Origin of the sequence: Sphingomonas alpina (genome assembly GCF_014490665.1) — a bacterium.
Taxonomy (GTDB): Bacteria; Pseudomonadota; Alphaproteobacteria; order Sphingomonadales; family Sphingomonadaceae; genus Sphingomonas; species Sphingomonas alpina.
The window spans coordinates 4,220,758-4,334,600 of record NZ_CP061038.1 but is presented as its reverse complement, the minus strand read 5'-3'; the positions used below and the strand labels follow the sequence as shown (position 1 = coordinate 4,334,600).

101 protein-coding genes, 3 tRNA genes and 1 pseudogene (2 of these 105 only partly in view) are annotated in these 113,843 nt (G+C 64.5%); 51 read left to right on the top strand and 54 right to left on the bottom strand.

The genetic code is table 11. The features are described from left to right. Window positions 1–56 carry the beginning of an acetylglutamate kinase gene (gene argB / locus H3Z74_RS20105; RefSeq protein WP_187761300.1) on the bottom strand. It extends 844 nt beyond the left edge of the window, so 56 of the gene's 900 nt are visible here — the first part of the coding sequence; the start codon lies at window positions 54–56; the stop codon falls past the left edge of the window. Window positions 57–119: 63 nt separating this feature from the next. Then, window positions 120–803, bottom strand: a complete 684-nt coding sequence (locus tag H3Z74_RS20100) for a queuosine precursor transporter (protein ID WP_187761299.1) — start codon at window positions 801–803, stop codon at window positions 120–122. Window positions 804–953: 150 nt separating this feature from the next. On the opposite strand from H3Z74_RS20100, the gene H3Z74_RS20095 reads away from it, so the two are divergent. Next, a complete protein-coding gene (locus tag H3Z74_RS20095) occupies window positions 954–2,279 on the top strand; it encodes a NupC/NupG family nucleoside CNT transporter (protein ID WP_187761298.1) in 1,326 nt (441 codons plus the stop codon). Window positions 2,280–2,281: 2 nt separating this feature from the next. On the opposite strand, the gene dinB is transcribed toward H3Z74_RS20095, so the two are convergent. From dinB to H3Z74_RS20075, 4 genes are all read right to left on the bottom strand, one after another. Next, a complete protein-coding gene (gene dinB / locus H3Z74_RS20090) occupies window positions 2,282–3,316 on the bottom strand; it encodes a DNA polymerase IV (RefSeq protein ID WP_187764435.1) in 1,035 nt (344 codons plus the stop codon). A gap of 68 nt (window positions 3,317–3,384) precedes the next feature. After that, complete coding sequence (locus H3Z74_RS20085; RefSeq protein ID WP_229726703.1) at window positions 3,385–4,494, bottom strand: winged helix-turn-helix domain-containing protein; 1,110 nt, start codon at window positions 4,492–4,494, stop codon at window positions 3,385–3,387. 65 nt (window positions 4,495–4,559) lie between these two features. Further along, on the bottom strand, window positions 4,560–4,823 hold the full coding sequence (locus H3Z74_RS20080) for a hypothetical protein (RefSeq protein WP_187761297.1): 264 nt from the start codon (window positions 4,821–4,823) through the stop codon (window positions 4,560–4,562). 80 nt (window positions 4,824–4,903) lie between these two features. Further along, window positions 4,904–5,728: a LysR substrate-binding domain-containing protein gene (locus H3Z74_RS20075; protein WP_229726702.1), complete on the bottom strand. Its 825-nt coding sequence runs from the start codon at window positions 5,726–5,728 to the stop codon at window positions 4,904–4,906. A 214-nt stretch (window positions 5,729–5,942) separates the two neighbouring features. On the opposite strand from H3Z74_RS20075, the gene H3Z74_RS20070 reads away from it, so the two are divergent. Both H3Z74_RS20070 and H3Z74_RS20065 read left to right on the top strand, forming a co-directional pair. After that, window positions 5,943–6,845 carry a haloalkane dehalogenase gene (locus tag H3Z74_RS20070; protein ID WP_187761295.1) on the top strand — a complete coding sequence of 301 codons (903 nt, stop codon included), beginning with the start codon at window positions 5,943–5,945 and terminating at the stop codon, window positions 6,843–6,845. Continuing rightward, on the top strand, window positions 6,842–8,236 hold the full coding sequence (locus H3Z74_RS20065; protein ID WP_187761294.1) for an amidase: 1,395 nt from the start codon (window positions 6,842–6,844) through the stop codon (window positions 8,234–8,236). The genes H3Z74_RS20070 and H3Z74_RS20065 overlap by 4 nt, the downstream gene beginning before the upstream one ends. A 17-nt stretch (window positions 8,237–8,253) precedes the next feature. Here the strand turns inward: H3Z74_RS20065 and H3Z74_RS20060 are convergent, their stop codons facing one another. Genes H3Z74_RS20060 through H3Z74_RS20030 form a run of 7 tightly spaced genes read right to left on the bottom strand, consistent with a single transcriptional unit; the run spans window position 8,254 to window position 17,967 of the window. After that, window positions 8,254–8,997 (bottom strand): copper chaperone, encoded by a 744-nt coding sequence (locus H3Z74_RS20060; protein WP_229726701.1) that lies wholly within the window; start codon window positions 8,995–8,997, stop codon window positions 8,254–8,256. Further along, window positions 8,994–9,641: a DJ-1/PfpI family protein gene (locus H3Z74_RS20055; RefSeq protein ID WP_187761292.1), complete on the bottom strand. Its 648-nt coding sequence runs from the start codon at window positions 9,639–9,641 to the stop codon at window positions 8,994–8,996. Before H3Z74_RS20055 ends, H3Z74_RS20060 begins: the two co-directional genes overlap by 4 nt. Further along, a complete protein-coding gene (locus tag H3Z74_RS20050) occupies window positions 9,638–10,768 on the bottom strand; it encodes a tryptophan 7-halogenase (protein ID WP_187761291.1) in 1,131 nt (376 codons plus the stop codon). The genes H3Z74_RS20055 and H3Z74_RS20050 overlap by 4 nt, the downstream gene beginning before the upstream one ends. Continuing rightward, a complete protein-coding gene (locus tag H3Z74_RS20045; RefSeq protein WP_187761290.1) occupies window positions 10,749–11,165 on the bottom strand; it encodes a hypothetical protein in 417 nt (138 codons plus the stop codon). The genes H3Z74_RS20050 and H3Z74_RS20045 overlap by 20 nt, the downstream gene beginning before the upstream one ends. A 3-nt stretch (window positions 11,166–11,168) precedes the next feature. Further along, entirely contained in the window at window positions 11,169–13,820 is a 2,652-nt protein-coding gene (locus H3Z74_RS20040) for a LodA/GoxA family CTQ-dependent oxidase (RefSeq protein WP_187761289.1), read from the bottom strand. A 45-nt stretch (window positions 13,821–13,865) separates the two neighbouring features. Continuing rightward, window positions 13,866–15,905, bottom strand: a complete 2,040-nt coding sequence (locus tag H3Z74_RS20035; protein WP_187761288.1) for a tyrosinase family protein — start codon at window positions 15,903–15,905, stop codon at window positions 13,866–13,868. Beyond that, complete coding sequence (locus tag H3Z74_RS20030; RefSeq protein ID WP_229726700.1) at window positions 15,892–17,967, bottom strand: multicopper oxidase family protein; 2,076 nt, start codon at window positions 17,965–17,967, stop codon at window positions 15,892–15,894. The genes H3Z74_RS20035 and H3Z74_RS20030 overlap by 14 nt, the downstream gene beginning before the upstream one ends. Before the next feature lie 420 nt (window positions 17,968–18,387). On the opposite strand from H3Z74_RS20030, the gene H3Z74_RS20025 reads away from it, so the two are divergent. Continuing rightward, the gene (locus H3Z74_RS20025; protein WP_187761287.1) at window positions 18,388–18,894 is read left to right on the top strand and encodes an RNA polymerase sigma factor; all 507 of its coding nucleotides are present in this window, start codon (window positions 18,388–18,390) and stop codon (window positions 18,892–18,894) included. Between the two features lie 23 nt (window positions 18,895–18,917). Then, entirely contained in the window at window positions 18,918–19,580 is a 663-nt protein-coding gene (locus H3Z74_RS20020; protein ID WP_187761286.1) for a hypothetical protein, read from the top strand. A 56-nt stretch (window positions 19,581–19,636) separates the two neighbouring features. Here H3Z74_RS20020 and H3Z74_RS20015 read toward each other — a convergent pair whose 3' ends face one another. Together H3Z74_RS20015 and H3Z74_RS20010 are read right to left on the bottom strand one after the other, a co-directional pair. Next, entirely contained in the window at window positions 19,637–20,917 is a 1,281-nt protein-coding gene (locus H3Z74_RS20015) for an aminotransferase class V-fold PLP-dependent enzyme (protein ID WP_187761285.1), read from the bottom strand. Then, window positions 20,917–23,310 (bottom strand): TonB-dependent receptor plug domain-containing protein, encoded by a 2,394-nt coding sequence (locus H3Z74_RS20010; protein ID WP_187761284.1) that lies wholly within the window; start codon window positions 23,308–23,310, stop codon window positions 20,917–20,919. The genes H3Z74_RS20015 and H3Z74_RS20010 overlap by 1 nt, the downstream gene beginning before the upstream one ends. A 283-nt stretch (window positions 23,311–23,593) precedes the next feature. Between H3Z74_RS20010 and H3Z74_RS20005 the strand changes: the two genes are divergently transcribed. Continuing rightward, window positions 23,594–24,139, top strand: a complete 546-nt coding sequence (locus tag H3Z74_RS20005; RefSeq protein WP_187761283.1) for a hypothetical protein — start codon at window positions 23,594–23,596, stop codon at window positions 24,137–24,139. 114 nt (window positions 24,140–24,253) lie between these two features. Here the strand turns inward: H3Z74_RS20005 and H3Z74_RS20000 are convergent, their stop codons facing one another. Together H3Z74_RS20000 and H3Z74_RS19995 are read right to left on the bottom strand one after the other, a co-directional pair. Further along, window positions 24,254–25,207, bottom strand: coding sequence for a ketopantoate reductase family protein (locus H3Z74_RS20000; RefSeq protein WP_187761282.1), 954 nt, complete (start codon window positions 25,205–25,207; stop codon window positions 24,254–24,256). A 295-nt stretch (window positions 25,208–25,502) separates the two neighbouring features. After that, a tRNA-Thr gene (locus H3Z74_RS19995) sits at window positions 25,503–25,577 on the bottom strand. Between the two features lie 70 nt (window positions 25,578–25,647). Between H3Z74_RS19995 and H3Z74_RS24675 the strand changes: the two genes are divergently transcribed. Further along, complete coding sequence (locus H3Z74_RS24675) at window positions 25,648–25,779, top strand: hypothetical protein (RefSeq protein WP_261300310.1); 132 nt, start codon at window positions 25,648–25,650, stop codon at window positions 25,777–25,779. Between the two features lie 295 nt (window positions 25,780–26,074). Here the strand turns inward: H3Z74_RS24675 and H3Z74_RS19990 are convergent, their stop codons facing one another. From H3Z74_RS19990 to H3Z74_RS19975, 4 genes are all read right to left on the bottom strand, one after another. Continuing rightward, complete coding sequence (locus tag H3Z74_RS19990) at window positions 26,075–27,871, bottom strand: aminopeptidase P family protein (RefSeq protein ID WP_187761281.1); 1,797 nt, start codon at window positions 27,869–27,871, stop codon at window positions 26,075–26,077. A gap of 75 nt (window positions 27,872–27,946) precedes the next feature. Further along, complete coding sequence (locus H3Z74_RS19985; RefSeq protein ID WP_187761280.1) at window positions 27,947–28,780, bottom strand: TIGR04222 domain-containing membrane protein; 834 nt, start codon at window positions 28,778–28,780, stop codon at window positions 27,947–27,949. Between the two features lie 13 nt (window positions 28,781–28,793). Then, window positions 28,794–29,369, bottom strand: a complete 576-nt coding sequence (locus H3Z74_RS19980) for a glycine-rich domain-containing protein (protein ID WP_187761279.1) — start codon at window positions 29,367–29,369, stop codon at window positions 28,794–28,796. A gap of 79 nt (window positions 29,370–29,448) precedes the next feature. After that, a complete protein-coding gene (locus H3Z74_RS19975; RefSeq protein WP_229726699.1) occupies window positions 29,449–29,931 on the bottom strand; it encodes a GFA family protein in 483 nt (160 codons plus the stop codon). Between the two features lie 90 nt (window positions 29,932–30,021). Between H3Z74_RS19975 and H3Z74_RS19970 the strand changes: the two genes are divergently transcribed. Beyond that, window positions 30,022–32,079, top strand: a complete 2,058-nt coding sequence (locus H3Z74_RS19970; RefSeq protein WP_187761278.1) for a S9 family peptidase — start codon at window positions 30,022–30,024, stop codon at window positions 32,077–32,079. A 3-nt stretch (window positions 32,080–32,082) separates the two neighbouring features. Next, on the top strand, window positions 32,083–32,472 hold the full coding sequence (locus H3Z74_RS19965) for an acyl-CoA thioesterase (protein WP_187761277.1): 390 nt from the start codon (window positions 32,083–32,085) through the stop codon (window positions 32,470–32,472). Window positions 32,473–32,498: 26 nt separating this feature from the next. Here the strand turns inward: H3Z74_RS19965 and ppc are convergent, their stop codons facing one another. The 3 genes from ppc to H3Z74_RS19950 all read right to left on the bottom strand — a co-directional run bounded on the left by ppc (window position 32,499) and on the right by H3Z74_RS19950 (window position 36,275). Continuing rightward, window positions 32,499–35,174, bottom strand: a complete 2,676-nt coding sequence (ppc, locus tag H3Z74_RS19960; RefSeq protein WP_187761276.1) for a phosphoenolpyruvate carboxylase — start codon at window positions 35,172–35,174, stop codon at window positions 32,499–32,501. Window positions 35,175–35,237: 63 nt separating this feature from the next. Continuing rightward, complete coding sequence (locus H3Z74_RS19955) at window positions 35,238–35,600, bottom strand: EF-hand domain-containing protein (protein ID WP_187761275.1); 363 nt, start codon at window positions 35,598–35,600, stop codon at window positions 35,238–35,240. Between the two features lie 108 nt (window positions 35,601–35,708). After that, complete coding sequence (locus H3Z74_RS19950; protein ID WP_187761274.1) at window positions 35,709–36,275, bottom strand: HNH endonuclease; 567 nt, start codon at window positions 36,273–36,275, stop codon at window positions 35,709–35,711. A gap of 106 nt (window positions 36,276–36,381) precedes the next feature. On the opposite strand from H3Z74_RS19950, the gene gluQRS reads away from it, so the two are divergent. After that, the gene (gene gluQRS / locus H3Z74_RS19945; protein ID WP_187761273.1) at window positions 36,382–37,254 is read left to right on the top strand and encodes a tRNA glutamyl-Q(34) synthetase GluQRS; all 873 of its coding nucleotides are present in this window, start codon (window positions 36,382–36,384) and stop codon (window positions 37,252–37,254) included. Here gluQRS and H3Z74_RS19940 read toward each other — a convergent pair. Next, a complete protein-coding gene (locus tag H3Z74_RS19940) occupies window positions 37,251–37,562 on the bottom strand; it encodes a putative quinol monooxygenase (protein ID WP_187761272.1) in 312 nt (103 codons plus the stop codon). The genes gluQRS and H3Z74_RS19940 overlap by 4 nt on opposite strands. A gap of 107 nt (window positions 37,563–37,669) precedes the next feature. Here H3Z74_RS19940 and H3Z74_RS19935 point away from each other — a divergent pair, with 107 nt between their 5' ends. The 5 genes from H3Z74_RS19935 to egtD are packed head-to-tail and all read left to right on the top strand — an operon-like array spanning window position 37,670 to window position 41,799. Beyond that, window positions 37,670–38,641 (top strand): surface-adhesin E family protein, encoded by a 972-nt coding sequence (locus H3Z74_RS19935; protein ID WP_187761271.1) that lies wholly within the window; start codon window positions 37,670–37,672, stop codon window positions 38,639–38,641. Between the two features lie 44 nt (window positions 38,642–38,685). Further along, on the top strand, window positions 38,686–38,919 hold the full coding sequence (locus H3Z74_RS19930) for a twin transmembrane helix small protein (RefSeq protein WP_187761270.1): 234 nt from the start codon (window positions 38,686–38,688) through the stop codon (window positions 38,917–38,919). Between the two features lie 18 nt (window positions 38,920–38,937). Next, complete coding sequence (locus H3Z74_RS19925) at window positions 38,938–39,507, top strand: cob(I)yrinic acid a,c-diamide adenosyltransferase (protein WP_187761269.1); 570 nt, start codon at window positions 38,938–38,940, stop codon at window positions 39,505–39,507. Window positions 39,508–39,560: 53 nt separating this feature from the next. Next, window positions 39,561–40,820, top strand: coding sequence for an ergothioneine biosynthesis protein EgtB (gene egtB, locus H3Z74_RS19920; RefSeq protein WP_187761268.1), 1,260 nt, complete (start codon window positions 39,561–39,563; stop codon window positions 40,818–40,820). A gap of 1 nt (window position 40,821) precedes the next feature. Next, complete coding sequence (egtD, locus tag H3Z74_RS19915) at window positions 40,822–41,799, top strand: L-histidine N(alpha)-methyltransferase (protein ID WP_187761267.1); 978 nt, start codon at window positions 40,822–40,824, stop codon at window positions 41,797–41,799. Window positions 41,800–41,810: 11 nt separating this feature from the next. Here egtD and H3Z74_RS19910 read toward each other — a convergent pair whose 3' ends face one another. Both H3Z74_RS19910 and H3Z74_RS19905 read right to left on the bottom strand, forming a co-directional pair. Further along, a complete protein-coding gene (locus H3Z74_RS19910; protein WP_187761266.1) occupies window positions 41,811–42,815 on the bottom strand; it encodes a DUF1176 domain-containing protein in 1,005 nt (334 codons plus the stop codon). 136 nt (window positions 42,816–42,951) lie between these two features. After that, complete coding sequence (locus H3Z74_RS19905) at window positions 42,952–43,971, bottom strand: DUF1176 domain-containing protein (protein WP_187761265.1); 1,020 nt, start codon at window positions 43,969–43,971, stop codon at window positions 42,952–42,954. 71 nt (window positions 43,972–44,042) lie between these two features. On the opposite strand from H3Z74_RS19905, the gene H3Z74_RS19900 reads away from it, so the two are divergent. Together H3Z74_RS19900 and H3Z74_RS19895 are read left to right on the top strand one after the other, a co-directional pair. Further along, entirely contained in the window at window positions 44,043–44,912 is an 870-nt protein-coding gene (locus H3Z74_RS19900) for a 3-hydroxybutyryl-CoA dehydrogenase (protein WP_187761264.1), read from the top strand. Window positions 44,913–44,941: 29 nt separating this feature from the next. Further along, window positions 44,942–45,439 carry a hypothetical protein gene (locus H3Z74_RS19895; RefSeq protein WP_187761263.1) on the top strand — a complete coding sequence of 166 codons (498 nt, stop codon included), beginning with the start codon at window positions 44,942–44,944 and terminating at the stop codon, window positions 45,437–45,439. Here the strand turns inward: H3Z74_RS19895 and H3Z74_RS19890 are convergent. Genes H3Z74_RS19890 through H3Z74_RS19865 form a run of 6 tightly spaced genes read right to left on the bottom strand, consistent with a single transcriptional unit; the run spans window position 45,429 to window position 50,129 of the window. Beyond that, complete coding sequence (locus tag H3Z74_RS19890) at window positions 45,429–45,881, bottom strand: SRPBCC family protein (RefSeq protein WP_187761262.1); 453 nt, start codon at window positions 45,879–45,881, stop codon at window positions 45,429–45,431. The two genes, H3Z74_RS19895 and H3Z74_RS19890, sit on opposite strands and share 11 nt — an antisense overlap. After that, window positions 45,878–46,294, bottom strand: a complete 417-nt coding sequence (locus H3Z74_RS19885; RefSeq protein ID WP_187761261.1) for a cytochrome C nitrite reductase — start codon at window positions 46,292–46,294, stop codon at window positions 45,878–45,880. Before H3Z74_RS19885 ends, H3Z74_RS19890 begins: the two co-directional genes overlap by 4 nt. Next, window positions 46,294–47,520, bottom strand: a complete 1,227-nt coding sequence (locus tag H3Z74_RS19880) for a molybdopterin-dependent oxidoreductase (RefSeq protein WP_187761260.1) — start codon at window positions 47,518–47,520, stop codon at window positions 46,294–46,296. Before H3Z74_RS19880 ends, H3Z74_RS19885 begins: the two co-directional genes overlap by 1 nt. Then, a complete protein-coding gene (locus H3Z74_RS19875) occupies window positions 47,513–48,136 on the bottom strand; it encodes an NADPH-dependent FMN reductase (RefSeq protein ID WP_187761259.1) in 624 nt (207 codons plus the stop codon). Before H3Z74_RS19875 ends, H3Z74_RS19880 begins: the two co-directional genes overlap by 8 nt. A gap of 11 nt (window positions 48,137–48,147) precedes the next feature. Beyond that, window positions 48,148–49,224: an LLM class flavin-dependent oxidoreductase gene (locus H3Z74_RS19870; RefSeq protein ID WP_187761258.1), complete on the bottom strand. Its 1,077-nt coding sequence runs from the start codon at window positions 49,222–49,224 to the stop codon at window positions 48,148–48,150. Next, the gene (locus tag H3Z74_RS19865) at window positions 49,221–50,129 is read right to left on the bottom strand and encodes an aldo/keto reductase (protein WP_187761257.1); all 909 of its coding nucleotides are present in this window, start codon (window positions 50,127–50,129) and stop codon (window positions 49,221–49,223) included. The genes H3Z74_RS19870 and H3Z74_RS19865 overlap by 4 nt, the downstream gene beginning before the upstream one ends. A gap of 36 nt (window positions 50,130–50,165) precedes the next feature. Here H3Z74_RS19865 and H3Z74_RS19860 point away from each other — a divergent pair, with 36 nt between their 5' ends. The 5 genes from H3Z74_RS19860 to H3Z74_RS19840 all read left to right on the top strand — a co-directional run bounded on the left by H3Z74_RS19860 (window position 50,166) and on the right by H3Z74_RS19840 (window position 57,083). Beyond that, window positions 50,166–51,242: a Gfo/Idh/MocA family protein gene (locus tag H3Z74_RS19860; protein WP_187764431.1), complete on the top strand. Its 1,077-nt coding sequence runs from the start codon at window positions 50,166–50,168 to the stop codon at window positions 51,240–51,242. Window positions 51,243–51,342: 100 nt separating this feature from the next. Beyond that, window positions 51,343–53,667 (top strand): TonB-dependent receptor, encoded by a 2,325-nt coding sequence (locus H3Z74_RS19855; protein ID WP_187761256.1) that lies wholly within the window; start codon window positions 51,343–51,345, stop codon window positions 53,665–53,667. 13 nt (window positions 53,668–53,680) lie between these two features. Further along, a complete protein-coding gene (locus H3Z74_RS19850; RefSeq protein WP_187761255.1) occupies window positions 53,681–54,433 on the top strand; it encodes a phytanoyl-CoA dioxygenase family protein in 753 nt (250 codons plus the stop codon). A gap of 240 nt (window positions 54,434–54,673) precedes the next feature. Further along, window positions 54,674–55,927, top strand: a complete 1,254-nt coding sequence (locus tag H3Z74_RS19845) for an MFS transporter (RefSeq protein WP_187761254.1) — start codon at window positions 54,674–54,676, stop codon at window positions 55,925–55,927. A 109-nt stretch (window positions 55,928–56,036) separates the two neighbouring features. Then, complete coding sequence (locus H3Z74_RS19840) at window positions 56,037–57,083, top strand: YeiH family protein (protein ID WP_229726698.1); 1,047 nt, start codon at window positions 56,037–56,039, stop codon at window positions 57,081–57,083. A gap of 351 nt (window positions 57,084–57,434) precedes the next feature. Here H3Z74_RS19840 and H3Z74_RS19835 read toward each other — a convergent pair whose 3' ends face one another. Then, a complete protein-coding gene (locus H3Z74_RS19835) occupies window positions 57,435–58,439 on the bottom strand; it encodes a LacI family DNA-binding transcriptional regulator (RefSeq protein WP_187761253.1) in 1,005 nt (334 codons plus the stop codon). A gap of 189 nt (window positions 58,440–58,628) precedes the next feature. Between H3Z74_RS19835 and H3Z74_RS19830 the strand changes: the two genes are divergently transcribed. Then, complete coding sequence (locus H3Z74_RS19830) at window positions 58,629–60,776, top strand: transglycosylase domain-containing protein (RefSeq protein ID WP_187761252.1); 2,148 nt, start codon at window positions 58,629–58,631, stop codon at window positions 60,774–60,776. A gap of 174 nt (window positions 60,777–60,950) precedes the next feature. Then, a complete protein-coding gene (locus H3Z74_RS19825) occupies window positions 60,951–61,952 on the top strand; it encodes a threonine aldolase family protein (protein ID WP_187761251.1) in 1,002 nt (333 codons plus the stop codon). 118 nt (window positions 61,953–62,070) lie between these two features. Here the strand turns inward: H3Z74_RS19825 and H3Z74_RS19820 are convergent, their stop codons facing one another. Next, window positions 62,071–64,239: a TonB-dependent receptor gene (locus H3Z74_RS19820; RefSeq protein WP_187761250.1), complete on the bottom strand. Its 2,169-nt coding sequence runs from the start codon at window positions 64,237–64,239 to the stop codon at window positions 62,071–62,073. Between the two features lie 123 nt (window positions 64,240–64,362). On the opposite strand from H3Z74_RS19820, the gene H3Z74_RS19815 reads away from it, so the two are divergent. Then, window positions 64,363–65,193 (top strand): HpcH/HpaI aldolase/citrate lyase family protein, encoded by an 831-nt coding sequence (locus tag H3Z74_RS19815; RefSeq protein WP_187761249.1) that lies wholly within the window; start codon window positions 64,363–64,365, stop codon window positions 65,191–65,193. Here H3Z74_RS19815 and H3Z74_RS19810 read toward each other — a convergent pair. From H3Z74_RS19810 to folK, 4 genes are all read right to left on the bottom strand, one after another. Next, window positions 65,176–65,925 (bottom strand): phosphatase PAP2 family protein, encoded by a 750-nt coding sequence (locus tag H3Z74_RS19810; RefSeq protein ID WP_187761248.1) that lies wholly within the window; start codon window positions 65,923–65,925, stop codon window positions 65,176–65,178. The two genes, H3Z74_RS19815 and H3Z74_RS19810, sit on opposite strands and share 18 nt — an antisense overlap. A 159-nt stretch (window positions 65,926–66,084) precedes the next feature. Further along, window positions 66,085–66,828 (bottom strand): hypothetical protein, encoded by a 744-nt coding sequence (locus H3Z74_RS19805; RefSeq protein WP_187761247.1) that lies wholly within the window; start codon window positions 66,826–66,828, stop codon window positions 66,085–66,087. 143 nt (window positions 66,829–66,971) lie between these two features. After that, window positions 66,972–67,047, bottom strand: a tRNA-Lys gene (locus tag H3Z74_RS19800). Window positions 67,048–67,074: 27 nt separating this feature from the next. Continuing rightward, window positions 67,075–67,560, bottom strand: coding sequence for a 2-amino-4-hydroxy-6-hydroxymethyldihydropteridine diphosphokinase (folK, locus tag H3Z74_RS19795; protein ID WP_187764429.1), 486 nt, complete (start codon window positions 67,558–67,560; stop codon window positions 67,075–67,077). 23 nt (window positions 67,561–67,583) lie between these two features. On the opposite strand from folK, the gene H3Z74_RS19790 reads away from it, so the two are divergent. After that, a complete protein-coding gene (locus H3Z74_RS19790) occupies window positions 67,584–68,243 on the top strand; it encodes a uracil-DNA glycosylase (protein WP_187761246.1) in 660 nt (219 codons plus the stop codon). Beyond that, the gene (locus tag H3Z74_RS19785) at window positions 68,240–68,581 is read left to right on the top strand and encodes a low molecular weight protein tyrosine phosphatase family protein (protein WP_187761245.1); all 342 of its coding nucleotides are present in this window, start codon (window positions 68,240–68,242) and stop codon (window positions 68,579–68,581) included. Before H3Z74_RS19790 ends, H3Z74_RS19785 begins: the two co-directional genes overlap by 4 nt. 454 nt (window positions 68,582–69,035) lie before the next feature. Here the strand turns inward: H3Z74_RS19785 and aguB are convergent, their stop codons facing one another. Further along, a complete protein-coding gene (aguB, locus tag H3Z74_RS19780) occupies window positions 69,036–69,896 on the bottom strand; it encodes an N-carbamoylputrescine amidase (RefSeq protein ID WP_187761244.1) in 861 nt (286 codons plus the stop codon). A 50-nt stretch (window positions 69,897–69,946) separates the two neighbouring features. Here aguB and H3Z74_RS19775 point away from each other — a divergent pair, with 50 nt between their 5' ends. After that, window positions 69,947–70,345: a low affinity iron permease family protein gene (locus tag H3Z74_RS19775; RefSeq protein WP_187761243.1), complete on the top strand. Its 399-nt coding sequence runs from the start codon at window positions 69,947–69,949 to the stop codon at window positions 70,343–70,345. Continuing rightward, window positions 70,342–70,710, top strand: coding sequence for a GFA family protein (locus H3Z74_RS19770; RefSeq protein WP_187761242.1), 369 nt, complete (start codon window positions 70,342–70,344; stop codon window positions 70,708–70,710). Before H3Z74_RS19775 ends, H3Z74_RS19770 begins: the two co-directional genes overlap by 4 nt. A gap of 13 nt (window positions 70,711–70,723) precedes the next feature. Here the strand turns inward: H3Z74_RS19770 and H3Z74_RS19765 are convergent, their stop codons facing one another. Beyond that, window positions 70,724–71,698, bottom strand: a complete 975-nt coding sequence (locus tag H3Z74_RS19765) for an agmatine deiminase family protein (protein WP_187761241.1) — start codon at window positions 71,696–71,698, stop codon at window positions 70,724–70,726. Between the two features lie 10 nt (window positions 71,699–71,708). Beyond that, window positions 71,709–73,325 carry a M28 family metallopeptidase gene (locus tag H3Z74_RS19760; RefSeq protein WP_390901785.1) on the bottom strand — a complete coding sequence of 539 codons (1,617 nt, stop codon included), beginning with the start codon at window positions 73,323–73,325 and terminating at the stop codon, window positions 71,709–71,711. A gap of 399 nt (window positions 73,326–73,724) precedes the next feature. On the opposite strand from H3Z74_RS19760, the gene H3Z74_RS19755 reads away from it, so the two are divergent. Continuing rightward, the gene (locus H3Z74_RS19755) at window positions 73,725–75,530 is read left to right on the top strand and encodes an alpha/beta hydrolase family protein (RefSeq protein ID WP_229726697.1); all 1,806 of its coding nucleotides are present in this window, start codon (window positions 73,725–73,727) and stop codon (window positions 75,528–75,530) included. A gap of 56 nt (window positions 75,531–75,586) precedes the next feature. Here the strand turns inward: H3Z74_RS19755 and rpsD are convergent, their stop codons facing one another. Then, the gene (gene rpsD, locus H3Z74_RS19750; RefSeq protein ID WP_187761239.1) at window positions 75,587–76,201 is read right to left on the bottom strand and encodes a 30S ribosomal protein S4; all 615 of its coding nucleotides are present in this window, start codon (window positions 76,199–76,201) and stop codon (window positions 75,587–75,589) included. 225 nt (window positions 76,202–76,426) lie between these two features. Here rpsD and H3Z74_RS19745 point away from each other — a divergent pair, with 225 nt between their 5' ends. Next, window positions 76,427–76,732: a chorismate mutase gene (locus H3Z74_RS19745; protein WP_187761238.1), complete on the top strand. Its 306-nt coding sequence runs from the start codon at window positions 76,427–76,429 to the stop codon at window positions 76,730–76,732. Window positions 76,733–76,760: 28 nt separating this feature from the next. Here H3Z74_RS19745 and H3Z74_RS19740 read toward each other — a convergent pair whose 3' ends face one another. The 6 genes and pseudogenes from H3Z74_RS19740 to rpiB form a co-directional block, all read right to left on the bottom strand. After that, the gene (locus H3Z74_RS19740; protein ID WP_187761237.1) at window positions 76,761–77,033 is read right to left on the bottom strand and encodes a hypothetical protein; all 273 of its coding nucleotides are present in this window, start codon (window positions 77,031–77,033) and stop codon (window positions 76,761–76,763) included. Window positions 77,034–77,141: 108 nt separating this feature from the next. Then, window positions 77,142–77,888 (bottom strand): RNA methyltransferase, encoded by a 747-nt coding sequence (locus H3Z74_RS19735; RefSeq protein WP_187761236.1) that lies wholly within the window; start codon window positions 77,886–77,888, stop codon window positions 77,142–77,144. Next, window positions 77,885–78,346: a transcriptional regulator NrdR gene (nrdR, locus tag H3Z74_RS19730; RefSeq protein WP_187761235.1), complete on the bottom strand. Its 462-nt coding sequence runs from the start codon at window positions 78,344–78,346 to the stop codon at window positions 77,885–77,887. The genes H3Z74_RS19735 and nrdR overlap by 4 nt, the downstream gene beginning before the upstream one ends. A 4-nt stretch (window positions 78,347–78,350) precedes the next feature. Next, on the bottom strand, window positions 78,351–78,617 hold the full coding sequence (locus tag H3Z74_RS19725; protein ID WP_229726696.1) for a hypothetical protein: 267 nt from the start codon (window positions 78,615–78,617) through the stop codon (window positions 78,351–78,353). 67 nt (window positions 78,618–78,684) lie between these two features. Further along, a pseudogene (gene glyA / locus H3Z74_RS19720) lies at window positions 78,685–80,000 on the bottom strand (serine hydroxymethyltransferase). Beyond that, window positions 79,997–80,449: a ribose 5-phosphate isomerase B gene (gene rpiB, locus H3Z74_RS19715; RefSeq protein ID WP_187761234.1), complete on the bottom strand. Its 453-nt coding sequence runs from the start codon at window positions 80,447–80,449 to the stop codon at window positions 79,997–79,999. Before rpiB ends, glyA begins: the two are co-directional and overlap by 4 nt. Window positions 80,450–80,650: 201 nt before the next feature. Here rpiB and H3Z74_RS19710 point away from each other — a divergent pair, with 201 nt between their 5' ends. The 10 genes from H3Z74_RS19710 to H3Z74_RS19665 all read left to right on the top strand — a co-directional run bounded on the left by H3Z74_RS19710 (window position 80,651) and on the right by H3Z74_RS19665 (window position 91,572). Next, window positions 80,651–81,544 (top strand): cyclase family protein, encoded by an 894-nt coding sequence (locus tag H3Z74_RS19710; protein ID WP_187761233.1) that lies wholly within the window; start codon window positions 80,651–80,653, stop codon window positions 81,542–81,544. Window positions 81,545–81,647: 103 nt separating this feature from the next. Then, on the top strand, window positions 81,648–82,202 hold the full coding sequence (locus tag H3Z74_RS19705; RefSeq protein ID WP_229726695.1) for a sigma-70 family RNA polymerase sigma factor: 555 nt from the start codon (window positions 81,648–81,650) through the stop codon (window positions 82,200–82,202). Next, window positions 82,199–82,942 (top strand): anti-sigma factor, encoded by a 744-nt coding sequence (locus H3Z74_RS19700; protein WP_187761232.1) that lies wholly within the window; start codon window positions 82,199–82,201, stop codon window positions 82,940–82,942. Before H3Z74_RS19705 ends, H3Z74_RS19700 begins: the two co-directional genes overlap by 4 nt. A gap of 556 nt (window positions 82,943–83,498) precedes the next feature. Then, window positions 83,499–84,050, top strand: a complete 552-nt coding sequence (locus H3Z74_RS19695; RefSeq protein ID WP_187761231.1) for a fasciclin domain-containing protein — start codon at window positions 83,499–83,501, stop codon at window positions 84,048–84,050. Between the two features lie 449 nt (window positions 84,051–84,499). Further along, window positions 84,500–86,794, top strand: coding sequence for a TonB-dependent receptor (locus H3Z74_RS19690; protein ID WP_187761230.1), 2,295 nt, complete (start codon window positions 84,500–84,502; stop codon window positions 86,792–86,794). 58 nt (window positions 86,795–86,852) lie between these two features. Continuing rightward, a complete protein-coding gene (locus H3Z74_RS19685) occupies window positions 86,853–88,145 on the top strand; it encodes a spinster family MFS transporter (protein WP_187761229.1) in 1,293 nt (430 codons plus the stop codon). A 25-nt stretch (window positions 88,146–88,170) separates the two neighbouring features. Further along, complete coding sequence (locus H3Z74_RS19680) at window positions 88,171–89,829, top strand: carboxylesterase/lipase family protein (RefSeq protein WP_187761228.1); 1,659 nt, start codon at window positions 88,171–88,173, stop codon at window positions 89,827–89,829. A gap of 55 nt (window positions 89,830–89,884) precedes the next feature. Then, window positions 89,885–90,571 carry a TetR/AcrR family transcriptional regulator gene (locus tag H3Z74_RS19675; RefSeq protein WP_187761227.1) on the top strand — a complete coding sequence of 229 codons (687 nt, stop codon included), beginning with the start codon at window positions 89,885–89,887 and terminating at the stop codon, window positions 90,569–90,571. Continuing rightward, a complete protein-coding gene (locus H3Z74_RS19670; protein ID WP_187761226.1) occupies window positions 90,571–90,876 on the top strand; it encodes a hypothetical protein in 306 nt (101 codons plus the stop codon). The genes H3Z74_RS19675 and H3Z74_RS19670 overlap by 1 nt, the downstream gene beginning before the upstream one ends. Window positions 90,877–90,891: 15 nt before the next feature. Beyond that, window positions 90,892–91,572 carry a TetR/AcrR family transcriptional regulator gene (locus H3Z74_RS19665; RefSeq protein WP_187761225.1) on the top strand — a complete coding sequence of 227 codons (681 nt, stop codon included), beginning with the start codon at window positions 90,892–90,894 and terminating at the stop codon, window positions 91,570–91,572. Window positions 91,573–91,599: 27 nt separating this feature from the next. On the opposite strand, the gene H3Z74_RS19660 is transcribed toward H3Z74_RS19665, so the two are convergent. The 5 genes from H3Z74_RS19660 to H3Z74_RS19640 form a co-directional block, all read right to left on the bottom strand. Next, window positions 91,600–93,567, bottom strand: a complete 1,968-nt coding sequence (locus H3Z74_RS19660) for an AAA family ATPase (RefSeq protein ID WP_187761224.1) — start codon at window positions 93,565–93,567, stop codon at window positions 91,600–91,602. Window positions 93,568–93,839: 272 nt separating this feature from the next. Next, on the bottom strand, window positions 93,840–94,853 hold the full coding sequence (gene rtcA, locus H3Z74_RS19655) for an RNA 3'-terminal phosphate cyclase (protein ID WP_187761223.1): 1,014 nt from the start codon (window positions 94,851–94,853) through the stop codon (window positions 93,840–93,842). Window positions 94,854–94,866: 13 nt separating this feature from the next. Then, window positions 94,867–95,286 (bottom strand): hypothetical protein, encoded by a 420-nt coding sequence (locus H3Z74_RS19650; RefSeq protein WP_229726694.1) that lies wholly within the window; start codon window positions 95,284–95,286, stop codon window positions 94,867–94,869. A 30-nt stretch (window positions 95,287–95,316) separates the two neighbouring features. Next, a complete protein-coding gene (locus tag H3Z74_RS19645) occupies window positions 95,317–96,543 on the bottom strand; it encodes an RtcB family protein (RefSeq protein WP_187761222.1) in 1,227 nt (408 codons plus the stop codon). A gap of 45 nt (window positions 96,544–96,588) precedes the next feature. Continuing rightward, window positions 96,589–96,665, bottom strand: a tRNA-Pro gene (locus H3Z74_RS19640). A 266-nt stretch (window positions 96,666–96,931) separates the two neighbouring features. On the opposite strand from H3Z74_RS19640, the gene rtcR reads away from it, so the two are divergent. The 10 genes from rtcR to H3Z74_RS19590 form a co-directional block, all read left to right on the top strand. Further along, the gene (rtcR, locus tag H3Z74_RS19635) at window positions 96,932–98,524 is read left to right on the top strand and encodes an RNA repair transcriptional activator RtcR (protein ID WP_187761221.1); all 1,593 of its coding nucleotides are present in this window, start codon (window positions 96,932–96,934) and stop codon (window positions 98,522–98,524) included. 270 nt (window positions 98,525–98,794) lie between these two features. Then, the gene (locus H3Z74_RS19630) at window positions 98,795–101,524 is read left to right on the top strand and encodes a TonB-dependent receptor (protein ID WP_187761220.1); all 2,730 of its coding nucleotides are present in this window, start codon (window positions 98,795–98,797) and stop codon (window positions 101,522–101,524) included. Window positions 101,525–101,596: 72 nt separating this feature from the next. Next, a complete protein-coding gene (locus tag H3Z74_RS19625) occupies window positions 101,597–101,836 on the top strand; it encodes a hypothetical protein (protein ID WP_187761219.1) in 240 nt (79 codons plus the stop codon). An 80-nt stretch (window positions 101,837–101,916) separates the two neighbouring features. Further along, window positions 101,917–105,228, top strand: coding sequence for a family 78 glycoside hydrolase catalytic domain (locus tag H3Z74_RS19620; RefSeq protein ID WP_229726693.1), 3,312 nt, complete (start codon window positions 101,917–101,919; stop codon window positions 105,226–105,228). After that, window positions 105,225–106,766, top strand: coding sequence for a carboxylesterase/lipase family protein (locus tag H3Z74_RS19615; protein WP_187761218.1), 1,542 nt, complete (start codon window positions 105,225–105,227; stop codon window positions 106,764–106,766). Before H3Z74_RS19620 ends, H3Z74_RS19615 begins: the two co-directional genes overlap by 4 nt. After that, window positions 106,766–107,677 (top strand): alpha/beta hydrolase, encoded by a 912-nt coding sequence (locus H3Z74_RS19610; protein ID WP_187761217.1) that lies wholly within the window; start codon window positions 106,766–106,768, stop codon window positions 107,675–107,677. The genes H3Z74_RS19615 and H3Z74_RS19610 overlap by 1 nt, the downstream gene beginning before the upstream one ends. Next, complete coding sequence (locus H3Z74_RS19605) at window positions 107,674–109,272, top strand: tannase/feruloyl esterase family alpha/beta hydrolase (RefSeq protein ID WP_187761216.1); 1,599 nt, start codon at window positions 107,674–107,676, stop codon at window positions 109,270–109,272. The genes H3Z74_RS19610 and H3Z74_RS19605 overlap by 4 nt, the downstream gene beginning before the upstream one ends. A gap of 4 nt (window positions 109,273–109,276) precedes the next feature. Further along, window positions 109,277–110,977 carry an AMP-binding protein gene (locus H3Z74_RS19600; protein ID WP_187761215.1) on the top strand — a complete coding sequence of 567 codons (1,701 nt, stop codon included), beginning with the start codon at window positions 109,277–109,279 and terminating at the stop codon, window positions 110,975–110,977. Continuing rightward, window positions 110,974–111,312, top strand: coding sequence for a hypothetical protein (locus tag H3Z74_RS19595; protein WP_187761214.1), 339 nt, complete (start codon window positions 110,974–110,976; stop codon window positions 111,310–111,312). Before H3Z74_RS19600 ends, H3Z74_RS19595 begins: the two co-directional genes overlap by 4 nt. Beyond that, window positions 111,309–113,843: the 5' portion of a beta-glucosidase gene (locus H3Z74_RS19590; protein WP_187761213.1), read on the top strand. It continues 21 nt past the right edge of the window; the window shows 2,535 of its 2,556 coding nt (coding positions 1–2,535); the start codon lies at window positions 111,309–111,311; its stop codon lies beyond the right edge, outside the window. Before H3Z74_RS19595 ends, H3Z74_RS19590 begins: the two co-directional genes overlap by 4 nt.

Below are 113,843 nucleotides of genomic sequence, written 5' to 3'. Positions count from 1 at the left end.
TCGGTGAGCGTTTCGGCCTTGGCGAGCAAGGCGGGATCAGGTGCGTGATCGGTCATGCGCGCGCACTAGGGTCCAAACCCAGTCACCGCAATGGTCGAGATCGACCGTGGGTTTGGACCCTAAGGCCGTGCGGCCGTGCCATCCAGCCATCGCCCGATCGCGACCACCAGATAGATCAGCGGCGGGACCAGCACGGCGGACAGCGTGACCTTGGCGAGCATCTGGCCGATCAGCAGCTGGCCGATCGGGAAGACACCGAGAAACGCGATCGAGATGAACAGCAGTGTATCGACGATCTGCGACAGCACCCCCGCGATCGCGCCGCGCAGCCAGAGCAGCTTGCCGCCCTCGCCCCGGAGCCAGCTGAACAGGGTCACGTTCAACGTCTGCGAGGCGCCATAGGCGACGATTCCGGCGATCCAGATCCGGATCGTGCCGCCCAGCACGAGCTGGAATCCGTCGCGTATCGCCGGGTTCATGCCGGGAGAAGCGGGCAGATGCAGGACGATCTCGAGCAAGGCGATTGACCCGAGCAACGGCACGAAGCCGAAACGGACCAGCGTGTTGGCGACCGCCGGTCCGTGCAGTTCGGCAACCGCGCTCGACACCACCACCAGCAGCAGAAAGGCGAAAATGCCTGCCTCGACCGCCAATGGCCCCTGCCCGAACAGCGGGCCGATCGCCGAAATCGGTCCGAGCGAAACCTGTTTGGATCCAAGCACGCCGGCGATGCAGACCATGCCGCCATAGAAGATCGAGAAGGCGAAGAGCGAACGCGGGATCGCGGGACTGGGTTGATTCATGGCAGTGACGCTACTGGCTTGCGCCCGCGCGTCAATCCGGCAGGTGACGGCCGGTCAAGCTCGCCAGCGCAATTTTCTTGCACAACTTCCGCTTATGCTGCGAAGCTGGGACAAAATGGGGGCGTGCCAGAACGCCGGCGGGGTTAATCAATGAACAAGTTTCTGATCGGGCTGGCGGGGATCGCCGTCATTCTCGGCATCGCCGTCCTGTTGTCGAACAATCGACGGGCGATCCGCCCGCGTGTGGTCGGCGCGGCATTCGCGCTGCAGGCCGGGATCGCCGTGCTGGTGCTCTATGTGCCCGCCGGCAAGCATATCCTGCAATTCCTGTCGGGCGGCGTCGCCAATTTGCTGGGCTATGCCAAGGCCGGCACCGATTTCCTGTTCGGGTCGCTTGCAAGCAATCCGCTGGGACAGAATTTCGCGATTCAGGCGCTGCCGGTGATCATCTTCTTCGCCAGCCTCGTCTCGATCCTCTACTATCTCGGTATCATGCAGTTCGTCGTGCGCTGGATCGGCGGTGCGATCGAATGGGTGATCGGCGTGTCGAAGGTCGAATCGCTGTGCGCGGCCGCCAATATCTTCGTCGGGCAGAGCGAATCCCCGCTCGTCATCCGCCCCTATCTCGCCGGCCTGACTCCGCCGCAGCTTTTCACCGTGATGACCAGTGGGATGGCCGGGGTCGCAGGTACGATCCTCGCCGCCTATGCCTCGATGGGCATTTCGATCGAATATCTCCTCGCCGCGAGCTTCATGGCCGCACCGGGCGGCATCCTGATGGCCAAGATCATCATGCCCGATGTCCCCGCGACCGTTCAGGGTGAATTGCCGCTCGGCGATCATCCCGAGGACCACATCAAGCTGTCCGAGGCCCGCGTCAGCGGGCAGGGCCCTGCCGCACTCCTGCCCGAGGGCACGCCTGGCGAGCCGATGCCCGAGGCGAGCCATGACGAGGAAAAGCCCGCCAACATCATCATGGCGGCGGCGCAGGGTGCGCAGACCGGCGTCAGGCTGGCGGTTGCGGTCGGCGCGATGGTGCTCGCGTTCGTCGCGCTGGTTGCGCTTGCCAATGGTATCCTTGGCGGCATCGGCACCTGGTTCGGGTTGAAGGATCTGAGCTTCCAGGGCCTGCTCGGCTATGTCTTCGCGCCGGTCATGTTCCTGCTCAACGTGCCCTGGCACGAGGCGGGCGCGGCAGGCGGCCTGTTCGGGCAGAAGATCGTGCTCAACGAATTCGTCGCCTATATCGACCTCGGCAAGCAGGCGGCTTCGCTGAGTCCGCGCACCGTCGCGGTGGTTACTTTCGCGCTGTGCGGCTTCGCCAATTTCTCCTCGATCGCGATCCAGATGGCAGTCACCGGTAGCCTTGCCCCCAACCAGCGGCCGATGATCGCCAAGCTTGGCCTGCGCGCGCTGTGCGCGGGCAGTCTGGCGAATCTGATGTCGGCGGCGCTGGCGGGATTGCTGATTCCCTGAGCCTAGAGATCGAGCTGCGGCGCGCCCTCGGTTTCATCCGCATCGAAAGTCGATAGCGTCACGCCGATCAACCGGATGCCGGCGCGCAGCGGGAACAGCGTTCTCACCAGCGCGAGCGAGACATCGAGCAGCGTTTCCTTGTCGCCGACCGGCGAAGCCCGGGTCCGACTGCGCGTGACCTGGCGGAAATCGGCATAGCGCGCCTTGACCGTCACGGTCCGGCCGCGCCCGCCCGATTTCTCGCACCATGCCCAGACATCATCGGCCATTGCGCGCACTCCCGCCTCGACCGTTTCGGGCGTAATCAGGTCGACCTCATAGGTCGTCTCCGAGCCTGAGGATTTGCGCGGCCGGTCGGGCGTCACCTGACGGTCGTCCTCGCCACGCGCGATGGCGTGATACCAGGCGCCTGCCTTGCCGAAATGCGCCTGGAGGAATTGCAGTTCGCGGTCGCGCAGATCGGCGCCCGTCACGATGCCGAACCGGTTCATCTTCTCGGCGGTCTTCGGTCCGATGCCGTGGAAGCGACCGACCGGCAGCGTGGCGACGAACGCCAGCCCCGCGCCGGGCGGAATGACGCATTGGCCATTGGGCTTGTTCTGATCGGAAGCGAGCTTGGCGAGGAATTTATTGTAGGAAATGCCTGCCGATGCGGTGAGCCCGGTCGTCTCCAGGATTCGCGCCCTGATCTCCCGCGCCGTATCGGTCGCCGATGGGAGGCCACGCAAATTCTCGGTCACGTCGAGATAGGCCTCGTCGAGCGAGAGCGGTTCGACCAGCGGCGTATAGTCATGGAAGATCGCCCGAATTTGGGCCGATACAGCACGATAGACCTCGAAGCGCGGCGGCACGAACACCAGGTCGGGACAGCGCCGCAAAGCGGTGACCGAGGGCATGGCCGACCGTACGCCGAACGACCGCGCCTCATAGCTGGCCGCCGCGACCACGCCGCGCCCGCTCGATCCGCCGACCGCCAGCGGGCGGCCGCGCAGCGACGGATCGTCGCGCTGCTCTACCGACGCGTAGAATGCGTCCATATCCACATGGATGATCTTGCGGGTCACGGCCGCCTTTTATGCGCCACCGGCTATCGCGGAAAGCATGGCTATTCTGCGTGCACCACCACGCCGACCGCGATCTCGTCCAGCCCGAGCCAGCCGGCCATGCGGCGCAGTTCGATGCCGAGCCGTTCGACCGTCTCGGCCGGCGCGCCGGGTTCGACCGTCACGCGGTGCGCCAGCAGCTTACCCGCTTGCCTGTCGGCCTTCACATCGACTCGCGCGACGATCCGGTCGTCGAGCAGGAAGGGCAGGACATAATAACCATGGCGGCGCTTCTCGGCCGGGACATAGATCTCGATCCGGTAATGGAAATCGAACAATCGCTCGGTCCGTGCGCGTTCCCAGATCAGCGGGTCGAACGGGGCGAGCAGCGCGGCACCCGCGATGCGGCGCGGCCGCCGAGCGTCACGGTGGAGGTACGCGGATCTGCCCCAGCCGGCGACCGCTACCGGAATCAGCACGCCGTCTTCGACCAGTGCAGCGACACTGGCCCGCGCCGCCTCCGGCTTCAGCCGGAAATAATCGCGCAGGTCGGTTTCGGTCGCCACGCCAAGCGTCCGGGCGGCGCGCTCGGTCAGCGCCCGAAAGGCATCGGCATCGCTCGGCGTCGGCAGGTCGCGGATCGCGGCGGGGATGACCCGTTCGGTGACGTCATAGACGCGCTCGAAACTGCCGCGCCGGGTCGCGGTGGTGACATGCCCGGCGCGGAACAGCCACTCCAGCGCCTGTTTGGTGTCACCCCATTCCCACCAGCCGCTGCGGCTCTTGCCGTCCTCGAAATCCGACGCGGCCATTGGCCCTTGGCTGCGGATCCGCGCCAATACCGCCTCGGCGGCACCGCGCCGCTCGGTCGCGAAGCGCCTCAGGCTGGTCCAGCCGCCTTCGCCGCGATCGGCCTGCGCCATGCGCCAGCGCAGCAGCGGATATAGCGCCATCGGCAGCAGCGACGCCTCATGCGCCCAATATTCGAACAGCCGGCGCTCCCGCTTCGGGCCCCAGGCGGCGCGATCGATCAGCGCACGATCATAGCTGCCGAGCCGCGAAAAGGCCGGCAGGTAATGCGCCCGCACCGCGACATTGACGCTGTCGATCTGATGCAGCGACAGCATATCGACCGTGCGGCGCAGATGATGCGTGCCGACCGTCTCCGGCAACAGCGCACCGAAGCCCTGCGCGGCCAGCGCGATGCGTCGCGCCTGTGCAATGCTCAGCGTCTCGGTCAGGAGTCGCGTCCCAGTTGATCCGCGGCGCGGGCATAGGTCTCCGCCGCCTGGCGTTCCCGGGCATCCTTGAACGCCGTTGCCGGATCGGGTGCAGCGCCCAGGCTGTGCAGCAACACCCAGAGTGCAAAACGCCGGCTCGACTCACGTTCGGTACCGAAATCGATTCGCAGCCGTTCGAGACCCGAGTCGATCGCAGCTTCGTCCAGCGTCTCAAGCGCCTCGGTCCCGAAATAATGATAGAGCAGCGCGTCGAGATCCAAGGGAGTTTCCTATTGAGGCGTTTTGATAGCTTGGCGTCTAGCCTGTTCCGGCGCGTGGCGGCACGGATTAATTCAGTGCATCAGGCCTCTTCCAGGCCCTGTACCTGCTCGAGAAGCCAGTGGCGAAAGGCCATGACGGACGGGCGGAGATCCGCCGCTGACGGTGTGACGAGATAATAAGCGAGCCCGTCGAGCAGTACCGGATCGGCAAGCCCGACCAGCCGGCCGTCGCGAATATCCGGTTCGGCCAGCGCGGCCGGCAACAGCCCGGCCCCCTGCCCGGACAGGATCGCGGTTCGCAGTAGCCCCACATCGTCGAACGACGCGCCGCGCGCCGTTGCGATCAGCCCGTGATGCCGGAACCATAATGGCCATCCACCGCGATCGGCGCCATGCACCTTCGGCCAGTCGAGCAGATCGACCGCCTCGCCCGGCGATCCGAGCCGGATGACGAGATCGGGGCTGGCGACCGGTACGACCATGGGTGCGATCAGCAGGTCGCTGATCATGTCGCGATAGCTGCCGAGACCATGCCGGATCGCGACATCGGCTTCGCCTGCGGCGAGATTGGCGAGCGCTGTCGTCGCCATCACGCGCAAGTCGATCGCCGGGTGCCGTGCCTGAAAATCGCCCAGTCGCGGCACCAGCCATGTCTCTGCGAAAAATGGCGTGACGCTGACCGTAAGCATGCCGCTATCGGCCCCGTTGCGCACCCGATCCGTCGCTTCGGTCATCAGGCGAAACGCATTTCGGATCGCCGGCAGCAGCGACTGCCCGGCATCGCTCAGATAAAGCGCGCGGTTCGCGCGGCGGAACAGGGATACGCCCAGTTCCTCCTCTAGGCCGCGCAACTGCTGGCTGACCGCGCTTGGCGTCACGCACAATTCCGCCGCGGCGTGTTTCATCGACAGATGTCGCGCCACGGCATCGAAGGTGCGCAATCCATTCAGTGCCGGTAATCGCATTAGAATTACTTACTCGTTGGAATTAGCGATGATCGTTTGTCGACTGAATCATACACTGGCAAAAGCGGTCGAACAATGGCGATAGCGCTTCTCCACAATGAGACTCGATGAAGCAGGACTATCGCGATCAACATCGATAGCCAGGAGCAAGGCCATGATCGGAACACCCGAAATCTCGACCGAGAACGCGGTCTTTCGCAAACACGTCACCATTCAGGGTGTACCGATGGCCTATGTCGATGTCGGCCAGGGCGACCCGATCGTGTTTCTCCACGGCAATCCCACGCCTTCCTATCTGTGGCGCAAGATCATCCCTTATGCGCTGCCGTTTGGCCGTTGCCTCGCACCCGATTATCCGGGGATGGGGAATTCGGGCGCCGAGCCCAACGGGGCCTATCGGCTGGTCGATCAGCAGAATTATGTCGATGGTTGGTTCGATGCGCTGGGGCTCGATCATGACGTCATCCTCGTGGTTCATGACTGGGGCTCGGCGCTTGGCTTTGACTGGGCGCGGCGTCATCCCGGCAAGGTGAAGGCGATCGTGCATATGGAAGGGATCGTGCGGCCTTTCCTGTCGTGGGAGGAGTGGCCGGCCCTCACCCGGGACTTTTTTCAGCGGCAGCGCACGCCGGCCGGCGAGAAGATGATCCTCGAGCAGAATCTATTCATCGAATATCTGCTTCCGCTGCGTGGCCTCTCGGGCGAGGCGATGGAGGTCTATCGCAGCCATTTCCGCGTGCCGGGCGAGGCGCGCCGTCCGATGCTGGACTGGACTCGCGACTTGCCGATCGCCGGCGAGCCCGCTGATGTCGTCGCCATTGTCGAGGCCTATTCGGCCTGGCTGATGGCCAGCCCGATCCCGAAGCTGTTCATCAACGGCGATCCCGCCGGTTTCCTGATCGGCGCCCAGCGCGATTATTGCCGCGGCTTCCCCAATCAGCAGGAAGTCACGGTCGACGGCGCGCATTTTCTGCAGGAAGATTCGCCGCGCGAGGTGGGCGAGGCGATCGCCAAATTCATCGCCGCCGTCCTGGCGGGCCGGTTCGTCGCGGCATGACCGAGCTGCATTACCTGACCATCGCGGAACTGTCGGCAGCGATTGCCCGTCGCGATCTGTCACCGGTCGAGGTGACCCGGGCGCAGCTCGATCGGATCGCGGCGCATGACGGCGCGCTGCACAGCTATGCCTGCCTGATGGCCGACGAAGCATTGGCCGCAGCCCGGCAGGTGGAAGCCGACATGGCGGCCGGAAAGATGCGCGGCCCGCTGCATGGCGTGCCGCTGGGAATCAAGGACCTGTTCTGGACCAGGGGAGTGCCAACTGCAGCCGGCACCGCGATCCACCGCGACTTTCGGCCCGACCAGGACGCGACCGCGGTTCATCGGCTGCATGAGGCGGGCGCGGTTCTGCTCGGCAAGCTCGAAATGACCGAAGGCGCCTATTCGGATTATCACCCTTCGGTCACCGCACCGGTCAATCCGTGGAACGCGGACTACTGGCCCGGCATCTCGTCGAGCGGCCCGGCCGTCGCGGTCGCGGCCGGGCTTTGTTATGGCGCGCTTGCCTCCGATACCGGCGGGTCGATCCGCTGGCCGGCCGCTGCCAACGGCATCACCGGCCTGAAGCCGAGCTGGGGCCGGGTCAGCCGCTTTGGCGTTGTCGAACTGGCTGCCTCGCTCGATCATGTCGGCATGCTGGCGCGCAGTGCGGCAGATGCAGGACTGCTGCTCGATGCGATCGCCGGTGCCGACCTGCTGGATCCGACTGCAGTGCAGACACTGATTCCCAACCGCCACGACGACGCGGACGGTGACTTGCGCGGCCTGCGGGTCGGCATCGATCCGGACTGGAATGGCGAGGGGGTGGATGACCTCGTGCTGCGCGTGCTTGCCGAGGCGAAAGAGGTTCTTGCCGGGCTCGGTGCCGAGATCGTCGAGGTGACGGCGCCCGATGTCGATGACGCCATTGCCGACTGGCCGGCAAACTGCGCGGTCGAGGCGGCGGTTGCGCATCACGCGACCTTCCCGTCGCGCCGCGAGGATTATGGTCCGGTGCTCGCGGCGGTGCTCGATCGCGGCCACACCCTGTCGGGGCACGACTATCAGCGAATCCTGCTGCGCCGCATGGCGCTCCGCGGCGGGTTCGACGCCTTGTTTGCGCAAGTCGATTTATTGCTGACGCCGGTTCACCCCTTTGCGCCGCTCAGCCTGGCGGCGATCAGCACGCTTGGTGAGCAACCTCATCTGATCGCCCGGCTGCAGCGCTATACCTGCCCGTTCAATATGACTGGCTCGCCCACCATAACCCTACCCGGCGGCCATGATGACGCCGGCATGCCGATCGCCTTCCAACTCGTCGCCGGCCATTTGCACGAAACGAGGCTGATCCGTGCTGGCATCGCCTATCAGCGTGAGACATGCTGGCATCGGCGACATCCGTCGGGCTGAGATGGCGGATCAGGGTGTCAGAGTAAGAGCAATCCTGCGCCGGTCGCGATCACGGCCAGGGCGATCAATCCCACCTGACCGCCACGATATGCGCTGGCCCGTCCATAGCGTTCATACAGCATGAGCAGCGCGACCGCCGCCATCACCAGGAGGTGCGGGGCGCCTTCGAAGCAGAAGGGCAGCGCCATCAGTGCCCAGCATGATCCGACACAGGCGCCCGCAACCATGACGCCATGACGTGCGGCGGCCAGTTCATGCGCGAAGCCCGATCGGGGCATCGGCGTCTCGCCGCAGCGGTGCAGGCAGTGGCGCTTGACGGGTGTCGCCTGCCAAGCGGCTGCAATACCGAGAGCGATCAATGGTCCGGCCAGCGCGCTCGATGCGGTGGCCAGCCGCAACAATGACGTCAGCGCGACGAGCGGGACAATCATCGCCATCCAGATGGCGAGATAGGCGATCAGGAAGGCCAGGACGGCACTGTCGCCACGGCGCGTCCCTCCGCCGGCGCGAACCTGCATCAGCGGCACGTGGAGCAACGGCAGCATCATTGCGCACAGCATCACCAGCCAGGACAGGAATAATGGCGGCAGTGGGTTGATGCGCAGCGCGATCTCGAAACTTGCCGGGACACTGGTCCAGAAATGCCCGCCCGGACCGCACAGGTCGGGCAGGATCGGGATGATGCTCCACGACAGCAGAAATACCCAGGCCAGCAGGCTGGGTGCGGCCAGCGGCCAGTAACGGGCGCCCCGTGCGATCACGACGAGGCCTGTGTCCCGATCGGCGGCCAGGGCGGCATCGGACAAGTCCTGGCGACGGGGAGCTTGCTGCGCACTGGCGGGTCGGGATAATATTGCGTCGTGCGCTGGACGTCGCGCGCGACCTTGCCGCCCTTGAGCAATTTGATCAGCATCAACGCTTCGTCGAGCCCGGAGGAGATGCCGCCGCCAGTCAGCCGGTCGCGGTCGAGATGGAAGCGTGGATGTCCCCGGGCGACCTTGATGTGCTTGTACGCCTTGAGGCAGGGGATGAACGCCCAGTGCGTGGTCGCCTTGTAGCCGTCAAGCAGGCCCGCCGCCGCGAGCAGCAAGGCGCCTTCACACACCGATGCGACCATCGGGGTGACAGCAGCCTGCTTTATCAGGAAATCGAGATAGACGCGCTTGGGGTCGTGGATCAGCTCCGACAGCGCATTGGGGTCGCCGCCCGGCACCCAGAGCGCGTCATAGCGGCGCGCCTGCGCGAAGCTTCGCTCGACCTTGAACGGGAAGGCATCGCGAAACTGGATCATGCCGCGCCGTGTGGCGAGCAGGTCGACCTCGATCCCGGCCCAGCGGAACATCTCGTACGGGCCGGTGACGTCAAGCATGTCGACATCGTCATAGACCGGTATGCCAATGATCATGATGTGCCTCCCATCCGCCTCGCGATGTCGACCGGCGCCCTGCTTCGCCAGAATGGCGCTTCCGGCCAGCGCGCAGCCTCGGCATAATGCCCGGCCAGCGCCTGTGCGTACCCCTGGAAACCATGCGTGCTGATCATCGCGTAGCGCCGTCGTATCTCGTCTTCCCGGCCCTTATCGATATCATCGTCGAGCAGGTCGGCGGCGGCATAGGCCGCGATGATGCCCGATCGCAGCGCATGGACGATGCCCCGCGACGATAGCGGATCGGCGGCGAACAGCGTGTCTCCCGCGGCGATCCAGCGTCGCCCGATGGCGGGTTCGACCGTCGTGGTACCGGCGGAGCGTACCAGTGCTTCGCCGATCCGCGCATCGACCGGCACCAGTGCGCGCATATGGCGTGTGGCGTCCAGCGCGCGCCGCCAGCCCTGGTCGGAGCGAAGCGCGAGTGCCTCGCCAAGATCGGGATCGGTCATGCACGCGACGATGCGCCGGTCGCCGGGCAAGTCGGCGCTGTACCACCAGCCCTCCGGCCGTGCCTCGATCACCGTCCGGTTATCCCCGGCCACGCCTTCGATGAAACGGCTATGCGCGACAAGGTCGCCATGCACGCGAACCCGCGCGCTGAACGGCCGCGCCAGTCGCCAGCTTCGCCCGGCCGCCCAGATGACCGCGCGGACGACGACTTCGCTGCGATCGGCAAGCGTCAGGCACCAGCCCTCTCTCTCCGGCATTGCGGACCGCACCGCGCTGCCTGTGGAAAGCGCCACACCTGCCGCCATGGCGGCATCGGTTAGCATGCGGTCGAACCGCGCCCGGTCGAGATGCCAGCCCGGCCCTTGTGCGGAAAAAATGCTGTGGCGCTCGTCAAGCTCGTCATTGGCCCAGGCCGAGGCGAGCGCGCGACCGGCGACAAAGCCCTGCGCTTCGAACGATGTCATGACGCCAAGCTGTTCGAGCAGGCTGCGCGCCACTGCCGGCAGCACTTCGCCCGGGCGCGGCATGCTATAATCGCTTGCCTCGATCAGCCGCACCGCCAGCCTTGGCGCATGGCGGCGCAGGGTCAGCGCCGCTGCTGCTCCGGCGGGGCCACCACCGATGACCGCGATATCAGCCCTGGCGGGTGGCATAGAAAGAAGCGACCACGCCCGCTGGAGAGGTGCCGCCGCCGCTGCTCGAATGCGGGATGGTGCGCGTGACCGATCCGACGAACGCGGTGGTCTGCAATTCGTCGGTGCTGCTTGGCCAGACCGGCACCAGCCAGCCGATATAATCGTAGATCCATTGCTCGCCGCCGACCACGCCCTTGCCCTGGAAACGCACCGCCATCGGCGAACCGAATTCGAAACTGCCGCGCAAGTCCAGCGACCAGCCCGGCCCGCCGATCGTGCCGCCCAGTTCGGCCGGCGCGGTCTCGGTGATCACCAATGTGCCGCGTCCGAATTCGAGATCGTTGAACGCGGTATCCACGTCCGGGTCGTTGAGCAGGCTGCGATAGGTCCAGCTGCCTATGAATGGATTGGTCATGGCTTAGTCTCCCGAGTCTTCGACGCTGATATATTTCTGGTCGGGCGAGGGGCCGGTGGCGGCCTGCGGATTGCGCACGACGAAGCCGAGCTTCGACCATTCGGTGACCATCTTCAGGTCGCCGGCCGATGTCTGCGGGATGCCACGCGCCCAGGCGCGGAACTGCAGCGTCGGTTTGCCGTCGACCACCGCCGGGACATAGACCTGCATCGGCCGGTGCGCGGGCCACCACAACGTCTCCCACACGCGCTGTTCCTGCGTCATCAGGCTGTCACCGACACTGTCCGGGCTGAGTTGGTTCCACTCCTCATAGGTGACGTCGATCATCTGCGTGGAGCATTCGTTGAAGTCCGCCTGCCACGGCAATCCCGACAACTTGGTCATGTCGCCCGGCTGCAGCCCGATAGTGAAATCGCTGCCCTGCGACAGTGGATCGTTGATGTAGGAGACATAGCCCTCCTCACCGACACCGGCGCCCCAGCGATTGGCGTTCTGCTGCGCGGCGGTGAGCTGGAACTGATACCATTCGGGATCGGCCTTGATCCGGTACGGCGCGCGCCAGATCGCCGGGTTGCGGATGATCCAGGTCACTTCGCCGCCGGGGCAGAAAGCGCCGCCAAGGCCGTTCGAGAGTACCCCGCGATCGAGTTCGCGCCCGGTCGTCGCGGTCCAGTCCTTGTACGGCTGCCACGGATCGATCGTGTCGGGTACGAAACCGGCACCGACCTCATCGATGAACAGTCCCTTGGCCCATTGCCGCAGCATGAAGAGCTGCGTGTCGGTCAGGCGCAGGAACTTGCTCACTGTCTTGTTGGTGATCGGGTTATCACCGGCGAGCAGCGGCATCAGCGGCAAATGATAGGTTCGCGTCGCAGGGTTGCTGCCGAGGCGGAAGCTGTTCTCCTCGCCCGGCTTGCGCAGCAGGTCGAACAGATATTGGCGATAGCTGCGGCCGGGATCGGTGGTCGCTTCGGCGCGCGCGGTGCCGAGCGCCTGATCGAGCAGGATTCCCGCACGATAATCGAAGGCGAGGCGGCGCAGCACCGATTCGATCGGTTCGTCAGGATTCTGCGTGCGGTCCGGTGCATCCGGTTCCTGCCGCGACGATCCGCGCGCCAGTTTGAGCAGCGGCTTGAGCTTCGGCGATACCGCTTCCGCGACCACGGCGATTGCCGCATCGACCGCTTCGCCCCATGCCGCGTGCGCGGCGGCATAATCGGGCGAGGGTGCGGCCTCGTTCTCGGCCTGGATCAGACGCCAGCGAGCGGCAAAGGCTTCGGGCGTCTCGCCATCGATCGGCGGACAGACAGCAGCGGCAAACGCCGCCGCCGCTGCCTTGAGCGGACCGGACGCGATGTCGATCGCGTCGGCCGCGCCTGGTGCCTGAGTCGCATCGAGCTGCATCAGGCTCGGCTCGAGCGCCGTTTCGAGCAGCTTGCCCGAGCGATGCGCATCGACCGCCGCGGCCAGTTTCCTGGCCAGCGTGCGCGGTGCCATCTTCGGGGGAATGCATAGCCGATAGGGATCGAACGTGCCGCGGCTCGATTGGTTGTGCGGGAAATTCGACAGCTGCAGGATCGACGCGAAATAGGAGAATTCGTCGGCGCGAAACAGGATCGGCCAGATGTCGCGCCAGAACCATGGGCGATAATCCGGATTCCATTGCACTGGCCCGGCTTTCCAATGGAGCAAGGCGGGCGTGTCTTCCGGATCGATCTTCTGCGGCGCGGCGAATGTGCCGGCGGTGCCGTACATGTCGGTGCGATAGGCGAATTCGCGGATCGACATATCCTCGACCACGTCTTCCAGCGTGATCATGTCGAGCACTTCAGGCGCGTAGCGCGGATAACCGGCAAGCACCCAAGCGGGATATTCGACGTCGATATAGCGCAGCTGCCCGACATTCTCGGCCTGCATCACCAGCCGCGCCATCACTGGCCCGTCCGAAATATCATCGAACCAGCTGTCGCTATTGGCATAGGTATCGATGCGCGGATGGCCGAAGCCGGATGCGAACGAGCCGCTATTGCCGTGTCCCGCCAGCACCAGCAGCCGGCCGTCATCGTCGGTGATAAGGTCGCCGAGCGTATCTATGTCGCGCGGTTGCATGCCGGTCGGCGGGAAATTGGCCGCATAGGCGGGATTGCCGGTGCGGCTGAAGCTCGCCTTGCGCCTTGTCTTGTGATCGACGGTCTGCGGACCGGGGTCGATGATCAGCTTTTGCCGCTCCTGCGGATCAGTGATCGTTGGATTGCGCAACGGCGCGTCGCTCGGATAACCGACCTCGCCGCGCAGACCGTCGAATGTGTACCAGGCGGCCTTTTTATTGGCGAGCTGCACGCGCCACTGGATGTCGACCAATGTCCCCTGGTTGCCACCGCCCTCGATCGCCTCGTTCAGCTTGAGCGGGCGGCCATCGGGATGTTCCTCGTCATAGACATAGATCTGGAAGCGCGCGGCCTGGCGCTTGATCCGGCCCTTGCTGTCCTTGAAAGTCTTGACCGGCTTGTTGCCCTTGGCCGGATTGCCCATCGCATCGCAGTCGATCGGCAGCTGCGCCGGGCCTTCGGGCGTGATGCAGAAACCGTCGGGGCTGTCGCCGAGCCGGGCGATGCCGATCGCGGGGTGGATGCGATATACCGGTGGCGACGCCATAGAATTCCCCTTTGGCCGGCGCCCAGGTCGGCGCCCCCTCCTGCTTCAATCGAGAAAGTTGAGCGATACCCCGTCGAGCCGCAGCAATTCGCGATCCTCCTCATACGAGGCACCGATCACGACCAGGCTGACGGTCAGCGTCTTGACCCCGGTAGCGAGCAGCTTCTTCACGCAGCGCGTCACGTCGATGCGGTGATTGCGCGGCGTGTTCATGCTGCGCTCGCGCCGGTCGAACTTGCGATTCTCCGCCGGGGGCAGCTCGCAATGACCCGGCCCGCCATAGCATTCGCCATGCCCGAACACCGCCGCATAACCGGCATAGCCCTCGCTGGTCAGCGGGGTCGATGCATCGGCGTCGGGCGTGTTGAGGAACACGCGGATGAAGCAGGAGCGCGGCAATTGCGGCACGCGGTGCAGCCGCACCTCGGCCGAGCGGAAGCCCTTGTGCACCGCGTCCGACACCGGCAGCGGCGCCGACACGAAGCGGCCGACCGGATTGGTCAGCCCGACCGGGATCATGCTGCCGCCGCGGACATATTCATAGCCGAAGCGGTGCATGTCGAGCGTATCGCGCGTGGCGTAGCTCCACGGCGTCAAAGGTGAATCGAGATCGGCCGGCAGGCCGTCGGGATGCTCCTGCTGCCAATTGTGCCATAGCCGGTCGATATTGGCGTGCACCGGCCAGAAGATCGGGTCGTAGGATGCGGTCAGGTTGCTGAACATGTCGCCAAATTGCGGCTCGCTGTACAAATCCTCGCGCTGGTGGAACTTGCGGCCCGCGACTTGCACCGCGCGATTGCGGTCGAGCGGCGCCGCAGCGTTGAATGCCGGATTGATGCCGCCGGTCCAGATATGCATCGTATTGTGCGGATTCTGGTCGATAAAGCCAAAGCTGTCGACATACAGGCTGCCCCCGCCGAAATCGCGGAAGGTGCGCAGGGACATGATCTCGTCAATGTCTTCCTGACGCGGATAATGGTAATGAATCCGGGTATTGATCGTCTGGCCGCTGCCGAATTCGCCCGAATAGCGCAGCGGATACCACAGCGAATTCGCCTCGAGCAGCGCATCGATCAGCCGCTCGCGATAGGTGCCCTTGGTATATTTGTCGCCGATCGCCGCGCCGACCGCAGCGAGGATCTTGTTCAACGTCGCATAATGCACGCCGACCAGCGGCTGCAGCTTCTTCACCGGAAAGCCCTGGCCGGCGAGCGTGCGCAGCGATGCCTCGGTCAGGAAGGCCTTGAACGCCTCGGGCAGGATCGCGCCCTTTGACGGATCCTCGGGATTGTAGCGCGGCGCGGGAAAATCCCACCACGGCATCGTCACATCGGGACAATGATCCTGCAGCGCCTGTTCGAATTCGTAGAGATAGACGCGGTGCCAGGGCAGGAAGCGTTCCCAGCCATGCTGGCAATGATTCTGGTGGATCAGCGCGAGGTTGTTGTAGCTGCGCTTGTCGCCGACCCATTTGTTGAGCGTGTAGAGTTCGCGAAAGGCGCAGCGCAGCCGCTCCTTCTGTGGCTCGCTCATTGCATCGACGTCCATGCGCTGACGCAGCTCACCCTTGGCATAGGCGTACACGCCGGGGTCGCTGGTCGGCGCGAACACCGGCCCATTCAGCCCAGTCACCTCGACCCGGGTCTCGCCGGGCACGCTGACTTCGCCGGCAATGGCCAGCGTGTCGAGCAGCGCGCCGGGGCAGCCTTCGTCGATCCACGCTTCGATCCGGTCGATATCGGCAGGGGCTATCGCCGACCCGCCCCAGGGCAGGCGCGGGAATTGCGTGCCGTCGAACGGCGATTGTCCGCGCAAGCCGCGGATCAGCCCGGACTGCGCCCCCCGGCCCGACGTATCGCTCCCCTTGCCGCAGCAGCTGCCGCCGGTCTCGGGCTCGATCAAGGCCACGCCCATCAAGTTCAGGCCGAGGAACTGCGGCAAAGGCAGGTCCCAGAACGCACCCAGCGGCCCGGTCCCCGTCCCGCCTGCGCCCCGCAGGATCGCCTGCACATCGCGATAGCCGAACACCGATGATACCGGGGGCTTGGCCGGTTTCGGCGCCTTGGGCGCCTTAGTGGTTGCCATGGGGATTGACCTGCAATTGTTGCGGCGTACCGGCCGGCGCGCCGACATTGCCGTCGGGCAGGACCACGGCGACATTCTGCATCATGCCCTGATCCTCATGGTCGAGGATGTGGCAATGCAGCACGAACTCGCCGATATAGCGCTCGTACCGGGTGCGCACCTTGACCGTGTAGATGCCGGAAAAACCCTCGGGCAGGCTGTTGCCGTTGATCAGGCTCTTGATCCACAGCGTATCCTTCCACACGCCCTTCAGTCCGGCATATTGCGGATCGACATCGCCGCCCGCATCGTCGATCGAGCCGATCGCGCTGACATCCTTGCCGTTGGGATCGATGATCGAGACGATCTGGAACGGATTGACGTGGATGTGGAACGGATGGCTGACGAAATGCGACTGCAGGGTCCATTCGTCGACCCCGCCCAGCTTCAGCGCACGGTCGATCCGGTTGGGATCATAGGGTTTCGCATCCGCGGTCACCAATGTGTTGCCGACCTCGAACTTGGTGTCGGGGGTGGAGACGTCGATGAAGAAAGTCAGCTCCTGCGTGCCGGTCACTTCGCTCGCTTCGATCGTCGGATGCGGCACGAAGCGGGTCAGTTTCATGCCCGCCTTGAGATCGGCGATCACTGAGGGCTGGACGTCGGCCGGGATCACTTTGGTCGCGTTGGCGACCAGCGCGTCGGTGACATAGGTGCCGACATTGCCGGTCACCTTGGTACCCGGCGCGACATTGACGAAGCCGAGCAATTGCCGGCTCACCGCCAGCGCGTTGACCGTACCTGCCTTGGGCGCCTGCGCATCGATCACGCAGTAACCGGCGGTGTCGGGGAACACGACCAGCGCGTCATAACGATAACCGGGCTGGAAGGTGGTGAGTTTGGTCTGCTGCCCCGCCGCCATGGTCAGCCCATCGGCCGCCACCACCGAATAGGGCAGCGCCTCGGTCCCGCAATTCTCGCGGATCACCTTTTCCTCATCCTCCGCCGATTTGATCAGGCGCAGCTTCTTGGTCAGCTTGCCCGGCTTGGCCTTGAAGAATTGCAGGCTGATCGTGTCGCGAACGCCGGCATGGATCATGCGCCAGCGCTCGACCTGCCCCTGCACTGCGTTGAAATAGGGCAGCACTTCGCCATTGATCGAGGTGTAGCGACCCGATGCAGGCCAGCTGCCGGGGCCGAACTGATCATAATCCTCGATCACCCCGACATCGCCCGGTTCGCACAGATAGCGGCCCTTGATGGTCTGCTTGATCGTACCATGCGGATGGCCCGGCGACGGCGCGGTGCGGCAGGCGTACTGGATCTGCTGCATGACCAGGATGCGCTCGGGCATGCCGGCGACGATCGTGTCGAGATCGCCATTGCTCTTCAGCGTCGGCAGGCGGTCGCCGCGGATGATCAGCGCCCCGGCCATGCCGCTCGATACCTGCAGCGCGGTCGATCCGTGGCGGTGGGTATGGTACCAGAAGGTGCCTGAGGGATGCTCGCCCGGGACGTTATATTCATACTGGAACTTCACGCCCGGATTGATCGACAGCAGGACATTGTCGCCATTGCCCGCCGGGTTCACCCACAGGCCATGGGTGTGGAGGTTGGTGCCGTTGAAGCAATGCGGCTTGTCCGGCATGTGATCGCCCGGCGCGCAACCCGGATCGGCGGGCAGCTGATTGTCGAGATTGACCCGGATCGTCTCGCCCGGCCGGATCTCGATCGTCGGCGAGACGTAGGGCTTGGTCGGATCGACGTCGGTGCCGTTATAGCTGCGCAGCCGCACCTTGTCGTTCAACCCGGTGGCGGGATTGTAGAGCTGGCCGTCGGTCATCACCACGTTCAGATTGAGCACCCGCTCCCGGACCGTCGGGCCAGGTAGCGGGCGGGTCGCGTCCGGAACGGCGCTGAGCAACATCTTCGACGCCGGCTGGTTCGAATCGCCCAGCGTGCGCGGATTTTCCACATTTCGCTCCGCCTCCTGTGCGGCCGCCTGACCGGCGGATCCAATCGCCAGGGAAATCGCCAGGGTGGCCAGGCTGGTACGAGCAAATTTAGTGTTGAGATGCAGCATGATCCCCCCTCAGGTCTTCACGCGTTTCGGTGCGATGCTGAACTTGTCCTCCCAACGCCGGATGATGTCGAGTAGCTGGGCAGGAAAATTGGGACCATTTTGGCTATTGCCCCGCGATCATCTCCATTTCGGCGGCAGATATGACCGTTAACCCCACCTTGACCTTGGCGCGAGCCAATGGCGCGCAAGACTGCGCCGTTTCGGTGCTATGACAGTGTCACGAATTTTTGTAAGAAACGGCGCGATAACTTGGCCGATTGTTGCCAGGAGCTAAAGTTGCTCCTGATGGTCCCGACAGCGAAAGGTCGTGTCGCGGCCGCCGGCAATCGCTTCAGCTTATGGTCGCCCGAAAATATGGTGTGATATTCTCCGTGTCCGGGCGAACCACGGTCCTGACAGCGGGATGAGATGGCGAACCGGATGGCGACGACCGACAAAGATGATGACGGCACCGAATTTACGGTGCTCGTCGATCGCCATGCGGGGATCATCCGCAAGGTTGCGATCACCTATTGCCGCAACGCGGAGGATCGCGCGGATCTGGCGCAGGAGATCATGGCTCAGCTCTGGCAGGCCTGGCCGCGTTATGATGCGAAGCGCTCCTTCTCGACCTGGATGTACCGTGTCGCACTCAATGTCGCGATCTCGCATGTGCGCGGCGTCTATCGCGGTGCGAAGCATTTCATGCCGCTTGACGAGGGGCACGGGCAGATCGCCGGGGAAGCCGTCGATCATGAATCGAACCAGCTGCTCGCCACGCTGGATCGGCTGATCGCCGATCTGGATAACCTCAACCGGGCCGTGCTGCTGCTCTATCTCGACGACCGCAGCCACTGCGAAATCGCGGATATTCTGGGCATCAGCGAAAGCAATGTCGGCACCAAGATCGGGCGGCTGAAGCAACGTCTTCGCGACCAGCTGGTCTGATCCGCTTTCAAGGGACAAGATGAATGGAACTGCACGATCTCAAACTGGCGCTGAACCAGCTCGATGCGCGGCTCGAACGCCAGGCCGCGCTGCAGATGCAGATGGTGCGGCGCGAGGCCCGCAACACGCTGCGCGATACGTTGACGCCGCTGGCGCGAAGTCAGACCTGGCTGATTGTCTCCGGCGCGCTGTTCTGCCTGCTCGGCGTGGCGGCATGGCATGGCGAGCTGCGCCATCCCGGCGGCGCCTTTGCCAGCGGCGTCATTCTCCATGTCTATGGCTTGCTGTCGATCGCTGCCGGGGTCGTCATCAAGGTGCTGGTTGCCCGGATCGACTATGCCGAACCCGTCGTCGCGATCCAGAAACGGCTCGCACAGCTGCGGCGGGCCCAGCTCTGGGCCGGAATCGTCATCGGCATGCCCTGGTGGGTGTTGTGGGTGCCGTTGATGATCGTCGTGCTGCGCCTGCTGACCGGCGTCGATATCGCGTTCTTCGCTTCCGGCTTTCTATGGACGCTGACGATCACGGGCCTCGCTGGCATGGCGGCGACCTGGCTGGTGTATCGCTGGGCGCGATTCACCGGCCGGCAGCACATTGTGCGCGGATTCGAGAATGCCTTTGCCGGCGAGCATCTGAAACGCGCACAGGCACAGCTCGACGAGATCACTCAATTCGAGCGTGATTGACCTGCTCGGGCGAGCCCAATATCCATCGGCGGGTGCGCGGAATGATTGAACCCGCGCTACCTGCTCAGCCCTTGCAGGGCGCTGGCGAGTGCATCCATGTCCGCCATGCTGTTGAACAGGGCAGGCGTCACGCGAACACAGGCACCCTTGGCCGGCCCGACACGGTGCACGGTGAAGATGCGATGCCGCTCAAGCAACCTCGCGGCCAACGCGATATTGTCCGCAGCGCTCGTCTTGCCCGCGATCCGGAATGCGGTGATCCCGCCATGCAGTGCGGGGTCGTCGGGCGTCAGTATCTCGATCCCGGGGATCTGCCGCGCATGCGCGACCCAGCGGTTGCGCAGCGCACTCAGCCGGTCGGCGCGGCGTTTGGCGCCAATCCCCTGCTGAAAGGCGATCGCATCGGGCATGGTCAGCTGCGCGGCGAAATCCACCGTGCCGGTATGGACGCGCGCCTGCACCGTATCGCGATCGGACGCATCATTGGCCGGATCGCGATCGATCGCCGCCAATGCTCCCTTGCGAATATGGATCGCGCCGACGCCAAGCGGTGCGCCGAGCCATTTGTGGCAGTTCAGCCCGATAAAATCGCAATCGAGATCGGCCAGCGCGAAATCGAGCTGACCCCAGCTGTGCGCTGCGTCGACGATCGTATCGATCCCGCGCGCCCGCGCCATCGCCGCGATCTCGCGCACCGGTACGACCAGCCCGGTGCGGTGGCTGAGATGAGTCAGCAGGATCAGCCTGAGCCGCGGATTGGCCGCGATCGCCGCGGCATAGGCGTCGATGATCGACTGGCGCGTGGCCGGCTCGGGCAGCGCGATCCGCACCACAGCGGCGCCCTGCCGTTTGGCCAGGCTGTCCATGCACGCCTGCATGCTGTCATAATCGAGATCGGCATACAGCACCGTCTCGCCCGCCCTGAGCCGGTTATAGCCAAGGATCAATGTGCGCAGCGCCTCGGTCGCGTTGCGGGTGAAGGCGAGCTCGTCGGCGGGCACGCCCAGCGTCGCGGCCAGCCTGTCGCGCGCGGCGATCACGTCGCGCACCATGCCGCGCCTGGCATAGAAGCTGGTGTCGCGATTGACCCGCTCGACCGCCTGTTCATACGCGCGCAGCACGGGCCGGGCCATCATGCCCCAATTGCCGTTCTCGAGCTGGATGACTTCGCGCGTCACGTCATATTGTGCCGCGATGCCACGCCAGAAGGCATCGTCATCGCCTGCAAGCCCGGGGGCCGAAGCACTCGGTAGCGCCGCCGCGGCGCGCGCCGTGACGGGCAGTGCCATTGCACCCGCCAGCAATGCGCGCCGGTCGATCGGAAAACCTTCCGCCATCAAAAGGTCACCCCAAGCCGGACATAATATTGCCCGCCATCGGTATCGTAGGGCGCGTTGCGCGAATAGATCAGGCCACGCACCGCCTGGTTGGTCGCTTCGTCGGGATAGGTGTTGAACAGATTCTCCGCCCCCACCCGCACCGAGACATGCTCGTTCACGGCATAGCGCGCCGACAGGTCGAACAAGGCGATCGAGCCGAAACGCTGGAACAGGTCGCCGGTCGTATTGCCGGTCACGTCGGTCCAGGCGCCATAATAACGTCCGCGTGCGAGCAATGCGACCGGGCCGATATCATAGCCGATCGTCGCCGTGGCATTATGCTTGGGCAGACGCTCCTCGAAGATGCGGCGCTGAGTGTTGTTGGTGGCGAATGCGCCGCGGGTCACCTTGGTCTGATTGTAATTGTACGCCAGACTCAGGCTTGCCCGCCCCGGACCGACCGGATGCGCATAGGACAGCACCGCATCCACGCCGCGCGTCCGGGTGTCGAAATCATTGGTGAAGAAGCTGATCGAGGTGAAACGTTGTGGATTGGGCACGCCCCCTGGCGGCGGCACGCCTGCCGACTGGCTGAAGCGATCATCGACATTGATCTGGTACAGATCGATGCTGCCGCTCAGGCCAAAGCCGCTCTGGAAAGTCAGGCCTGCGGTCAAGGTACGCGACGTTTCCGGTGTCAGCGGCTTCGCGCCAAGCCCGGCCGCCAGCGGATCGGTGGGCGACAGGCGGCCCTGATTGAAGATCTGCAATGTTACCGTGTCGAGGCCCTGTGTGGTCTGTGACGTGTTGAGCTGCGCCGGCGTCGGGGCACGAAAGCCGGTCGAATAGGTCGCGCGCGCTGCGATTCCCTTGACCGGCTCGACCCGCGCCGACAGCTTGTAATTGAACGTATCGCCGAAGGCGGAGAAATTCTCGTACCGGCCGGCCGCGCCGAGCGTCAGCATTTCGACCGGTTTCCATTCGAGATCGAGATAGCCGGCATAGCTGGTCTGGTCGAACGTGCCGGCGGCGAGCGGGCTGAAACCGGGAAAGCCGTTCGAATTGGGGGCAAGGCCGGTCGCGGCACCCGGGCCGACCGCATAGGAAGCGGGATCGCCGGCGGAAACCTGATAGGTCTCGACCCGGCGCTCGGCGCCGAATGCGATATTGACCGGCTCGCTGGTGCCGACCGGCAGGCGATAGACGAAATCGGCATTCAGGTTGAATTCGCGCTGTTCCAGGCGGCCGAGATAGAAGCTGGTCGGGCTGAGTGGCCCGAGCGAGGCATTGAGCGTCTCGCCCAGCGTATACTCGATCCGGCTGCGGCCGGCGGCCGCGCTGACATCATAGGTGAAGCGATCGCCGATCGCGCCGCGCACGCCGCCATTGGTCTGATAATCGCTGAACGTCGTGCCCAGGCGCGGCGTGAAACCGGTCGGATACAGCGTGAGGAAGGAAAAGCCGGGAAAGGCGGTGCTGGGATTGAACACGCTGCCGGTGCCGGCCGGATTGCGCCAGTTGAAATCGGTCACGCCCTCGCCCTGCTGCACGGTGCCGAAGGCATAGAGCGTCGCGGCTTCCGACAGGTCGTAATGCGCGTCGATCGCGCCGCGGATCCGCTCTTCGTCCGGCCGGCCCCAGCGCTGCACCGGGTTCGGGACCTTCAGGTTCGGATTGGCGTTCTGAAATGCGATCGCGTCGGGCCGTTGCCGCGTGCGCGAGGTCGCCTCGCCATGGCTATATTCGCCCGTGAAGACCAGCGCGCCGCGATCGCCGAGCGCGATGCCGCCGCGCGCCCCGGCCTGGTATTTCTTCCCGTCGCCGCGATAATATTGCGAGAACTGGCCGAACGCATCCATGCCTTCGCTGTCGTCAAGGATGATGTTGATCACCCCGGCGATCGCATCGGAACCATATTGCGCCGACGCGCCGTCGCGCAGCACTTCGATCCGCTTGATCGCCAGTGACGGGATACCGGCCAGGTCGGATGCCTGCGCGCCGCGCGTGCCGAGCAGCGCCGAACGATGATAGCGCTTGCCGTTGATCAGCACGAGCGTCTGATCCGGCGAAAGCCCGCGCAGCGTCGCCGGGCGCACAAATGCCTGGCCGTCGGCGGCGGGCAGGCGCTGGACGTTGAATGAGGGCAGCAGCTGCGCCATCGTGTCGGACAGGTCGTCCGAGACGCTCGACCGCACCGCCGCGGCGGACAGCACATCGACCGGCGCCATCGTGTCGAACTGGGTCCGCGACCGGTCGCGCGTGCCCGTCACGACGATATCGCCACCCGGCTCCGGCGCATCGGTCGCCGTTTCCGACAGGGACACTGGCCCGGATTGGGCTTGCGTCTGGGCAAAGGCAGGCGCGCAGGCGAATTGCAGCGCGATGATCGCGCTCCCGGTCGTGAACTTCATGAAACCCTCCCGCCTGGCCGGATGGATGGCCAGGTCGAGGCGGCTGTTAGGGACGCTATTGTTCAGGGCCGTGACGTTTGGGGTGCAGTTTTGTTACATGATGCGAACATTTGCCGATGCCCCAGCCTTGCCGATGCCCCGCCGTTGCCAATGACTTGCCGCCATTGCGATTCCGCAAGCGGATCTTTTCGAACAGGTTCAAACTCTCGCCCGCTTTGGTAAGGCGCCTGTTATGGGGCGGGCGAAACGTGGCGAAGATGAAGCGTAAAAGGGGGAGCGGGGCATGAGCGGATTCGAGTTTATCTTTTCGCTGTTCGGATTGCTGCTGGGCCTTGCGCTTGCGGAAGGGCTGGGCGGACTGTCCCGATCGATCAAGGCAAGCCACAAGGTCCGTATCGGCTATGCCACTGCACTGCTGGGCATATTCGTGTCGTGCGATGTCGTCACCTTCTGGATGTACGGCTGGACACTGCGCGATCTGCTGCCGCTGCGCTGGCCGGTGTTGTTCGGCGGCTTTGTCGTGACCGGGATATATTATGTCTCGGCATCGCTGATCTTTCCGAACGATCCGGAGGAATGGAGCGATCTCGACAGCCATTTCGACATGCACAGCCGCAAGGTGCTGATCGGCGTATTGCTCTGTAACACGGCCTTGATGGCAACGACGATCGCGTTCCTTGGCATGCCCCGCTTCGATTTGCGTACGATCGTGACGACCTGGTCATTCTTCCCGGTCATGCTGATTGCGATCTCGATCGGGAAGCGGCGCATCGTCATGGCGTGCCTGATCTGGCTGATCGCGCTGTACCCGCTCTCGGCGTTGTGGTGAACAGGCCGGAAAAGGATTGCCGAAGACGGTATCGCTACGGTTTTCCGGCCGGCCCTGCCGACATCATTGCCACGATGCGGGGGTTAAAGTCGCGGACCTGGATCGATGTCGCGGTCAGAGCGCCGGCATCGCCTTCCGAAGGTTCTGCAACGCCTGCGTGTCCTGACCATGCTGACGGCCGAGGCGAATATAGGTTGCCAGCATCAGTCGCGTCTGCGCGCCGACCTTTGAGAAATGGTAATGCAGGTAGCGCTCCAGTGGCAGCGGGAGCAGGCGTACGGCCAGCGGCAGGAGCAGCCGCCAGATCCAGGGCCGGAGCAGCGGACGGAACCGGCCGGTTCGCGCCCCGGTCGTCCGCTGCGCCACGGCCAGCGCTTCGCGTGCCGCGGCCAGGCCCATGCGCAGCGCGTCGCTCGCCGGCAGCGTGGCCAGGCGCCACTGGTTGACCTCCAGCGCGGCGATCAGCGGCTGCATGAGCGCGGTTGGACCGGCTGCCACGGTCGCGACGTTCGCTACCGCGCTGGCAGACATACCGCCTGCCTTCAGCGCCTCGACCACATCGGCCACGCGCTGCAGCGATCCGGAAAATGGCGTCCGGGCCAGTGGCGGCAGATAATAGGCGATGCCATCCGGGCCATCCATGCCCGGCAGCGGCGACTGATAGCTGATCAGGGTGATGAGGCCCTGGACCACCTGTTCCGGCGCACCGACGCGCCCACGCACATAATCGGCATCCTCCAGGTCCGGCTGGAGGCACACCAATGTGGCCGTACCGACCGCCGCGAGCAATTGTGCGGCGAGCTCACCGCGCAGTGCATCGGAAGACATGGTGAGCCACACCTGATCCCAGCGCTCGCGTGCCACCGCAGCGGTATCGGTGACGACCCGCACCCCGTTCCAGTCCTGGCGCTGCGTGGCGCGGTGGCCGAGCCAGTGCAAGGTGAAGCCTGCGGATACTGTATCGGCGAATTTCGCTTTGACGAAGAAATGCACCTCGTGCCCCGCACGGTGCAGATGCCAACCGTAAACCGCCCCGACCGCGCCAGCGCCGACCACAAGTATCTTCATGTTGATCTCCTCGGGAACCGGGGTGCGGTAGACGCTGTATCGAGATCGGGCGCCTGCTTCGACCGCATTTGGCCTTGGATCGATCGCCGCCGCCTAATGGGCCGAAAAAGCATTGAGATTGTTCGCCTGCTGAGCAGATGCGATGTAAATTGATCGCGCTGGAATCGACGCGCCGATCCAGGGCTTGCGAAGCGAACCTGTCCTATGCGGGGTATCAAGATGACTCGGCTCGTCCTATGCCGAGCCTTCGTGAATTGATCGCCCGAAGGCAAAATTACGCGAAGTCATTGAAAAATGGTGCTGCCGGTGAGGATTGAACTCACGACCTCAGCCTTACCAAGGATGCGCTCTACCACTGAGCTACGGCAGCATTCCGCTCTTGCGAGCGGAGCGCGCCTAAGAGACGAGGGCGGCAGGATTGTCAAGGCGAAGGCGTCGATATGAGTGATAAGGACGAAAAGGCCGCCCGATTGGCGGCGGCGCTGCGCGAGAATCTGAAGCGGCGCAAGGCTCAGGCGCGGGGTGTGGAGGCGCCGGCGCCGCGTGAGGAAAAGAGCGACCCCGACGCCTGATTCAACACGCCTGTGGTTCATGACAGGGTAGGGCCGGACGGAATGCCTGCGGGTTTTTCGCTCGCGCTCTTTCTCATCTTGAAAAAAATCAGCGTCCCGACCGCTGTTCCGGGCGGCGCGACCCCTGTTCCGCGCTGTTCCCACCCCTGTTCTTCATAACAGGGGTGGGAAGGCGTAAGTTACTGGCGAAGCAGCAAAGATTTCCGCCGAAAATCCAACTTAACAGGGGTAGCTTTTTTTATTCGGAAAATAACAGCGGTCGATAGGTGCGACTCGGGGGCGCGGGCCTGGCGACCTAGCCGATCGGCGCACATTTCTCCTCAAGCCACTCCAGCTCATCGCCGCTCATCTGGGGCCCGAGAATTTCGAGCACCTTGGCATGATAGGCATTGAGCCAGCCGCGCTCGGCCGAGGTGAGCATTTCAGGCACGATCAGCGAGCGTTCGATCGGGCAGAAGGTCAATGTCTCGAACCCGAGCATCGGCGCATCGCCGCCGGCGATCTCGCGTTCCTCGACCAGGATCAGATTCTCGATCCGGATGCCGTATTCGCCGGCCTTGTAATAGCCGGGCTCGTTCGAGATGATCATTCCGGCACGCAAGGGCTCGCTCGGGCCGCCGCCGGGATAATTGGGCTGGGCGATGCGCTGCGGGCCTTCATGGACCGACAGATAGGCGCCGACGCCATGGCCGGTGCCATGCGCATAATCGAGCCCCGCTTCCCACAATGGCCGCCGCGCGAACCCGTCGAGCTGGCCGCCATTGGTGCCGGGCGGGAAGATCGCGGTGGCAAGGCCGATATGGCCCTTGAGCACGCGAGTGAAGCGGTCGCGCATCTCGTCTGTCGGCTGGCCGATCGGCAGCACGCGCGTCACATCGGTGGTGCCGTCGGCATATTGCCCGCCCGAATCGACCAGATAGAGCTGGCCCGGTTCAAGCGGTACGTTCGACTCGGGCGTCGAATGATAATGCGGGCTCGCGCCGTGCTCGCCGGTGGCGGAGATGGTGTCGAACGATGTGTCCTTGAGCACGCCGGTCGCTTCGCGGAATTCCTGCAGCTTGGCGACGCAGCTCAGCTCGGTCTGCCCGCCTTTGGGCGCTTCGGCTTCGACCCAGCGCAGGAACCGCGCCAGCGCCGCGCCGTCGCGCGCCGATGCGGCGCGGTGACCGGCAATCTCGACCGGATTCTTCATCGCCTTGGCCAGCACCACTGGATCGCGCAATGCCAGCACCTTGGCGCCGCCCAGTTCGAGCCGGTCGAAGATTGCCGCGACCGCGCGTTCCGGATCGGCGGCGATGCGCTTGCCGGCATAGCTGCCGAGCGCTGCCGGAAAGGCTGCACGATCCTGTACGCGAATCGCATTGCCGAGATGCTGGCGCACCGTCTCGTCGATCTTGTCCGACGCGACGAACAGGTCGGCGGTGCCGTCGGCATCGACGATCGCATAGGCGAGCGCGACCGGGGTATGCGCAACGTCCTGGCCCCGCACATTGAGCGTCCAGGCGATCGAATCGAGCGCGGTCAGCACCACGGCATCGGCCTTGCGCTCGGCCAGCCAGTCGGCGATCTCCGCGCGCTTGGCCGCGGACGACGCGCCGGCCTGGGCGTCGTTCTGCACCACCAGCCGCGCGTCCGATGGCGCGGGCCGGTCGGGCCATACCGCGTCGATCGGGTTGGTATCGACCGCGACCAGCTCCGCGCCACGCGCAGCCAGCGCTTTCTTCGCCTCGGCCACCCAGGCGCTGGTGTGCAGCCACGGATCGTAACCGATCCGCCCGCCCTTGGCGGCATGCTCGCCGAGCCAGCCGGCGACGCTGGTCGCCGGCACCGACACGAACTGCCAATGATCGCCATCGACCTGCTGGCGCACCTGCAGCGTATAGCGCCCGTCGGTGAAGATCGCCGCCTGTTCGGGCAGGACGACGGCGCTGCCCGCCGACCCCTGGAACCCCGTCAGCCAGGCAAGCCGCTGCGCATAGGCGCCGACATATTCGGACATATGCTCATCGGTCAGCGGCACGACGAAGCCGTCGAGACGGTCGCGCTTCAATTGTTCGCGAAGGGCGGAAAGGCGATCGGCATAGCTGGACATGGGGGAGATCCGGGCGAGATGTTGTTGATGGAACACCCTTAAACCGCCCGATGCGGCTTGGCGACTGGTCCCGGTTCAGCCGCCGCCGCAGCCGCCGCACCCACCGCCGCCACAGCCGCTCCCGCCACCGCCATCACCGCCACCGCCGCTCGACCCGCCATCACTGCCCGGCTGGCTGCGCATGGTGTGAAAGCCCGACCAGCTCGACCCGACCAGCACCGTCGTCCCGAACAGCGCGACCGCAAGATCGGTTTCCTGCGGCAGCGGCGCGCGGCGCAGACGATCGGCCTGGTCGCGCGCGCGCCTGAGCACGGCGCGACCGCCCCGGGTCAGCCGGTCGATGCGGACCCAGCGGACCACCGCGAGCACCGCGGTGATCACCAGCAGGATCGTCAGGAAACCGACCGGCTTGTCGCGCAATGTGCCCACTTCCCATTTGGTCGCGCCAAAGACGAGCAGCATCAGATAGGGCAGGGTCTGCCAGAAACGCATCTGGAGCATTGTCGCCTGGTCCATCAGCAGCCCGCGATCGATCAACGCGCGTTCGACCGGTGCGGCATTCCCGGCGATGGTTGTGGCAAGCGTCGGCCAGTGGAGCGGTGAGGGGAGTGCGAGCACCGCGCGTTCGAGCGCATTCTGTCCGCTGGGCAGACCGCCGATCGCGAAGCCGTGCTTGTCGGGGACCGCGAGGAGCCCCTTCTGCAGCATTCGGGCGACGACCGTATCGGCGAGGCGCATCTTGCCGCCGCCGAGCAGTGCGAGCTGATCCGGATCGTGGATCATGCCGTCGCGCCCTTCGGGCTTCAGCCAGCGCGGGATGATCCGCCCGGCGGCGATCACCAGGAACAGCAGGGTCACATAGAGAAGCAGGAATTCGGGTCCGGGCAAGTCGAAAGGTCCGAGCGACATCACGTCTTCTCCTTCACGTCAGGGACAGCCACAAGATCGAAAGTGCAAGGATGGCGAGCGCGCCGAGCACAACCAGCGTGGTGCGGCGTGGCAGGATGAAGGCGGTGGCGGGATCCACACGGCGCGCAAGCGGGTCACGAAAGAAGCGGCGGCGCGCATCGGGCCAGATGTCCGCCGGCGGTGTCTGGCCGAACCAGTGTTCATAGGCTGCAAGCGTCGCCGCATATTGGTCGAAGAAGCGGTGCTGCTCGTCCGCGCCGCCGGCGGTCGGGCCGTGATGCAGCGGCCGCCCGATGACGGTCGGGCAGAAGCGCTCCCAATAGTCGCGCGTGTACGTGAGGTGCAGGTGCCACGCCTGATCGACCGCATCGGACGGCGTCACCTCATGGCCCGCTACGGTCGCGAGAAAGACGAAGCGGTGATATTCTTCGATCACGCGGCGCGTGAAATCGGCGCGCCAGCCGTTCTCGCGCGCCAGGCGCTGTTCGAAGGATAGCGCGGCGTTTTCAGGACCGATGGTGTAATGGAAGAGCTTCGACCAGACTGGGTGGTCAAGCACCGCAGAGGGCAGACGCGGGGTCTCGCTCATCTATATTCCTACTAACTCAATATGAGTTATTTGTCAAGTGATCCGCAGCGATCGCACCCCCGCTTCGCATGCGCGCGTGTCAGGCGCGAGGCGGCGGATTGGTGTCGAAGGCCGCGATCCTGTCCGGAAGGATGAGCCAGGGATGGCTTTCCTTCATCCACACCGCTTGCTCCGGCGGCGGAAAGCCCGGATCGGCAAACGCGCCGGCGGCAACCCCGATCAGATGCGGCATCCGCGCCGGCTCCCAGAACAGGTTCGAGCCGCACTGGGGACAGAAATGGAATGCAACCGGAAACCCACTGGCGGACTGGCGTTCGAAGCTGTGCGTCGTTCCGGTATCGATCGTCACCTGGTCGCGGGCATAGAAGACGGCGACGCTGAACAGGCTGCCGGTCCGGCGTTGGCATTGCACGCAGTGACACATGGAAATCTTTCGCGGGTCGCCCGCGCATGTCAGGTCGAGTTGTCCGCAATGGCAGCTGGCGGTGCGGGAGATCATGCGGCCGGTCCACTTATCGTGAAAATCAGGATGGACTTCTATGCCTTTGGCCGTGCCGGGCAACTCGGGCCGGTGCGATTCAACCGCGACAGGCGATCGCCCAATCCGCATCGCAGGCTTCGACAAGCCCGGCCATCACGCTAAGAGGCGGGAATGACAGTCTCAACGCCTCCCATCGCCGAACGGCGCCAGCACAGCTTCACCACCCACGGCGTCACGATCGAAGATCCTTACGCCTGGCTCAAGGATCCGGGGTACCCGGAGGTCACCGACAAGGATGTGCTCGCCTATCTCGAGGCCGAGAACGCCTATTTCGAGAACGTGATGGCGCCGCACAAGGCGCTGACCGACCGGCTCTATGAAGAGATGAAGGGGCGCATCAAGGAGGATGATGCGTCGGTCCCGCAAAAGGATGGCGACTGGCTTTACTGGACCGCGTTCGAAACCGGCGGCCAGTATCGCAAATGGTGGCGCAAGCCCGTGACGGGCGGTGAGGATGTGTTGATCCTCGACGAACCGGCTTTGGCCGAGGGCAAGGAATATTTCCGGCTCGGCGCTTTCTCGGTCAGCGAGGATGGGCGTTATCTCGCTTATGCGATCGACGATAATGGCTCGGAGCGGTTCGAGGTGCGGGTCAAGGACCTGACCAGCGGCGATCATCTGCCCGATGTCATTCCCGGCATGTTGTCGGAAATCGTCTGGACCTCGGATTCGACCGGCTTCCTCTACGGTCTCGCCAATGACCAATGGCGCACCGACAATGTGCGGTATCACAAGCTCGGCACGCCGATCGCCGACGATGTGGAGCTGTTCAAGGAAGCCGATGAAGGCTTCCGCGTCGGTGTGTCGGAGACCAGCTCGCGTAAATGGATCGTCCTCGCCAGCGGTGACCATGTGACGAGCGAAGTCTATCTGCTGCCCGCCAACGAACCGCTCGCCACGCCCTTGCTGGTGTCGGCGCGGAAAGTGGGGCGCGAATATGATGTCGATGAGCATGACGGCACGCTCTTCATCCACACCAACGATACCGACCCGAACTTCCGCCTGTGCACCGCAAGCATCGAAGCGCCCGGCGAATGGACTGAACTGATCGGTCCGTCGCGGCATTTCTACATGACCGGGGTGGAATGCTTCCGCGACTTCTTCATCGTCGACGGGCGTGAAGACGGCCTCGATCAGATCGAGATCCATTCCTATGAGGGCGGCCTGCCGAAGCGGATCGCCTTTCCCGAGGCGAGCTATGACGCGGGGCTCGGCAACAATCCCGAATATGACATGCAGGTGCTGCGCGTCGGCTATGAATCGATGGTCACGCCGGGCACCGAATATGATTATGACGTCGCGACCGGCACCCTGACCACGCTCAAGGTGCAGGAAATCCCGAGCGGTTACGACGCGAGCAAATACGCGACCGAGCGGCTCAGGATCACCGCGCGCGACGGCACCGAGGTGCCGGTGTCGATCGTCTATCCCAAGGACTTTCCGCGCGACGGCTCGGCGCCGCTCTTCCTCTATGCCTATGGCGCGTACGGCTATGCCATCCCGCCGGGCTTCTCGACCGGTCGATTGTCATTGCTCGATCGCGGCTTCGCTTATGCCATCGCGCATATCCGCGGCGGTGACGATCTCGGCCAGCAATGGTATCTCGACGGCAAGTTGGAGAAGCGCGCCAACACCTTCAACGATTTCGTCGATGTCGCGAAGGGCCTGATCGCGGACGGCTGGACCAGCGCTGGGAAGATCGCCATCGCTGGTCGCTCGGCCGGCGGCGAACTGATGGGCGCGGTGGTCAATTCCGACCCTGAGCTATGGGGTGCGGTGATCGCCGATGTGCCGTTCGTCGATGTGCTCAACACCATGCTCGATGCGGATCTGCCGCTGACCCCGGGCGAATGGCCCGAATGGGGTAACCCGATCGAGGACAAGGCAGCGTTCGAGCTGATCCAGGGCTATTCGCCCTATGATCAGGTCACGGCCCAGGCCTATCCGCCGATGTTCATCTCGGGCGGCCTGAACGACCCGCGCGTGACCTATTGGGAACCGGCGAAATGGGCAGCGAAGCTGCGCGCGACCAAGACGGACGACAATCTGCTACTGCTCAAGACCAATATGGGGGCGGGGCATGGCGGCAAGTCGGGCCGGTTCGAAAGCCTGCGCGAAGCGGCGGAGGAGCATGCGTTCGTGCTGTGGCAATTGGGGGTCGAAGCCTGAACAATGCCCTTCACCCTCACCATCACCGCGTCCCCCGACGACATCGATGAACTCGGTCACGTCAACAATGCGGTGTGGGTGAAGTGGATCCAGGACATCGCCGTCACGCACTGGACGACGATTGCTTCGGCCGAACAGCAGGCGGCCTATATCTGGGTCGTGACCCGGCATGAGATCGACTATCGCGGCAATGTCGGCGCCGGGGAAACGGTGACCGGCGAAACCTGGGTGCCGGAGCCGCCACGTGGCGCGCGTTTCGACCGCCATGTTCGCTTCACCGGGCCTGACGGCAAGGTGAAGGTCGAGGCGGTGTCGACCTGGGCGCTGCTCGACCGCGCGACGGGGCGGCTGCAGCGCGTCCGCCCGGAGCTGGCCGCGCCGTTCCTCACTTGATCCTCCCCGTTCCGGGGAGGATCAAGTCAGCCCGAGTTCCTCAGCGCCGTCGCGATCGCATTGATCGACAGCAAGATGCCTTCGCCGATCCGTTCGTCGGTCTCGCCCGCGCGGCGGCGCTTGATCAGTTCGATCTGCAACAGGTTGAGCGGTTCGATATAGGGCAGGCGCAGTCGGATCGATTCGTCCAGCGCGGGATGCTTGGCGAGCAGCCGCGACTGGCCGGTGATCTCCAGCAGCCCGTCATGCGCCTTGTCCCATCCCGATCGGATCGCGCCGAACACGCCATCGCGCAACGCCTCATCCTCGACCAGTGTGGCATAGCGTTCGGCGATGCGCATATCGGACTTGGCCAGCACCATTTCCATATTGGCAAGGCTTGCGGCGAAGAACGGCCAGCCCTCGGCCATGTCGGCCAGCAGCGCCTTGTCGGGAAAGGCGGCGATGGCATGGCCGACACCGTACCAACCGGGCAGCATGACGCGCGCCTGCGCCCAGCTGAACACCCAGGGAATCGCGCGCAGATCCTCGATCGCATCGGACTGTTTGCGGCTTGCCGGGCGGCTGCCGATCTTCAGGCCGGAGATCTCGACGATCGGCGTCATCTGGCGGAAGAAGGTGCGGAAGCCCTCGGTGCCATAGACCAGGTCGCGATACGCCTTGAACGCGGTGCCGGAGATGGTGTCCATCGCTGCGCCGAAGCGCGCCGTATCGGCGGACGAAAGCTGGTCCGGTTCGAGGCTGGCGAGCAGGGTCGCCGACGCCATCGCCTCGAGATTGGTCGCCGCGCTTTCGCGCGTGCCGTATTTGCCGGCGATCACTTCGCCCTGTTCGGTGATGCGGATACGGCCCTGCACCGTGCCCGGCGGTTGCGCGCGGATCGCGGCGAAGGACGAACCGCCGCCACGCCCGACCGCGCCGCCGCGGCCATGGAACAACTGCATCGCCACGCCCGCCTGTTCGAACACCGGCTTCAATGCGGTCGACGCCTTGCTCAGGCTCCAGGTTGAGGTGAGATAGCCGCCATCCTTGTTCGAATCCGAATAGCCGATCATCACTTCCTGATGTCCGCGCGCGCGCGCGATCGCGGCAATCTCGGGCAGGCCGAGCCAGTCGGTCATGATCCTGGGCGCCGCCTCCAGATCGCCGATCGTCTCGAACAGCGGCACCGCCATGATAGCGGCGGTCGGTGACGGGCCGGGGCGGTAGAGGCCGAATTCCTTCAGCATCAGGTTGATCTCGAGCAGGTCGGACACCGACTGCGCCATCGAGACGATATAGTTGGTGATACAGCCCGCGCCGTATCTCGCATGCGCCTCGGCGGCGGCGCGGACGATGGCAAGCTCGCCGGTCGTTTCCTCCGAATAATCAGCGAAGCTGCTGGTCAGCGGCCGCGCATTGGACAATTCGGCGCGCAGCAACGAGACCCGCGCCGCTTCGTCGAGCGCGAGATAGTCCGCCTCGACCCCCGCAACCTTGAGCAGTTCGGCAACCACGCGCTCATGCACCGCGCTGTTCTGGCGCAGGTCGAGCGTGGCGAGGTGGAAGCCGAAGGTCTCGACTGCGCGGATCAGACGGCCGAGCGCACCACCCGACGAGAGCGCGCCACCGCCGTCCGCCGCCAGGCCATGCGCGATCGCGACGAGATCGGCGCGGAACGCCTTTGGATCGGGATAGGCCTCACCCTTGAGCGGCGACGGACGCGGTGCGGGTTTGCCGGTCAATGCCTGATGCGTTGCGGTCAGGCGCGCGTAAATGCCCGACAGCGCACGGCGATACGGCTCGTCGGCGCGACTCTGCGCGCTGTCGCCGCTCGCATCGGCCAGGCGGCGCACCTCGGCATCGGTATCGGCGATATCGGTCGAGATCGATAATTCGGCACCGAGCGCGTTCACCGCCTCGAGATAATGGCCAAGCACCGCTTCGCTCGCCTTGGCCAAAGCGGCGCGCAGGCTGTCGGCGGTGACGAAGGGATTACCGTCGCGGTCCCCGCCGATCCAGCTGCCGGGGCGCAGGAAGCTGGGCGTACGCTCACCCAGCGCCCGGTCCCATTTCTGGTAGAGCGCGGGCAGGGTCGGCAGGAATACATCGCGCAGATAGCTCAGTGCGGTCTCCACCTCATCGGTGACGTAAAGCCGCTCGCGGCGCAGCACGCGGGTCTGCCACAGCAGCGCGATCTGGCGCAGGATCGCCTCATCGACCTGATCGCCCTCGATCGTCGCGTCGAGGCCGCGATCCTTCAGCGCCATCAGTTCGGCAATGCGGTTGCGATGATCGATCATGCTCTTGCGCCGCACCTCGGTCGGATGCGCAGTGAGCACCGGGACGACCAGCGCGCGATCGAGCAGTGCCATCACCGCTTGATGATCGATTCCCTCATCGGCGAGCCGCTTGAGCGCGGATTCCAGATCGGCGCCCGCTTCGGCGGCGACTCCCTGGCGATCCTCGGCGAGATTGGCGAGCATCGAGAAGAGCATGAAACCACGCACGAAATCGAGCGTCTCGTCCAGGCTGAGCCGGTCGAGCCCGAGATCGGTTTCCCCGGCGCCCTCGACCCCGCGATGCCGGTCGACCGAAGCGGCACGGATATATTCGGTGCGCAGGAACAGCTTCTCGCCGCCATAGGCGCGGATCACATCGCCAAGCAGTTTGCCGAGGAAGCGGATATCGGGATTGTTGGTGATCGGGGGCAGTTCGGTCATGAGTTATTGCTGCGCTGCGGCAAGGCTCAGGTCAACCGTTTCGGCACCAAAATAACGCAGATTTCAGCGGTTGAGCAATTTTGCTGCGTCGCGCTCGGGCGTGGTCAGCGTTCCGTCGTGATTGGCGTCGGTCCGATCGAAATGGGCAAGCTGGGCAGACTTATACTCGTCGCGCGTGATCTTCCCGTCATTATCGGTATCGAGCCGCCTCGTCCGGGCAAGCCGTTCCGGGGTGACCTCGCTCAGTTCGACCGTGCCGTTCCTGTTGCGGTCGAGCCGGTCGAATCGTCTGTCGAATCCGGCGATCAGATCTGTGCGCAATATATTGATCGGTGGTTTGAATCCTGCGGCGTTCGTGTCGTCATCCCTGGAACAGGCGCCCAGCAGCATCGGCACCAGTGCGGAAAGGACGATCATATGGCGCATAGGGACAAGCTCCTGAGGCCCGCGAAACGGCGGAGCCGGTCAATCAGTTCCGGCTACCGTCGAAGCGCAACATGTTGCCGAACGGGTCGGTCAGGGTCGCCTCGTCGCTCATGCCTCCAGCTCGACATCCCAATAGAGCCAGTCATGCCAGGTATCGTGGAGATAATTGGGCGGGAAACGCCGGCCATGTTCCTGCATCTGCCAGCTGGTCGGGCGGATCGCGGCGATATGCAGTGGCATATTGGCCTGTTTGGGCGTGCGCCCGCCCTTCTTCAGATTGCACGGTGCGCAGGCGGTCGCGACATTCTCCCAGGTCGTCCGCCCGCCCTGTGCGCGGGGAATGATATGGTCGAAGGTCAGGTCATGGCCGCTGCCGCAATATTGACAGGCGAATTTGTCGCGCAGGAACACGTTGAACCGCGTGAAGGCGGGAAAGGCGCTTGGCCGGACATAGGATTTGAGCGCGATGACCGAGGGCAGCTTGAGCCGCGCCGTCGGGCTGCGCACCTCGCGCTCATATTGCGCAACGATATCGACCCGGTCGAGAAACACCGCCTTGATCGCCGTCTGCCATGGCCAGACCGAAAGCGGGTAATAGCTGAGTGGAGTGTAATCGGCGTTCAGCACCAGCGCCGGGCAACTGTCGGGGTGCCGGATCAGATCGGGATGATACATACGCAACCCCCTTGCTTCCTGAGGGCGCAATCGCCGATCAGGATGACGCCATGATGACACTTTGCAATGCAGCACGGGGCACGACTCGTGGTCAAGAGCCGGTTTGATGCCAGTGGTGATGGTCACGCGTTTCGCGCCGAGCCCGACCGGAGCGTTGCATCTGGGTCACGCTTTCTCCGCGATCCAGGCGCATGACCGTGCGCGGCGGGAGGGCGGCACCTTTTTGCTCAGGATCGAGGATATCGACGGCACCCGCTCGCGGCCCGAGCATGTGCAGGGTATTTTCGACGATCTCGCCAGGCTTGGCCTGACCTGGGATGGCCCGGTCATATTTCAGTCGGCGCGGCTTGCTGCCTATGAGCTGGCTTTGTCGCAGCTGCGTGAAAGGGGCCTGCTCTATCCCTGTTTCTGCACCCGCGCCGACATCGCGGCCAGCAGCACCGCGCCGCACGGCCCTGCCGGTACGGTCTATCCCGGCACGTGCCGGTTGCTCGACCCGGCGATACGACAGGCAAGGCTGGCGACCGAGCCGCACGCCTGGCGGATCGACATGGTGAGGGCGGTCGCGGCGATCGGAGGAGTCGAAGGACTGGTGTGGCGCGACGAACTGGCCGGGGTCGTGCCGGCCGACCCGCTGGCGCATGGCGATGTCGTGCTTGGGCGCAAGGATGCGCCGGCAAGCTATCACCTCGCGGTGACGGTTGACGATGCGGCGCAGGGCGTGACGCATATCGTGCGCGGCGTGGATCTGTTCGAGGCGACGCATGTGCATCGCGTGCTGCAGGCGCTGCTCGACCTGCCGGTGCCAGTCTATCGCCATCATGCGCTGCTGACCGATGCGGCGGGCAACCGGCTCGCCAAGCGCCATGGCGCACCGTCCCTGGCGAGTCTGTATGCGGCCGGACAGGACGGCTCCGTGCTCGCCGCCATGCTGCGCCGCGGGCAGGCACCGCCCGGCTTTGCGCTGCCGCCGGCTTAGCTCCGGTCGCCCTTGATCCACTGTGGCTGCAGCACTTCCACTTGCGGCGGCCCTTCGAGCAGGGGGGCTGCTTCCCGTTCATAATCGAGATAAGCCCGGGTCATCAGGAAGGCGCTCGCTTCCTCGGCATTGCTATAAACCTGGAAGGCGCAGATCCGGTCGGGATCGCCGCCGAACGAATAGACATAGATTTCATGGGCCGCGTTCGCGTCGATCGCCGGCTGCATATGTTTCTGCCAGATCTTCTGAACTTCCGCGCGCATGCCGGGTTTGGTGCGGTGCTGAAGGAAGAGTGCGTATCTGTTCATGTCGTATCTCCATTTTCAAGAACCGGGATTCAGCACTCTCGGGTACATGACGATCTTGAAGCCGGAGATGTGACATCGGGGCGAAAAAAACCAAGGGATCGAAGCCGATGCGCCGTTGCCGACCTGCCTGCCTGATCGTGTTGCCGATCTTCGCCGCGATCGCCGCGCCGGCGACCGCCGCGCCATGGTGGTATGTCGGGCATGGCACCGATCGCGTCGTGTTCGTCGATGCCCGCTCGATCCAGCGGGATGGGAAGAATGTCACCTATTGGGCGAAGACCCTGATCCGCCAACCGGGCGACCCGGTGGCGATGACGCTCAATTTCATGCAGGCCGATTGCGCCGCGCGGAAGCTCGGTTGGTCCGGCCTGCAGCGCTATGGCCGTGACGAGGCAGTGATCGACGCCTCGACGCGCAGGGCAAAGCTGGAGGATGTGCCGGCGGACACGTTGGAAAATGTCGAGCTGGGCTTTGTCTGCATGGGCGCAAAAGACCGTGAGGCGAGCGGCTTTTTCCCGCTCGCCATCGATGATTCGAGCTTCACCGACGCACTGCTGGGCCAGGCCGACCAAAGCCAGTCGCCACGGGAGCTGCACGACCGGATGGCGGCTGATCCTGCTGTGACGGTGATCCGTTCCACCGCAGCGGATCCGTCGACCTTCGGCCAAGTCCAGACCGTGAAGCTCGGCCAGCCACTGGTGCCGCCGCGCGATTATTCCAAGGGCGCTGTGATTCCCGACCCGGCCGATTATCCATCGATCGAAGTCGGCAGAATCTACGATATCGCCTTTGGCGGTATCAGGAACGGCGAGATCCGGTTCGACGTGCGTGGCTATTCGATCGACGATCTGGTCCATCCCGGTTCGGGGCAAGTCGAAACCGCCGATCTCAGGCAGAAAACGGCCCATATTCGGGACCTTGTCATCACCATCAAGCAAGTGTTGCCCGATCGGATCAGCTATAGCGTGGCGATTGAAAAAGCGGCACCGGCGACACCCGATTGCCCGGTCGGCAATTGCAGCGAAACAGAAGTCACGACCGAAGCCGTCACAGCCGAAGCCGCAGACACGCCGCGGTGATGCGTGCCATTGGCTTTGCGCTGTCAAAGGCCTAAATAGGATTCATGAGCACTTTCCTCGCAATCCTCCTCATCGCCGCGATGATCGCGGTGGTGGTCGTCTTTATCCGCGGCCTGGTCATCTTCATGATGAACGCCAGTGCAGAGGCGAAGGGCGGCACGAGCGGGCCGAGCGCGGCAGCGCTGAAGTCGAACAAGATGATGCAGTACCGCATCTTCTTCCAGGCGGTGGCGATTGTCATCGTCGTGCTGATCCTGATGCTCGCGGGGCGCGGCTGAGCTGCCGGACCCGCGCCGGTGGTCAAGCTCAACAAAATCTATACGCGCACTGGCGACAACGGGACGACCGGTCTGGTCGACGGGTCGCGCGTCGCCAAGACCGATCCGCGCATGTCCGCGATCGGCGATGTCGATGAGGCGAACAGTGCGATCGGGGTAGCGATCGCCGCACTTGGGACTGGCGATACTGCCGCCGCGCTGACCCGGATTCAGAACGACCTGTTCGATCTCGGCGCCGATCTCGCCACGCCGGGCGAGGATTTCGCGCCGTCCGACATGACTCTGCGCATCGTCGCGACCCAGGTTGCCCGACTCGAGAATGAAATCGACGCAATGAACAGCGGCATGCCGTCGCTGACCAGCTTCATCTTGCCGGGCGGAACTGCGGCGGCCGCTGCGATCCATGTCGCGCGCGCCACCGTGCGCCGGGCCGAGCGGACGGCGGTTGCCGCCGCGCAAGCGGTGCCGCTCAACCCCTTAACGCTCTCATATCTCAACCGTTTGTCGGATTATCTGTTCGTTGCCGCGCGCTTTGTGAACCAAAATGCCGGTGGCGACGTTCTGTGGGTTCCCGGCGCTTCTCGGTAAACCCTGCTCCAGATCAATTGATTCGCAAATGCATTCTGGATATGGAGAACAGAATGCGAACGAAAACTCTTCTTGCTCCTTCGCTGTCGGCGCTGGCCGAACGGTTTGCGCGAGTCCGTGCGCTGACCGAGGCGCTGGTCGCACCGCTCTCCGATGCCGATGCAACGGTTCAGTCGATGGCGGATGCGTCGCCCGCCAAATGGCATCTCGCGCACACGACCTGGTTCCTCGAAACCTTCATCCTGCGCGATTTCGTTGCCGGCTACGCGCTGCACGACGAGCGCTTCCCGTTTCTGTTCAACAGCTATTACGAAGCCGAAGGGCGCCGTCATGCGCGCGCGCGGCGTGGTATGGTGACGCGGCCGACGCTCGATGAGGTATTGGCCTATCGCCATTATGTCGATGCCGCACTGCTGGCGGTGCTGGCCGATCTGCCGGCGGTTGCGATCGAACTTGTGATCCTGGGCTGCCATCATGAGGAACAGCATCAGGAACTGCTCGTCACCGACATGTTGCACCTGATGTCGGAAAACCCGCTCGAACCGGCAATCTGGCCGGCGATGCGCAAGGTGCCGGTAGCGATGCCCGGCCCGATTGGCTGGATCGAGGGCCAGGCCGGCATCGTCGAGATTGGTCATGATGGCGAAGACTTTGCGTTCGACTGCGAGGCGCCGCGTCACCAGGCTCTGCTGTCCCCGCATGCGATCGCGGATCGTACCGTCACCAATGGCGAATGGGCTGCGTTCATCGCCGATGGCGGTTATGCCGATCCGCGTCACTGGCTGTCCGACGGTTGGGCTTGGGTAAAGGCGGAAGCGATCGTCGCGCCGCTCTATTGGGAACAGGGCGAGGGCGGCTGGACGCGCTTCGGACTCGACGGAAGGCGGGCGATCGATCCGGCGGCACCGGTCACGCATATCAGCTTCTACGAGGCAGACGCTTATGCGAGCTGGGCCGGCGCCCGTCTGCCGACCGAGACCGAATGGGAAGCGGCGGCGAGCACGCATGATCCGGCCGGCGGCAATCAGCTTGACGGGCCTGGCCCGGTCGAGCCGCGTCCATCTTCTGGCGGTGCGGCATTCTTCGGTGATGTCTGGCAATGGACCGGCAGCGCCTATCGCCCCTATCCCGGCTTTGTGCCCGCCAAGGGTGCGGTCGGCGAGTATAATGGCAAGTTCATGTCCGGGCAGTGCGTGCTGCGCGGCGGATCCTGCGCCACGCCGCGCGGTCATGCGCGTGCGAGCTATCGCAACTTCTTCTACCCGCACCAGCGTTGGCAATTCACCGGCGTCCGCCTGGCCAAGGATATCTGACATGCTCAAGCGTGAGATCGAGGACGGCGACGTCACCCTGGCGGATCCGGCGTTCCGCGCCGATGTGCTGCGCGGCTTGGCAACGCGGCCGCGTGCGATCCCGGCGCGCTGGTTCTATGACCGGCGCGGGTCGGAATTGTTCGAGGCAATCACCGACCTGCCGGAATATTATCCGACCCGGACCGAAACCGCGATCCTGCGCGAGGTAACGCCGCAGGTTGCCGCACTGGCCGGGGAAGGCCGCGCGGTGGTGGAATTCGGCTCGGGCTCGTCAACCAAGACGCCGATCCTGCTCAGCGCAGTGGCGCCTGCCGCCTATGTGCCGATCGATATCTCGGGCGATTTCCTGCGCGAATCCTCCGCCGGACTCGCTTCCGCCTTTCCCGGCCTGCCGGTGCTGCCGGTCGAAGCGGATTTCCTGCATCCGATTGCACTTCCGGCGCAGGTTGCCGGCTTGCCCAAGCTTGGTTTCTTTCCCGGTTCGACCATCGGCAACATGATCCCGCATGCCTCGGTCGATCTGTTGCGCGCGATGAAGCAGTCGCTTGGCGAGGGGGCGATGCTGTTGATCGGCATGGACCGGGTGAAGGATGAGGACACGCTGGTCGCGGCCTATGACGACGCGGCCGGCGTGACGGCGGGATTCAATCTGAACCTGCTCGAGCGTATCAATCGCGAGCTTGGCGCGACGATCCCGATCGACCGTTTCCGGCATCGTGCGCTGTGGAACGACGATCGCGCGCGGATCGAAATGCACCTCGAGGCACAGGATGATCTCGACTTCACGGTCGAAGGGCGGCCTTTCGCGATTCGCGCGGGCGAGACGATCCACACCGAGAACAGCCATAAATACGGCCCGCGCGATGCACGCATCCTGCTGCGCAGCGGCGGCTGGACGCCGATCGCCGAATGGACCGATCCTGCCGGGCTGTTCGCGGTGATCCTGGCCGAGGCACAGCCGATGCGGCTCGCGCCGTAAACCAATCGGACTCAGGGACGCGTCACTCGCGCCCGCCAGGTGGTAATGAAATTCGGGTTGCCGCGGCATTCTTCCATTTCGGATTGCGCGCTCAGGCGAAATTTCGTGCCGTCCCACACAAAAGTTTGCGCTTTTCCGCAATCGGCCAGGCCGCGCGCCTTGGCATAGCTGGTCAGCGTCCCTGCCTTGTACTTGGCATTGATCACCAGCGGCACGATCGACGCCTCGCCGGAACCCGACGGTGCGTCGAAGCGCGCGGGGCGGGGCTTGCCATTGTCGATGACGAATACCGCCGAGGAGACATTATAGACAGCTGCGACGCACTGAACCAGCACCAGCGCCGTTCCCGCGCCGAGCGCGAAGGCATCGGCCTTGCCCGGTATGGTCGGATCGACATTGCATCTGGCCGAGCGGGCGAGCGCGGTGATCTGCGGTGCGGTCGGGCGCGCCGCCTGACCGGTGGTGCGCATGGCGATGATCATTGGCAGGATCGGCGCGGCGGGCACTGCGCTTGCCGGCTTCGCACCCCTGGCAAAGAGCGCGGTGACGCCGCCGTCGCGGCCCTGCACAGTGTCGATATGGCGTAGCGCGGCGGCAAGGCCGTTTGGCGACAGCGTCGCGATGCGCTTGCCGCCCGCGTCGATCACCACCAGCGTCTTGCTGTTGCCGAGCAGCGCCGCGACCGCCGTTGCCCCCGTCCCATCAAGCGTCGCGCCGCGAGTCGCCGGCCGGAACGCGCCACCGACCGGATTGCCGTCGATCAACAGGCCCGCCGGCGCCGCGCCATCATTGATCGCGGTGAGGACGATGCGCAGCCCGCCCTCCGGTCCGGCATCGCGGATCAGGTTCAGCGTCGCATCGGGCGTCGTGCCGCCGACCGGTGTGAGCGACGCGATGGTGCAGCTATTGCCATTGTCGCAGGCGGCCGCCCAATCCCTGAAACTCTTGAGTTCGCCCGGGCGGGGCGGGGCCGGGAGCGGGGCAGTGGCCAGCGCGAGCACGGCGAAACTCAGCATTGAACCTCTCCCATCATATGGCGGCTATGGGATAGGCCGGAGAAATTGAACAATGCCAAAACGACCGGCCCGGCAAAAAGGCGACATGACGGGTGTTCCGTGCGGTGGGGTACTGCAGGCGGTACTCAGAGGATCTTCAGGGCCTGACCGGCGTCGCCCGCCACACCGCGAGCCAGTTGCTCGACCCCTGGCATTCATCCATCCGCCGCGCCTCGACGAGGCGGAACATGCTGCCGTCCCAGGCATAATCCTCGCTCGCCCCGCAATCGCCGATGCCGCGCTGCTTGGCATAGCTTTGCAGCCGGGCGGTCTTTGCGTCCCATGCGGCGTTGATCAGGGTCGATGTGCCCATCGCCTCGACCCCGCCGGGTTGGAAGTCGAATCGGGCAAGCCCCGGCTTGCCGCCCGAGACGATCACCGCGACGGTCGAGAAATTATACGCGCCGCTGCCGCATGGCATCAGCACCAGCGTCTTGCCCTCCGCCAGTGCATCGCCCTTGATCGGGTCGCTGACCTGGCTGTCCTCCGTGTCGCAGCCCGACAGATCGACCATCTGCTTGAGCAAGGTCGGCGTGATTGCCGCCGCTTTTCCCGAGGCCGGGAGCGAGCGGACCCGCGGCAAGGGCAGGGCGGCCGGGACCGCGTTGGCCGGCTTGCCGCCCTTGGCCACCGCCGCGGTGACGCCGCCGGCGCGGCCCTGATCGGCGTCGATGAAGCGCAAGGCAGCGGAGGATCCGGCGAGCGACGCATGCGCGAACTCGGTGCCGGCGGCATTGGTCAGGCTGAGCCTTTTGCCATTGGCCAGCGCCGCGACGATCGCCGTCGCCCTGGCGCCGGTCAGGCTCAATGAATCCTTGGTGATCGTCCCACTGGCGATGGCCTTGCCGTCGATGCGGATCGCCGTCTCTTCGTCGTGATGGCCGTTGCTCGAAATCTCGACCACGAACCCGCTGTCCGGGCCCGCCGCGCGCGCGATCGAGAAATAGCCGCCGCTATCGGTGCCATCGACCATTTCCTGAGTCGGGATGAGCGAGGTCATCTCGCAGGCATGAACATTGTCGCACGCGACCGCCCAGTCGCCAAAGGTCTTGATCGGACCGGGCCTGGGTGCGGCGGGGTCGGCCCCCGCGGCAAACAAAAGCAGCGAAAGGATCATGCCCGCATCCTAGCTCAACGCCGCCCAAGTCGATAGGAGCGATGCGACATGAGGCAGGACGGAGCGAAGCGATGCAAGCGGTAGGCGTGATCGGGGCGGGGCAGATGGGCGCAGGCATTGCGCAGGTATCGGCACAGGCGGGCTATCATGTGCTGTTGACCGATGTGTCGAAGGACCGCGCCGAGGCGGGCAAGCTCGGCATAGCCAAGGCACTTGAGCGGCTGGTGTCGAAGGAGAAGATCGACGGCGCCGCGCGTGACCAGGCGCTGGCGCGGATCGAGGCCGTAGAGGGCGTACAGGGCATGTCATCCTGCGGCTTGGTGATCGAAGCCGCGACCGAGCGCGAAGAGATCAAGCGCACGATCTTCGCCGAAGTCGGCAAGGTACTGGGGCATCAGGCGGTGCTCGCGTCGAACACCTCGTCGATCCCGATCACCCGCCTCGCGCAATCCTCGCCTGACCCGAAGCGCTTCATCGGCGTGCATTTTTTCAACCCGGTGCCGGTGATGGGCCTGATCGAAATCATTCGCGGGCTCGCCACGTCGGATGACACGGTCAAGCTGATCGAGACCTATGCCAAGGCGCTGGGCAAGCAGGTGGTGCGCGCCAATGACGCGCCGGGCTTCATCGTCAACCGCGTACTGATGCCGATGCTCAACGAAGCGTGCTTCGCGCTCGGCGAGGGCGTCGCGACGATCCGCGATATCGACCTCGCCTGCCAGCTTGGCCTCAACCATCCGATGGGCCCGCTGACTTTGGCCGATTTCATTGGCCTCGACACCTGCCTGGAAATCACCCGCGTGCTGTTCGAAGGCACCGGCGATCCCAAGTTCCGCCCCGCCCCGGTGCTGGTCAAATATGTCGAAGCCGGCTGGTATGGCCGCAAGACCGGGCGCGGTTTCTACGACTATTCCGGCGACGAGCCCGTGCCGACGCGCTGAGACTTCACCCGGTCGGAAAGGAATAGCCGGTGGCTCATCCCATGATTCTCGCGCTCGCCTTGCTTGGCGCGCCCGCACCGTCCGAGGCACCGATCGATGCAAGCGACTCCGGGATATTCGAACAGCAATTGCGTGACATGGGCTATGCGCCCGGCAAGTTCGAGATCAACGGCGAAACCGCGACGACCAGGATTCAGCTCGATCGTGGCGACACGCTCAGCATCATCCTCGGCGGATGCACCGCGGGATCGAGGTGTTCGTATGTCGTGCTGGTCGGGGCGTTCGACGATGTGGAGAAGCCGCCGGCCGACTGGGTGGCCCGGATGAATGTCGATCATGATCTGATCAAGGTCTGGGTCAACGACATGGGGTTGCTGACCTATTCGGCCGGAGGCGTCATGACTGGCGCATCCAGGGCCACGCTGCGCAACTGGATCGACCTGGTCGAGCAATCGAGCCGCCATCTCGCCTGGCAGGCGAAGACCGATAGACTCACCACGACCGTAAAACCGCCGCTCAAGCGCTGAGCGCTTCGAGCCATTTCTGGTGCCAATGTTCCATTCGGCGGGGGAAGAGCAGGCGGCCGGCGCGGGCGATGAGGCCGTGCTGGGTTTCCTCGGTCAGGACGGTGCAGCCGCCGCCGTCGGACGGGGTGATCAGCCAGGCATGATAGGCGCGGACGCCGGTCGATTCGGCGATCCAGGCGATGCGTGTCTCGGGTTCGAACTCGGTCACCCGCGTCTTGAGCGCGACGCCGAACGTGTTCCAGGTAAAATGCGCGCCCGCGAACAGGTCGGCGCCGCCGCCCTCGATCTTCACCTTGCTGGCATTGGCATAGATGAGCGGCCAGTCGGCGGCGCGGATCAGGCGCCGCCAGACGATCTGCGGGTCAGTCGGGGTCTCGATGCGGTTGACGATATGGACCGGGCTGTCGGCCGGTGCGAAACCGTCCGGCCAGCGAATCGTCATTTGTCGGCGACTCTGGCGGGCTGCTGGAAGGAGACCAGGGCCGCGACCAGTGCCGGATCGTCGCCGGGCGCGATCGGCGCCTTGTAGACCGCGCGCATCTTCTCGACCGTCGCTTGCCATTTCTCCGGCGCCAGATGCGGCTGGGTGGTGATCATCTCGACCGAATGGCACGCGGTGCAATGCTGCGTGACCAGTTCGCCCGCCGGACCGTCAGGCAGGGTTGCCGTCGCATCGGGGAGGGCGATCGCCGCCGAGGTGAGCGCGACGCCGCCGGCCGAGACCGACGGCCCTTTGGCCACCGCTGCCGGCGCAGCAGTCGGATCGACCCGGGCGATCAGGAAATTCCATGCCACGGCGAGCACTGCGAAGGCGAACAGTGAAGCCATTGCGACCTTGAAGCCGACCGATCGCATCAGGCGACCCTGACCGCAATCGATTCGATCGCGCTGCGCATGAAGCCGCTCGGGTTCCAGATCGGATCGGCGACCTGCGTCTCGCCCTTGCTGTTGGTGCAGCGCACCGCCAGCCGATAGCCGCCGGGCTTCAGCGCCGGGATCGTCGCGTTCCACAGCCGGAAACTGTACTTGCCTTCGTCGGTGCCGAGTGGCGCCGCATGCCAGCTCGCCCCGCCGTCCATCGACAGATCGACTCGTGCGACACCGGAGGCGCCGCCCATCGCCAGGCCGCGTACGAAGAAGGGCGAATGCGCCATCACGCTCGCCCCATCCGCCATGTTGGTGACGAAGGCGCGCGGGACCATGCGGTTGATCGGCACGGTCGGAAAATCCTTCGCGCCGGGCGCGACATTGGCGCGCGGTGCAGTCGGAATGCGGTAGGCCTTGTCCATCCAATACCCGGTGTCGGGCGTGGCCAGCACCTCGATCCGGTCGAGCGCCTTGATCCAATAGGTCGAATACCAGCCGGGTACGACGAGGCGCAGCGGGAAGCCATTGAGCATCGGCAATTGTTCGCCGTTCATCAGAAAGGCGATCATCACCTCGCCATCGCGTGCATGGTCGAGCCCCAGCGACTTCTCGAAGGCCGGCGCGCCGGGCGGCGGCCTGTCGAGCCCGCCAAGCCGCACTGCAACCGCACCCGGTGCGACACCCGCGCGGTCAAGCACGTCCTTCAATCGCACACCGGTCCATCTGGCATTGCCGATCGCGCCATTGCTCCACTGCGCACCGGGCACGCGGGGCATGAAATGGCCACGTGAATTGCCCGAACATTGGTTGATCGCGGCAAGCTCGACCCGGGGCATGCTGAGCAGGTCGGTGAGCGACAGGGCGATGGGTTGGCGCACTGCCCCGCCAATCTTCAGGCGAAAGCGCGTGACATCGACCGAGGTCGGAATATCGTCATAATGCCAGCGCACGAAGAACCGGTCATTGGGTGTGAAGACATTGCCGTCGAACGCATCCATCGGCGTTTCGAGCAAGGGCGCGCGGCTGCGCTGCAGGATCATGTTCCCCTTGCCGGGAAAGGCAGTGGTCAGCAGGCGGCCGCCATTGCCGCCGGGCATGCCGAGATCGGCGAGCGCTTGCGCCCAGACCGGCGCGGTCGCCAGGCCGGCGCCGCCGAGCCCGATCAATCCGAGCGCGCGGCGGCGATCCCAAATTCTTTCAAGGGGGTCAGCCATTGGTCCGCAGCGACATCTGCTTCGCCAGGGGTGCGAAGCGAGCGACCTGCCGGCCGACCATGCACAATTGCTCGACCACGGCGGGCTCGCTCGCGCCGCCTTCCTCGTCGAACTTGGTCAGCTGGCTGTTGATCGCGGCGGCAAAGGGTGTCGGCCAGCCGCGCAGCGCATGGACGATCGAGCGCAGCGCCGCGATCGTGCTGCCGGTCGCTTGCCAGCCATAGGCGGTGGCGATCAGCCCGACCGGCATGTCGGCGAGATAGGGTCGGTCCACGTCGCGCGCGGTCTCCTCGAGCAAGTCGAGCGCGTTCTTGACCACGCCCGAAATGCTGCCGTGATAGCCCGGGCTGGCGATGATCAATGCCGATGCCTGGCGGATCGTCTCGACGAACTCGATCTCGTCCGGGGTCCGGGTCGTGGCGCGCGGGTCGTAAAGCGGCAGCCGCGCCATGTCGGCGCCGCCGAACATGCGGGTGCGGAATCCTCCCTCGCGTCCGGCCGCATCGAGCGCGATGCGCAGCGCGCGTTCGGTCGAGGAGACACCGCCGATCGTCCCGCCGATTCCGACGACGAGAGGAGCATCGGCCCGAACGTCAATGGCGGCGGCATCGGCCATGGGTAAACCTTCTACAGAGGGGCGTGATCGATCCGCGGCAGGACATGCCGGGCGAACAGGTCCGCCTCGGCAGCATGGGGATAGCCCGACAGGATGAATGCCTCAATGCCCATGTCGCGATAGGCGTTGAGCTTGGCCAGCACCTGGTCGGGATCGCCGACGATCGCGGCGCCGCAGCCGGAGCGGGCGCGGCCGACGCCGGTCCACAAATTGGGCTCGGCATAGCCGTCATCCGCGGCATTCTCGCGCAAAGCGGCCTGAGCGGCGACACCGGTCGAAGTCGAATCGAGCGACTTGGCGCGGATCGCCGCCCCTTCCGCCGCATCGAGTTTCGACAACAGCCGCTCGGCGGCAATGCGCGCCTCGGCCTCGGTTTCGCGCACGATGACATGCGCGCGGTAGCCGAAGCGCAGGGTGCGGCCATGTTTCGCCGCGCGCGCCTTCATGTCGGCGATGATCGCGGCGACATTTTCCTGCTTGTCGGGCCACATCAGGAATACATCGCAGCCCTTCGCCGCTGCTTCGCGCGCATCCTCGGACAGGCCGCCGAAATAGAGCAGGGGCGCCTTGCCCGATACGGTGCCGATGCTCGGCGGCGCGAGCTTCAGTTTCCAGAATTCGCCGTCATGGTCGAGCGGGTCGCCATTGAGCAGGGTCTTCAGGATCTGCATCGCCTCGACCGTGCGGGCATAGCGCGGTGCCGAGGGCATTGTCTCGCCGGGCATGTCGGAGGAGATGATATTCACCTTCAACCTGCCGCCCGACATGCGGTCGATCGTGGCGATCTGGCGCGCCAGCTGCGGCGGCCAGGTCTCGCCGATACGCACCGCCATCAGCAAATTGATCCGACTGGTCGCGGTGGCGATCGCGGCGGCGAAGGCCGTGGTGTCGATGCCGAGCGCATAGCCCGATGGCAGCAGGATATTGTCGAACCCGCCGGTCTCGGCCTGCGCCACGATGTCACGACAATGTTCCCAGCTCGATCTGAGCTTCGCATCGGGCACGCCGAGAAATTCATAATCATCGTCGCACAGGGCCGAGAACCAGCTGATCTCGCACGCGCCCCTGCGCGTCGTATCGGTCGTCATGGCAGTCTTTCTCCCCGTGACGCGATCAGCACGTCGTACCAGGCCTTGCGCGTCCAGCGCGGCTTGAAAGCGTCCCCGATCATCGCGATACGATCGGCATTCTGCGTGCCGACGATCGGGATCGCGCGCGCCGGATGCGTCATCACCCAGCTATAGGCAGCGGCCGCACGGTCGACCCCCGCCTCGGCCGCGACGATATCGAGCGCGGCGGCGACTGCGCGACTGCGCTCGTCCTGCGGATCGCCGATCCGGCCGCCGCCAAGCGGCGACCAGGCGAGGATCGCCATGTCGCGCTCCATCGCCAGATCGAGCAGGCCGCCGGTGATCGGCTCCAGTTCGAGCGGTGAAAATTCCGGCTGATGGCTGGCCAGCGGGATGGTCAGCAAGCTCGCCAGTGCCGTGGTCTGCGCGACGGTATAATTGGACACGCCGACCGCGCGGACCTTGCCCGAAGTGACCATGTCCTCCAGCGCGCGCGCCACTTCCTGCGGGTGCGCGAGAGTATCGGGGCGGTGGATCTGGTAAAGATCGACCTGTTCGACCCGCAGCCGCTTCAGCGACGCGTCGAGCGCCTCGGCGAGGTAGGCGGCGCTCGAATTATACGGCACCGGCGGGGTGATGCCGCCCTTGGTCGCCAGCACCATGCGCTCGCGCAAGCCGGGCGAGTCAGCGAAGATCTGTCCCAGCAGCGATTCGGCATCTCCGAATCCGCCGGCACCGTTGAAGCCATAGATATCGGCGGTGTCGAACAGCGTGACCCCGGCCGAAAATGCCGCGTCGATCAGCGCGCGCCCCTCCTGTGCGGTGGAGTGGCCGAAGCGCCACATCCCCCAGGCAATCGGGCTGACCATCAATCCGCTCTTGCCGAGCGGGCGGGAATCGGGTGTAAGCATGATTTCAGACATCGTTGTCATATAGGATCGATCCTCGTGGTAGAGCAAGTGCGTTATGGTCTGGTGGGCGCGGGTATGATGGGCGTCGAGCACATCAACAACCTCGCGATCACGCCCGGCGCGGTCGTGACGGCGCTGGCCGATCCGACTGGAAGCTCGCTCGGCTGGGCGAAGACCGCGCTCAAGGAGCGCGCCGATGACGTCGCGGTATTCGATGACGCGGCGGGGCTTGCGGCGAGCGGCCTGTGCGACGCGGTGATCGTCGCCAGCCCCAATCATACGCACCGCGATGTGCTGGTCCCGCTGTTCGATGCCGGCCTGCATATCCTCTGCGAAAAGCCCGTCGCGACTCGAATCGAGGATGCGCGCTGGATCGTCGATCGCGCGGCACAGAGCGACAAGGTGTTCTGGACGGCGATGGAATATCGCTTCATGCCGCCGGCCGCAGAGTTCATCGCCGAGGTGAAGGCCGGGCGCATCGGCCGCTTGCAGATGCTGTCGATCCGCGAGCATCGCTTTCCCTTCCTGCCCAAGGTTGGCGACTGGAACCGTTTCAGCCGCAACACTGGCGGCACGATGGTCGAGAAATGCTGCCATTTCTTCGATCTGATGCGGTTGATCACCGGCGCAGAAGCGGTGCGCGTCTATTGCTCGGGTGCGATGGACGTGAACCATCTCGATGAGGATTATGCCGGGGAGCGTCCCGACATCATCGACAACAGTTACACGACGGTCGATTTCGACAATGGCGTGCGTGCGATGCTCGATTTGTCGATGTTCGCCGATGGCGCGGAAAATCAGGAGGAGATCGCGGCGGTTGGCGACCAGGCGCGGCTCGAGGTGCTGATTCCCGAAGGCGCGATCGTCTATTCGCCGCGCGTCGGTTTCATGAATCCCAAGGCGGTCGAACGTCGTCTGGTCGATGTCGACGCGGCCGCGTTGAACGCCGGCAGTCATCACGGATCGACCTTTTACGAACATCAGAAATTCAACGCCGCGGTGCGCGGCGCCGGCCCGGTCGAAGTCACCGCGCATGACGGGATGATGGCGGTCGCGATCGGCGCGGCGGCGGAAATCAGCGCGCGCGAGCACCGCGTGGTGGAAATGGCCGAATTGGGAGTCTGACCAAAGCCGAACTTTACGACCGCCTAGTCTGATTACGCTGTCAGATCGGGGCCAATAAATATAATATCCATCAATTGAATGGGAATTTGAGGGAGGATTTATGAAACGAGCTTTCCATCTGTCCGGCGCGGCGTTGTTCGCGCTGATCGCCGCGACGCCCGCGTTCGCGCAGGATGCCGCACCCGCCACCCCGGAAGAGGCTGTGGCGACCGACATCGCCGATCCGGGCGATATCATCGTCACCGCGCAGAAGCGTTCGGAGAATCTGCAAAAGGTCCCCGCCGCGATCAGCGTGGTCAGTGGCGAGCAGTTCGAGGCACGCGGCGGCGTCAACGTCCAGTCGCTGCAACAGCTCGTCCCCAGCCTCAATTTCAAGGAAAGCGCGACGACGATCGATTCGTCGCTGTTCCTGCGCGGCGTCGGCACGATCAACTTCTCGATCGCGGCCGAACCGAGTGTCGGCTTCGTCGTCGATGGCGTCACCTATGCGCGCTCCGGCGAAGCGTTCGGCGATTTGTACGATGTAGAGCGGATCGAAGTGCTGCGCGGGCCGCAGGGCACATTGTTCGGCAAGAATTCATCGGCCGGCGTGGTCAACATCGTCACGCGCAAGCCGGGCGATAAATTCGGTGGCTATGTCGAGGGTCAGGCGACCACGGACAGCGAATACAAACTCAAGGCGGCGATCGACATTCCGCTCGGGAACGGGATCAGCAGCCGGTTCACCGGAACCTATGCCAATTTCGACGGCACGGTGCGCAACGTCACGCTGAACCGCACCGTCAATGGTTATGAGCGCTACGGCGTGCGCGGCATGATCGTTGCCGAGGCGACCGACGCATTGACCTTCACGCTGATCGGGGACTGGCGCCGGACCAATGCCGATTGCTGCGCCGAGGTCATCGGTACGGTGCCGGTCAATAACGGCCTGGCCGGATCGCTGAGTGGCATCAAGTTGGCCGGCGACGAAACGCGCGAAATCCGTCAGAACACGTTGACTAAGACGCGCGAGACAAGCTGGGGTGGTTCGCTCCAGGCCGATCTCGATGTGGGATCGGCTGGCACGCTGACCTCAATCACCGCGTACCGCGATTACAAGAATTTCGGTATTCGAGACGGCGACTTTATCGATCGGGTCTACACGGCCACCGGCGGCAACCAGCTCGACGATTTCGGGCCGCAACCATCGACCACCTTCACTCAGGAAGTCCGCCTCGCGTCGCCCGGCAATCAGACCGTCGAATATGTTCTGGGCGGATTCTACTACAAAGCGAAGCAGGAGCGGACCTTCGAGCGTGACGATATCGTCTGCTCGGCGACCACCCTGCCGCCGGTTTCAGGACTCTTTCCTTGCGCGGTCGGCTCCTCGACGCTGACCTTTCCGAGCGCGGTCGGCAATTTCGGGTCGACGATCGAGAATGTCGCGGCGTATGGCAATATCACCTTCCGCGCGACCGACTGGTTGCGGCTGATCGCGGGCGGGCGCTTCACCCATGACAATATCAGTGCCTTCAATGTCCGCGCGGCTGCGACCGGCGCCGGTCCCGGCTTGGTCGGGGCGGCGGCAAATTATCATCTGAAGACCAGTCAGAGCGATTTCTCTGGCAAGCTCGGCGTTCAGGCCGATGTGACCGACGGGCTGATGGCGTATGCGACATTCAGCCAGGGTTATAAGGGCCCGGCGTTCAACGTCTTCTTCAACCAGAACGACAACCAGCTCGCGCCGATCGCGGCGGAGACATCGAACGCTTATGAATTCGGCACCAAGTTCAAGACAGCCGATGGCAGCTTCACACTCAACACCGCGGTCTTCTACGCCAAATACGACCATTTCCAGGCCAACAGCTTCGTCAATCTGAACGGATCGGTCGTCACTCAGTTGACCGACGCGGGCTCGGTGTCGACCAAGGGTGTGGAGATCGAATCGGTGATCCGGCCGGTACGCAACTTCACCATCAACGCCGGCATCGCCTATACCGACGCGCAGATCGACAAGTTCAACATCCCGGCCGGCTCACCTGCGACCGCGACCGACCGGCGTGGCGAACAGCTGCCGCTCGCGCCGACCTGGAAGGGCAATATCGGCGCGACCTGGAAGATCGAGACCGGCGGTTTCGCCAATGTCGAAATCGGCAGCAACATCTCGCTGACCAGCGACCAGGTGTCGTCGCTGCAGGCGGGCGTAACTCCGGGCGATCTTGCGGTGCGCCGCGCGATCACCATCGACGGCTATGCCCTGGTCGACGCCAATATCGCGCTGGTCGATCCGAACGGCGTGTGGCGGGTCAACTTCATCGGCCGCAACCTGACCGACAAGAGCTATGCGTCGCTGATCACCACTGGCGGTCCCGGCGGCAGCTATCGCTATCTCCTGCCGCGCGATGTCGATCGCTATTTCGGGGTCGCGGTGCGGTTCAATTACTGATCGGAGGCCTGGAATGAAATATCAGCAGCAGGCGCGGCAGTTCGTCGAACAGGGCTATGCCGTGTTCGAAGGCGCGCTGGCCGGTGACGCGCTGACTCTGTTGCGCGGCGAATGCGATGCATTCGTCGCGCGCGAGGATGCGCGGATGGACGCAGCAGGCGTCGACACGATCGGCATCAGCCATCGCGGCAAGCGCTATTTCGCCAATGAATGCCAGCGCGTCGCGCCGCAGATCAGGCACATGCTGTTCAGCGACACGATGGCGGAAGTCTGCCGCGCGACGATCGGGGACACGGCCTATTTCTTCTTCGACCAGTTCGTCGTGAAGGGGCCGGAGGGCGGCCTGCCATTTTCCTGGCATCAGGATTCGGGTTATGTCGTCGGTAATGGCGGCCCGGCCGATCATGCCCCCTATGTCACCTGCTGGTGCCCGCTCGACGATGCCACGATCGAGAACGGCACGGTGCGGCTGATGCCGGGGAGTCACCGGAACGGTATCGTTCCGCATGAGCGCCAGACCGGCAGCAATGATCTGGTCGGCGCACCGGCCGAAACGGAGGGGCTCATCGTCGAGGCCAAAGCGGGCGACATCGTCGCTTTCTCCAGCCTGTTGCTGCATGCGACCGGCGCCAATCGCACCGATCGCGCACGACGCGTGTTCCTGGCGCAATATACGCCCGAGGCGATGCTCAATCCCGGCACGAAGCAATTGCGCCGCAACGCCATCGCGCTGCTGCAGGATGGTGAGCAGGTGACCTTTGCTTAGTAAGAGGTACCTGTCCTCTTATGGCAAAAAACTTTTGCCCCCGCGAAGGCGGGGACCCAGTCTGGGCTCCCGCCTTCGCGGGAGCACAAGAAAGGGGCGCGTGCTTTTGTTTTATGTCGATCATCCGGCCGAGAGAGATTGGCATGATCCGCAGGATGCCGCCGGCATCCCGCGCCCGATGATCGAAACGCGCTGGCACCGCCTTGCTGCAAACGCTTCCGATCTCCTGGTCCAACCGCGATGACCCTGTCCCTGGCGCGGCGGAATCTCATCTTCGCGCTGGCGATCACCGCGACGCTGCTCAACCTTGTCGACCGGCAGATCATCGCCGTGCTCAAGCCCGATATCGCGGCGGATATGGGGTGGAGCGACAATGATTACGGCACGCTTGCCGCCTGGTTCCAGGGATCGGCGGCGGTGGCGTTCCTGTTCACCGGCTTTGCGGTCGACAAGCTCGGGGTGAAATGGGCCAATCCGATCGGCGTCGCGCTGTGGAGCCTCGCGGCGATGGCGCATGCCTTTGCGCGCGGCTTCAACAGCTTCGTCTTCTGCCGCATCGCGCTTGGCGCGACCGAGGCGATGGGCACGCCCGCCGCGATCAAGACCATTGCCGTGATCTTCCCGCCGACGATGCGCTCGTTCGGTTACGGGTTGGTCAATACCGTCGGCAGCCTGGGCGCAATCGCCACGCCATTGCTCATTCCGACAGTCGCCCTTTTGTGGGGCTGGCGTGCGGCGTTCCTGATCGGCGGCGGCCTCGGCCTGGTCTGGGCCGGCGCCTGGCTGCTCGCGGTGAAGGGCGTGCATTTCGCCGGTGACGGCGCATCGACCCGCAGCGAAGCGAGCGCGGCCGGCACGATCGGACGAAGCATCTTTGTCGAACGGCGCACCTGGGCGATCGCGATCGCCAAATTCCTGTCGGATGCGACCTGGTGGCTGATGCTGTTCTGGATGCCGGATTTCTTCCATCGCAGCTTCGGCCTGACCGGCATCGCGCTCGGCACGCCGCTGGCGATCGCCTATACCTGCAGCGCGATCGGATCATTGATCGCCGGGACGGTCGCGTCGCGGCTCATCCGTCAGGGCTATAGCGTGGAGAAAGTTCGCAAGGGTTCGCTGCTCGCCGCCGCCTTGCTCGCCTTGCCTTTACCGTTCGCCGACACGGTGCACAGCTATGCTCTGGCGGTCGCGCTGATCGGCCTGGTGATGGCTGCGCACCAGGCCTTTTCGGTCAATCTGTTCGCGCTGATCGCCGATGTTTCGCGGCCGGAAAAGATCGGGCGGGTAACCAGCTTCGGCGCATTCAGCGGCAATATCGGCGGCATGGTGATTGCCAAGGTCGCCGGGCTGACGCTCGCCGCCGGGCTGGGTTATCTGCCGCTGTTCCTGTTCGCCGGCGGATCCTATCTGCTGGCGGTGATCGCGATCCAGATCCTGTTGCCACGGCTGCCGCTCGATGGGATGGGGACGGCAATGCCGGTCGCGCCGCACTGAAGGGTATATTCCGGGATGGGTATATTCCGGGGACGGCTGTATTTCGGGGCGGCTCTGGCCTAGCCTCATCACAAGCGGGCGGAACAGCCCGATCGAAATTGGGGCGACCATGGCGACGAGACAACCAAGACCCCTGCCGATGGCGGCGGATCTCTATGGCGATATCGAGCCGTCGCCCAAGTCGAGTTGGCAGGGCTATCTGCCCGGCCTGGCGATCGTTGCGGCGGGAACGCTCGCGGCAGCCTTCCTGTCGGATCATTATGGCGCGCCGCTGACCCTGATGGCGCTGCTCATCGGGCTCGCGCTCAATTTCCTCAGCGCCGATACGCGCCTCACCCCCGGGCTCGCCTTCGCCTCGCGCTCGCTGCTGCGCTGGGGCATCGTGCTGGTCGGCGTGCGCATCACCTTCGGGCAGATCGTCGCGCTCGGGCCGGTCGCCCTGCTGTGCGTGCTGGCGATCGTCGCGCTGACCATCGGTGCCGGCATCCTCGCGGCGCGGCGCTTCGGCTTCGACACCGCTTTCGGTACGCTTGCCGGGGGTGCGGTGGCGATTTGCGGTGCATCGGCGGCGATGGCTTTGGCCACCACGCTGGGCGAGAAGCGCACCAGCCAGGCGCAGCTGACCATGGTGCTGGTCGGCATCTCGGCGCTCAGCGCGCTGGCGATGGTGCTCTACCCGATCGCCGCGCACGCGCTGGCGATGAGCGACCTCAAGGCCGGCTTCATGCTTGGTGCGGCGATCCATGACGTCGCCCAGGCGCTGGGTGCGGGCTATTCCTATTCCAAGGATGCGGGCGATATCGCCGCGATCGTGAAGCTGACTCGCGTCGCGCTGCTCGCGCCGGTGCTGGCGATCGTTGCCCTGTTCCTGCGCGGCGATGCGTCGCGGGCGAAGGGGCCGGGAATACCCTGGTTCGTTGTCGGCTTTTTCGTGCTGGCCGGGATCAATTCATTCGGGGTGATCCCGGCGGTGACGGCGAAAGGCGCGGAACAGATCGCCGCCGGCCTGCTTGCCGCGGCGGTGACGGCGACCGCGATCCGCTCGCCTCTGTCGCAATTGCTTGAGGCTGGGCCGAAGCCGTTGTTCGTGATCCTCGCGGCGACTTTGGTGGCATTCCTGCTTGCGCTGGGTGCAGCGCTGATGTTCGTCGGGTGACAGGCTTGAGAATTGAGGACTGAGCGGATCCGGTGGCGGATGGCGATTCAATGACGTGGCGGGATGCCGCATGGTGAGAGTCGGACGAGACGCCGGTGAGGCGTTCTCTTCCTGCTCTTTCAAATGGCCACGAAGCGTCGCGCGATCATCGCCCCTGTTTCGATCGAAACGGCCCCTGTTATTGCCCCTGTTCCACCCCTGTTTCCATACCAGGGGCAGGGTCAGCCATGCTCCTGAAAACAAACGCGTAATCCAGATATAGATCCAACAATAACAGGGGCGCGAAAATACAATGCCGATAACAGGGGATAACAGGGGCGAACCCCGGGCAATCAGCGGGCGTGAAAGGGCCTATTTCTCGGCCGGCCCGGTCGAATCGCGCACCACCAGCTCGAACCCGATCTCGCGCCGTTCGACCGGCGCATCCTCGCCCGCAAGCAGCAGGTCCGCCGCCTGATAGGCCATTTGCCGGGTCGGCTGGCGGATCGTGGTCAAAGGCGGCCAGACGAAACCCGCCAGCGCGGTATCGTCGAACCCGGCGACCGACAGCTGGCCGGGGACGCTGATTCCACGGCGGTGTGCGACGGTCAGCGCGCCGGCCGCCATATCGTCGCTCGACGCGAAGATCGCGCTTGGCGGCACATCCAGCGACAGCAGCATCTCGGCGGCAGCAGCGCCGGAGGCGAAGTCGTAGCTGCCCTCGACCGTCAGCGCCGGGTCGGCTGCGATACCTGCGGTCTGCAGGGCCTCAAGATAACCGTTCCGCCGCTGCGCGCTGGTCGCATAGCTAGGATGGCCGGCGATGAAACCGATGCGGCGATGGCCGAGCCCGATCAGATGCTCGGTCATCATCCGTGCCGCACCCTCATTGTCGATAAAGGTCGACGAGGTCAGGTCGACATCGCCGCCGGGTGAAATGCGCACGAAACGCACCCCGCGCCGCGCAAGCAGGTCGAGCACCGCCGGATAGTCGGTCACCGGCGGCGTCAGGATCAATCCATCCACATTGGTTGCATCGACCAGGCTCTCGACATCGTCGAGCAAGGTAACGGAGTTGCGGTCATAGGGCTGGGCGATCATCCGCACGCCGTCCGCCTCGCAGCGGTCACGGATTCCCGACTGCATTTCATAGACATAATAGGGGCTGGGATTGTCGCAGATCAGCGCGATCTGGAAGCTGCGGCGCCCGGCGAGCGAGCGCGCGGCGGTGCTGGGGCGGAAATTGAGCAGCGTGACCGCTTCCTGTACGCGCGCGCGCGTCGCCGCGCCGACATAGCGCTCATTATTGAGGACGCGCGATACCGTCTTGATCGAGACCCCCGCTTCGCGGGATACGTCCTTGATGGTCGCACGCACTTTGTCGCTCCGCGGTTTCGCTTCGCCATCGGGTGTGCCCGACCGGGCTGTCGGCGTCTATCCCCGTGCGTATCTCCGTGCGTATCTCCGTGCGTATCCTCCGGGGCCAATCGCTTGCGGCCACTGTTTTATCGATGTAATACAGTTCTCCGCCATGGTGGCGGACTGACTCGGAAACGATCGAACCAGATGCGCCCCTATCCCTTCGATCCGGCCACCGCGCCGTCCGGCAATCGCACCGCCGGCACGCCCGTGCGCGGGAACCGGTCGCCGCTCGAACTGTCCGACGGCCTGCCGCCGCCGGACGGCTATGGTGGCCAGGATCCGGGTGGCGAGGGCTATAGTTCGAACCTGCCGGTACCGTATCGGCGCTCGCGCTGGCGCTGGCCGGTGCGCATCCTGGGCGGCGGGATCATCCTGTTCGTGCTGGCGGTGATCTGGCTCGCCATCACCGCGCCCTTGTCCAAATCGCTTGAGCCGCTGACTCCGCCGAGCATCACGCTGCTGGCGGAGGACGGCACGCCGATCGCGCGGCGCGGGGCAATCATCGGCACGCCGGTCGATGCGTCGAAACTGCCTGCCAATGTCACCAACGCGTTCCTGGCGATCGAGGACCGGCGCTTCAAATCGCATTGGGGCGTCGATCCGCGCGGCATTGCGCGCGCCTTCTGGCACAACATGACGAGCGACGGCCGCAGCCAGGGCGGCAGCACCATCACGCAGCAGCTCGCCAAGAACGCGTTTCTCGATTCGGACCGCACCGCGGCGCGCAAGATCCGCGAAGTGATGATCGCCTTCTGGCTCGAGGCGTGGCTGTCGAAGAACGAGATCCTCTCGCGCTATCTGTCGAACGTCTATTTCGGCGACAATGTGTACGGCCTGCGCGCTGCCGCGAAACATTATTTCAGCCGCGCGCCGGAGGATCTGTCGATCGGCCAGGCGGCAATGCTTGCCGGGCTGGTCAAGGCGCCGTCGCGCCTCGCTCCGACAGTCAATCTCAAGGGCGCGCGCGACCGGCAGAAGCTGGTCGTCGGGGCGATGGTCGATGGCGGTTTTCTCGACAAGGCGATTGCCGCCGATGTGTCGCCGGCACGACTGTCGATGAGCACGACCAAGCAGCTGCCCGACGGCACCTATTTCGCCGACTGGGTGCTGCCCGAGGCACGCGACCGCGCCGGCGAGATCGCCACCGAAACCACGGTCAAGACGACGCTCGACCGGCGGCTGCAAAAGGCGGCCGAACGCGCGGTGCGCAGCGCCGGCCTGAAGCAGGCGCAGGTCGCGCTGGTCGCGATGCGGCCCGATGGCCGGGTGGTCGCGATGGTCGGCGGCAAATCCTATGCCGACAGCCCGTTCAACCGCGCGGTGCAGGCGCGGCGTCAACCCGGGTCCGCGTTCAAATTGTTCGTCTATCTCGCCGCGTTGCGCAGCGGCCTGACCCCGGATTCGAAGATCGAGGATGAGCCGGTGACGATCGCCGACTGGTCGCCCAAGAACAGCGATGGCCGGTACGAGGGCGAGATCACGCTGCGCCGCGCCTTTGCGAAATCGAGCAACGTCGCCGCTGCCCGGCTGATCCAGCAGGTCGGCGTGAAGAATGTCATTCGCGCCGCGCGCGACCTGGGCATCTCGACCCCGATCGCCAATGAGGCGACGATCGCGCTTGGCACCTCGACCGTGTCGCTGCTCGAACTGACCTCGGCCTATGCCGCGGTCGCGGCGCAGAATTATCCGGTTCGCGCCAGCGGGCTCGAACCGAATGGCGATCGCAGCTGGCTGGAGAGCCTGACTCAGGGCGGTCATCCGCTGACCGGCGACCTGCGCGAACAGATGCTCGATCTGCTTTCCGCCTCGGCCGAAACGGGTACCGGGCGGCAGGCGGCGCTGTCGGTCAAGACCTATGGCAAGACCGGCACGACGCAGGACAATCGCGACGCGCTGTTCGTCGGGTTCGCCGGCGACCTGGTGGTCGGTGTGTGGGTCGGAAACGACGACAACAAGCCCAATGCCGGCCTGTCGGGCGGTGGCATCCCGGCACGGATCTGGCGCGACTTCATGATGCGCGCAATCGGCGTCGGTCCGGCCGTTGCGCCGGTGACGGAAGCGGCGGACAATGAGCTCGACCCCGATGCGGAGAATTCGATCGGCCTGGAAGGGATCGATGTCCCGCTGGAAGGCGAGATCGAAGGGCTTGGTCTCAACCTGCGCGTCGGTCCCGACGGCAGCATCGAGATCAACCGCTCGAACCGCGATCGCGGCGATCGCCCGCGCCGCGAGGACCGCGCGCCGCGTGGCGACGATCCGCCACCCGACGAACCGCCGCTCGATCCGCGCTAGGATAGTTACTCGGGTTGAACCGACCCTCCATCCCCGTTCGTTTCGAGCGAAGTCGAGAAACTAGCCACAATCGCTGCGCATGGTTTCCCGACTTCGCTCCAAACGAACGGAAGGATGATAACCGCTCAATCGACACGGTTGACGAGACCCGGGCGGCGCAGCAAGGCTCTGCCCATGCGCTTCTTCTCCGACAATGCCGCCCCGGTTCATCCCGCCGTCTTCGCGGCGCTCGAACAGGCCAATACGCTCGACACCGCCTATGACGGCGATGGCTGGAGCCGCCAGCTCGACGCGCGCTTCTCCGACCTGTTCGAAGCCGACGTGCGCGCCTTATGGGTACCGACCGGCACCTCCGCCAATTGCCTCGCGCTCGCCGCGCTGTGCCCGCCCCACGGCGCTGTGGTGTGCCATCATGATGCGCATATCCAGAATGACGAAGGCGGCGCCCCTGGCTTCTACACCCATGGCGCGAAGCTGCTGCTTGGCGAGGGCGAAGGCGCGAAGCTGACGCCGGCCAGCATCGCCGCGGTGCTCGATCCGATCCGCAACGACGTCCATCAGCTCCAGGCGCATGCGATCTCGATCACCAACGCGACCGAATATGGCTGCGTCTATACCCCGAATGAAGTGGCGGCGATCGGCCATCTGGCGCGCGAACGCCGGCTCGGGTTGCATATGGACGGCGCGCGCTTCGCCAATGCCGTGGCGCATCTCGGCTGCACTCCGGCCGACCTGACCTGGCGCGCCGGGGTCGATGCGCTGAGCTTCGGCTTCGTCAAGAATGGCGGGATGAGCGCCGAGGCACTGGTCTTCTTCAAGCCCGAACTGGCCGCCGCGACGCTCTATCGCCGCAAGCGTGCCGGGCTGTTGTTGTCCAAGGGCCGCTACCTCGCCGCGCAGATCCACGCATTGCTGGACCATGATCTGTGGCTCGACAATGCCCGTGCATCGAATGCCGGGGCGACGATGCTGGCCAAGGCGGCGGGCGAGCGGCTGGTCTATCCGGTCGAGGCGAACGAAGTGTTCCTGCGCGTCACCGCCGCGGAGGCGGAAAAGCTCCGCGCCAAGGGGTTTGATTTCTACGACTGGGGCCCGGGCGAAGCGCGGCTGGTGACCTCCTGGGATCACCAGCCCGACGCCATCCGCCCGCTCGCCGAAGCGATCGCCGCGCTTTAGGTTCTCTTGGGATAAGGCCAAACCCGCTCGGGCTGAACCTGTCGAACCCTATGCGCTGCGCATGCCGTTCGACAGACTCAGGGCGAACGGATGAGGTTCGCCCTGAGCGCGAAATCTCCTACAGGCTGAAGCGCAACGTCGCCCGGATATCGCGCCCGGCGAGCGGGGCGAAATCCTTCAGGAAGCTCGCATGGCGGCGCGCATCGACATCGAAGATGTTGTTGGCGCTGATGTCGAGCGTGGTCTTGTTGTCGGCGCCGAATGGCTTGAACGACAGGGCCGCGTTGACCATCGTATAGCCCTTGGTCGGCGTCTCGAATGCGGTCACGCGGTTCTGGTCGAACACATGCTCGGCCTCGAGCCGGCCAGTGATGCGGTCCGATTGCGCCTCGATCCCGCCCAGCACGCGCGGTGCCGGGATGCGCGGAATCGGACCCTGGTCGACGATATTGGCATGGACATAATCGCCCAGCGCATCGACGTTGATCTTATAGTCGCCGATCCGCGTCAGCAGCACCGACCCCTGCGCCTCGAAGCCATAATAGCGCGCATTGGCCTGGCTGAACTGGAAGCAGGGGAATTCGACCTCGCGCCCGCTCGGCGCAGCGGCGGCTTCGCACACCGCCTGATCGACCTGGTTCTCCGAGATATAGTTGGTGAATTTATTGTAATAGGCCGACGCGTCGAAGCTGTAGCCCTCGCCATGCGCGTGCAGCGTGGCTTCCAGGCCCCAGCTCTTCTCGAGCCGGAAATCGGCGTTGCCCAGTTCATAGGCCTGGGTCCCGGCATGCCCGCCATTGGCGAACAATTCCTCCGCTGAGGGCGCGCGTTCGGTGTGCGACAGGTTGAGCCCGAAGCGGATCCCGTCGGTCAGGCCATAAGACGCGCCGATCGAGCCCGACAGCGCTTCGAAATGGCGGCTGCCGCGAAAGAAGCGCAGATCGTCCACCGGCGTGCGTGACGCGACATCGGTCAGCTCATAGCGGAGGCCACCCTCGGCCTTGAACGCGCCGAGATCGAGCTGCTGCAGCGTGAAGAAGCCGGTCTGGTTGGTTTCGTTCTTGGGCAGAAAGGCTTCTTCGCCCTTCACGTCGAAAATGCGGTTGAAGAATTGCACGCCCGATGCGCCCTTCCAGCCGCCATGATCGGCCTGGATCACTTCAAGCCGGCCTTCCAGGCCCTTGTTGTAAAAGGCAGTGCCGACCGAGCCATCCTCTTCCAGTTCGAAATGGCGATAGCTTGCCTGGCCGGCGCGGATCTTGATCTTGTCGAGGAAACCGCCGCCGGTCTCGACTTCGCCGCGCAGGTCGACGCGGTTCTGCACCACCGACAGGCGCGGCGCTTCCTGCCCCTCGCCGGGTAGCGTCGCATAGCGGATCGGCACACCGTACAGGCTGTCATAATGGCTGTAGGAAATGCCGAGATTGCCGGTGTCGGTGATGATCGTCGCGCCGGCGCCGGCGGTCCAGGTCTCGCTCGACGAATTGGGCAGCTTGCCCTTGATCGCGGCATTGGCGGCATAATCGATCGGCTCGGGATCGGCCGGGTCGACCGGCAACAGGCTGGTCGCCAGCGCTTCGCGGCGCCGCTCGGGGGTCAGGGCATATCCGCCGATGCGCAGGTCGCCGCTCTTCGAATAGGAGCCGTCGGCATGAAGTACGAGGTGCTGGCCGACCGCGACATCGCCCGCGCCGCCGATCGTGCGCTCATCGGCGGCCGAGCCATAGGTGGCGGTGCCGCTGAACCGATAGCCTTTTTCCGGCACGCTGCGTGGAATGCGCGTGTCGATGACGTTGACCACGCCGCCGACCGCCGAGGAACCGAACAGCAGCGCCGAGGGGCCGCGCAGCACTTCGATGCGTTCGGCCAGCAGCGGATCGATGATCACGGCATGGTCGACCGAGGTATTGGACACGTCGATCGATCCGATCCCGTCGGTCAGCACGCGGATGCGCTCGCCCTGGAAACCGCGCAGGATCGGGCGCGACGCGCTCGGACCGAACGAGGTCGCCGAGACACCGGGCAGCTTGGCCAGCGTTTCGCCGATCGTCGGCTTCAGGCTGCGCGTCAGTGCGTCGCCGGACAGGACCGATGTGCCCGATAGGACATCGCCTTCGCTCTGTTCGAACGGCGCGGTGATGATGATGTCGCGGCTGTCGTCATTCGTCGCTTTTGCGGGTGCGGCGGCGGTGTCGGCGGGCGTGTCCTGGGCAAGCGCCGGTTGAGCGAAGGCAAAAACGAGCGCGGGGACGGAAGCGGTGCTGGCGAGCAAAAGACGACGAATCATGAAGGCCCTTTCTTATTTGAGCGGCGCCTTAAATGTAATGGTATAAAGTCACAAGACGCTTCGTCGTTGCCTTGGCACGCTCTGGCTATGATAGGGGGCGGATCGCCGTTTCAGGAGAATCCGATGCCCCGCCTGCGCTCGTTGCTGTTCGTTCCCGGCGACCGTCCCGACCGGATGGAAAAGGCACTGGGGCTCGGTGCCGATGTGCTGATCCTCGACCTGGAGGATTCGGTCAGCCTGGCGGCCAAGCCCGGCGCGCGCACGGCGGTGGCCGAATTCCTGCGCCGGCCACGCACGGCGACGCTCTATGTCCGGGTCAATCCGCTCGACTCCGGGCTGATCGACGATGACCTGGCGGCGGTGCTGACTGCCGGTCCCGATGGGCTGTTGCTGCCCAAGGCCGAAGGCGCGGCGTCGCTTGCCGCGCTCGATGCGCGGCTGTCGGGCGAGATCGCGATCCTGCCGATTGCAACCGAGACGCCGGCGGCGATTTTTTCACTGGGCAGCTATGGCGGCGTCACATCGCGCCTCGCCGGCCTGACCTGGGGGGCGGAGGATCTGCCCGCCGCGATTGGTGCTGCGACCTCGCGTGAGGCCGATGGCAGCTATACTGCGCCATATCAGCTCGCCCGCTCGCTCACCTTGTTCGGCGCGCATGCGGCGGGCGTGCCGGCGATTGAGACGGTCTATCCCGATTTCCGCGATCTCGACGGGCTGGCTGCCTACGCCGCGCGGGCGCGGCGCGACGGTTTCACCGGCATGATGGCGATTCATCCGTCACAGGTGCCGGTGATCAATGCCGCCTTCACGCCAAGCGAGGCGGAGATTGATCACGCCCGCAGCGTCGTTGCCCTGTTCGAAGCGAATCCCGGCGCGGGGGCGCTGGCGCTCGACGGCAAGATGGTCGATGCACCGCACCTCAAATCGGCGCAGCGGCTACTCGCCGGGGTGTAATACCGACACGCCGGCGCGCCTGAGCCTGGCCCAGGCGCCGATCGCCCACCAGCCGATCGCCCATAATGTTCCGAACGCCCAGCCGCCAAGCACGTCGCTTGGCCAGTGCACGCCGAGATAGACCCGGCTCATGCCGATCGCGGTGACCAGCAGCGCCGCGACGATCAGGATATAGCGGCGCGATCCGCCCCCCGGCGCGATCTGCATGATCAGCGTGGCGATGGTCAGATAGATGATTGCGCTGTTGGCGGCATGGCCGCTCGGGAAACTCTCTGACGATACCTGGACGAGATGGTCGGTCAGGTCGGGGCGCGGGCGGCCGACCAGCGATTTGACGATCGCGACTGCGATCGACCCGCTGATCGTGCCGCCCAGCACCAGCGCGAGGGTCAGCCAGAGCCGCCGGACCGCAAGGAACCCGGCGGTGATCAATACGACCAGCACCAGCACGGTCTCGCCGCCCAGTGCGGTGACATCGATCGCTGCCTGCTTCATCCAATAGGGGCCGACCGGCACGCCATGCGCTTCGCCGTGCCGCGCAGCGAGCAGGATCGCCGAATCGAAGGCGAAGCGATGGCCGCGATCGACGAACAGGCCGATCAGCGTGACGATCAGCGCCGCCAGCGCGACCGCGCCGCCTGCCGCGAGCAGCCAGGGCGGATGCCGTACGCCACCGGGGATCTCGCCCGCGGCATCCGCGCCCTCGGCATGGAGTGGGTCTTCAGCGATCATGGAGGGGATCATGGCTGGTCTTGCGGCGATGGTCGAGGGAGGCCCGGCGACCATGATGCGGCATCGCCCGAACAATTTGGGATCGTGCGGGTATGAGCGGAATAATTCTTTTCAAATCGATTCGGTTCAAATGCAACAGGCCAAATCCCACGCGCCGATTCAGGAAATGAAAACGAGATAACGCTGCTCATCGGAATATTTTTCCGGCGCTTCCAGAAGAGCTTTTCCTTGCGTCGGGACATGAATACGCTTCCCACCCACGCCGCGACAGGTTTCGCCAGCGCTGGTCGCTATGCATCCAAACTCCTTCTTGTCGAGGGCGACATAATGGCCTGATCCGGACGCCTCCTCACATCGCAGATGGCTGTCATCGATACGATTATCCAAGATGCAGGCGCGTGCGCGATTCGCCCTGGCAAAGAGTGTGACAGGCTCCTCTCCCAGGTTAACTCTGCGACCACCCGGCTGAAGGCAGATGAAGCCGTATTTCAGCGATAAATCCAGTGAACATCCATAGGAAACAGGATCAGTCCGCCGATAGGCTCCCGTTCCTCTCGACTTTTCGCACAAAAACCCGGGGGCGCCGCTTAGCGTGCTGGAAATGCACCGTGTGCTCACCTCGGTAAAATAGCTCGCGTCGGACACTGCAGAGGAAAGTGCCGGCGCCGATCCTTTCGTTGTGGTCGGCGTCGCTGCCTTTGGTTCTGGAGAATTCTCGCCATCGTTGCCGGGAATCTTCTGCTGAGTCGGCATGTCAGCGGAATTCGGCATCTTGTTCGACCCTGTCGACAAAGCCGGCACCACGTTCTGACGTGCGATAACCAGTTGCTCGTAGGTGAACCATGTTGCGGCAATCGCCACGATCAGGGCCAGAATAGTCCAAAACCGCGTTTCTTGCGTCAACGGGCAGCCTCCGGGAACGGATACCCGCAAAAACATATACGGCGCGATCGCGGGTTGCCAGATCTTCGAGGTTGGAGAAGCAAAGACGCTGGTGACAATGCGTCGATGAGGATGGATACGATCCAGCGAATGCTAAGCGGCGATGGTGGGCCCGTCGGGATTCGAACCCGAGACCTACAGATTAAAAGTCCGTTGCTCTACCAACTGAGCTACGGGCCCCCACACATGCCGGGCAAGTGACGCGCGTTAGGGGCGCGACGCGCGCTGGTCAACCGCGCGCAAACGGTAAGCGAGCTGCCGGACGCTCAGCCCGGTGACCGGATCACGCCAATCGGCGGCGATGCGGGCGAGTGGATCGAGCACGAAGCCGCGCGCGCGAAAGCCGATATGCGGGACGGTCAGGCCGGCCTCGCCCCAGCTGCCGCCCGACCACAGGATGATGTCGAGGTCGATCACCCGCGCGCCCCAGCGCCGCCCGCGCCGCCGCCCGAAATCGCGCTCGATCGCTTTCAGCCGCGCGAGCAGGGCGGGCGGATCGTCTTTCGTCTCGACCAGTATGGCGGTGTTGGCGAAGCGCCGAATCGACGGGCCGATCGGTGCGCTGGCGATGATCGGCGCCACGGCCACCACGCCTGTCAGCGCGCCGATCGCGGCACTCACTTCCGCTTCGGGACGTCCGTGACGGCCCGGGCGGTTCGACCCGATGGAAATGGCATAAGTTGAGATCGGCACGGCAACCTGCGTATCGCGTTTCGATGAACTTCGCACCCAGTCCGATTCCGCATACCGAAGCGCCGCATGATTGCCCGCGCTGCCCGCGCCTCGTCGCCTTTCGCGACGATCTCCGCATCGAGCATCCCGACTGGTGGAATGGACCGGTCAATGCGTTCGGCGATCCCGATGCCTGGCTGGCGATCGTCGGGCTCGCACCCGGCAAGCATGGCGCCAACCGTACCGGGCGGCCCTTTACCGGCGATCAATCGGGGCCGTTGCTGTACAACACGCTGGCGAAGTTCGGGCTGGCCAGCGGCACGTACGAGGCCAGGCCCGACGATTCACTGCGGCTCGACGGCGCGATCATCATCAATGCGGTCAAATGCCTGCCGCCGCAGAACAAGCCGACGCCGGAGGAAATCCGCGCCTGCCGCCCGTTTCTCGCCGGCCAGGCCGCGGCATTGCCCAAAGCGCGCGTGTACATTGCGCTCGGCCAGATCGCGCATCAGTCGGCGGTGAAGATTCTCGGCGGCAAGCTGCCCAAATGCCGCTTCGCGCATCTCGCCGAACACCGCGTGCCCGATGGCCGCATCCTGATCGATAGCTATCATTGCTCGCGCTACAATCAGAATACCGGACGGCTGACGGCCGAGATGTTCGAGGCGGTGTTCGCGCGGGCGCTGGAATTGCGGCCGGCATGAAGAAGATCCTCTTCGTGTGCAGCCAGAACCGGCTGCGCAGCCCGACCGCGGAACAGATTTTCGCGTCGCGGCCCGACATGGAGGTCGAATCAGCCGGCACCAATCACGACGCCGACAACCCGCTCACGGCCGAGCTGGTCGAATGGGCGGACGTGATTTTCGTCATGGAGAAGACGCATCGCAACAAGCTGCAGAAGCGGTTTCGCCCGGCCCTGAAACAGGCCCGCATCATCTGCCTCGATATTCCGGACGATTATGCATTCATGCAACCGGAACTGGTGCGGCTGCTGGAGGTGAAGCTGGCGCGCTATTTTCCGGATGTGCCGACGAGCCGTTAGAGTGATTTACAGCTGAGTTGATCCACCCTCCTTCCGTTCGCCCTGAGCCTGTCGAAGGGCACGCGCAGCGCATGGACTTCGATAGCCCCGGATCCAGTCCGGAGCCGAACGGGAGGCGATACTACCCAAGTCGATATTGCTTCAGGCCGGATTGATGCCACCGCCTCGATTCAACCGGGCGGCGGCTGATGGCAGCGTTGAACCAGGCGATGCGTCACTCGCGCCCCGCCCCGCTCTTTCTCATGGTTGGTACATGAAGCTGGCTGTTACGGCACGTAACAGCGTGTGTCGTTGGCTGTTCGCTGGCTGTTATGCTGGCTGATACCTGGCTGTTATTCGATAACAGCCAGCATGTCACAAGCCTTTGATAAAAAGTGGAAATTCGGAAGAAAAATCCAACTTAACAGCCAGCAAAAAACATTTTCGGCAAGAACAGCCAGCAGAACCGGTCTGCCTAGATGTCCTGCACCAGCCGTCCGTAAAGCTCGGGCCGGCGGTCGCGGAAGAAGCCGAACGCGGCGCGGTGGCGCTTGACCCTGTCGAGGTCGATCGTCGCGGTGATCACGCCGGTTTCCTCCCGGCCCAGCTCGGCGAGAATGTCGCCGCGCTCGTCGGCAATGAAGCTGGTGCCATAGAATGTCTGGCCGTGCTCGACGCCGATGCGGTTGGCGGCGACGATCGGCACCACGTTCGACACCGCATGGCCGACCATCGCGCGACGCCACAGCCTTGCGGTATCGAGCGAGGTGTCATGCGGCTCGCTGCCGATCGCGGTCGGGTAGAACAGGATCTCTGCACCCATCAGCATCATCGCGCGGGCGGTTTCCGGGTACCATTGGTCCCAGCAGATCCCGACGCCCAGGGTGGTCGCTCTCGATTCTGCCGGCCCCGGCCAGACCTTGAAGCCGGTATTGCCGGGGCGGAAATAGAATTTCTCCTCGTAACCGGGGCCGTCGGGAATATGGCTCTTGCGATACACGCCCATGACCCGGCCGTCGGGGCCGATCATCGCCAGGCTGTTGTAATGGTGCGGGCCGTCGGCTTCGAAGAAGCTGGTCGGGATATAGACGCCGAGCTCGGCTGCGAGTTTCTGCATCGCCAGCACCGCCTTATGCTCGGCGGTAGGCTTCGCATTGGCGAACAGCCCCTCATCCTCGACGCGGCAGAAATATTCGCCCTCGAACAATTCCGGTGGCAGAATCACCTGTGCGCCTTTCGCCGCAGCCTCGCGCACGAGAGCGGAGACATGGGCGATGTTCGCGTCCATATCGTCGGTAAAGGCGGCCTGGAGCGCGGCGACGGTGATTTCGGTCATGCGCGCTACTTAGCGGTTCGGCGTTGGGTTTCAAATCGAGGGACGGAAATATGGATCGGTTTTTCGAAGCGGTGGCGCAGAAAGTGGCAAGCTGGGCGGGGCGCCCGCCCGCGTTCATGCTGGCGTTCCTGGTCGTTGCCGTGTGGGGCATCACCGGGCCGGTGTTCGCCTATTCCGACACCTGGCAGCTGGTGATCAACACCGGCACCACGATCGTCACCTTCCTGATGGTGTTCCTGATCCAGAATGCGCAGAATCGCGATGCCAGCGCGATCCAGGCCAAGCTCGATGAACTGATTCGCGCCAATACCGAGGCACGCACCGACTTTATCGGCATCGAGCATCTGACCGAAAAGGAACTGGAGAAGATCAAGGCGATGCTCGAACGCGAGTGCGGCGATAACGAGACGCATCACGAATCGATCGAACGCATGCTGGCGCGGCTATGACCGGCGGGAGCTGTCATTGCGGGACCGTCCGGTTCACCGTGCCCGCGCCGCCGGTCGAGGTGACCGAGTGCCATTGCTCGATCTGTACGAAGCTCGGCTCGCTGTGCTGCTATTATCCGCCCGACCAGTTCGCGATCACCCAGGGCGAAGCGGAATTGTCGATCTATCAATGGGGCGACCGGCTGCTCGACTTCCGCTTCTGCTCGCGGTGCAGCGCGATGATCGGCTGGCGCATCCATCCCGGCCTGGAAGAGGAATGCTACCCCGGCCGCGTCGGGGCGAAGGTCGGGGTCAATGCGCGGTTGATCGACGGCATCGACGCGCGGACCTTGCCGCGCCGGGTGATTGACGGCCCCCCGGATTAATCGGCCGGGCTGATCAGGCCGGGATCTGCTGGCTGATGCAGTGGAAGCTGCCGCCGCCGGTCAGGATATGGTCGGCATGCAGGCCGACCGTCTCGCGGTCCGGGAACAGCGCGCCGACCGCCACCACCGCCGCCGCATCGTTCGGCGCGCCATATTGCGGCACGACCACTGCCGCATTGCCGATATAGAAGTTCATGTAACTGGCCGGCACGATCTCCTCGTCGCGCAGCACCCGGCCGGGCGATGGGATCGGGACGATTTCGACCTCATGCCGCGCCGCGGCGCGCGCGGCATGCTGATAGACCAGCCAGTTGGGGTCATTGTCGGCCGCGACCGGAATGGCGAGCTTGCCCGGCGCGACGAAGCGCGCGAGATTGTCGACATGCCCGTCGGTATGGTCGTGCATCAACCCCTCGCCGAGCCAGATCACTTCCGAAAAGCCCAGATCCTCGAGCAGGCGCGCCTCGATCTCGGTTCGCGACAGGCCGGGATTGCGGTTATGGTTGAGCAGGCATTGCTCGGTCGTCACGACCATGCCGGTGCCGTCGCTGTCGATCGCGCCGCCCTCCAGGATCCAGTCGCAGCGCTCGGTACGGATGTTGCGCCGTGCCGCCAGCCGGGCGCCGATATCGTCATCGCCGGGCAGGTCGTACTTGCCGCCCCAGCCGTTGAAGCCGAAATCGCGCGCGCTGTGATCGCTGAGCACGATCGCCGCCGTGTCACGCAGCCAGATGTCGCCGAACGGCTCGACCACCACTTCGGCCACGTCCTTCGCCATGCTCCGGGCAGCGGCGGCCGCTTCCTCATCGGCTGCCACCAGGATGACGCGCTCGCCCCGGCCCTCGGCATGGACCGCGCGGGCAAAGGCGGTGACTTCCGCGCGCGCCGGTTCCAGGTCTTCGAGCCACAGCTCGGGATGGCTTGGAAAGCCGATCCATACTGCCTTGTGACGGGCCCATTCGGCGGGCTGGGTAATGCGTTTCGGCATCGGCTATCCCTTATTTCGTCGCCGCGCGGCTCTGGTCGCGAATGCTGCGGAATTCGGCGCTGGGATACCAGTTGGGCCAGCGATCGCTGTCGGCCAGGCTGTGACCGAGCCCGTAATAGATTCGCAGGTCGGACAGGGCCCCGTTCCAGTCCCATTTGGCGTCATATTCGTCCTGCGGCTTGTGGTAGCGGTTGATGATATAATCCTCGGTCGCCGCCTTGCCCGCCGCGGTGCCGCCGACCACCAGATCCTCGCCGCTCTCTCCATAGAGCATCGGCACGCCGAGCTTGGCGAAGCTGAAATGGTCGGAACGATAATAAGAGCCGCGTTCCGGATTGGCCTCGAGCGTGATGACCCGGCCCTCGGCGGCGACCATCGGCTTGACCAGATCCTCAAGTTCCGACTTGCCTGCACCGACCAGCACGAAGTCCTTCGCCTTACCGATCACGTTGAGCCCGTCCATATTGACCCCGCCGACCGTCTGGGCGAGCGGGAAGACCGGGTTCTCGGCGTAGAATTTGGATCCGAGCAGCCCCGATTCCTCGCCGGTCACGGCCAGGAACACCTGGCTGCGCCGGGCCGGGCCGGCCTTCACTGCGGCCTCGGCGAGCGCGACGAGGCCGGCGGTGCCGGAGGCATTGTCGACTGCGCCGTTGCAGATATCGTCGCCCTTGACCGCGTCGCAGCGGCCGAGATGGTCCCAATGCGCGGAGTAGAGCACGACCTCATCGGGCTTGGCAGTGCCGGGCAGAATGCCGATGACATTCTTCGATGCCTGGCGCCGGATCGTATTGGTGAAGCTGACCGATGCCTTCAAGCCAAGTGGTACCGCCTTGAAGCCCTTGATTGCGGCTGCCTTGGACAAGGTGGCGAGATCCTGGCCCGCGCTCGTGAACAAAGCCTCGGCGACCGGCTTCTGGATCCAGCCGATCGCTTCGCTCTGGTCGAGATGGTCGCCTGGCGTATCCTGTTCGAGCTGCGGCCCGGTCCAGCTCGACTGCACCACACCAAAGCCATAGGCGGCCGGTTCGGTGTCATGGACGATGATCGCCGCGGCGGCGCCCTGCCGTGCGGCTTCCTCGAACTTGTAGGTCCAGCGGCCATAATAGGTCATCGCCCGGCCACCGAAATCGCCGTCGAGCGTCATGGTCCGCCAGTCTGGATCATTGACCAGGATGACCACGGTCTTCCCCTTCACGTCCACACCGGCATAGTCGTTCCAGCCGCGCTCGGGCGCGTTGATGCCGTAACCGACAAACACCATGTCGCTGTCCTTGATCGCGACCTTCGGCACCACGCGATAGGTCCCGATCACCAGGTCGGTGCGATAGGCCGCCGATACCGGGGTCTTGCCGCCGGTGATGGTCAATGGGCTCACGTCGCTCGCGGTGATCTCGACCAGCGGCACGTCCTGATACCAGCTGCCCTTGTTGGCGGGCTTGAGCCCCGCTTTCTTGAAGCGCTCGACGATATAGGCAGTGGTCTTGTCCTCGGCCGGGGTCGCGGGCGCGCGGCCCTCGAAGGCGTCGGAGGCCAGGGTCTGCGTCACGTCCTTCAGCGTTTCGACCGATATCGCCGGCGCCGGCGTCGGCGCGTTCTTGGCGAGTGCGGGCGCGGCGACCAGCATGGCTGACACGGCCAGCGAGGAAACGAGCAGGGGCGACAGGCAGACGGAAACGCGCATGGTCATGCTCTCCGGGATATCTGGGGTTGGTCGGGCGCGTTCTGGCAGTCCGGGCGGTGCCACGCAAGACGATCGGGTCTGGCCATGATCGTTATCGCGATCGTTATTGCTCGCCCCTCGCGTACTGCTAAGCTGGGCGAATAACGCGGGGAAGCAGGGGCTTTACAACATGGTTCGCTATCTAATGGCCACGGCGGCAGCGCTTGCGCTGGCGCCTTCGGCACATGCTGCAAATGAGGCCGCGGCAAAATTCGGCGCGCGTGAGGGCGTGCTGCAGATGAGCCTCTCGCCGGACGGCACGCATGTTGCGATCATTGCGCCGGCAAAGGGGCGGGGGCGATCTTGTCGATCGCGGATCTGGTCAAGGGCGGCATGCCCAAGGCGATCCTGAATTCGAGCGGCGACCCCGATCGGTTGACGGATTGTCATTGGGCAAGCGACACGAGGCTGATCTGCCGGGTGCACATCGTCATCCCCGGCAGCCAGTCCGCCAAGGCGCTCAATTTCACTCGCCTGGTCTCGATCAACAGCGACGGCAGCGGTGTGCGGCAATTGACCGTGGATACCAATTCCCGGTCACTCGATATCATCCAGGACGGCGGCGGCGTGATCGACTGGCTTGCAGATGGCGCCAGCGGCAAGGTTCTCATGACCCGAACCTTCGTGCCGGAGGAATCCACCGGGACCCGGCTCAGCCAGGACAAGGAGGGGCTTGGGGTCGATCAGGTCGATCCGGTGTCGGGGTCCCGCCGCACCATCGTCCAGCCGAACCGGGAAGCAGTCGAATTCATCACCGATGGCCATGGCGCGGTACGGCTGATGGGCGTGCAGCCCAGGAACGATTCCGGATATGTCAGCGACCATATCGATTATGTCTACCGCCTGCCCGACAACAATAATTGGAAGCCTTTGAGCACGCTCAAGCTGAACGAGGGATCGAGCGGCGGTTTCAATCCTTACGCTGTCGATCAAGATCTCAACGTCGTGTACGGCTTCGATGGCAAGGATGGCCGGCGTGCGCTGTATAGCATCACGCTGGACGGCATGCTGAAGCGTAGCCTTGTCCTTGCGCGGCCGGACGTCGATGTCGACGGCCTGATCCGGATCGGCCGCCAGAACCGGGTGGTCGGCGCGACCTTCGTCACCGATCGCCGCGAGAGCGAGTTCTTCGATGCGGAACTGAACAAGCTGCGCCAGTCGCTCGGCAAGGCGCTGCCGGGAAAGCCGCTTGTGACGTTCATCGATGCCAGTGCCGATGAGCGCACGCTGTTGCTGTTTGCCGGCGGAGATACGGATGCCGGGCATTATTATATCTACCACAAGGATAAACGGACGCTCGAGGACGTGATGCTGGCCCGGCCGCAGCTGGAGAATGTGAAGCTCGCATCAGTCAAGTCGATCACATTCCCCGCTGCTGATGGCACGCCGATCCCGGGCTACCTCACCTTGCCGCCGGGCAGCGACGGGAAGAATATTCCGGCGATCGTCATGCCGCATGGCGGCCCCGGCGCGCGCGACGAATGGGGTTTCGACTGGCTGGCGCAATATTTCGCGGCGCGTGGGTTTGCCGTGCTCCAGCCCAATTTCCGGGGCTCGACCGGCTATGGCGATGCCTGGTTCCAGAAAAACGGCTTTCAATCGTGGCGCACCGCGATCGGGGACGTAAACGATGCCGGGCGCTGGCTGAACGCTCAGGGGATCGCGGCTTCAGGCAAGCTGGCGATCGTCGGCTGGTCCTATGGTGGTTACGCCGCGCTGCAATCGGCGGTACTCGACCCCGAATTGTTCAAGGCAATCGTCGCGATCGCGCCGGTGACCGATCTCGAGGCGTTGCGGGCGGAGGCACGCGATTTCACCAATTTCAGGCTCGTCGATGCCTTTATCGGCAAAGGTCCGCACGTGACCCAGGGGTCGCCCGCGAGCAATGCCGCGCGCATCAAGGCGCCCGTGCTGCTGTTTCATGGCGATCGCGACACCAATGTCGGTATCCGCCAGTCGAAACTGATGGTCGGTAAACTCAAGGATGCCGGCGGCAAGGTTGAACTGGTCGAATTCCGGGGACTGGATCATCAGCTTGACGACGATACGGCACGCACCGCGATGCTCGACAAGGCCGATACCTTCCTGCGCCAGTCGCTGGGGTTGTAAACGAAAAAGGGCGGCCCTGGCAGGACCGCCCTTTTTGAGTTCGTCTGGACCAAGCCTCAGCGCGAGTAGAACTCGACGACCAGGTTCGGCTCCATCTTCACCGGATAGGGCACTTCGTCGAGCGTCGGCACGCGGGTGAAGGTCACCTTGGCATTGCCGTCGGGGGCGACGTAGTCGGGAATGTCGCGCTCGGCGAGGCCCTGTGCTTCCATCACCAGCGCCATTTCCTGCGCCTTCGACCCGAGCGTGATTTCCATGCCCGGGAAGCAGCGGCGCGATGCGATGTTGCACTTCACGCCGTTGACGCGGATGTGGCCGTGCGAGACGAGCTGGCGCGCGGCGAACACGGTCGGCGCGAATTTGGCGCGATAGACGATCATGTCGAGACGCTGCTCAAGCAGGCCGATCAGGTTCTGGCCGGTATCGCCCTTCATCCGGGCCGCTTCATGATAGCAGGCGCGGAACTGCTTCTCGGTCACATCGCCATAATAGCCCTTGAGCTTCTGCTTGGCGCGCAGCTGGATGCCGAAATCGGACACCTTGCCCTTGCGGCGCTGACCGTGCTGGCCGGGGCCATATTCGCGCTTGTTGACAGGCGACTTGGGACGGCCCCAGATATTCTCGCCCATCCGGCGATCGAGCTTGTACTTTGCGCTTGAACGCTTCGACATGTGGTATTCCTTGCAAGTGCCAACAACAAGACCGGCGTCGCTGTGAAGCTAAGCTGATCGATACCCGGTCATCGCTCTGGCCGATCATGGATCGGGTCAGGGCCACCGCTTCACCGGGGTGCGGGGCCTTTTGCGAAGGCGGGCGGTTAGCGGGGGTGCGCATGAGAGTCAAGTTAAGGAGTCTCACGCTGGACAGCCGTGCGCATGCTCGCCAAGAGCATGCGCATGAACGATACCATCCTTGCCGGTGCCGACTGCACGACGATGTTTGAGGTGCGCCGTGGCGTCGATCAGGTCGATCGCGAGCTGATCGCCCTGCTCGTCCGCCGCTTCGCCTATATGGATGCCGCGGCGCGGATCAAGCCCGAGCGCAGTGCGGTACGCGACGAGCCACGCAAGGCGCAGGTGATCGCCAATGCCCGGGCGCAGGCCGAGGCGGCAGGACTTCCCGGACCGGCGATCGCCCTGCTGTGGGACAAGCTGGTTGAGACGTCGATCGCCTATGAGATGGAGGCGTTCGATCGGCGCTGATGCGCGCGACCGAACGCTTGGCCGCCCGTCAGTTGTTGGGACGAACGCCGAGTATGTCGCGACTGCGCATGATGTCGTCGGCGTTGCCGGACTGTCCATCCGACTCGCGCCATTGTGCGGCGGTCTTGCAAGTCTTCCTGGAAAGGCGCGTCGAGGTGCGGGCGTCGCTGCGGCAGATCTTGCGCTCGCTTTCCGCCTTGGCCGACTGACCGACGGTGGCTGCGGTCGGTTCGCCGTTCGTCGCGGTCTGGGCCATGGCGGGCGAAGCAAGGACAAGCGCCGAGGCGATAAGCAGTTTCATCAAACTCTCCACTTCAGAAATCGGACCGCGCCATAATGCCAATGGCCCGATCGCGAAAGGACATATCTACACCCCTGCAACAATGCCGGTTCTCGTCGGGACTCGCCGTTATGATTGAGGCGGCGGCTTCGCCTTCTTTGCGCCGGCCAAAGCGCTCAGCACGCCGCGAAAGGTTCTGACCTCCTGGCTCGACCAGCCGGGCTTGGTCAAAAGTGTTCGCAGTGTCCGCTTGGTCACGGGAGTGCGGTCGGGCGGGTAGAAGAAATGCGCCGCTTCCAGCATCGCATCGAGCTGCAGGATCATGCCTTCCAGTTCTTCGTGCGGCGCGGGGTCGGGCAGTTCGGTTTCCGGGGGCGAAGCAAGCACGGTTCCCTTCGACCATTCATACGCCACCAGGATCACCGCCTGGGCGAGGTTGAGCGAGCCGAACTCGGCGTTGATCGGCACGGTGATGATCGTGCGGGCGAGCGCGACGTCGTCGGTTTCGAGGCCTGATCGCTCCGGCCCGAACAGGATCGCCGAGCGTCCCCGTGCGGCATGGATATCGGTGGCTGCGCGTTCGGGCGTGACGACGGGCTTGGTCACGCCGCGCTTGCGCACCGTGGTCGCATAGACCTGGGCGCAATCCGCCACCGCGTCGGCGACGCTATCGAACACCTGGGCCTGTTCGAGCACGATATCGGCGCCACTCGCGGCAGGACCGGCCGACGGATTGGGCCAGCCGTCGCGCGGGGTGACGAGGCGCATCTCGGTCAGCCCGAAATTGAGCATTGCACGTGCCGCCTTGCCGATATTCTCGCCAAGCTGCGGGCGGACCAGGACGATGACGGGGGGTGGGGCCGGATCGGCGCTCACCCTTTGCCCACTTCGCTCACATTGCCGGCGAATTCCTCGAAATCGCGCGCTTCGCGGAAATCCTTATAGACACTGGCAAAGCGGATATAGGCGACCGAATCCAGGCCCTTCAGCCCTTCCATCACCATCTCGCCGATACGCTGCGAATGGACTTCATTCTCGCCCTGGGTTTCCAGCTGCCGTTGAATTCCGGAGACGAGCTTCTCGATCCGCAGTGCGTCGATCGGCCGCTTGCGTGCTGCGATCGAGACCGAGCGCAGCAGCTTTTCGCGGTCGAACGGTTCGCGCTTGTCCTCGCTTTTCAGCACATAGAGTTCGCGCAGCTGGATGCGTTCGAAGGTGGTGAAGCGCGCCGCGCACCCCTCGCACTGGCGCCGACGACGGATCGCCGCACCATCTTCGGTCGGACGGCTGTCCTTTACCTGGCTGTCTTCATGTCCACAGAATGGGCAACGCAAAAAATCAGTCCTTCGTCAGTTTCTGGAACGCGGCGACACCGGCGCCGACCATTGCCCCGGCCAGCGGGCCGATCAGCGGCACGGGCAGGGCGACGACCGCACCGATCGCCGCACCCCTGGCCATGCTGGCGCCGAGCGTGCCCGGCTGCGCATGGCGAGCCCGTGCATCGGCGGCAAAGGCGCGCGCGGCACGGATATCGTCATCGGCCGCGCCGTCCGAGACATGCGGCAGGTCCGGTCTGGCCGACGGCGCACTTTCCGCGACGGTCACGCCGCATTGTGCACAGAAGCGTGCGGTTCTGGCGATGGTCGCGTTGCACGCCCTGCACTTCATAAACTCACATTCCTTCGGGATAGATCGGGAAGCGCGCACACAATGTCAGCACGCGCTCGCGGACATTGGCCTCGACTTGCGCATCGCCGGCTTCGCCATTCTTGCGCAGGCCATCGAGTACGTCGGCGACCATATGGCCGATCTCGCGAAACTCGGCCGGGCCGAAGCCGCGCGTGGTGCCGGCGGGCGATCCGACGCGGATGCCGCTGGTCTTGGTCGGCGGCAGCGGGTCGTTCGGGATACCGTTCTTGTTGCAGGTGATGCCGGCACGCTCGAGCGCTTCGTCGGCATCCTTGCCGGTCACGCCAAGCGGCGACAGGTCGATCAGCGCAAGATGCGTATCGGTCCCGCCCGAGACGACCTCCGCGCCGCGTTCTTTCAGCGTCGCGGCGAGGATCTTGGCATTCTCGATGATCGCGGCGGCATAGAGCTTGAAGTCGGGCTGCAGCGCTTCGCCAAAGGCGACCGCCTTGGCAGCGATGACATGCATCAGCGGGCCGCCCTGCAGGCCGGGGAACACCGCCGAATTGATCTTCTTGGCGATAGCTTCGTCGTTGGTCAGTACCATGCCGCCGCGCGGCCCCGCAGCGTCTTGTGCGTGGTGGTAGTGACGACATGAGCATGCGGCAGCGGCGAGGGATGGACGCCGCCGGCAACCAGACCGGCGAAATGCGCCATATCGACCATGAAGATCGCGCCGACTTCATCGGCGATCGCGCGGAAGGTCGCAAAGTCGATTTCGCGCGGATAGGCCGACCCGCCGGCGATGATCAGCTTCGGCTTATGCTCCTGCGCGAGCGCGCGGACCTGGTCGAAATCGATCAGATGCGTGACCGGATCGACGCCGTATGCCACGGCGTTGAACCATTTGCCCGACATCGCCGCCTTGGCGCCGTGAGTCAGATGGCCGCCGGCATCGAGGCTCAGGCCCATGATCGTTTCACCGGGCTTGACCAAAGCGAGCATCACCGCGCCATTGGCCTGTGCGCCGGAATGCGGCTGGACATTGGCAAAGGCGCAGCCGAACAATTGCTTGGCGCGCTCGATCGCCAGCGTCTCGACTTCGTCCGACGGATGGCAGCCCTGATAATAGCGCTTGCCGGGATAGCCCTCGGCATATTTGTTGGTGAAGACCGAGCCCTGCGCCTGCAGCACTGCCTTGGAGACGATATTCTCCGACGCGATCAGCTCGATCTGAGTCTGTTCGCGGGTCAGCTCATGCTCGATCCCGGCAAACACCGCCGGGTCGGCATCGGCCAGGCCGCGGGTGAAGAAGCCATCGGGCTGGACATCGCTAAGAGTGCGCGGATTGGTGCTCATGCGGAATGCTCCTCGGGCTGGGGATGGCCGAGTTTTGCGACCCGGTCGGTGTGGCGGCCACCGGCGAAGCCAGTAGTCAGGAAAGCGGTGATGCAGGCCTTGGCCATGTCCTCGCCGGTCAGGCGCGCGCCGAGCGCGATGACATTGGCGTCGTTATGTTCGCGCGCGAGCGCGGCGGAGAGCGGTTCGCCGACCAGCGCGCAGCGTACCGCCGGATTGCGGTTGACTGCGATCGAGATGCCGATGCCCGACCCGCACAGCGCCACGCCGCGCTCGGCATCGCCGTTGGCGACCGCCGCGGCGAGCTTGTAGCCGAAATCAGGGTAATCGACCCGCGCATCGCTGTCGGGACCAAGGTCGATCACGTCATGCCCTTCGTCGCGCAGCCAGGCGGCAAGCATGCCCTTCAGCGCGAACGCGGCATGATCGGAAGCGATGGCAATGCGCATGAACGGTGCGCGCTCCTCTAGCGGGTGAAGCGGATGCGGCGGCTCTTACGCAAAGCGTCGCTGGAACGCCACAGCGGAAAAGCCAACCTGCCATAAACAATCGCTTATACTTCACGATCGCCGATAGAGCGGATACGCAGACCGCGCCAAGATACAGGCCTAACGCGTGCGGCGGGCGCGCATCCGGAAGAAGGGATAGCAGTGACCGAAAAGCGCGTCTGTTTCGATTTCGAGATCGATTTCTCGAATGGCGGCGGCATTCAGGGCCAGGGGTTCCGGCTCGACATCGCCGGGGACGAGATCGATGACGCCGACCTGTCGGCCTATATCATTCGCGACCTGCGGCTGCTGATGGTCGCTGAGACCCGTATCCTCAACAAGCGGATCATCGATGAATCGCACAAGCGCGGCGCCGCCGCTGCCATCGACCAGCCGCCGGGCACGCTGCGGATCGATCTCAGCCATGTCATCGAAGCGGGGATGATCACTTACAAGGGGCTTCCGGCACCGCTGATCTGCGACCATCTGTCGCGTGAGGCGTCGCGATCCAGCTATGATGCCGGCACCGAATTCCAGATCGGCCGGATCGAGATGGTCGGCAATACCGGCACCTATATGGACACGCCGTTTCATCGCTATGCCGATGGTTATGACCTGGCCGATCTTTCGCTTGATCGCATTGCCGCCTGCCCTGGGCTGATGATCGACGTGTCGGGGGCCGCCGGGCGTGCGATCGACTGGATGGCGCTTGCCGCGGATGACATTGCGGGCAAGGCAGTGCTGATCCGCACGGGCTGGGACCGGCATTGGCGTACCGATCAATATTTCGAGGGGCATCCCCATCTGACCGAGACCGCGGCGATCCATTTACGGGACCGCGGCGCCGCCATGGTCGGGATCGATTCGTTCAATATCGACGACACATCCGGAGGCACGCGTCCGGTGCACACGGTCTTGCTTGGTGCCGGCATTCCGATCATCGAGCATATGACCGGGCTCGATCGACTGCCGGCGAGCGGCTTCACCTTTTCGGCGGTGCCGCCCAAGATTCGCGCAATGGGGACTTTCCCGGTCCGCGCCTATGCGTTGGTGTAGCTGCCTGCATGTGACGGCGATTGCCCCACACCCCCGAGCCGCGCTAAGCAACTGATCTGTGACGGATTCGCCTTCAGCCGCGATCGAGCAAAAATCGGAACCTTTGCCGGCGGATCCCGCACGTGCGCGACTGATCGAGGTGCTGGTACGCACCGGCGATGAGGATCGGGCGGCGTTTCGCGATCTCTACACGCTGACATCGGCGAAACTATTTGGCGTCTGCCTCCGTATCTGCGGCGAACGGCAAGCGGCGGAAGATGTTTTGCACGACGTGTATCTGACGGTGTGGAAGCGGGCGGGCGCCTATGAGCCGAGCCGTGCAAGCCCGATCACCTGGCTGTCGACGATCGCGCGCAACCGCGCGATCGACTGGCGCCGCGCGCAGGCAGTCCGCCATTCTACCCCGATCGACGAAGCACCGCCGGTTGTCGATACGGCACCATTGGCAAGCGAGATTGTGGTCGCCGACCAGGAGGCGCATCGATTGCATCATTGCCTCGATACGCTCGAGGAGCGGCAGCGTGGTGCGATCCGCACGGCGTTCTTCGACGGCGTGACCTATGCCGACCTGGCCGAGCGCGAGCATGTGCCGCTCGGCACGATGAAGAGCTGGGTGCGGCGCGGGCTGATGAAGCTCAGGGAGTGCCTGGAACAGTGAGCGAGGATGCGATCCCGATCGGCGATGACCCCGATGTCGCAGCCGCCGAGCTGGCGCTGGGGCTGCTTGAGGGCGAGGAGCGTGCGGTCGCGCTGCGTCGCGTATTGGCCGAGCCAGGCTTCGCACAGGAGGTTGAGCGCTGGCGCCAGCATCTCGGGCAATTGTTCGATATCTGGCCGGAAGTCACCGCGCCGCCGGGCGTGATGGCGCGTCTCGACCAGACGCTGGATGGACCTGCCGCACCGCGCCTGACGGCGCTGCAGCGTACTGGCCGGTTGTGGCCGGGGATCGCGGTGGCATCGAGCCTGATCGCCGCTGGCCTGTTGCTGGTCGTGCTGATCCGGCCCGCGCCGCCAGTGCCGACCGCCGTGCCGCCCAAGCAACAGCCAGTCGCCACGGCACCGGCGCGGATGCTGGTCGCCTCGATCGATCCATCGGCCGAAGGGAAACCGGTGACTGCGGTCTATGATCCGGTCTCGGGGGGCTTGCGCCTGACCGAGTCCATGCTCGCCGACGCCAATCGCAGTGCCGAGCTATGGGTGATCGCGGGAGACGGCGTGCCGCACTCGCTTGGATTACTGCATGTCAGTGGCGGTTCGACCTTCACGGTCACCGGCGACAATCGCGTGCGGCTCGTGGCGGGCGCGACACTGGCGGTCTCGCTCGAACCGGTGGGCGGCTCGCCGAGCGGCTCGCCGACCGGACCAGTGGTTGCAAAGGGCGTCCTGTCACAGGTTTGACGGCCGCAGATTTAAAGCATCGAACGCACGATCAAACGTCCGCATGGCGGCGGATGTCATGCGGGGCTTTGCGCTGATAGCCCGGCAGCGATGGCGTTCTTCGACACCAAGAAAGAGCGCGCCGGTATAGTCCGACAAGCGGTGACCTAGCTGAGCTTGTGATATGGTTGAATCGCCTGCGGTACCCTAGCTGTGAGAGATATGGGACACCAGTAATGTCGCATATCTTTTCTCGCCGTCGCCTGAGCGATGGCTCATATATATTATATATCATATACTTAAGTTAAAAACAGGTGACCTTGACCCGCTCCAGGCGGGACAGTCAATGATTTTTGGAGCATCGGTCGTACCGATAGGCAATGGGGGCTCCGCACCAATATCGTTCTTGCGATCTCTCGATATGACTTCGCCCAGGCGATGCCCATTCGGCATGGGCGGGTCGGATCAAACGCGCAGTGCTTAAACGGTTCCGCGTTCACGTGCCGCTGCATCTAAAGGCTAGGGCGCCTCGTACCTCCAACAATGTCCGGATTCGGACTCAGCAGGAGAGTAGCTCATGACCCCCATATTCCGCGCGTCGATCATTGCCGTGGCCCTGGTCGCCGGCGGTGCCGCGCTCGCCAGTCCGAAGAACCCGATGGTCGGCGGTGCCGCAATGTATCCGACCAAAAACATCGTAGAGAATGCCGTCAATTCGAAAGATCACACGACGCTGGTTGCCGCGGTCAAGGCCGCCGGCCTGGTGGAAACCTTGTCAGGGCCTGGACCCTTCACCGTCTTCGCGCCGACCAATGCCGCATTCGCGAAGCTGCCGGCGGGCACGGTCGAAACGTTGATCAAGCCCGAGAGCAAGGGGACGCTGACCAATATCCTGACCTACCATGTCGTGCCCGGCAAGATCAGCGCAGCAATGATTGCCGCCAACGCCAAGGCACATAACGGCGTTGCGACCTATGCCACGGTGCAGGGCGGCACGCTCAGCTTCATGAAATCCGGTCACGGATGGGCCATCAAGGATGCCAAGGGCGGCATGGCGAAAATCACCATTGCCGACGTCAATCAGTCGAATGGCGTGATCCACGTCATCGACACGGTGTTGATGCCGTAAGAAGCTCGCAAGAAAATTTGCAAAAAATCGAGAAAAATTACGTGCGGCATGCATCCGATTACGGTGTGGTGCGTATGTACCTCGGTCTTTCCCCCAAGCGGAAGACGTGTACGGGCGCCGGTCCCCCCCTCCAAAACGGCGCCTTGGCGTAGAAAAGGCCTGCCGGCGTCCCCAATGCCGGCAGGCCTTTTTATTTTACGCGCTCCAAAAACATCGTCGTAACGTCCGCGACTGCGCTGGCTGCGGATCGCTCCCATGGCGGTTGTTCTCCGATGCAGCCCACCTCTCCCGCCTTGCCCCGATTGCGCCATTGCGCGTCGCGGAAAGCGTGCCCAAAAGACGCTGACTAGCGTGTCAGTTAATATTGACAGGGCCCAAAAGCGCTGCGATAGGGCGAGCGTGCCGCAAGAGCACAAGCTGCGGCGCCGTCGCCGCAAGGGAGAGATGTCATGAAGCACAGCCTGCTGCTGTCCTCGTCGCTATTGGGCATGGCCATCGCCGGTCCGGCCTATGCGCAAGCCGCCGATCCGGTCGCCCCGCCGGCCACCACCGAACAGCTCGCCACCGGGACGCAGGCCGCGAATGATGGCGATATCATCGTCACCGCGACGCGCCGCAATGAACGGCTGCGCGACGTGCCGCTCAGCATCACCGCTTTTTCACAGAGCAAGCTCTCGGCCGAGGGTATCGTCGGTTATGAAGGGCTGGCGCGCGAAACGCCGGGCATCGTGATCAACAAGCCGACCGCCAATTTCAACAATTTCACCGCGCGTGGCATCGCCACCAACGGCTATGGCGCCGGCCTGTCGTCGACCGTCGCCATCTATCTCGACGAACTGCCGATCTCGACCACGGGCAATTCGACCGTGATCGATCCCAATCTCTATGATGTCGAACGAGTTGAATTTCTGCGCGGGCCGCAGGGTACTTTGTTCGGGGCCGGGTCGCTGTCCGGCGCGCTACGCATCCTGACCAAGAGCCCCAATCTCGGCAAGTTCGATGTATCGGGCTCGGCCGATATCGGCCTGACCGGCTCGGATTCGGTCCGCCAGCGCTATAACGCCATGGTCAATGTGCCGCTGATCGACGATGTGCTCGGCCTGCGCGTCGTCGGATTCTATCGGCATGAGGATGGCTGGGTCGATAACCTCGATACTGGCGTGCACAACGCCAACACGCTGAAGGATTATGGCGGCCGCGCGATCCTGTTGTTCAAGCCGACCGATCGCCTGTCCGCGCGCTTCCTGGCGTCGTATGAGAATAGCGACCCGGCGGATTCGGCGCTGACCACCCCGCGGCTCGGCCGCAACAAACGCCGCTCGTTTCGACCCGATATCTATGCCGGCAAGCTGCAGAATTATAATGCGACGATCGACTATCAGTTCGACGGCGCCCGGTTGACCAGTTCATCGACCTATTCGCATTACCAGCAGGATTTCATCGTCGACATTTCCGGCGCAGTCGGTCGGGCATTTCCGTACGGTATAGAGGCGACGGGGCCGCAAAAGACCTTCGTTCAGGAAACGCGCCTGGCATCCGATCCGGGCGGCAGCTTCGACTGGGTGATCGGCGGCTTCTATCTCGATCGCACGCTCGACGTGACGCAGATCTTCCGTTCGACCACCGCATTTCTCGCCTCGCGGGGAATCACCGGCGGGCAGGGGCCGACCGGCGATCTGGTTCAGTCGCTGGTTTACCGCCAGAAATCGCATGAACTGGCCGGCTTCGGTGAAGTCACCTACCGCTTCAGCGACCGGTTCTGGGCAACCGGCGGGATCCGCTATGGCCGCACCGATTCGCAGATCGAGTATCTGCCGGGCAATTTCAATTCGAACTTCCTGACCAAGGCGCTGTTTGGCCAGACCGGCCCGCTGACGGTCGTGCAGGTGCCAGTATCGACTCAACCCAAGGTCAAGGGCAGCCGGCCCTCGTTCAAGGGGAGCCTGTCGTTTCGCGCATCCGACAATGTGACCACCTATGCCTCGGTCTCGACCGGCTATCGCGCGCCGGTGCGCAATGCCAATGCCGGCCGTCCCAGCGTGATCAGCCCGAATGACCTGACGATCCCCGCAGGCGCCGACTCGGACAAGCTGATCAATTATGAAGTGGGCCTGAAAGGGCGCTTCTTCGGCGGCAAGCTGATGGCCAATTTCGCGCTTTATTATATCAACTGGAACGACATCCAGGTTCAGGCCAACCGCGTTTCGGATTCAGTGCAGTTCGCCACCAATATCGGCGGCGCCCGCAGCCGCGGCCTGGAGTTCGAGATCGTCGCCAACCCGGTCAATCATCTGAGCTTCGGCGCCAATGGATCGATCGGCGGCACCAAAATCACCAAGCTCAGCGCGTCGGAAGCGGCAATCTCCGGCGCCGTGCTCGGCGGGCGGCTTTCCGCGGCAAATTTCCAGGGCAGCATGTTCGCGCAGGTCGGCTTCGATCTGTCGGAGGCGACCTCGGGCTATTTCAACGCGACGTTCCAGCATGTCGGGTCGTTCCCCAACAATTTCCCCCATGTTCCGGGCAAGCCAGGCGTGATCGCGCCGACCTTCGGCTACACCGACAGTTACGAGAACATCAATTTCAGCCTGGCGCTGAAGCGGGATAAATTGTCGGCGACGCTGTATCTTGAGAACGTCCTCGACGATCACTCGATCACCTATATCCACCCCGAGGGCTTCGTCGACAGCCGCTTCGGCACGCTGCGCCCGCGCACCGTGGGCATTCGGCTCGGCTATAATCTGTAAACCTGCCGTCGGGCGTCCCGCGCCGGACGCCCGGCCCTCTCAGCACCGGGGACGCCTCATGCCGGCCAACGCCGCCACCTTCGATCAACGACGCGGCTATACCTGGTTCGTGCTGGGCATGCTGTGCTTCGTCTATGTGCTGAACTTCCTCGACCGGCAGCTGCTGTCGATCCTCGCCAAACCGATTCAGGACGATCTCGGCGTCACCGACGGACAGCTCGGACGGCTCGGCGGGCTGTATTTCGCGCTCTTCTATTGCACCATCTCGATCCCGGTCGCCTGGCTCGCCGATCGCAGCAACCGGGTGAAAGTGGTATCGATCGCCTGTGCCTTGTGGAGCGCGGCAACGATCGCCTGCGGCTTGTCCATGACCTATCCGCAACTGGTCATGGCGCGCATGGCGGTCGGCGTGGGCGAAGCGGGCGGCGTGCCGCCCTCCTATTCGATCATCTCGGATTACTTCCCGGCCGAACGGCGCGGCATGGCCTTGTCGTTGTTCAATCTCGGGCCGCCTTTGGGTCAGGCGCTTGGCGTCGCGTTCGGCGCGAAGATCGCTGCCGCCTATGACTGGCGCCTCGCTTTCATCCTGCTCGGCGGGGTCGGCGTGGTGACGGCTGCCGCCTTTGCGCTCAGCGTGCGCGAACCGAAACGCGGCGCGAAGGATGTGGTCGCGCCGGTTGTCGACACCGTCGCCGCGGCCGCGCAGAGCTTCGGCAGCATCATCCGCATGTTCTTCGCCCGGCCGGTGTTGCGGCTGACCGCGCTGGCGTCGGGTGCGACGCAGTTCGTCACATACGCCATGCTTAATTTCACCACCCTGTTCCTGATGCGCGAAAAGGGCATGACGCTCGACCAGATAGCGATCTGGTATGCACTGCTGCTCGGTATTGCCGTCAGCGCCGGGATCTGGTCTTCGGGCTGGCTGATCGACCGGTTCGGGCCGCGCTCACGCCAGGCCTATGCGATCGTCCCCGCGATCGCGCTGATGCTGGCGGTGCCGTTCTTCATCGGCTTCGTCCATGCGCCGAACTGGCCGGTGGCGATGCTGTTCCTGATCGGGCCGACCTTCTTCAACTTCTTCTATCTCTCGCCGGCAGTCGCGGTCGTGCAGAACTCGGTCACGGCCGCGCAGCGCACCGTGGCAAGCGCGCTGCTGCTGTTCGTGATGAACATGATCGGCCTTGGGCTTGGCCCGACCTTTCTCGGCGCGATGAGCGACTGGTTCCGGACGAGCCATCCCGGCAATCCGCTGCAGCTCGCATTCTACAGCCTCATTCCCTTCTACCTTGTCGCGATCCTGCTCCATCTGATGGTGGCGCGGGCGCTGCGGCACGAACAGGCGGCGCAATGAGCCGCAACATAATTTGGAGAGCGACATGATCCCGATGCGTGCCTCGATCGTGGCGCTTGCCGCCGGCGCATTACTGCCGATGACGGCGATGGCTCAGACCGTACAAACCACGCAGGGGGTGGTGGCCGGAACGACCAGCGGCACTGTCAGCGCCTTCAGGGGCATTCCCTATGCCAAGGCGCCAATCGGCCAGGCCCGCTGGACGCCGCCTGTGCCTGCCGCTGCCTGGAAAGGCGTGCGCGACGCAAGCAAGTCCGGCCCGGCGTGCATCCAGCCGAAATATCCCGCGACCAGCCTGTATCGCGACGATCCGCCGGCGATGAGCGAGGATTGCCTGTCGCTCAATGTCTGGGCGCCAGTCAGGGCGCGGGTGGGCGCGCGCAGGGCGCCGGTGATGGTGTGGATCCATGGCGGGTCGCTCGCGGTCGGGTTCAACGGCAGCCCGATCTATGACGGGGCGAAGATTGCCGCGCGCGGCGTGGTGGTGGTGTCGATCAACTATCGCCTCGGCATTTTCGGGTATCTCGCGCATCCGGAGTTGAGCCGAGAATCGTCGCATCATGCCTCGGGCAATTATGGCCTGCTCGACCAGATCGAGGCGCTGAAATGGGTCAGGGCCAATGCCGCGGCGTTCGGCGGCGATCCCGATAATGTCACGATCTTCGGCGAATCCGCCGGCGCGCTGAGTGTGATGGGCCTGATGACCAGTCCCTTGTCGCGCGGCCTGTTCCACAAGGCGATCGCCGAGAGCGGCTATATGATCTCGCTACCCGAACTGACCAAAGCCAGCCACGGTCTGCCCTCGGGCGAACAGGTCGGCAGCTTTGTCGGGGCAGCGCTGAAGGCGCCCACTATCGCGGCGCTGCGTGCGGTCGATGCGCAGACCTTGTCGGCGGCGGCAGCGGCCGGCGGTTTCCTTCCCCTGCCGACGGTCGATGGCTGGGCATTGACCCGCCAGCTGGTCGACAGTTTCGACAAGGGCGAACAGGCGCGCGTGCCGGTCATCGCCGGGTTCAACGCCGGGGAGTTGCGCACGCTGCGTGGCCTGGTCCCGCCGGTCCCGGCCGATGCCGCGATCTATGAGAAGGAAATCCGCGAGCGCTATGGCGATCTCGCCGATCAGTTCCTCAAACTCTATCCGAGCGGTCGGATCGAGGAGAGCATGCTCGAAACATTGCGCGACGGGATTTACGGCTGGACCTCGGACCGGCTGGCGCGCAGCCAGGCGGCGATCGGCCAGGCTGGTTATCTCTATTATTTCGATCACAGCTATCCGGCGGCCGATGCGCTCAAGCTGCCCGCCTTCCACGCGTCCGAAGTGCCCTATGTGTTCGGCCTGCTGGTGGAAGCCAATACGCTGCCCAATTGGCCGAAGATTCCCCCAACCCCCGCCGAGACCGGTTTGTCCGATGCAATGATCGGCTATTGGACCAGCTTCGCCCGGAGCGGAAAGCCGAGCGCCGCCGGTCAGCCGGCCTGGCCGGACATCGCCGACAAGGGCGGTTACCTGCGCTTCGGCGCGCGGCCTGAAGCATTGTCCGGCCTGTTCACTGACCGCTTCGCGCTGCAGGAAGAGGTAGTCGCCCGCCGGCGGCGTGACGGCACTCAATCCTGGATCCAGAATCTGGGTATCGTCGCGCCGCCCCTGCCGGCACGCGCGGCCGATGCGGCGCGACCGAATTGACGACTTTGCCTCAATCCGTGCAATCGCAGGACATGCTCCAACCTGGTACCCATTCATGACCGATGCCGCGCCCAAACCCCGCCGCACCAAGGCCGAACAGCGCGAGGAAACGCTGGCGCTGATCCTCGACGCGGCCGAAGCGTTGTTTGCCGAGCACGGCTATTACGGCGTGACGCTGAAGGATGTGGCGAAGAAGGTCGGGGTCAGCTCGACGCTGATGCACTATCATTTCAACGGCAAGGAAAGCCTGTTCGATGCAGTCTGGGCGCGGGGTGCGCCGCGCTCGGTCGATGCCCGGCTCGAGGCGATGCGTGCCTATGCCGCAAAGGCTGGCGATCATCCCACCGTGGAAGGTGCGCTGCGCGCCTTTCTCGACACCGATTTCGACCTCAACATGGCGAGCGGCTCGTCCGGCCGATACATGGGCATCCTCGGTGCGCAGGCGAACAGCGCGCCGGGCTGGGGCGCCGACAAGATGGAATATTTCAACCCGACGGTGCTCGTGCTGGTCGGGCTGTTGAAAAAGGCGCTGCCCGAGTGCGAAGAGGCGCGAATCTTCTGGGGCTATCACTTCGTCTCCGGCGCGTTGACTCATGCGATGGCGCGGACCGGGCGGATCGACCGGCTGTCGAACGGTCTGTGTTCGTCGGAGGATTTCGAATCGATCAAACAGTATATGGCGACCTTCATGGCCGCCGGGTTCGAGGCGATCTGTCGCCTGCCGGACGCTGGCCCGGCATGATGTTCGGGAAGACGGGGCGGGTCGCTGTCGGCCTCGCGCTGACGCTGGTCGTTGCCGCCTGTTCGACTGGCGAGCGCCACGATCAGAGCAACGATGTTACCGTGGTCAGGGCGAACGACACGATACCGGCCGCGCGCCCGACCTTCGTCGTACAGCCCGGCCGCGTTGCGAGCCCATCGCCCAATGCAACACCAATCGGCAATGCCTGGATCCCGGCGAGCCGGCTACGCCGAAGGAAACCGTGGTGCAATAGCGGCGCGAAGTCGCTGGCATCGCGCGGCAAGATCGACAAGATGCAGGGGTAATTCGGGGAGCGCATGATGTCGAAATCACCAGTATTGCGGCGCAAGCCCAAGGCCGAACAGCGCGCGGAGATGATCGAACAGATTCTCGACGCGGCTGAATATCTGTTCTCCAAGCATGGGCTGTACGGCACGACGCTGAAGGAAGTGGCGCAGCGCGTCGGCGTCCATCACTCGCTGCTCAACTATTATTTCGAAGATAAGAAGGCCCTGTTCGATACTGTCTTCGCCCGGCGGGCGCCGGTCACGATCGATCGCCGCATGGCCGCGCTTGACCAATATGAGCTGGAGGCGGCGGGAAAGCCGACCGTCGAGGGCGCTTTGCGCGCGTTTCTCGACACCGATCTCGACCTTTATATCAATGGCGGCGAGGGGTGGAAAAACTATGCCGCGCTCGGTGCGCAGGCCAGCAACACGCCCGAGGGCGCGGCATTGATGGACAAGCATTTCGACCCGCTCGTGCTGCGCCTGATCGGCCTGCTCAAACAGGCGCTGCCCGGCTGTCCGGAAGAGGATATCTTCTGGGGCTATCATTTCGTGACCGGTGCGCTGCTGCTGACCCTCGCGCGCACCGGTCGTATCGACAAGCTGTCGGGCGGCCTGTGCCGGTCCGACGATTTCGAGGCGGTGAAAGACCGCATGGCCAGCTTCATGGCCGGCGGCTTCATTGCCAATTGCCGGCGCCGTGCTGGTGTTTGATACCGTCTGCTGGATCAAATTCTAAGCTCAGAAGCCGATCTTGCCGCCCGCTTCGGGCTTGCACGCAACCTCGCGTGCAAGCCGATCCACCACGCCGCGCGCATCACCGGCCGGTGCATGACGAAGCTGGCGCGCGACTACCGCGAAGTCGCCGGGCGTCAGCCCTGACACCTCGCTCAGGCCAGCCGGTGCGGGCATGCCGAAGAAGCGCTGGAACGCCCGCTCGGCCCGCTCGCGCCCAAGCGGGCGCAGATCAAGCTTGAACACGAAGCGCCGGAGCGTCGCCGGGTCGAGTTTCCAGCCATGATTGGTCGCGGCCACCACCGGCAGGGGGTGACGATCAAGCCAGGTGAGCAGCTCGTTGACCTGGCTCACTTCCCAGCTGGTTCGCGCGGTGCTGCGGTCGAACAACAGCGAGTCCGCCTCGTCGAAGAACAGCACCGCACCGCGCTGCCGTGCCTCGGCAAAGGCGCGGGCGATGCGCGCCTCGGTCTCGCCGACATAAGCGGAGAGCAGGTCGGACGCCCGCTTGGTGACCAGTGGCCGGTCGAGCATCCGCGCGAGATGGTCGGCCAGAGCGGTCTTTCCTGTGCCGGGCGGGCCGGTCAGCAGCAGCGAGACATCGGTTTCGCCGCCCGCACCGATCCGGTCGAACAACGGCCCGAGCGGCGTATCGGCCTCGTACAGTTCGAGGTCGAGCGGCCCTACCTCGCCGATCGGCAATTCGCCGCCGCGCAATGCACGAACCAGTGCCTCGGCCGGACGCGCGCCGCCATCGGCTTCGCCCGCGAGCTTGCCCGCCCGCGCCGCGACACGCAGCACCGTGGTCGTCTCCGGAGCGGCGTCGAGCAGATGCTCCAGTGCCGCGCCCGGTTCCACGCCCTCTTCGCGCGCGATCCGGTCGAGCATGCGCCGTCCCGCCATACGGGTCGGCAGGTCGAGCTTCAGGATGAAGCTCATCCGCCGCAGGATCGCGTCATCGACATTGCCGATCGCATTGGTCGTCCAGATCACCGGCACCGGATTCGCCTCGAGCAGCCGGTTGACGAAGATCTTGCTGCCCGATCGTTTCGTGACCCAGTCGCCGCCGCTCGGTCGCGCATCGCCGATCAGATCCTCCATCTCGTCGAATAGCAGGACCGCGCCGGTACGTCGCGCAAGCAGCCGCTGCGCCAGTTGCAGCGCATTGACCCGGTCCCAGCGGGTCGGCTCCTGACCGTCTTCATCGACTTCGCCCACGCCGTGCAGCGCAGCCTGCGCCGCTGCCGCAAGTGTCCGCGCCAGCTCGGTCTTGCCGGTACCGGGCGGGCCGTGGATCAGGATGTTGATCCCCGCCGCCTGCGCGCCCATCGCCCCGCGCAACAGCTGCACGAGGAACGCGGCATCTGCGACATGCGCGAAATCGTCGAGCGTCAGGCGCGACGACTGGCGGATGCCGACCAACGTGTCGATCATCTCTTCGCCCTGGGCTGGTGCGCGATCGAGCAGGCGCTCGAGCGTCCAGTAAATGTCGACCTCGACCAGCCCCTGGCGATTGGCGTTGAAACCGGCGAGCCCGAGCCGCAGCACCGGGCTCTGCCGCACCAGGCGCACGGCCTCATGCGGCTCGGCGCCGGCGAGTTCGCCAAGCAGGGTCGGCAAGTCGTGGCCATGCGTTGCCGCGATGCGGACGAGCTGATCGACGCGCGGCAGCCGGTCGCATGCCACCATCACGCTCAGCAGGCCGCGATCGACCGGCCCGAATGCAAGCAGCTCGGCAAGCCGCTCGGCCAGCTCCAGCGCATGCGGGCGCACCTCGCCCAGCGGTCGCGCCGCCGCGACCGCCTTGAGCAGCGTCTTCCACCTTAACGGCTTGTCCGCCTTGGCGGGCGTTGCCATCAGCCATGTCCGGTGCGGCTCGGCCCATTGCAGCACCGCCTGTGCCAGTGGCGTGGACGCGGCAACGCCACGCCCGATCCGGAGCAGCATGCCCCGGACGATTTGATATTCGTCCATGATCTTTTCCGTATCCCCGGCCCGAGGGCGCACGGACGCACAAAGGCGCCGCACACGATCGGGCCAATCAGTCTGTCGTCTGGGAATACTGCGGCGGCGCTTCGCTCCGGCCGCAGCGCTTTACGGAAAAGCGCTTATGGCAGGGAGCGGTTGCCGCCGAACAGAACGCCCATCGAGGCGGTCATATCCAGCAATGCCTGTCTCCAACGTCCGGCCAGGATTGGCCATTCGTGCGGCGCGCCTAGCGGAAAAAGGTGCGCCGCGCAATCTGGTCACCGGACCTCGACCCGGTGCGTACCGGATGCGAGCTGTTCGAACACGCATCGCCGGCCGAGAAACCGCTCGATAATGTCCGCCGCGGTCAGGCTGTGCTGGCTTGGTTTGACTGTGGTGAACGTCCCGCCGCCCGCCAGAGCGGAGGGCAGCAGCAGCTGATCGGCGAGATAGGGCCCGGCGAATGCGTCCGACGCCTCATAGCCCGACATGCGTGCCGCTGCGCGCTTGGCAAGTTGTTCGGCGGGCACGCCGAGCTGGCCGAAACCGCTGACGATTTCGGTGACATGCTCATAGGCTGCCTCGAGCAGCAGGATGTTGCCCGGCCCCTGCTCCTCGGGCAGCTGGCGCACCGCGAATACCTCCTCGGGCCAGCCGAGCAGCTTCTTCGCAGTCGCGATCTCGCGATCGGCGACCTCGAATGGCAGGCCGGCGAACATCGCCAGCGCCGAGCGTGACAGCAGCGCGCCGCGCTCGACACAGTCGATCGGCCGCAGCGGCGCCGGCGTGATGTCGACTTCGATCCGGCCACCGCCGCGCGGGTAGAAACCGTGCTTGATCAGACGCGCGTCGACCGTCGGCCCCATGCGATTGACGATCGGCAGGAAGGTGCGGGCGATGAAGTCGAACGGCGGCGCCATCATGTTGTGCGTGCCGCCTTCGAGGATCAGCCGCGACGGCGCGCCGGCCAGGATCAGCGGCATCAGGACCGTCTGCAGCACCAGGCTGGTGCTGCCGGCGGTGCCGACCGCGAAGCGATACTCGCCGGGCACGACCGTGCCAGGCCGGAAGGCAAGCTCGCCCGACCCGACCGCCAGCCCGTCGCAGTCGCCGCTGCCGATCGTGCGCGCGGCCTCGACCGCGGTGACATGCTGACGCATCAGCCCCGGCTTCGACCGCTTGCCGCGCACATTGGTGATCTGGAACGGCTGGCCGGTGACAAGCGACAGCGCGCACGCATTGCGCACGATCTGCCCCCCGCCTTCGCCTTCCGATCCGTCGATGATGATCATATCAATTGCTCATTTACTGTTCCGACCAGCCGTCCCACCATGTTTGGCCCGGCTCCGGAATGAATATTCGTGGTGACCAGCAGTCCGTTCGTAGCGTGCCGATTTCCGCGCCGCATCGGCAAACCTGATTGGGCCCATTGCTGCCTGCGAGGCCGCAACAGCCGGACAAGCGACGGGAATTGCGCGTGTTGCCGACGGCATCGGTCAGGTCGTCCGGATTGATCCAGTATTGCGGTATGAAATCCAGCGGCTCCCGCTCGTCACCATAGGAGCGTGTAATCGGCGCATAGGATTTGAATGCAATGCCGGAGTCGGTCAGTGGAGCGCGATCTTTATGCAAGGGGGCTTGCACCATCGGATCCTTGCCCGACCGAATATCGAGCGCGGTAGTCAGCCGCGCACCACATCCTTTGCACATCAGGATCTTCTTCACGAGCGGCCTCCAATGGCGGCGTGAAAGGCGTCACCCCTTCACGCACACCACCTGCTTCAGCGTGTGGACGATCTCCACTAGGTCGGCCTGGGCCGCCATCACGGCTTCGATCGGCTTGTAGGCGCGGGGACTTTCGTCGATCACGCCGACATCCTTGCGACACGCCACGCCCTCGGTCGCGGCGATATGTTCGGCCAGCGACACCTGCTTCTTAGCCTCGGTGCGCGACATCACGCGCCCCGCGCCATGGCTGCAGCTGTCGAATGACTCCGCATTGCCGAGACCCCGAACGATGAACGATTTCGCGCCCATCGACCCCGGGATGATCCCCAGCACGCCCTTCGCCGCGCGCACCGCCCCCTTGCGGGTGACCAGCACATTCTCGCCGAAATGATTCTCCCGCGACACATAATTGTGGTGGCAGTTGACCGCTTCCAGCTCGGCGTCGAACGGCTTGGTGATCTCACCACGAATGGCGCGGATCACGTTCGTCATCATCATGCGGCGATTGAGCGCCGCATAATCCTGCGCCCAGCCGACCGCCTCGACATAATCGTCGAAATGGTCGGTCCCTTCCGGGAAGTAAGCGAGGTCCTGGTCGGGCAGGTTGATGTGCCATTTGCGCATGTCCTGCTTGGCCAGTTCGATGAAGTAGCTGCCGATCGCATTGCCCACGCCGCGCGACCCCGAATGGAGCATGACCCACACCCGCTGCTCGGTATCGAGGCACATTTCGATGAAGTGGTTGCCCGTGCCGAGCGTGCCGAGGTGCACCAAATTATTGGTGTTCTTCAGACGCGGATATTTCGCCGTGATCGCCTCGAACCGGGCGAGCAGAGTCGCCCAGGCCTCGACGATCGCCGGCGGCGGATCGCCCCATGATCCCGTGTCGCGGTTGCCGCGTCCGACCGACCGGCCATGCGGGACGGCGCGTTCGATCGCGGCGCGCACGCCTTCGAGGTTGTCGGGCAGGTCGCTGGCGACGAGCGAGGTGCGCGCCGCCATCATGCCGCAGCCGATATCGACCCCGACCGCAGCCGGGATGATCGCGCCCTTGGTCGGAATGACCGAGCCGACGGTCGCGCCGATCCCGACATGCACGTCGGGCATCGCCGCGACATGCTTGAAGATGAACGGCATCTGCGCCGCGCGGGCGAGCTGCGCGCGCGCCTTGTCGTCGACCGGCACGCCGCGCGTCCACATCTTGATCGGAACCCCGCCCTCGACATGCTGGTAATCGAAATTCACTTCGGTCATCGCGACCTCCTACTGTGTCCTGCCGCCGGGCGGCATCACGATTGCTGGTCAGGGCGGCTGGATTTGAACCAACGACCCCCGGTTTCCAAAACCGGTACTCTGCGCAACTGAGCTACGCCCTGCTATCTCATTGGCGGCGATCCGGGGCGGCCGGCCTATTCCGACCGCCCCCGCCGCGCCGTCCTGCTGGATGTTCGACGAACCAACGGGACGTAATGACTATTGCAGCAGGCGTGCCAGTCTGCGCGCAGCGGCAGTGAAAAATCTCTATCGTTCTGATATTGAACAGTAATATGGCCGCTATAGCATGGGCCAATGCAGCGCCGCACTATGATGAAGGTTTAGTTTTCGATAGGCTGTGCGCAAATTTTATCCTATGGGATAAGATATGAAACCACTCGTCGTCATCGGATTTCTCGGGTCGACCCTGGACGCCGGCAAATTCGGCCCGGAACGCTGGAACAAGTGGCGCCCGTCGGTCGGGCTGACGATGCATGAGGATTTGCGTGTCGATCGTTTCGTCATGCTGCACGGCACGCCGCATACGCGGCTCGCGGAATATATCGCTTCGGACATCGGCAGCGTCTCGCCCGAGACGAGTGTCGATCGCCAAGTCATCGACTTCCGCGACGCATGGGATTTCGAAGAGGTCTACGGCAAGCTGCTCGACTTCACCCGCGGTTACCCGTTCGACCCTGATGCCGAAGACTATCTCGTTCACATCACCACCGGCACGCATGTCGCGCAGATCTGCCTCTTCCTGCTGAGCGAAGCGCGCTATCTGCCCGGACGGCTGCTGCAGACCCAACCGCATCGCGGTGCACCGAGCGGCGCGCCGGGCAGCTGGAACGTGATCGACCTCGATCTGTCGCGCTATGACAGCATCGCCACGCGCTTCGCCGCGGTCAGTGCCGAGAGCACATCGTTCCTGAAATCGGGCATCGACACCAGAAACGCCGCATTCAACCGCCTGGTCGACGAGATCGAGCAGGTCGCGGTGCGCTCGACCGCGCCGGTGCTGTTGATGGGGCCGACCGGCGCGGGCAAGAGTCAGCTCGCGCGCCGCATCTATGAGCTGAAGCGGTCACGGCATCAGGTGAAGGGGCCGTTCGTCGAGGTCAATTGCGCGACGCTCAAGGGCGACGGGGCGATGTCCGCGCTGTTCGGGCACAAGAAAGGCGCGTTCACCGGGGCCGCCGCCGACCGGCTCGGCCTGTTGCGCACCGCCGATACCGGCATGCTGTTCCTCGACGAGATCGGCGAGCTCGGGCTCGACGAGCAAGCGATGATCCTGCGCGCGATCGAGGACAAGCGCTTCCTGCCGGTGGGTGCCGACAAGGAATCGGCGTCGGATTTCCAGCTGATCGCCGGAACCAATCGCGATCTCGGTCGCGCCGTCACGGAAGGGCGGTTCCGCGACGATTTGTTCGCACGGCTCAATCTGTGGACCTTCGCGCTGCCCGGGCTGGCAGAGCGGCGCGAGGACATCGCGCCCAATCTCGATTATGAACTCGATCGCTTTGCCGAGCGCGAGGGGAATCGTGTCACCTTCAACAGGGAGGCACGCGAGCGTTATCTCGCCTTCGCGGTCGGCCCGGCCGCTTTTTGGCAGGGCAATTTTCGCGATCTCGCCGCCAGCGTCACGCGTATGGCGACCTTCTCACCCAAGGGTCGGATCGACAGCGCCTGCGTCGATGCCGAAATCGGACGCCTGGCGCGACTGTGGCGTGCCGACGGTGCAGCCCAGGGCGATGAGTTGGACGATCTGCTCGATCCGGCGGTGATGGAGGCGCTCGACCCGTTTGACCGCGTGCAGCTTGCACATGTCGTCGCGGTCTGCCGGCGCAGTCGATCGCTGTCGGACGCCGGGCGTAGCCTGTTTGCCATGTCGCGGATGCGGCGTGCCTCGTCGAACGACGCCGATCGCTTGCGCAAATATCTGGCGCGCTTCGGACTGGAATGGTCGCAGCTCGCAGGCTGAGTGGTCAGCCGATCTCGATCAGGACAATTTCCGACGGTTCGCTCGTGCTTTCGCGCCCGGTTTTGGGTGCTGCAAATCTGGGTTCAGCTATCCTTGCCCTCCCGTAATGATCGAAAATGATCGTTGACGTGATCGTGAAAGAGCAATAATGCTTGGAGCTGACAAGAGAGTGATTGTCAGCATGAAATGCGTCGGCGGACGCCGGAGAAACCGGCGCGGCAGTCGACGGTAACGATCGGGTACGATGGCCCGGCGATTGGGGAGGATAAGATGATCAAGCGGCCTGAGACTAATTCGGTCCTGTCACCAGCGACTTACGCGTTCCGTGCCGGTGTTTCCGCCGTGGCCGTCGCGATCGCCGCAATGGCTGGCCCGGCCTTTGCGCAGACCGCGCCTGCGCAGCCGGTCGACAACGCACAGGCCGATTCGGCTTCGGGTAATCAGGAAGTGGTGCTCGATCAGGTTCAGGACAATAGCGACATTGTCGTCACCGGAACCCTGTTGCGCGGGGTTGCGCCGGTCGGCACCAATGTTGTCGGCCTCAACCGCGATGACATTCTGAGGACCGGTGTGGCGTCCGCCAATGATCTGCTCGCGGACATTCCTCAGGTCGGCAATTTCGGTACGGTGCCGGTCGGCACAGCGTCATTCGCTTTGCCGGTCGTGCGGCCGAACATCCGCAATCTCGCAGCGGCGGGCGGAAGCTCCACGCTGGTGTTGCTCAATGGCCATCGCATGGTCGGTGCCGGCGTTCTGCAGACCACGGTCGATCCTTCGATCCTGCCACCGGAGGTGATCGACCGGGTCGAAATCGTGCCCGATGGCGGCTCGGCGATTTATGGATCGGACGCGATCGGCGGCGTCGTCAACTTCATCACCCGCAGCCGGTTCAACGGCGTTGCGGCGAACGTCCGCTACGGCTTTGCCGACGATTATCAGACCGTTGATGCCAGCCTGACTGCCGGCAAGGATTGGGGCAGTGGTTCGCTGCTGCTCACTTATGCCTATGCCTGGCACGACAATATCCAGAATCGCGATCGCGACTATACGGCCGCAAATCATACTGGCCGCGGCGGGACCGATTTCAGTTCAACGGTCTGTCCAGGCGGTAACTTCACCGATCTGTTCACCGGCCTTACCTTTGCGGGGCCGACCTTCACGCCGGGATCGGTGAAGAAGTGCGATTCAAGCGCTTATTCCGATCTCTATCCGCGCGAGGAGCGCAACACGGTCTTCGCATCGCTGACGCAACAATTGTCTGATGCAATCGAATTTTCGGCAACCGCTTATTGGTCGCGCCGCGACACCACGACGCTGAGTCAGACGCCCGGTGTTTCGGGCACCACCAATATCACGGCGATCAACCCCTTCTTCCGGCCGCTTGGTCCGTCGCCGGTGCAGCTTGTTTCACTCTCGTTCGATAACGTGTTCGGGCCGACGATGACGAGCAACTCCCGGTTCGAATCCTATGGCGTCACGCCGGGATTCAAGATCGATATCGGCAAGGACTGGCAGGTCCGCACAGAGGCCAACGTCGGACGCAGCTATAATCTTGTGCTCGAAAATACGATCAATACCGGCGCAGTGGACGCGGCACTCGCCAGCTTCAACCCGGCGACCGCGCTCAATCCTTACAATCTAGCGGCAACCAATCCGGCCGTGCTGGCAAAAATCGGCAATTTCCAGAATTACGGGCGCGCAATTCAGGAACTTGCCGAGGCGCGCGTCGTGATCGACGGCTCGCTGGTCGAGCTGCCGGGCGGCAATGTCCGCCTCGCGGTGGGCGCCGAATATCATTACGAAAATCTGGCGTCGCAGATCAGCTTCAATCCGCGTGGGGTGTTCACCAATTCGATCGCCTCCTTCGCGTCGCGTAACGTGAAATCGGCCTTTGGCGAGCTGCTTATCCCGATCTTCGGAGACGGCAATGGCGGCCCGGGCATGCGCGCGCTCTCACTATCGGGGTCGGTCCGCTATGATGATTATAGCGACAATGGCGGTACGACTAATCCGAAGGTCGGCTTCACCTACAAGCCGGCCGATCAGCTGACGATCCGCGGCAATTACGGTACGTCGTTCCATGCTCCCAGCCTGGCCGATACGACCAGTACTTCGGATTCGCGGGCGCAGATTCTTCAGATCAGCCCTTTTCGGGCCGGAAACAGTCTGCCCACCGATTTCAACCGTCCGACGATCATTCTGGCCGGCGGCAATCCCGATCTGAAGCCGGAAAGGGCCAATACCTGGTCGCTCGGCTTCGACTGGAAGCCAACCATTGCGCCAGGGCTGACCGTCAGCGCGACATACTACAATGTGCATTTCAAGGACGCGATTCAGGTCCCGCCGCTCACGTCGCCGGTGCTGTTCTCCAACCCCGGCTATGCCAGCTATTACATCATCAACCCGACACTCGCCCAGTCGCTGGCCGCGGTCGGTAATTTGCTGCTGAACGGGGCGACGAGCATTCAGTCGCTCTATGGTCCGACGATCACCCCCTATGTGCTGATCGATGCCCGTCGCAGCAATATCGGTGCGATCAAGGTCGACGGGATCGATTTCAACATCAACTATCTGCGTCCGACCGGATTTGGCTCGATCAATCTCGGCGTCAGCGGCACTTATACGCTCAATCGCAAGAATCAGGCGGTGAAGGGCGATCCTTTCGTCGATGAACTGAAGAACGGAACCGGGCGGCTTGCGATGGTGGCGACTGCCGGCGGCCAGGTCGGTAACTTCACCGCTCAGGCCAAGCTGAACTACCGGCAGGGTTTCCCGGTCATTGGCCTGGGGTCGCAAAAGCGGGTCGGCGCGTTCGCACCGGTCGATCTGTTCTTCAGCTACGCACTACCGGATGAGGGTGTGCTCAAGGGGACGTTGCTGACGCTCAATATCGACAATGTGTTTGATCGTGATCCGCCCTATTTCGACACGCAGAGCGGCTACACCAATGGCGGCACGCTCGGCCGGCTGGTCTCGGTCGGTCTGCGCAAGAAGTTCTGACGAAAGAAGCTCCAGGAAACCTAATGTGATTTGACAGGAGGCCGTATGAAGGTCGGAAAACTGAAGAGTGCAATGACACGTATGAAGGTAGCAAGCCTGCTTTCCGCGCTGGTACTGGTTGGGGCAGGCATGGCCCCGGGGACCGCGCTGGCGCATGGGCCGGTCCGAACGGGGCTCATCCATTATGGCATCACGGCCTATGGGTATCAGTTGATTTCCGTCGAAACATTCTTCTGCGATGGCGATTATCAGTTGTCGCCGTTCCTCTCCGGCCAGATCACCTACACCGAGACGCAGAATTTCGATTGCTGATACCATGGCGGCCGTCATCACCCCCTCCGGGACGATGGCGGCCGTCACTTTGACGATGTTCGAGTTCTGAGGAGAGGCGAGTGCGGCGCCAGCCGGCCTATCGTGTAGCGAGCGGCAAACCGCATATCACTGGAGGCCGTCGTTACCGGCTGTCGGTGCTGCTTGTGCTGTGCTTCGCGCTGACCGGTGTGACGGGTCAGGCGGCTGCCACAACGGATGTCCCGGACGGGCTGCGCGTAGAATATAGCGCGGCACCACTTGGTCTCGACGAGACCACGCCGCGCCTTTCCTGGCACACGCAGGCCATACGTCAGACCGCCTATCGCATCCGTGTCGGCGTGGATGCGACGGCGTTGGCGAACGACCGAGTAGTGTGGGACAGTGGAAAGGTCGTGTCAGCCGTCAATGTCCAGATTGCCTATACCGGTCCGGCGCTCGATTCGGGAAAACGTTACGTCTGGCAGGTCCAGACCTGGGACGAGAATGGCAGGGCGAGCGGCTGGAGCGCGCCAGGCTGGTGGGAAATGGGCCTGCTCAAGCCCGCCGACTGGACCGCGCAGTGGATTTCGGGGCCGAAGCGCGCCGATCATGACTGGCGCGATTTCACCTTCACCACCGACCTGACTCTGACCGGCAAGTCGGTCGACCTGCTGTTTCGTGCTCAGCCGATCGGCAAGACCTATGGCGAGGCCTATGTCTGGACGCTCGCCCGGACCGACAAGGGCGCGGCGCTGATCGCGCAGGTCCGGCATTATCCCGGCGGCAATTCTTCGGCGGTCAAGGTGACCGAACTGAAGCGCGTGGCGCTCCCGGCGCTGGGCGATGGGCGCCATGTCGTGTCGATCACTGCGGCGGGTGGCCGGCTGACCACTGCGATCGACGGCGTTACCGTCGACACGCTGACCGATGCGTCGGTGGCTCATGGTACGATCGGCTTTACCGCGAAGGAGCCGAAGGCGGCGATCATCCACCGTGTCCGCGTGACCGGCGCAGCGCCATTCGATACGCGCTTTGTCGCCAACGACAATGCCTTCACCGGCGGCGATGTCACCAAGGACGGGCTGGTCGTGCCGGGAGGTGTGCCCAAGGTCGATATCGTCCTGCCGATCGAAGCGCCCGCGCCGCTGGTGCGCCGCGCCTTCACTGTGCCGGCCAAGCCGATCGCCCGCGCACGACTTTATGTCGCAGGCGCCGGCTGGCCGCGTCTCAGCCTCAATGGCGAGGTAATTGGCGCGTCGGCAATGGCGAGCGGTTACACCGCTTATGACAAGCGCGTGCTCTACCAGACCTATGATGTCACCGCGGCGCTTCGCCCCGGCGCCAATGCGATCGGTGCGGAACTCGGGCGCGGCTGGTACGGGCTGACCGAACCCAATGAATGGTATTGGCAACAGGCGCCGTGGCATGGCGACCCGGCAGTGCGCGCTCAGCTGCAGATCGATTTCGCCGACGGATCGAGCCAGCGGATCGCGACCGATGCGAGCTGGCGCACTGCCTTTGGGCCGACCCTGGCCGATTCGATCTATCGCGGTGAGCGCTATGACGCACGGCTGCATCCGAACGGCTGGGACAAGCCCGGCTTTGCCGACCGCCGCTGGGCATCTGCGCGCATCGTCGACGGGCCAACGGGGGCACTGGTCGCTGCCAATGTCGAGCCGATCGCCCCGGTCGCCGACCTCAAGCCGGTCACGATCAAGCAGGTCCGGCCCGGCACCTGGGTGCTAGATTATGGCCGCATCATCGCCGGCTGGCCCGCGCTGCGCGTGTCGGGTGCGCGCGGCCAGACGGTGTCGATGCTGTCCAGCGAACGCATTGGCGAGGACGGCCTGGTCGTCCCGGCCGCCGGGCTGATCGACGCGCAATTGCAAACCGATCGTTACACACTGGCGGGCGGTGGCGTGGAGCAGTGGGAGCCGCGCTTCGGCTATCGCGGCTTCCGCTATGTCCAGCTCGACGGCTTTCCCGGTACCCCCGGTCCCGATGCGCTGACCGCGCGCATTGCGCATAGCGCGGTGGCAGCGACCGGCGAATTCCGCAGCAGCAATGCCTTGCTGATGCAGATCGATGCCGCGGCGATCGCGACGATCCGCAACAATATGCATGGCTTCCAGACCGATACGCCGACGCTTGAGAAGAATGGCTGGACCGGCGATGCACAGGCTTCGGCCGGGGCGGCGGCGCGCAGCATGGATGTCGCTCGCATGTGGACCAAATGGCTTGGCGATTTCCGCGACGCGCAATCGGCCAAGGGCGAAATCCCCGAGATTGTGCCCTCCACGCCGCATTATGGTTATGAGAACAGCCCCGGCTGGAACATGATCTGGGGCCCGACCACGCCCTGGGACGTCGCGACCATGGTCCTGCCCTGGGAGCTTTACACCACCTATGGCGACACCCGCATCCTGGAACGGATGCATGAAGCGCAAGCGCGGCTGGTCGATTATACCGGTGGCTGGTTCAAGGCGCCCGACTATCGCCGCGAAGGGTTCGAACTGAGTGAATGGTCGTCGCCCGGCGGGGCCGATTTCGTCAATCAGCGTGGCGGCGGGATCGATGCGGTCGCCAGCGCCTATTATTTTCTCGAGACCGATCTATTGGCGAAATCGTCGGCGGTGATCGGCAAGCAAGCCGATGCCGAGCGCTACGGTGCGCTCGCCCGCAATATCCGCGATGCCTATAACCGGCGTTACTGGGATGGCACAGCGCGGCACTACCGCACGACCGACGCCAAGGGTGTGGCAGGTGCGCCGACCCAAATCCAGAATGTCCTGCCGCTGGCCATGGGCATGGTCCCGGATGGTGCGGAGCAGGCAGTGGCCGATACGATCGCTGCCGATGTCGAGAAGAACGGGCTGCGTACCGGCGTCTATGCGACACGCTATCTGCTCGAAATCCTCAGCGACTATGGCCATGCCGATCTCGCCTACAAGGTCGCGACGCGCACAGACGAACCGAGCTGGGGTTGGTGGATCAAGAACGGGCACGGCACGATGTTCGAAAGCTGGAGTCTCGAAAGCCGCTCACGCGACCATCATTATTTCGGCTCGATCGCCGATTGGATGCGCCAGCGCCTGGCCGGTTTGCGGCCGGGCCAGCCAGGCTATGCCAGCGTCCTGGTACGGCCGGAAATCCCCGCAGGGCTCGCCTCGGCCAGTGCAACGATGGACACGATCCGCGGTCGTGCCGCGGCCGGATGGGCGGTCGAGCATGGCGTGCTGACGCTGGCGGCGGAGATTCCCGCCAATAGCAGCGGCGAAATCTGGGTTCCCCTGCGCTTCGGACCGGTGCGCAGTGCCGCCAAGGATGCGACACTGCTGCGCACCACTACCGGCTTTGCGGTCTATTCGGTCGCGGCCGGGCGTCACGTCTTCGAGGCAGGAGCAAGCCAATGAGTTTCGCGCGTGTTTATGGGGGCGCTGCAGTGATGGCGTCATGCCTCGCGGTTGCTGCCCCGGCCCAGACTCCGGCCGCACCTGCCACCACGATCGAAACTGGCGCGCTGCAGGGGCTGACGGCGGACGGCGTCGCGGTGTTCCGCGGCATTCCCTATGCCGCGCCACCGGTCGGCGACCTGCGCTGGCGTGCGCCGCGGCCGGCTGCGGCCTGGGCCGGCCCGCGCGACGCGACCAAATTCGCCAACGATTGCCCGCAGACCTGGATGCCCAGCGACGCCGCGATAAGCGGCCAGCCGATGAGCGAGGACTGCCTCTATACCAATGTCTGGACGCCGAAGCCGGGCAAGCAGGGCGCCAACAAGAAGGTGGGAGGCCTGCCTGTCATGGTGTGGATCCATGGCGGCGGCTTCGTCAACGGATCGGGCGCGTCGCCACCCTATGACGGCTTGCGGCTGGCGAAGCATGGTGTGGTGGTGGTCAATTTCACCTATCGCATCGGCCGGCTCGGCTTCTTCGCACATCCCGCACTGACCAAAGAGGCGAATGGCGCGCCGACCGGCAATTGGGGCCTGATGGATCAGATCGCGGCGCTCAACTGGGTCAAGCGCAACATCGCCGCGTTTGGCGGCGATCCGGCGCAGGTGACGATCTTCGGTGAATCCGCCGGCGGCGCGTCGGTCAACCGGCTGATGGCCTCGCCGTTGGCGCGCGGCCTGTTCGTGCGCGGCATCGCCTCGTCGGGCGGCGGGCGCGACAAGTGGCCCGACCTTGCCACTGCCGAGGCCAAGGGCGTCGCCTTTGCCAAATCGGTCGGGGCGGGCGAGGATGTCGCGTCGCTTCGGGCGATCCCGACCGATATCGTGCGCGGCAAGATCGGCTTGCTCAACAATGAAGAAGCGACCTACTCCGGCGGGATCACTGACGGCCAGATCGTCACCGACAGCGTCGATGCGATCTTCGCCGCGGGCAAGGAAGCACGGATCCCCTATATTGTCGGCGCGAACAGCGATGAGCTCGGCTTTCTGCCCGCGCCGTTCAAGGGACCGGCCACCGCCGGCATCATCAAGCCGCTCGGCGATGTCAGCGCGGTGCGCACCGCTTATGGCGCATCGTTCGATGATCGCATCGCCGGCGATGTGGTGTTCATCGAACCGTCGATCGCGCTGGCCCGGCGTCATGCCGCGAACGGCAACCCGACCTGGGTCTATCGCTTCGGCTATGTGCCCGAAGCCAAGCGCGCCGAACTGAAGGGCGCGCCGCATGCCTCCGACATCAATTATGTGTTCGACACGCTCGATGCACTGAAGCCTGCGCCGAGCGCCGCCGACCGGGCGGCTGCGGCGCTGGTGTCGACCTATTGGAGCGACTTCGCCAGGACCGGCGACCCCAATCGCAAGGGCGCGCCGCGCTGGGACCGCTACACCGCCAGGATGCCGGTCGCGCTGCATATCGGCAATAGCGAGACCGCGACGCGCCCGGCCGCCGACGCCGGGCTGGATGCGCTGGCGAAGCTTCGCGATGGAGAAAAGAAATGATGCGCCGTTCGATTCTGGGCGGCGCCATCGCGCTCGGCCTGGCCGCGACCTGGAGCCTGGCCGCGTGCGCGAGCGCCGGTACGCCGACCACCATCGACAAGAAGGTGATCCCGCTCTGGCCCAAGGGCGCGCCCGGCCGCCTGCCCGACATGCCCGCCGAGGTCACCGAGCTGCGAGCGTCCAATCCGGGCACGATCATGCGCAACGTCACGGTGCCGGGACTGCTGGTCTATCCGGCCGATCCCAAGATCGCCAACGGCACGGCGATGATCGTGGCGCCTGGCGGCGGCTTCCATCTGCTGAGCATCGAGAATGAGGGCATTGCGGTCGCCAAATGGCTCAACAGCCTGGGTGTCACCGCGATCGTGTTGAAATACCGGCTGATCGCGACCGGCGACGATGTGCAGCGTGCGCTGATCGGCCGGCTGCTCAATCGCTCGGCGATGATGCGCGCGATCGACCCGCTCCAGCCGCTGGTCACCGCCGATGGCGAACAGGCGGTGCGCTATGTGCGCGCCCATGCGAAGGAGCTGAAGATTAAGCCGAGCCGGGTCGGCCTGATGGGCTTCTCGGCTGGTGGTGCGGTGTCGGTCTGGACCACGCTCGCCAATCATGCCGATAGCCGTCCCGATTTCCTCGTGACCATCTATCCCGGGCTGATCGCAGGCCATGCGGCGGTCCCGGCCAATGCGCCACCCTTGTTCGACCTTGTCGCCGATGACGATCCGATCGTCCGCCCGGAAGCTGACGAACTGCAACAGGCGTGGAAGGCCGCGGGCGCGGACACGACCTATGTCACCGTGCCGAATGGCGGCCATGGCTTCGGCATGGCCAAGACCGGCAAGGCATCGGATGTCTGGCCCGAAAAGCTGCAACAATGGCTCGATGCGAAAGGATATCTCCGCAAATGACACGCTTGAGCCCGAGGTTGGGCATCGCATTGCTTGGTGGTGCAGCCATGGGCATGGCGGCCGTTGCCATGTTCGCTCCAGTGGAGAGCGTCCGCGCCGCGCCGGCCGGATCGTGCGAATCGCTGACCGGCTTGACCATTGCCGAGGGCAAGATCGACAGCGCGGTGATGGTAAAACAGGGTGAGGCGATCACCACTGAAGCCGGCAAGCCTGGTCTACCCGCGCCGGCCGCCTTTTGCCGCGTCCATGCGGTGCTGAAGCCGACGCTGCGTTCGGAAGTGAAGATCGAAGTCTGGCTGCCCGAGGGCGCGGCCTGGAACGGCAAGCTGCTCGGCGCCGGCAATGGCGGTTATGGCGGCACGCTGACTCTGCCTGCGCTGACCATGCGCACCGGCATTGCCAAGGGCTATGCCGCGACCGGCAGCGACATGGGACATCTCAGCAATGACGTCGATGCGAAATGGGCGTTGAACGAGCCCGAGAAGGTGGTCGATTTCGGCCACCGCGCCAATCACCTCGCGGCGCTGCTCGCCAAGCAGGTGGTCGGTTCCTATTATCCGAAACCGCTGGCTGCTGCCTATTTCCATGGCTGTTCCGATGGCGGGCGCGAGGCGCTGAACGAGGCGCAGCGCTATCCGACCGATTATGACGCGATCATAGCCGGTGCGCCGGCCAATCCATGGACGCGGCTGATGGCCGGCTTCATGGCCGATCACCGCGCTGCGTTCGGCAAGCCCGACTCGATCATCCCCAATGCCAAGCTGAAGCTGCTGCAGACCGCCTCGCTGGCGAAATGCGATGCGGCGGATGGTGTGACCGACAAAGTCATCGACGATCCGCGCAAATGCAGCTTCGATCCAGGCGTGTTGCAATGCAAGGCTGGCGATGCCGCCGATTGCCTGACCGCGCCACAGGTCGAAACCGCGCGCGCACTGTATCGCGGCACGGTCGATGCGAAGGGCAAGTCGATCTTCCCCGGCTATATGCCCGGGGCCGAGGCAGTGGCCGGTACCTGGGACCTGTGGCTGACCGGCGCGAATGCACAGCATGGCCGTTTCAGCACCGAATTCTACCGCTATATGGTCCATGCGAACCCTGCCTGGCAGCCGACAGATTATGATCCGATCGCCGATCCCAAGCTGGCTGCGAAGAAGTTTGCCGGCATCCTGGACGCTAGCGCTGACCTCAGCGCCTTTTACAAGCGCGGTGGCAAGCTGATCCTCTATCATGGCTGGTATGATGCTGCGATCCCGCCGGAAAACACGATCAACTATTATGAAGATCTGAAGCGCATGCAGCGTCAGGCAGCGTCGTCGACCCGGCTGTTCATGGTGCCGGGCTTGTCGCATTGCCTGGGCGGTCCGGGTGCCACCGGCTTCGATCCGCTGACCGCGCTCGACCAGTGGCGCCAGGGTGGTCCGGCACCGGAGCAGATGGTTGCGACCCGCTACGACAATCCGATCTTCGCCTATTTCGGCTTGCCGGCCAAGGCGCTCGGCACCCGGCCGCTGTGCGCCTATCCCAAGGTCGCACGCTGGAAAGGCACGGGATCGACTGACGATGCGGGCAATTTCGACTGCGTCGCGCCGAGCTGAAATCATGTCTGCACCGCTGTCTCTCGCCCATGTCCATGGCGCCGATGCGCCTCCGTTGATCGAGCACACGATCGGTGAGGCGCTGGCCATCGCCGCGCGTCGCTGGGGCGAGCACGACGCATTGGTCTCGGTCGCGCAGGGCATTCGCTGGAGCTTTGCCGAATTGCTCGAGCGCGCCGATGCGCTGGCGGCGGGCTTGCTTGCGATGGGCATGGAGCGCGGCGACCGGATCGGCATCTGGGCGCCCAATTGCGCGGAATGGACGCTGACTCAGTTCGCCGCAGCGCGTGCCGGGCTGATCCTCGTCACGATCAACCCCGCCTATCGCGTCGAGGAAGCCGGCTTCACCATCGCCAAGGTGGGCTTGCGCGCTTTGGTCGTCGCTGCCGAGTTCAAGACCAGCGACTATGTCGGCATGGTCGAACAGCTGTGCCCCGAACTGCCGGGCTCGGCGCCCGGGCGGTTGCAGGCGCCGGGGCAGCCGAGCCTGGCGATCGTCGCCAAGATCGGTGGCGCGACGCGTCCGGGCTGGCTCGACTTCGACGCGATCTCTGCGCACGCCACGCCCGCCGATCATGACGAACTCGCACGGATCGGACCGACGCTCGACCCGCGCGACGCGATCAATATCCAGTTCACCAGCGGCACCACCGGCCTGCCCAAGGGTGCGACGCTGTCGCACCGCAATATCCTCAACAATGGGTATTTCGTCGGCAGCGCAATGGGGCTGGGGCCGGAGGATCGCATCTGTATCCCCGTGCCGCTCTATCACTGCTTCGGCATGGTGATGGGCAATCTGGCGAGCATCACTTTGGGCGCCGCGATGGTCTATCCTGGCCCCGCCTTCGATCCGGCGACGGTGCTGCGCACGATCGAGGCCGAGCGCTGCACTGCCCTGTACGGCGTGCCGACCATGTTCATCGCCGAGCTTGCCGAACTCGATCGCACGCCTGTCGATCTCTCGTCGCTGCGCACAGGCTGCATGGCGGGGGCGAGCTGCCCGGAATCGGTCATGCGCCAGGTGATCGAGCGGATGAACATGCGCGATGTGACGATCGCCTATGGCATGACCGAGACCAGCCCGGTCAGCTTCCAGACCGCAATGAGCGATGGTCTGGAGGCGCGGGTCGGGACGATCGGACGGGTCCAGCCGCATCTCGAATGCAAACTGATCGATGAAGCGGGCGCGATCGTCGCGGCGGGCGAGACCGGCGAGCTGTGCACGCGCGGCTATTCGGTGATGCTTGGCTATTGGGACGATCCGGATCGTACCGCCGATGTGCTCGATGCCGATGGCTGGATGCACAGCGGCGATCTCGCGGTGATCGATGCCCAGGGCTATGGCCGCATCGTCGGCCGCTTGAAGGACATGGTGATCCGCGGCGGCGAGAATATCTCGCCGCGCGAGATCGAAGAGTTTCTCTACCGTCATCCCGCGATCGAGGACGTGACCGTGGTCGGCATTCCCGACGAGCGCATGGGCGAGGAGCTTTGCGCCTGGATCCGCCTGCGCGTTGACGCCGTCGGCGACGAGGACGAGATCCGCGCCTTCTGCCGTGGCCGCATCGCGCACTACAAGATCCCGCGCCATATCCGCTTCGTCGATGTGTTTCCGACAACTGTGACGGGCAAAATCCAGAAATATCTCATTCGCGAGGCGATGGTCGCCGAGCTCTCCCCATCCCAGGAAAAGGAAGTCTTATGAAATATGCTGCCGCGCTGATCGCGCTCTCGATCGCCGCCACCACTGCCACTGCCGCCACCGCTCAGACCGCGTCGGGCCCCGCCCCAGTCCCGCCAGCCGCCCCCGCCACCCCGGCAGGGGGTGCGAAGTTCACGCTCGATACGCCCCTCGCCGATATCGTCGCCGATCCGGCGGGCAAGGCAGTGATCGACAAGGATCTGCCTGGCCTGACCTCGCTCGAGCAGTTCGACACGTTCAAGGGCGCCAGCCTCAATCAGGTCGTGCCCTTTTCGAACGGCGCGCTGACGCCCGAGAAGCTGGCCCAGGTCGCTGCCGATCTCGCGGCGATCAAATGACGATGCGGGTTCTCCTGTCGCGGACGGCGTTGCTGGTTTCCTGCGCTTTGATTGCAACGCCCGGTACCGCGCAGGATAAGGACAAGATGCTGTTCCGCGATCCTGCCGCGCCCGTCGAGGCGCGGGTCGACGACCTGATGGCCCGGCTGACGCTGGAGGAGAAGGTGTCGCTGATGGCCGGCGCGACCGGCATGACCGGCCAGGCCGTGCCCCGGCTCGGTATTCCCGAGGTCAAGATGACCGACGGACCGACTGGCGTGCGCTCGCCCGAGGGCCGGCCCGCGACTGTCTTTCCGGTCGGCGTGGCGATCGCCGCGACCTGGAATCCCGCACTGGCGCAGCAGGTTGGCGGTGCGATCGCCGAGGAGGCACGGGGTTATGGCGCGTCGGTGCTGCTCGCGCCGACCGTCAACATCGTGCGCACGCCGCGCTGGGGGCGCAATTTCGAGACCTATTCTGAGGATCCCTGGCTGACCACGCAGATCGCGCTCGGCTATGTCCGCGGTGTGCAGGACAAGCATGTCGGCGTCTCGATCAAGCATTTTGCCGCGAACAACCAGGAAACCAACCGCTTCTTCACCAACTCCGCGGTCGATGAGCGGACCATGCGCGAGCTTTATCTCCCAGCCTTCGAAACGGTGGTGAAGACGCTCGATCCCTGGTCGGTGATGGCGTCGTACAACAAGCTCAACGGCACCTATGCGGGCGAGAATCGCTGGCTGCTGGCGGATGTGCTGAAGACCGAATGGGGCTTCAAGGGTTTCGTCGTGTCGGACTGGGGCGCGACCCACACCACCGCCAAGGCGATCAATGCCGGGCTCGACCTGGAGATGCCCGGCCCGCCGCAGCATTTCGGGGCCAAGCTGCTCGCCGCCGCAAAGGCGGGCGAAGTCACGCCGGCGCAGATCGATGAGACCGCACGACGCATGGTGCGTCTGATTGTGCGCAGCGGCGTGATCGAGGGCACCGCTGGCACCGGGGGCATGGTCGGCGGCCCCGCGCATGCCGCGATCTCGCAGCGTGCCGCTGAAGAGGCGATCGTCCTGCTCAAGAACAGCGGCGTGCTGCCGCTCGATCCGGCGATCAAGACGCTGGCGGTGATCGGCCCCAATGCGGCCAAGGCGCGCATTCAGGGCGGCGGCAGTTCCGCGGTGCAGCCGTTCGATGCCATCGCCACGCCGCTGGACGCGTTGCGCGCGGCGCTGCCCGGGGTAACGATCGTCTACCAGCCCGGCGTCGATAGCGAGGAAGTGCCCCCGGCAGCCGAGGCGGCGATGTTCAGCCCGGATGCCGGCCGAAGCAAAAAGGGGCTCACGCAAAGCTATTACGCCATGGCGGACCAGTCGGGCGCGCCCGTTGCCACCGATGTCGCCACCGCTTTCCTCAAGCGAATCAGCGGCAATGTCGCCGGGCCGCAATCGGCCAATTATCTGTCGCTGCGCTGGGAGGGGCTGTTCTGGGCGCCGGTGTCGGGGCGCTACGAATTCAGCATTCGCGGCACTGGCAAGGGCAGTCTGCTGTTCGACGGCAAGACGCTGATCGACAAATCGACGGCGGCGGTTCCCGACAATCGCGACGTAATCGGCTTTCCGGTCGGGCGACGCACCGCGTCGATCGAGCTCGAGGCGGGCAAGGCTTATCCGATCCGGCTCGACTATTCGAACGGCAAGTCGATCTATGAATCGCTCAATTTCGGCGTGCGCGTGCCGCGGCCGTCGCTCGAAGCAGCGGTTGCCGCGGCAAGGTCGGCGGATGCGGCAATCGTCATCGTCGGCTCGAACAGCCTGACCGAAGGCGAGGGCTATGACCGCAGCTCGATCGACCTGCCGGGCGACCAGGACAAGCTCGTTTCGGCGATCGCCGCGGCCAACCGGAAGACCGTGGTGGTGGTCAATGCCGGCGCGGCAATGACCATGAAGTGGAAGGACGAGGTTCCGGCGATCGTCGATATGTGGCTCACCGGCCAGTCCGGCCCGGCCGCGCTGGCGGGTATCCTCACCGGCAAGGTCAATCCGTCGGGTCGGCTGCCGGTCACCTTCCCGGCCAGCGATGGCGATGACGTGATCAAGATCGATGCGGGCACCAGTACTTATGGCGAAGGCTTGCTGGTCGGCTATCGCAGCTTTGACGCGCGCTCGGTGAAGCCGCTTTTCGCCTTTGGCCATGGCCTGTCCTACACCAGCTTCGATTATGGCAAGCCTGTCGCACCGCCGCGGATCAAGGCGGGCGACACGGCGAAGGTCACGCTTGATGTCCGCAACACCGGCAAGCGCGACGGGATGGAAGTGGTGCAGCTTTATGTCGCACCAGTCGATCGCGCCGCGACTGAGCCAGTCAAGCAGCTCAAGGCCTTCGCCAAGGTGGCGGTCCCGGCCGGCGGCGTGAAGCCAGTCGCGCTGACGCTCGATCGCCGCGCCTTCGCGACCTACGATGTGGCGGCAAAGGCATGGATGGTGCGGCCCGGCCGCTACCGGTTGCTGATCGGTGCAGCATCGGACGATATTCGCGCGGTGAAGGAGATCGAAATCACC

What these genes read in the sequence shown, in the direction of transcription:
- H3Z74_RS19905 (WP_187761265.1), bottom strand. Translation starts at nt 43,971, where the DNA reads ATGATCCTTTCGCTGCTTTTGTTTGCCGCGGGGGCCGACCCCGCCGCA.
- H3Z74_RS20010 (WP_187761284.1), bottom strand. Translation starts at nt 23,310, where the DNA reads ATGAAGTTCACGACCGGGAGCGCGATCATCGCGCTGCAATTCGCCTGC.
- H3Z74_RS20015 (WP_187761285.1), bottom strand. Translation starts at nt 20,917, where the DNA reads ATGGCGGAAGGTTTTCCGATCGACCGGCGCGCATTGCTGGCGGGTGCA.
- H3Z74_RS24675 (WP_261300310.1), top strand. Translation starts at nt 25,648, where the DNA reads ATGAGTGATAAGGACGAAAAGGCCGCCCGATTGGCGGCGGCGCTGCGC.
- H3Z74_RS19685 (WP_187761229.1), top strand. Translation starts at nt 86,853, where the DNA reads ATGCCGGCCAACGCCGCCACCTTCGATCAACGACGCGGCTATACCTGG.
- H3Z74_RS19880 (WP_187761260.1), bottom strand. Translation starts at nt 47,520, where the DNA reads ATGGCTGACCCCCTTGAAAGAATTTGGGATCGCCGCCGCGCGCTCGGA.
- H3Z74_RS20075 (WP_229726702.1), bottom strand. Translation starts at nt 5,728, where the DNA reads ATGAAACACGCCGCGGCGGAATTGTGCGTGACGCCAAGCGCGGTCAGC.
- H3Z74_RS19910 (WP_187761266.1), bottom strand. Translation starts at nt 42,815, where the DNA reads ATGCTGAGTTTCGCCGTGCTCGCGCTGGCCACTGCCCCGCTCCCGGCC.
- dinB (WP_187764435.1), bottom strand. Translation starts at nt 3,316, where the DNA reads ATGGACGCATTCTACGCGTCGGTAGAGCAGCGCGACGATCCGTCGCTG.
- H3Z74_RS19600 (WP_187761215.1), top strand. Translation starts at nt 109,277, where the DNA reads ATGTCTGCACCGCTGTCTCTCGCCCATGTCCATGGCGCCGATGCGCCT.
- H3Z74_RS19605 (WP_187761216.1), top strand. Translation starts at nt 107,674, where the DNA reads ATGACACGCTTGAGCCCGAGGTTGGGCATCGCATTGCTTGGTGGTGCA.
- H3Z74_RS20000 (WP_187761282.1), bottom strand. Translation starts at nt 25,207, where the DNA reads ATGAAGATACTTGTGGTCGGCGCTGGCGCGGTCGGGGCGGTTTACGGT.
- H3Z74_RS19865 (WP_187761257.1), bottom strand. Translation starts at nt 50,129, where the DNA reads ATGTCTGAAATCATGCTTACACCCGATTCCCGCCCGCTCGGCAAGAGC.
- H3Z74_RS19990 (WP_187761281.1), bottom strand. Translation starts at nt 27,871, where the DNA reads ATGTCCAGCTATGCCGATCGCCTTTCCGCCCTTCGCGAACAATTGAAG.
- H3Z74_RS20095 (WP_187761298.1), top strand. Translation starts at nt 954, where the DNA reads ATGAACAAGTTTCTGATCGGGCTGGCGGGGATCGCCGTCATTCTCGGC.
- ppc (WP_187761276.1), bottom strand. Translation starts at nt 35,174, where the DNA reads ATGACCGAACTGCCCCCGATCACCAACAATCCCGATATCCGCTTCCTC.
- H3Z74_RS19660 (WP_187761224.1), bottom strand. Translation starts at nt 93,567, where the DNA reads ATGGACGAATATCAAATCGTCCGGGGCATGCTGCTCCGGATCGGGCGT.
- H3Z74_RS19785 (WP_187761245.1), top strand. Translation starts at nt 68,240, where the DNA reads ATGAAGAAGATCCTCTTCGTGTGCAGCCAGAACCGGCTGCGCAGCCCG.
- H3Z74_RS19695 (WP_187761231.1), top strand. Translation starts at nt 83,499, where the DNA reads ATGACCCCCATATTCCGCGCGTCGATCATTGCCGTGGCCCTGGTCGCC.
- H3Z74_RS19675 (WP_187761227.1), top strand. Translation starts at nt 89,885, where the DNA reads ATGACCGATGCCGCGCCCAAACCCCGCCGCACCAAGGCCGAACAGCGC.
- H3Z74_RS19645 (WP_187761222.1), bottom strand. Translation starts at nt 96,543, where the DNA reads ATGACCGAAGTGAATTTCGATTACCAGCATGTCGAGGGCGGGGTTCCG.
- H3Z74_RS20020 (WP_187761286.1), top strand. Translation starts at nt 18,918, where the DNA reads ATGGAACTGCACGATCTCAAACTGGCGCTGAACCAGCTCGATGCGCGG.
- H3Z74_RS20005 (WP_187761283.1), top strand. Translation starts at nt 23,594, where the DNA reads ATGAGCGGATTCGAGTTTATCTTTTCGCTGTTCGGATTGCTGCTGGGC.
- rpsD (WP_187761239.1), bottom strand. Translation starts at nt 76,201, where the DNA reads ATGTCGAAGCGTTCAAGCGCAAAGTACAAGCTCGATCGCCGGATGGGC.
- H3Z74_RS20040 (WP_187761289.1), bottom strand. Translation starts at nt 13,820, where the DNA reads ATGGCGTCGCCACCGGTATATCGCATCCACCCCGCGATCGGCATCGCC.
- H3Z74_RS20065 (WP_187761294.1), top strand. Translation starts at nt 6,842, where the DNA reads ATGACCGAGCTGCATTACCTGACCATCGCGGAACTGTCGGCAGCGATT.
- H3Z74_RS19935 (WP_187761271.1), top strand. Translation starts at nt 37,670, where the DNA reads ATGCGCCGTTGCCGACCTGCCTGCCTGATCGTGTTGCCGATCTTCGCC.
- H3Z74_RS20070 (WP_187761295.1), top strand. Translation starts at nt 5,943, where the DNA reads ATGATCGGAACACCCGAAATCTCGACCGAGAACGCGGTCTTTCGCAAA.
- H3Z74_RS20045 (WP_187761290.1), bottom strand. Translation starts at nt 11,165, where the DNA reads ATGACCAATCCATTCATAGGCAGCTGGACCTATCGCAGCCTGCTCAAC.
- H3Z74_RS19690 (WP_187761230.1), top strand. Translation starts at nt 84,500, where the DNA reads ATGAAGCACAGCCTGCTGCTGTCCTCGTCGCTATTGGGCATGGCCATC.
- H3Z74_RS19820 (WP_187761250.1), bottom strand. Translation starts at nt 64,239, where the DNA reads ATGATTCGTCGTCTTTTGCTCGCCAGCACCGCTTCCGTCCCCGCGCTC.
- H3Z74_RS19830 (WP_187761252.1), top strand. Translation starts at nt 58,629, where the DNA reads ATGCGCCCCTATCCCTTCGATCCGGCCACCGCGCCGTCCGGCAATCGC.
- H3Z74_RS19855 (WP_187761256.1), top strand. Translation starts at nt 51,343, where the DNA reads ATGAAACGAGCTTTCCATCTGTCCGGCGCGGCGTTGTTCGCGCTGATC.
- rtcA (WP_187761223.1), bottom strand. Translation starts at nt 94,853, where the DNA reads ATGATCATCATCGACGGATCGGAAGGCGAAGGCGGGGGGCAGATCGTG.
- H3Z74_RS19615 (WP_187761218.1), top strand. Translation starts at nt 105,225, where the DNA reads ATGAGTTTCGCGCGTGTTTATGGGGGCGCTGCAGTGATGGCGTCATGC.
- H3Z74_RS19980 (WP_187761279.1), bottom strand. Translation starts at nt 29,369, where the DNA reads ATGAGCGAGACCCCGCGTCTGCCCTCTGCGGTGCTTGACCACCCAGTC.
- H3Z74_RS19765 (WP_187761241.1), bottom strand. Translation starts at nt 71,698, where the DNA reads ATGCCGAAACGCATTACCCAGCCCGCCGAATGGGCCCGTCACAAGGCA.
- H3Z74_RS19630 (WP_187761220.1), top strand. Translation starts at nt 98,795, where the DNA reads ATGATCAAGCGGCCTGAGACTAATTCGGTCCTGTCACCAGCGACTTAC.
- H3Z74_RS20025 (WP_187761287.1), top strand. Translation starts at nt 18,388, where the DNA reads ATGGCGACGACCGACAAAGATGATGACGGCACCGAATTTACGGTGCTC.
- H3Z74_RS19850 (WP_187761255.1), top strand. Translation starts at nt 53,681, where the DNA reads ATGAAATATCAGCAGCAGGCGCGGCAGTTCGTCGAACAGGGCTATGCC.
- H3Z74_RS19870 (WP_187761258.1), bottom strand. Translation starts at nt 49,224, where the DNA reads ATGACGACCGATACGACGCGCAGGGGCGCGTGCGAGATCAGCTGGTTC.
- H3Z74_RS19770 (WP_187761242.1), top strand. Translation starts at nt 70,342, where the DNA reads ATGACCGGCGGGAGCTGTCATTGCGGGACCGTCCGGTTCACCGTGCCC.
- H3Z74_RS19965 (WP_187761277.1), top strand. Translation starts at nt 32,083, where the DNA reads ATGCCCTTCACCCTCACCATCACCGCGTCCCCCGACGACATCGATGAA.
- H3Z74_RS19740 (WP_187761237.1), bottom strand. Translation starts at nt 77,033, where the DNA reads ATGAAACTGCTTATCGCCTCGGCGCTTGTCCTTGCTTCGCCCGCCATG.
- H3Z74_RS19775 (WP_187761243.1), top strand. Translation starts at nt 69,947, where the DNA reads ATGGATCGGTTTTTCGAAGCGGTGGCGCAGAAAGTGGCAAGCTGGGCG.
- H3Z74_RS19610 (WP_187761217.1), top strand. Translation starts at nt 106,766, where the DNA reads ATGCGCCGTTCGATTCTGGGCGGCGCCATCGCGCTCGGCCTGGCCGCG.
- gluQRS (WP_187761273.1), top strand. Translation starts at nt 36,382, where the DNA reads ATGCCAGTGGTGATGGTCACGCGTTTCGCGCCGAGCCCGACCGGAGCG.
- H3Z74_RS19815 (WP_187761249.1), top strand. Translation starts at nt 64,363, where the DNA reads ATGCCCCGCCTGCGCTCGTTGCTGTTCGTTCCCGGCGACCGTCCCGAC.
- H3Z74_RS19890 (WP_187761262.1), bottom strand. Translation starts at nt 45,881, where the DNA reads ATGACGATTCGCTGGCCGGACGGTTTCGCACCGGCCGACAGCCCGGTC.
- H3Z74_RS19950 (WP_187761274.1), bottom strand. Translation starts at nt 36,275, where the DNA reads ATGTATCATCCCGATCTGATCCGGCACCCCGACAGTTGCCCGGCGCTG.
- H3Z74_RS19900 (WP_187761264.1), top strand. Translation starts at nt 44,043, where the DNA reads ATGCAAGCGGTAGGCGTGATCGGGGCGGGGCAGATGGGCGCAGGCATT.
- H3Z74_RS19985 (WP_187761280.1), bottom strand. Translation starts at nt 28,780, where the DNA reads ATGTCGCTCGGACCTTTCGACTTGCCCGGACCCGAATTCCTGCTTCTC.
- H3Z74_RS19940 (WP_187761272.1), bottom strand. Translation starts at nt 37,562, where the DNA reads ATGAACAGATACGCACTCTTCCTTCAGCACCGCACCAAACCCGGCATG.
- H3Z74_RS19810 (WP_187761248.1), bottom strand. Translation starts at nt 65,925, where the DNA reads ATGATCGCTGAAGACCCACTCCATGCCGAGGGCGCGGATGCCGCGGGC.
- H3Z74_RS19970 (WP_187761278.1), top strand. Translation starts at nt 30,022, where the DNA reads ATGACAGTCTCAACGCCTCCCATCGCCGAACGGCGCCAGCACAGCTTC.
- H3Z74_RS20035 (WP_187761288.1), bottom strand. Translation starts at nt 15,905, where the DNA reads ATGGCAACCACTAAGGCGCCCAAGGCGCCGAAACCGGCCAAGCCCCCG.
- H3Z74_RS19665 (WP_187761225.1), top strand. Translation starts at nt 90,892, where the DNA reads ATGTCGAAATCACCAGTATTGCGGCGCAAGCCCAAGGCCGAACAGCGC.
- H3Z74_RS19955 (WP_187761275.1), bottom strand. Translation starts at nt 35,600, where the DNA reads ATGCGCCATATGATCGTCCTTTCCGCACTGGTGCCGATGCTGCTGGGC.
- H3Z74_RS20030 (WP_229726700.1), bottom strand. Translation starts at nt 17,967, where the DNA reads ATGCTGCATCTCAACACTAAATTTGCTCGTACCAGCCTGGCCACCCTG.
- H3Z74_RS19885 (WP_187761261.1), bottom strand. Translation starts at nt 46,294, where the DNA reads ATGCGATCGGTCGGCTTCAAGGTCGCAATGGCTTCACTGTTCGCCTTC.
- rpiB (WP_187761234.1), bottom strand. Translation starts at nt 80,449, where the DNA reads ATGCGCATTGCCATCGCTTCCGATCATGCCGCGTTCGCGCTGAAGGGC.
- H3Z74_RS19790 (WP_187761246.1), top strand. Translation starts at nt 67,584, where the DNA reads ATGAACTTCGCACCCAGTCCGATTCCGCATACCGAAGCGCCGCATGAT.
- H3Z74_RS19845 (WP_187761254.1), top strand. Translation starts at nt 54,674, where the DNA reads ATGACCCTGTCCCTGGCGCGGCGGAATCTCATCTTCGCGCTGGCGATC.
- aguB (WP_187761244.1), bottom strand. Translation starts at nt 69,896, where the DNA reads ATGACCGAAATCACCGTCGCCGCGCTCCAGGCCGCCTTTACCGACGAT.
- H3Z74_RS20100 (WP_187761299.1), bottom strand. Translation starts at nt 803, where the DNA reads ATGAATCAACCCAGTCCCGCGATCCCGCGTTCGCTCTTCGCCTTCTCG.
- H3Z74_RS19875 (WP_187761259.1), bottom strand. Translation starts at nt 48,136, where the DNA reads ATGGCCGATGCCGCCGCCATTGACGTTCGGGCCGATGCTCCTCTCGTC.
- H3Z74_RS19595 (WP_187761214.1), top strand. Translation starts at nt 110,974, where the DNA reads ATGAAATATGCTGCCGCGCTGATCGCGCTCTCGATCGCCGCCACCACT.
- H3Z74_RS19930 (WP_187761270.1), top strand. Translation starts at nt 38,686, where the DNA reads ATGAGCACTTTCCTCGCAATCCTCCTCATCGCCGCGATGATCGCGGTG.
- egtD (WP_187761267.1), top strand. Translation starts at nt 40,822, where the DNA reads ATGCTCAAGCGTGAGATCGAGGACGGCGACGTCACCCTGGCGGATCCG.
- rtcR (WP_187761221.1), top strand. Translation starts at nt 96,932, where the DNA reads ATGAAACCACTCGTCGTCATCGGATTTCTCGGGTCGACCCTGGACGCC.
- egtB (WP_187761268.1), top strand. Translation starts at nt 39,561, where the DNA reads ATGCGAACGAAAACTCTTCTTGCTCCTTCGCTGTCGGCGCTGGCCGAA.
- H3Z74_RS19680 (WP_187761228.1), top strand. Translation starts at nt 88,171, where the DNA reads ATGATCCCGATGCGTGCCTCGATCGTGGCGCTTGCCGCCGGCGCATTA.
- H3Z74_RS20055 (WP_187761292.1), bottom strand. Translation starts at nt 9,641, where the DNA reads ATGATCATTGGCATACCGGTCTATGACGATGTCGACATGCTTGACGTC.
- H3Z74_RS19670 (WP_187761226.1), top strand. Translation starts at nt 90,571, where the DNA reads ATGTTCGGGAAGACGGGGCGGGTCGCTGTCGGCCTCGCGCTGACGCTG.
- H3Z74_RS19825 (WP_187761251.1), top strand. Translation starts at nt 60,951, where the DNA reads ATGCGCTTCTTCTCCGACAATGCCGCCCCGGTTCATCCCGCCGTCTTC.
- H3Z74_RS19745 (WP_187761238.1), top strand. Translation starts at nt 76,427, where the DNA reads ATGAACGATACCATCCTTGCCGGTGCCGACTGCACGACGATGTTTGAG.
- H3Z74_RS19625 (WP_187761219.1), top strand. Translation starts at nt 101,597, where the DNA reads ATGACACGTATGAAGGTAGCAAGCCTGCTTTCCGCGCTGGTACTGGTT.
- H3Z74_RS20050 (WP_187761291.1), bottom strand. Translation starts at nt 10,768, where the DNA reads ATGCCACCCGCCAGGGCTGATATCGCGGTCATCGGTGGTGGCCCCGCC.
- H3Z74_RS19760 (WP_390901785.1), bottom strand. Translation starts at nt 73,325, where the DNA reads ATGCTGGTCGCCGCGCCCGCACTCGCCAAGAACGCGCCGACGCCGGCG.
- H3Z74_RS19840 (WP_229726698.1), top strand. Translation starts at nt 56,037, where the DNA reads ATGGCGACGAGACAACCAAGACCCCTGCCGATGGCGGCGGATCTCTAT.